At 61.7% G+C, this 115,343-nt stretch carries 97 protein-coding genes (2 of these 97 cut by a window edge); 51 read left to right on the top strand and 46 right to left on the bottom strand.

The window, feature by feature from the left end:
• The 9 genes from DEJ54_RS00270 to DEJ54_RS00310 form a co-directional block, all read left to right on the top strand.
• On the top strand, positions 1–746 hold the 3' portion of the coding sequence (locus DEJ54_RS00270) for a metal ABC transporter solute-binding protein, Zn/Mn family (RefSeq protein ID WP_113152793.1). 229 nt of this gene lie to the left of the window's left edge; the window shows 746 of its 975 coding nt (coding positions 230–975); the start codon falls outside the window, past its left edge; its stop codon occupies positions 744–746.
• Positions 747–842: 96 nt separating this feature from the next.
• Complete coding sequence (locus DEJ54_RS00275) at positions 843–1,658, top strand: metal ABC transporter ATP-binding protein (RefSeq protein WP_113152794.1); 816 nt, start codon at positions 843–845, stop codon at positions 1,656–1,658.
• A 4-nt stretch (positions 1,659–1,662) separates the two neighbouring features.
• Positions 1,663–2,877 (top strand): metal ABC transporter permease, encoded by a 1,215-nt coding sequence (locus tag DEJ54_RS00280; protein ID WP_113152795.1) that lies wholly within the window; start codon positions 1,663–1,665, stop codon positions 2,875–2,877.
• A 29-nt stretch (positions 2,878–2,906) separates the two neighbouring features.
• Positions 2,907–3,833 (top strand): metal ABC transporter permease, encoded by a 927-nt coding sequence (locus DEJ54_RS00285; protein ID WP_090327497.1) that lies wholly within the window; start codon positions 2,907–2,909, stop codon positions 3,831–3,833.
• 370 nt (positions 3,834–4,203) lie between these two features.
• Positions 4,204–5,292 carry an ABC transporter substrate-binding protein gene (locus DEJ54_RS00290; RefSeq protein ID WP_113152796.1) on the top strand — a complete coding sequence of 363 codons (1,089 nt, stop codon included), beginning with the start codon at positions 4,204–4,206 and terminating at the stop codon, positions 5,290–5,292.
• Between the two features lie 2 nt (positions 5,293–5,294).
• Complete coding sequence (locus tag DEJ54_RS00295) at positions 5,295–6,347, top strand: iron ABC transporter permease (protein WP_113152797.1); 1,053 nt, start codon at positions 5,295–5,297, stop codon at positions 6,345–6,347.
• The gene (locus DEJ54_RS00300) at positions 6,344–7,105 is read left to right on the top strand and encodes an ABC transporter ATP-binding protein (RefSeq protein ID WP_113152798.1); all 762 of its coding nucleotides are present in this window, start codon (positions 6,344–6,346) and stop codon (positions 7,103–7,105) included. Before DEJ54_RS00295 ends, DEJ54_RS00300 begins: the two co-directional genes overlap by 4 nt.
• A complete protein-coding gene (locus DEJ54_RS23435; protein ID WP_245447639.1) occupies positions 7,102–8,406 on the top strand; it encodes a hypothetical protein in 1,305 nt (434 codons plus the stop codon). The genes DEJ54_RS00300 and DEJ54_RS23435 overlap by 4 nt, the downstream gene beginning before the upstream one ends.
• Positions 8,399–8,923: a hypothetical protein gene (locus DEJ54_RS00310; RefSeq protein ID WP_113152799.1), complete on the top strand. Its 525-nt coding sequence runs from the start codon at positions 8,399–8,401 to the stop codon at positions 8,921–8,923. Before DEJ54_RS23435 ends, DEJ54_RS00310 begins: the two co-directional genes overlap by 8 nt.
• Before the next feature lie 233 nt (positions 8,924–9,156).
• On the opposite strand, the gene DEJ54_RS00315 is transcribed toward DEJ54_RS00310, so the two are convergent.
• Positions 9,157–9,927 carry an AraC family transcriptional regulator gene (locus DEJ54_RS00315; RefSeq protein WP_245447768.1) on the bottom strand — a complete coding sequence of 257 codons (771 nt, stop codon included), beginning with the start codon at positions 9,925–9,927 and terminating at the stop codon, positions 9,157–9,159.
• A 470-nt stretch (positions 9,928–10,397) separates the two neighbouring features.
• Between DEJ54_RS00315 and DEJ54_RS00320 the strand changes: the two genes are divergently transcribed.
• Positions 10,398–12,377 carry a TonB-dependent receptor domain-containing protein gene (locus DEJ54_RS00320; RefSeq protein WP_113152801.1) on the top strand — a complete coding sequence of 660 codons (1,980 nt, stop codon included), beginning with the start codon at positions 10,398–10,400 and terminating at the stop codon, positions 12,375–12,377.
• A 217-nt stretch (positions 12,378–12,594) separates the two neighbouring features.
• On the opposite strand, the gene DEJ54_RS00325 is transcribed toward DEJ54_RS00320, so the two are convergent.
• From DEJ54_RS00325 to DEJ54_RS00360, 9 genes are all read right to left on the bottom strand, one after another.
• Complete coding sequence (locus DEJ54_RS00325) at positions 12,595–13,731, bottom strand: helix-turn-helix transcriptional regulator (protein WP_245447641.1); 1,137 nt, start codon at positions 13,729–13,731, stop codon at positions 12,595–12,597.
• 294 nt (positions 13,732–14,025) lie between these two features.
• Positions 14,026–15,612: an autotransporter domain-containing protein gene (locus tag DEJ54_RS00330; protein ID WP_162742191.1), complete on the bottom strand. Its 1,587-nt coding sequence runs from the start codon at positions 15,610–15,612 to the stop codon at positions 14,026–14,028.
• On the bottom strand, positions 15,609–16,577 hold the full coding sequence (locus DEJ54_RS00335; protein ID WP_113152803.1) for a hypothetical protein: 969 nt from the start codon (positions 16,575–16,577) through the stop codon (positions 15,609–15,611). The genes DEJ54_RS00330 and DEJ54_RS00335 overlap by 4 nt, the downstream gene beginning before the upstream one ends.
• Positions 16,578–16,901: 324 nt before the next feature.
• The gene (gene tnpB / locus DEJ54_RS23120) at positions 16,902–17,255 is read right to left on the bottom strand and encodes an IS66 family insertion sequence element accessory protein TnpB (protein WP_162742192.1); all 354 of its coding nucleotides are present in this window, start codon (positions 17,253–17,255) and stop codon (positions 16,902–16,904) included.
• Positions 17,185–17,658, bottom strand: a complete 474-nt coding sequence (locus DEJ54_RS23125; protein WP_162742193.1) for a transposase — start codon at positions 17,656–17,658, stop codon at positions 17,185–17,187. Before DEJ54_RS23125 ends, tnpB begins: the two co-directional genes overlap by 71 nt.
• A 145-nt stretch (positions 17,659–17,803) precedes the next feature.
• The gene (locus DEJ54_RS00345) at positions 17,804–18,886 is read right to left on the bottom strand and encodes an ABC transporter substrate-binding protein (protein WP_113155990.1); all 1,083 of its coding nucleotides are present in this window, start codon (positions 18,884–18,886) and stop codon (positions 17,804–17,806) included.
• Between the two features lie 178 nt (positions 18,887–19,064).
• Positions 19,065–19,421 carry a hypothetical protein gene (locus tag DEJ54_RS00350; RefSeq protein ID WP_113152804.1) on the bottom strand — a complete coding sequence of 119 codons (357 nt, stop codon included), beginning with the start codon at positions 19,419–19,421 and terminating at the stop codon, positions 19,065–19,067.
• A gap of 122 nt (positions 19,422–19,543) precedes the next feature.
• Positions 19,544–35,218 carry a DUF5801 repeats-in-toxin domain-containing protein gene (locus DEJ54_RS00355; RefSeq protein ID WP_113152805.1) on the bottom strand — a complete coding sequence of 5,225 codons (15,675 nt, stop codon included), beginning with the start codon at positions 35,216–35,218 and terminating at the stop codon, positions 19,544–19,546.
• Between the two features lie 485 nt (positions 35,219–35,703).
• A complete protein-coding gene (locus tag DEJ54_RS00360) occupies positions 35,704–36,303 on the bottom strand; it encodes a ribbon-helix-helix domain-containing protein (protein WP_113152806.1) in 600 nt (199 codons plus the stop codon).
• A 761-nt stretch (positions 36,304–37,064) separates the two neighbouring features.
• On the opposite strand from DEJ54_RS00360, the gene DEJ54_RS00365 reads away from it, so the two are divergent.
• Positions 37,065–37,502: a YqaA family protein gene (locus tag DEJ54_RS00365; protein ID WP_113152807.1), complete on the top strand. Its 438-nt coding sequence runs from the start codon at positions 37,065–37,067 to the stop codon at positions 37,500–37,502.
• On the opposite strand, the gene DEJ54_RS00370 is transcribed toward DEJ54_RS00365, so the two are convergent.
• From DEJ54_RS00370 to DEJ54_RS00440, 15 genes are all read right to left on the bottom strand, one after another.
• The gene (locus DEJ54_RS00370) at positions 37,495–37,935 is read right to left on the bottom strand and encodes a cytochrome c (RefSeq protein WP_245447643.1); all 441 of its coding nucleotides are present in this window, start codon (positions 37,933–37,935) and stop codon (positions 37,495–37,497) included. The two genes, DEJ54_RS00365 and DEJ54_RS00370, sit on opposite strands and share 8 nt — an antisense overlap.
• 392 nt (positions 37,936–38,327) lie before the next feature.
• Positions 38,328–39,806: a multicopper oxidase family protein gene (locus DEJ54_RS00375; RefSeq protein ID WP_113152809.1), complete on the bottom strand. Its 1,479-nt coding sequence runs from the start codon at positions 39,804–39,806 to the stop codon at positions 38,328–38,330.
• 71 nt (positions 39,807–39,877) lie between these two features.
• Positions 39,878–40,252: a hypothetical protein gene (locus tag DEJ54_RS00380; protein ID WP_113152810.1), complete on the bottom strand. Its 375-nt coding sequence runs from the start codon at positions 40,250–40,252 to the stop codon at positions 39,878–39,880.
• A 135-nt stretch (positions 40,253–40,387) separates the two neighbouring features.
• The gene (locus tag DEJ54_RS00385) at positions 40,388–41,416 is read right to left on the bottom strand and encodes a proline racemase family protein (protein ID WP_113152811.1); all 1,029 of its coding nucleotides are present in this window, start codon (positions 41,414–41,416) and stop codon (positions 40,388–40,390) included.
• A 25-nt stretch (positions 41,417–41,441) separates the two neighbouring features.
• Positions 41,442–43,118 (bottom strand): aconitase X, encoded by a 1,677-nt coding sequence (locus tag DEJ54_RS00390; protein WP_113152812.1) that lies wholly within the window; start codon positions 43,116–43,118, stop codon positions 41,442–41,444.
• A gap of 13 nt (positions 43,119–43,131) precedes the next feature.
• Positions 43,132–44,133, bottom strand: coding sequence for a 4-hydroxyproline epimerase (locus DEJ54_RS00395; RefSeq protein WP_113152813.1), 1,002 nt, complete (start codon positions 44,131–44,133; stop codon positions 43,132–43,134).
• A gap of 2 nt (positions 44,134–44,135) precedes the next feature.
• Positions 44,136–45,365 carry an FAD-binding oxidoreductase gene (locus DEJ54_RS00400; RefSeq protein ID WP_113152814.1) on the bottom strand — a complete coding sequence of 410 codons (1,230 nt, stop codon included), beginning with the start codon at positions 45,363–45,365 and terminating at the stop codon, positions 44,136–44,138.
• Positions 45,366–46,088: an amino acid ABC transporter ATP-binding protein gene (locus tag DEJ54_RS00405; protein ID WP_113152815.1), complete on the bottom strand. Its 723-nt coding sequence runs from the start codon at positions 46,086–46,088 to the stop codon at positions 45,366–45,368.
• Entirely contained in the window at positions 46,081–46,734 is a 654-nt protein-coding gene (locus tag DEJ54_RS00410; protein ID WP_113152816.1) for an amino acid ABC transporter permease, read from the bottom strand. Before DEJ54_RS00410 ends, DEJ54_RS00405 begins: the two co-directional genes overlap by 8 nt.
• A 12-nt stretch (positions 46,735–46,746) precedes the next feature.
• Positions 46,747–47,412: an amino acid ABC transporter permease gene (locus tag DEJ54_RS00415; protein WP_113152817.1), complete on the bottom strand. Its 666-nt coding sequence runs from the start codon at positions 47,410–47,412 to the stop codon at positions 46,747–46,749.
• Between the two features lie 57 nt (positions 47,413–47,469).
• A complete protein-coding gene (locus DEJ54_RS00420; RefSeq protein WP_113152818.1) occupies positions 47,470–48,279 on the bottom strand; it encodes a transporter substrate-binding domain-containing protein in 810 nt (269 codons plus the stop codon).
• Positions 48,280–48,412: 133 nt separating this feature from the next.
• Positions 48,413–49,726, bottom strand: coding sequence for a TRAP transporter large permease subunit (locus DEJ54_RS00425; RefSeq protein WP_113152819.1), 1,314 nt, complete (start codon positions 49,724–49,726; stop codon positions 48,413–48,415).
• Between the two features lies 1 nt (position 49,727).
• A complete protein-coding gene (locus DEJ54_RS00430; protein ID WP_113152820.1) occupies positions 49,728–50,249 on the bottom strand; it encodes a TRAP transporter small permease subunit in 522 nt (173 codons plus the stop codon).
• Between the two features lie 16 nt (positions 50,250–50,265).
• Entirely contained in the window at positions 50,266–51,327 is a 1,062-nt protein-coding gene (gene dctP, locus DEJ54_RS00435; protein WP_113152821.1) for a TRAP transporter substrate-binding protein DctP, read from the bottom strand.
• 250 nt (positions 51,328–51,577) lie between these two features.
• Positions 51,578–53,095: an aldehyde dehydrogenase (NADP(+)) gene (locus DEJ54_RS00440; protein WP_113152822.1), complete on the bottom strand. Its 1,518-nt coding sequence runs from the start codon at positions 53,093–53,095 to the stop codon at positions 51,578–51,580.
• A gap of 150 nt (positions 53,096–53,245) precedes the next feature.
• On the opposite strand from DEJ54_RS00440, the gene DEJ54_RS00445 reads away from it, so the two are divergent.
• Positions 53,246–54,274, top strand: coding sequence for an Ldh family oxidoreductase (locus DEJ54_RS00445; RefSeq protein ID WP_113152823.1), 1,029 nt, complete (start codon positions 53,246–53,248; stop codon positions 54,272–54,274).
• Positions 54,275–54,358: 84 nt separating this feature from the next.
• On the opposite strand, the gene DEJ54_RS00450 is transcribed toward DEJ54_RS00445, so the two are convergent.
• The 3 genes from DEJ54_RS00450 to DEJ54_RS00460 form a co-directional block, all read right to left on the bottom strand.
• Entirely contained in the window at positions 54,359–55,321 is a 963-nt protein-coding gene (locus DEJ54_RS00450) for a dihydrodipicolinate synthase family protein (RefSeq protein ID WP_113155991.1), read from the bottom strand.
• 212 nt (positions 55,322–55,533) lie between these two features.
• Positions 55,534–56,238 carry a GntR family transcriptional regulator gene (locus DEJ54_RS00455; RefSeq protein WP_113152824.1) on the bottom strand — a complete coding sequence of 235 codons (705 nt, stop codon included), beginning with the start codon at positions 56,236–56,238 and terminating at the stop codon, positions 55,534–55,536.
• 163 nt (positions 56,239–56,401) lie between these two features.
• Positions 56,402–57,319 (bottom strand): LysR family transcriptional regulator, encoded by a 918-nt coding sequence (locus tag DEJ54_RS00460; RefSeq protein ID WP_113152825.1) that lies wholly within the window; start codon positions 57,317–57,319, stop codon positions 56,402–56,404.
• Positions 57,320–57,402: 83 nt separating this feature from the next.
• Between DEJ54_RS00460 and DEJ54_RS00465 the strand changes: the two genes are divergently transcribed.
• Together DEJ54_RS00465 and DEJ54_RS00470 are read left to right on the top strand one after the other, a co-directional pair.
• Positions 57,403–58,326: a carbon-nitrogen hydrolase family protein gene (locus DEJ54_RS00465; protein WP_113152826.1), complete on the top strand. Its 924-nt coding sequence runs from the start codon at positions 57,403–57,405 to the stop codon at positions 58,324–58,326.
• A 73-nt stretch (positions 58,327–58,399) separates the two neighbouring features.
• A complete protein-coding gene (locus DEJ54_RS00470; protein ID WP_113152827.1) occupies positions 58,400–58,579 on the top strand; it encodes a hypothetical protein in 180 nt (59 codons plus the stop codon).
• 40 nt (positions 58,580–58,619) lie between these two features.
• Here DEJ54_RS00470 and DEJ54_RS00475 read toward each other — a convergent pair whose 3' ends face one another.
• The gene (locus DEJ54_RS00475; RefSeq protein ID WP_162742194.1) at positions 58,620–60,290 is read right to left on the bottom strand and encodes a ShlB/FhaC/HecB family hemolysin secretion/activation protein; all 1,671 of its coding nucleotides are present in this window, start codon (positions 60,288–60,290) and stop codon (positions 58,620–58,622) included.
• Between the two features lie 24 nt (positions 60,291–60,314).
• On the bottom strand, positions 60,315–61,583 hold the full coding sequence (locus DEJ54_RS00480; protein ID WP_113152829.1) for a serine hydrolase: 1,269 nt from the start codon (positions 61,581–61,583) through the stop codon (positions 60,315–60,317).
• Positions 61,584–61,808: 225 nt separating this feature from the next.
• Here DEJ54_RS00480 and DEJ54_RS00485 point away from each other — a divergent pair, with 225 nt between their 5' ends.
• Positions 61,809–64,580, top strand: coding sequence for an AAA family ATPase (locus DEJ54_RS00485; protein ID WP_113152830.1), 2,772 nt, complete (start codon positions 61,809–61,811; stop codon positions 64,578–64,580).
• Positions 64,581–64,597: 17 nt separating this feature from the next.
• Here DEJ54_RS00485 and DEJ54_RS00490 read toward each other — a convergent pair whose 3' ends face one another.
• Together DEJ54_RS00490 and DEJ54_RS00495 are read right to left on the bottom strand one after the other, a co-directional pair.
• Positions 64,598–65,368 (bottom strand): GGDEF domain-containing protein, encoded by a 771-nt coding sequence (locus tag DEJ54_RS00490; RefSeq protein WP_245447645.1) that lies wholly within the window; start codon positions 65,366–65,368, stop codon positions 64,598–64,600.
• 111 nt (positions 65,369–65,479) lie between these two features.
• Positions 65,480–66,166, bottom strand: coding sequence for an outer membrane protein (locus DEJ54_RS00495; protein WP_162742195.1), 687 nt, complete (start codon positions 66,164–66,166; stop codon positions 65,480–65,482).
• A 249-nt stretch (positions 66,167–66,415) separates the two neighbouring features.
• Here DEJ54_RS00495 and DEJ54_RS00500 point away from each other — a divergent pair, with 249 nt between their 5' ends.
• From DEJ54_RS00500 to DEJ54_RS00555, 11 genes are all read left to right on the top strand, one after another.
• The gene (locus DEJ54_RS00500) at positions 66,416–67,189 is read left to right on the top strand and encodes a DeoR/GlpR family DNA-binding transcription regulator (protein WP_113152833.1); all 774 of its coding nucleotides are present in this window, start codon (positions 66,416–66,418) and stop codon (positions 67,187–67,189) included.
• Positions 67,190–67,224: 35 nt separating this feature from the next.
• Positions 67,225–68,034, top strand: coding sequence for a BtpA/SgcQ family protein (locus DEJ54_RS00505; protein WP_113152834.1), 810 nt, complete (start codon positions 67,225–67,227; stop codon positions 68,032–68,034).
• Between the two features lie 76 nt (positions 68,035–68,110).
• Positions 68,111–69,043, top strand: coding sequence for an ABC transporter permease (locus tag DEJ54_RS00510; RefSeq protein WP_222473999.1), 933 nt, complete (start codon positions 68,111–68,113; stop codon positions 69,041–69,043).
• Positions 69,040–70,140 carry a M42 family metallopeptidase gene (locus DEJ54_RS00515; RefSeq protein ID WP_113152836.1) on the top strand — a complete coding sequence of 367 codons (1,101 nt, stop codon included), beginning with the start codon at positions 69,040–69,042 and terminating at the stop codon, positions 70,138–70,140. The genes DEJ54_RS00510 and DEJ54_RS00515 overlap by 4 nt, the downstream gene beginning before the upstream one ends.
• Positions 70,140–71,654 (top strand): FGGY-family carbohydrate kinase, encoded by a 1,515-nt coding sequence (locus DEJ54_RS00520; RefSeq protein ID WP_113152837.1) that lies wholly within the window; start codon positions 70,140–70,142, stop codon positions 71,652–71,654. Before DEJ54_RS00515 ends, DEJ54_RS00520 begins: the two co-directional genes overlap by 1 nt.
• Positions 71,655–71,710: 56 nt before the next feature.
• On the top strand, positions 71,711–72,709 hold the full coding sequence (locus DEJ54_RS00525) for an autoinducer 2 ABC transporter substrate-binding protein (protein ID WP_204360835.1): 999 nt from the start codon (positions 71,711–71,713) through the stop codon (positions 72,707–72,709).
• Between the two features lie 152 nt (positions 72,710–72,861).
• Positions 72,862–74,376 (top strand): sugar ABC transporter ATP-binding protein, encoded by a 1,515-nt coding sequence (locus tag DEJ54_RS00530; protein ID WP_113152838.1) that lies wholly within the window; start codon positions 72,862–72,864, stop codon positions 74,374–74,376.
• Complete coding sequence (locus tag DEJ54_RS00535) at positions 74,373–75,389, top strand: ABC transporter permease (RefSeq protein ID WP_210344023.1); 1,017 nt, start codon at positions 74,373–74,375, stop codon at positions 75,387–75,389. The genes DEJ54_RS00530 and DEJ54_RS00535 overlap by 4 nt, the downstream gene beginning before the upstream one ends.
• 37 nt (positions 75,390–75,426) lie before the next feature.
• Positions 75,427–76,422, top strand: coding sequence for a dihydroxyacetone kinase subunit DhaK (locus DEJ54_RS00540; protein WP_113152839.1), 996 nt, complete (start codon positions 75,427–75,429; stop codon positions 76,420–76,422).
• A gap of 12 nt (positions 76,423–76,434) precedes the next feature.
• Positions 76,435–77,031 carry a dihydroxyacetone kinase subunit L gene (locus DEJ54_RS00545; protein ID WP_113152840.1) on the top strand — a complete coding sequence of 199 codons (597 nt, stop codon included), beginning with the start codon at positions 76,435–76,437 and terminating at the stop codon, positions 77,029–77,031.
• A 393-nt stretch (positions 77,032–77,424) separates the two neighbouring features.
• Positions 77,425–79,422: an alpha/beta fold hydrolase gene (locus tag DEJ54_RS00555; RefSeq protein ID WP_113152842.1), complete on the top strand. Its 1,998-nt coding sequence runs from the start codon at positions 77,425–77,427 to the stop codon at positions 79,420–79,422.
• Between the two features lie 67 nt (positions 79,423–79,489).
• Here DEJ54_RS00555 and DEJ54_RS00560 read toward each other — a convergent pair whose 3' ends face one another.
• From DEJ54_RS00560 to DEJ54_RS00580, 6 genes are all read right to left on the bottom strand, one after another.
• Positions 79,490–80,170, bottom strand: a complete 681-nt coding sequence (locus tag DEJ54_RS00560; protein WP_113152843.1) for an SH3 domain-containing protein — start codon at positions 80,168–80,170, stop codon at positions 79,490–79,492.
• Between the two features lie 91 nt (positions 80,171–80,261).
• The gene (locus DEJ54_RS00565) at positions 80,262–80,807 is read right to left on the bottom strand and encodes a hypothetical protein (RefSeq protein ID WP_113152844.1); all 546 of its coding nucleotides are present in this window, start codon (positions 80,805–80,807) and stop codon (positions 80,262–80,264) included.
• Positions 80,808–80,923: 116 nt separating this feature from the next.
• Complete coding sequence (locus tag DEJ54_RS00570) at positions 80,924–82,102, bottom strand: OpgC family protein (protein ID WP_113152845.1); 1,179 nt, start codon at positions 82,100–82,102, stop codon at positions 80,924–80,926.
• Between the two features lie 9 nt (positions 82,103–82,111).
• Positions 82,112–83,908 carry a glucans biosynthesis glucosyltransferase MdoH gene (gene mdoH, locus DEJ54_RS00575; RefSeq protein ID WP_113152846.1) on the bottom strand — a complete coding sequence of 599 codons (1,797 nt, stop codon included), beginning with the start codon at positions 83,906–83,908 and terminating at the stop codon, positions 82,112–82,114.
• 81 nt (positions 83,909–83,989) lie between these two features.
• Complete coding sequence (locus tag DEJ54_RS23130; protein ID WP_162742196.1) at positions 83,990–84,145, bottom strand: hypothetical protein; 156 nt, start codon at positions 84,143–84,145, stop codon at positions 83,990–83,992.
• Positions 84,129–85,667: a glucan biosynthesis protein gene (locus DEJ54_RS00580; RefSeq protein ID WP_371685939.1), complete on the bottom strand. Its 1,539-nt coding sequence runs from the start codon at positions 85,665–85,667 to the stop codon at positions 84,129–84,131. Before DEJ54_RS00580 ends, DEJ54_RS23130 begins: the two co-directional genes overlap by 17 nt.
• Before the next feature lie 365 nt (positions 85,668–86,032).
• Here DEJ54_RS00580 and DEJ54_RS00585 point away from each other — a divergent pair, with 365 nt between their 5' ends.
• Positions 86,033–86,815 (top strand): SDR family oxidoreductase, encoded by a 783-nt coding sequence (locus DEJ54_RS00585; RefSeq protein WP_113152848.1) that lies wholly within the window; start codon positions 86,033–86,035, stop codon positions 86,813–86,815.
• A gap of 17 nt (positions 86,816–86,832) precedes the next feature.
• On the opposite strand, the gene DEJ54_RS00590 is transcribed toward DEJ54_RS00585, so the two are convergent.
• Together DEJ54_RS00590 and DEJ54_RS00595 are read right to left on the bottom strand one after the other, a co-directional pair.
• Positions 86,833–88,200: a GH1 family beta-glucosidase gene (locus tag DEJ54_RS00590; protein ID WP_245447648.1), complete on the bottom strand. Its 1,368-nt coding sequence runs from the start codon at positions 88,198–88,200 to the stop codon at positions 86,833–86,835.
• Between the two features lie 56 nt (positions 88,201–88,256).
• Positions 88,257–89,315: a LacI family DNA-binding transcriptional regulator gene (locus DEJ54_RS00595; RefSeq protein ID WP_245447650.1), complete on the bottom strand. Its 1,059-nt coding sequence runs from the start codon at positions 89,313–89,315 to the stop codon at positions 88,257–88,259.
• A 284-nt stretch (positions 89,316–89,599) separates the two neighbouring features.
• Here DEJ54_RS00595 and DEJ54_RS00605 point away from each other — a divergent pair, with 284 nt between their 5' ends.
• The 7 genes from DEJ54_RS00605 to DEJ54_RS23650 all read left to right on the top strand — a co-directional run bounded on the left by DEJ54_RS00605 (position 89,600) and on the right by DEJ54_RS23650 (position 97,734).
• On the top strand, positions 89,600–90,955 hold the full coding sequence (locus tag DEJ54_RS00605) for an ABC transporter substrate-binding protein (RefSeq protein ID WP_113152851.1): 1,356 nt from the start codon (positions 89,600–89,602) through the stop codon (positions 90,953–90,955).
• Between the two features lie 282 nt (positions 90,956–91,237).
• Positions 91,238–92,200: a carbohydrate ABC transporter permease gene (locus DEJ54_RS00610; protein ID WP_162742362.1), complete on the top strand. Its 963-nt coding sequence runs from the start codon at positions 91,238–91,240 to the stop codon at positions 92,198–92,200.
• Positions 92,197–93,333 carry a carbohydrate ABC transporter permease gene (locus DEJ54_RS00615; RefSeq protein WP_113152853.1) on the top strand — a complete coding sequence of 379 codons (1,137 nt, stop codon included), beginning with the start codon at positions 92,197–92,199 and terminating at the stop codon, positions 93,331–93,333. Before DEJ54_RS00610 ends, DEJ54_RS00615 begins: the two co-directional genes overlap by 4 nt.
• Positions 93,334–93,341: 8 nt before the next feature.
• The gene (locus DEJ54_RS00620; RefSeq protein ID WP_113152854.1) at positions 93,342–95,030 is read left to right on the top strand and encodes an alpha-amylase family glycosyl hydrolase; all 1,689 of its coding nucleotides are present in this window, start codon (positions 93,342–93,344) and stop codon (positions 95,028–95,030) included.
• Positions 95,027–96,115 carry an ABC transporter ATP-binding protein gene (locus DEJ54_RS00625; RefSeq protein ID WP_113152855.1) on the top strand — a complete coding sequence of 363 codons (1,089 nt, stop codon included), beginning with the start codon at positions 95,027–95,029 and terminating at the stop codon, positions 96,113–96,115. Before DEJ54_RS00620 ends, DEJ54_RS00625 begins: the two co-directional genes overlap by 4 nt.
• 260 nt (positions 96,116–96,375) lie before the next feature.
• Positions 96,376–97,068, top strand: coding sequence for a helix-turn-helix transcriptional regulator (locus DEJ54_RS00630; RefSeq protein WP_113152856.1), 693 nt, complete (start codon positions 96,376–96,378; stop codon positions 97,066–97,068).
• 12 nt (positions 97,069–97,080) lie between these two features.
• The gene (locus tag DEJ54_RS23650) at positions 97,081–97,734 is read left to right on the top strand and encodes a response regulator transcription factor (protein ID WP_113152857.1); all 654 of its coding nucleotides are present in this window, start codon (positions 97,081–97,083) and stop codon (positions 97,732–97,734) included.
• Positions 97,735–97,740: 6 nt separating this feature from the next.
• On the opposite strand, the gene DEJ54_RS00640 is transcribed toward DEJ54_RS23650, so the two are convergent.
• From DEJ54_RS00640 to motA, 6 genes are all read right to left on the bottom strand, one after another.
• Entirely contained in the window at positions 97,741–98,181 is a 441-nt protein-coding gene (locus DEJ54_RS00640) for a hypothetical protein (RefSeq protein WP_113152858.1), read from the bottom strand.
• 16 nt (positions 98,182–98,197) lie between these two features.
• Positions 98,198–99,268: a flagellar biosynthesis protein FlhB gene (gene flhB / locus DEJ54_RS00645; protein WP_113152859.1), complete on the bottom strand. Its 1,071-nt coding sequence runs from the start codon at positions 99,266–99,268 to the stop codon at positions 98,198–98,200.
• An 87-nt stretch (positions 99,269–99,355) separates the two neighbouring features.
• Positions 99,356–100,366, bottom strand: a complete 1,011-nt coding sequence (locus DEJ54_RS00650) for a FliG C-terminal domain-containing protein (protein ID WP_113152860.1) — start codon at positions 100,364–100,366, stop codon at positions 99,356–99,358.
• Between the two features lie 32 nt (positions 100,367–100,398).
• A complete protein-coding gene (gene fliN / locus DEJ54_RS00655; RefSeq protein ID WP_162742197.1) occupies positions 100,399–100,785 on the bottom strand; it encodes a flagellar motor switch protein FliN in 387 nt (128 codons plus the stop codon).
• A gap of 25 nt (positions 100,786–100,810) precedes the next feature.
• Positions 100,811–101,749: a FliM/FliN family flagellar motor switch protein gene (locus DEJ54_RS00660; protein WP_113152862.1), complete on the bottom strand. Its 939-nt coding sequence runs from the start codon at positions 101,747–101,749 to the stop codon at positions 100,811–100,813.
• A gap of 31 nt (positions 101,750–101,780) precedes the next feature.
• On the bottom strand, positions 101,781–102,659 hold the full coding sequence (gene motA / locus DEJ54_RS00665) for a flagellar motor stator protein MotA (RefSeq protein ID WP_113152863.1): 879 nt from the start codon (positions 102,657–102,659) through the stop codon (positions 101,781–101,783).
• Between the two features lie 144 nt (positions 102,660–102,803).
• Between motA and DEJ54_RS00670 the strand changes: the two genes are divergently transcribed.
• From DEJ54_RS00670 to fliF, 17 genes are all read left to right on the top strand, one after another.
• Complete coding sequence (locus tag DEJ54_RS00670; protein WP_113152864.1) at positions 102,804–103,928, top strand: DUF1217 domain-containing protein; 1,125 nt, start codon at positions 102,804–102,806, stop codon at positions 103,926–103,928.
• An 8-nt stretch (positions 103,929–103,936) separates the two neighbouring features.
• A complete protein-coding gene (gene flgF, locus DEJ54_RS00675; protein WP_113152865.1) occupies positions 103,937–104,653 on the top strand; it encodes a flagellar basal-body rod protein FlgF in 717 nt (238 codons plus the stop codon).
• Positions 104,654–104,661: 8 nt separating this feature from the next.
• Positions 104,662–106,047, top strand: coding sequence for a flagellar protein export ATPase FliI (fliI, locus tag DEJ54_RS00680; RefSeq protein ID WP_245447652.1), 1,386 nt, complete (start codon positions 104,662–104,664; stop codon positions 106,045–106,047).
• Positions 106,044–106,709 (top strand): hypothetical protein, encoded by a 666-nt coding sequence (locus DEJ54_RS00685; protein WP_113152867.1) that lies wholly within the window; start codon positions 106,044–106,046, stop codon positions 106,707–106,709. Before fliI ends, DEJ54_RS00685 begins: the two co-directional genes overlap by 4 nt.
• A gap of 67 nt (positions 106,710–106,776) precedes the next feature.
• Entirely contained in the window at positions 106,777–107,154 is a 378-nt protein-coding gene (flgB, locus tag DEJ54_RS00690) for a flagellar basal body rod protein FlgB (RefSeq protein WP_113152868.1), read from the top strand.
• A 3-nt stretch (positions 107,155–107,157) separates the two neighbouring features.
• On the top strand, positions 107,158–107,577 hold the full coding sequence (flgC, locus tag DEJ54_RS00695) for a flagellar basal body rod protein FlgC (RefSeq protein ID WP_113152869.1): 420 nt from the start codon (positions 107,158–107,160) through the stop codon (positions 107,575–107,577).
• On the top strand, positions 107,574–107,882 hold the full coding sequence (locus DEJ54_RS00700; RefSeq protein ID WP_113152870.1) for a flagellar hook-basal body complex protein FliE: 309 nt from the start codon (positions 107,574–107,576) through the stop codon (positions 107,880–107,882). The genes flgC and DEJ54_RS00700 overlap by 4 nt, the downstream gene beginning before the upstream one ends.
• Positions 107,883–107,894: 12 nt before the next feature.
• Complete coding sequence (gene flgG / locus DEJ54_RS00705) at positions 107,895–108,683, top strand: flagellar basal-body rod protein FlgG (RefSeq protein ID WP_113152871.1); 789 nt, start codon at positions 107,895–107,897, stop codon at positions 108,681–108,683.
• Between the two features lie 6 nt (positions 108,684–108,689).
• Positions 108,690–109,157, top strand: coding sequence for a flagellar basal body P-ring formation chaperone FlgA (gene flgA / locus DEJ54_RS00710; protein WP_113152872.1), 468 nt, complete (start codon positions 108,690–108,692; stop codon positions 109,155–109,157).
• Positions 109,158–109,180: 23 nt separating this feature from the next.
• A complete protein-coding gene (locus DEJ54_RS00715; RefSeq protein ID WP_244974854.1) occupies positions 109,181–110,257 on the top strand; it encodes a flagellar basal body P-ring protein FlgI in 1,077 nt (358 codons plus the stop codon).
• Positions 110,258–110,266: 9 nt separating this feature from the next.
• The gene (locus tag DEJ54_RS00720; protein ID WP_204360836.1) at positions 110,267–110,779 is read left to right on the top strand and encodes a MotE family protein; all 513 of its coding nucleotides are present in this window, start codon (positions 110,267–110,269) and stop codon (positions 110,777–110,779) included.
• Positions 110,776–111,480, top strand: coding sequence for a flagellar basal body L-ring protein FlgH (gene flgH / locus DEJ54_RS00725; protein WP_113152875.1), 705 nt, complete (start codon positions 110,776–110,778; stop codon positions 111,478–111,480). The genes DEJ54_RS00720 and flgH overlap by 4 nt, the downstream gene beginning before the upstream one ends.
• A gap of 24 nt (positions 111,481–111,504) precedes the next feature.
• A complete protein-coding gene (gene fliL / locus DEJ54_RS00730) occupies positions 111,505–112,005 on the top strand; it encodes a flagellar basal body-associated protein FliL (RefSeq protein ID WP_113152876.1) in 501 nt (166 codons plus the stop codon).
• Positions 112,002–112,739, top strand: coding sequence for a flagellar type III secretion system pore protein FliP (fliP, locus tag DEJ54_RS00735; RefSeq protein ID WP_113152877.1), 738 nt, complete (start codon positions 112,002–112,004; stop codon positions 112,737–112,739). The genes fliL and fliP overlap by 4 nt, the downstream gene beginning before the upstream one ends.
• A 238-nt stretch (positions 112,740–112,977) precedes the next feature.
• Positions 112,978–113,847: a flagellin gene (locus DEJ54_RS00740; protein ID WP_113152878.1), complete on the top strand. Its 870-nt coding sequence runs from the start codon at positions 112,978–112,980 to the stop codon at positions 113,845–113,847.
• Positions 113,848–114,051: 204 nt separating this feature from the next.
• Positions 114,052–114,921: a flagellin gene (locus tag DEJ54_RS00745; protein ID WP_113152879.1), complete on the top strand. Its 870-nt coding sequence runs from the start codon at positions 114,052–114,054 to the stop codon at positions 114,919–114,921.
• Positions 114,922–115,040: 119 nt separating this feature from the next.
• Positions 115,041–115,343, top strand: partial view of a flagellar basal-body MS-ring/collar protein FliF gene (gene fliF / locus DEJ54_RS00750; protein WP_113152880.1) — the beginning only. 1,338 nt of this gene lie beyond the right edge of the window; 303 of the gene's 1,641 nt are visible here — the first part of the coding sequence; the start codon lies at positions 115,041–115,043; its stop codon lies beyond the right edge, outside the window.

Raw genomic sequence — 115,343 nt, forward strand, 5'->3', positions numbered from 1 at the left:
CCGCCATGACCAATGCAGACCTGGTGCTCTGGCACGGTCTCTTCCTGGAAGCGCAGATGCAGGACTTCATGCATGACCTTTCAGAGAAGCGAAATGTGGTCGCCGTTGCCGAAGGCCTGCCCAGGAACATGCTCCTCTCGCATGACGATTATGACGACAAGTTCGACCCGCATGTGTGGATGAACCCAAATCTCTGGTCCAAGGTCGTCATCTCCGTTCGTGATGCGCTGGCCGAGACCAATCCCGAACAGGCTGACGCCTTCAAGGCGAATGCCGCAAAGCACCTGGATGACGTGGCGCAGCTCGCCAACTATTCGACCAAGGTTCTCTCCTCCGTCCCCGCAGAAAGCCGCGTCCTCCTGACCGCGCATGACGCGTTCAACTATTTCGGTTCCGCTTACGGTTTCGAAGTGATGGGCATTCAGGGCATTTCGACAGAGAGTGAGGCCGGTCTCAACCGCATCGCCGAACTGGTCGATCTGCTCGTTGATCGCGATATCGGCGCGGTGTTCGTCGAATCATCCGTATCCGACCGCAACATCCGCGCACTCATCGAAGGCGCGGCCGCCAAGGGTCACGACGTCGTCATCGGCGGCGAACTGTTTTCCGATGCGATGGGGCCGGATGGCACCTATGAGGGCACTTACATCGGCATGATCGACCACAACACGACGATCATCACCCGCGCCCTCAGCGGCGAGGCCCCAGAGCGCGGAATGGCTGACAGGCTTGCAGTGGGCAGCTGACCGCAGCCCCCCGGAAGAGCGCCCTCGCTGGCGCTCTTCCGTATTTTCCGGATTCCATAAGCGGGGCCAGCCCCGCAGTTTAAAAGGCAACAAGACATGAGTGAAGCAGCGGTGGAACTGGTCTCCCCAGGCGGCCAGACAACCAATCCCCACGGTTCAGTGGAGACCCCATTGGCCGTGCAGGGCGTCACCGTATCCTATGGCGAGAAGCCCGCAGTATTCTCGGTCGACGCTTCGATTCCGGCCGAGAGCATGACCGCGATCATCGGGCCGAACGGTGCAGGAAAGTCCACACTTCTGAAAGCCGTTCTTGGCATCGTTCCGCGCCTTTCAGGCAGCGTAACGGTGTTTGGCGAGCCCTTCACCAGAGCCCGGCACCGTGTCGCCTATGTACCGCAGCGCGCTTCCGTCGACTGGGATTTCCCCACCCGGGTGATCGATGTGGTCATGATGGGGCTGTTTCGCGAACTGGGTCCGCTCAAACTCGTCCGCCGGGAACATCACAAGACCGCGCTGGCCTGCCTGGAACGGGTCGGCATGGTGGATTTCGCACACCGGCAGATCGGCCAGCTCTCCGGCGGACAGCAGCAGCGCGTCTTTCTTGCCCGCGCCCTGGCCCAGAACGCCGATCTCTACCTTCTGGACGAGCCCTTCGCCGGCGTGGATGCGGCTACCGAAAGAGCGATCATCGATGTCTTGAAATCGCTCAAGGCCGACAAGCGCACCGTCGTCTGCGTACACCATGATCTGGCGACCGTTGCGGACTATTTCGATCATGTTCTGCTGATCAATGTCCGCAAGATGGCTGAAGGACCGGTCGCCACAACCTTCACCGGCGAGAACCTCCAGAAAACCTATGGTGGACGCCTGGCAACCGCGCATATCGATCAACTGAATCTTTCGGCAGCCTAGTCCCATGTCGAGCAATTTCATCAACGCCCTGCTATTGCAGTCCGGTTATAACGCCGCACTCGTCGCCATCGGAGCGACGCTGCTCGGGATCGCCGCCGGGAGCGGCGGGACCTTTCTTTTCCTGCGCAAGCGCGCGCTGGTCAGTGACGCCGTCGCGCATGCCACCCTGCCTGGCGTCGGCATCGCCTTCATGCTGATGGTCGCGTTTGGCGGCGACGGCCGGAGTCTCATCGGCCTGCTTCTCGGCTCTGCCATCAGCGCCGGCATCGGCCTCCTTATCGTCGAATGGATTTCCCGACGCACGCGCCTTGCCGAAGACGCCGCAATCGGTGCGGTTCTGTCGGTCTTCTTCGGTCTCGGCATCGTTCTTCTGACGATCATCCAGACCATGTCGCGTGGCAAGCAGGCAGGTCTGGAAGGGTTTCTGCTCGGCTCCACCGCCGGCATGCTGTTCCAGGATGCGGTGGTCATCGCCATCGGTGGCGCACTGTCCGTTCTTGCGGTGATCATGCTGCGCCGCCCCATGACGCTGGTTGCGTTCGATCCGGAGTTTGCAGCCGCCTCTGGCGTCAATGTTCGCAGGATTGATCTGGCGATGATGGGTCTTGTGATGGCTGTCACGGTGATCGGCCTGAAGCTCGTCGGCCTGATCCTTGTCGTGGCAATGCTCATCATCCCACCCGTCACCGCCCGCTTCTGGACCGACCGAACAGATCACGTGATATGGATTGCAGGCGCTGTGGGTGGCCTCTCCGGTTACATCGGCACGGCGCTTTCGGCCTCCGCTCCCAAAATGCCAACCGGGCCAATCATCGTCATTGTGTGCTTTGCGCTCTTCGCACTGTCACTTCTGCTCGCGCCCAATCGCGGTGTTCTGGCGGCCGTTTTCCGTCATTTGCGTTTTCAGCGCAGGGTGCACATGCGTCAGGGGCTGCTCGCTCTCGCGCATCAGGAGCAGATCTTCGACCCACTCACCATTCGGGTTCTGCGCCGCGCAGGTCTCATACGGGCCGACAGTGTGGCGACGGCCAAGGGAAAGGCGCTCGCATCGAAAACGCTGCGCGACGAGAAGCGCTGGGAAGTTGCACGCCAGATCCATCAGGACGATGTCATTTCCGGTCGCTATGACGGCCTCACCCCCATCGAAGCCATCCTCACCCGAGACGAAATCTCGGAGATCGACCGGCATCTCGGCCCACCCGTTCCGGCAACCGCCTGAAACGTCTGCATTCAAAGGACTTCCTACTCATGGGTTCCGAATTTGTTCAGTTGAGCCTGACACCGCTTCTGATCGGCATCTTCGCAGCAATTGCCTGCGCACTGCCAGGCAATTTTCTCATCCTTCGCCGGCAGGCTCTCATCGGCGACGCCATCAGCCATGTCGTTCTTCCCGGCATCGTCGTCGCCTTCCTTATAACCGGTTCCATCACCACATGGCCGATGATGCTCGGTGCCGCCGGCGCTGCGGTAGCCGCCGTCATTCTCATTGAGCTCATCAAGCGGCTGGGGCGCATCGAACCTGGCGCAGCAATGGGGGTTGCATTCACCTCGCTGTTTGCTGGCGGTGTTCTCCTGCTCGAACAGAGCGACACGAGCACCGTTCATCTCGACGTTCAGCACGCGCTTTATGGCAATCTGGAAAGCCTGATCTGGCTTTCCGCCGATGGCTGGCAGTCGCTTACGGATGCTGCGGCGCTGGCCGATCTGCCTCCGGAATTGCCGCGCATGGCGGTCGTGACACTCGTCATCACTCTGCTAACGGTTCTGTTCTGGCGTCCCCTGAAGCTCTCTACCTTCGATGAGGGCTTCGCCGGCACGATCGGCGTTCCAACCACGGCCTTCAGTTTCGGGCTTGTGGTGACGGCCGCAGTCGCTGCCGTTGCGGCGTTCGACGCCGTCGGGTCGATCATCGTCATCGCGATGTTCATCTGCCCGCCCGGTGCGGCCCGGCTGATGACCAACCGGTTGGAAATCCAGGTTTTGTGGAGCGTCGTCTTCGCGACCCTTTCAGCAACAATCGGCTATGTCCTGGCCGGTTACGGACCGTTGTGGCTTGGCAGTGAGCATGCAGTCAGTGCCGCTGGCATGATCGCCACGGTATCAGGCATCATCCTGGGTCTGACCTGCCTCTTCGCACCGCACCGCGCCCGCCTCGGCGCGCCCCGGGACGCCTGATACTCTTGTTGACACCGCAAGGGACATCACGTCAGCGAGAAAACCTCGGTGACGTGATGTTCTCTGCGCGGGTCATTCGGTCATACTTGTCAATTTGAGAACGCGCTAGCTTCAACTCGCGGACTTTTCAGGGGAAAAGCTCACGCCTGCAGTTCGCGGGCCGCATGAAAGGTCCGCAACGCATCTGCGCTTCATGTCCGTCCCGATCCCGACCTGCGGGCCAGTCAGAGCAGTCTCATCAATCGTTCCCGCGTTCACTCAAATCCTCGAACGAACCATTCCAGAGAAGCAGAATATAACTTGACATTCTAAATCATATTTATATGCATCCAAAAACCTTCCTCTTTTTATCCAGTTTTTGGAGTCCTCAATGTCCTGCTTGAAATTTCCGCTCGGTGGCGTGGTGGCGCTCGCATCCGTTTGCTTATCTGGAAGTGTCCTCGCGGAACCGATCAGCATCATCGATCACGAAAACCGCACCATCACGCTAGACAAGCCTGCGGAACGGATCGCCTCCATCCCCATCCCGATGGCCTCGACAATCATCGCGATGGATGGCGGTACGTCGAAGCTGGCCGGTATGAACCCGACCGCAAAAAGCGCGATCATGCAGGGCATTCTTGGAAAGATCTTTCCTGAAGCTCAGAACATTCCCTCCGACATCACGGCGCCGAACTTCATTCCCAATGTGGAGGAACTCGCGGCGACCAACCCCAATCTGGTGGTTCAGTGGGCCGGTCGCGGGGCCGACTACGTAGACCCCATTACCAATGCCGGTCTGAACGCGCTTCTGATCTCCTATGGAACGGAAGAGAAGGCCCGCCAGTATCAGTCTATGGTCGCAACAGCGATGGGCAAGCCCGAACGCGCCGAGGCCAACACCCGCTGGCGCGAAGAAGTGGCGACCGAGATGGCCGACAGGGCCGAAGCAATCACCGAAACTGACAAGCCCAGAGTGCTTTATCTTCTGCGTGCGCTCGAGAGCATGAAAGCCTCAGGCGCCAAGGGCAATTACAACACGTTCTATATCGAACTGGCAGGTGGGCTCTCTGCATCGGCCGACCTCGCAGGCAATGGCGTGACCATCAGCCCGGAACAGATTGCCGAATGGAATCCCGACGTGATCCTGCTGAACAGCTTCGAAGCCGATCTCGATCTGGAGCGCATCCACGACGATCCCATCCTGTCGTTGACCAATGCAGCGCAGGACGGACGCGTCTACAAGATGCCGCTTGGCGGCTACCGCTGGGACCCGCCGAACCAGGAAAGCCCGCTCACCTGGATGTGGCTTGCCAACCTGCTCCACCCGCAGGTGTTCCAGTACGATCTGCGCGCGGAGATGAAGGATGCGTATCAGAAACTGTACGGCTATGATCTGACCGAACAGGACATCGACGATATCCTTCGGCTGAACACACAGGGTGAGACGGCGAACTACGCCCAGTTCAGGGCGCAGTAACAATGAGCCTCATTACCCGGGAGGCCGGACGACGCAATGTCGCCGGCCTTCAGGCAGGCGTGTTTGGCGTGATGATCGCCGTGCTCATCGCATCGCTCCTGTTTGCAATCGGCGCTGGCCGTTTCTCCGTCGACACACCGCGCATCGCGCAAATCCTGTTTGCTGCGGCGACCAATCCAACCGCGTCCATCGAGCAGATGGATGAGCGCATCGTGCTGCTCGTGCGCCTGCCACGCGTGCTTCTGGCGGCTCTTTCGGGGGCAGCACTGGCGGTTGGCGGCGCAGCGCTGCAGGGTGTCTTTCGCAATCCGCTTGTATCGCAGCAGGTGCTCGGGATCAGCCAGGGTGCGGCCTTCGGCGGCGCACTGGCCATCCTCTTTGGCTATGCCGGCGTCATCCTGCTCGGCATGTCCTTCGCTCTGGGTCTGGTGGCGCTTGTTCTGGTTGGACTGCTCGCCCGCATCAATGGCCGTACGGAAATCATCACCGTCATTCTATCGGGCATGATCGTTGGCTCGCTTTTCGCTGCGCTCGTGTCCATCGTCCAGTTCGTCGCCGATCCCAACACATCATTGCCGGCGATCGTCTACTGGTTGATGGGCTCTTTCTCGACCGCGACATGGCCGCGCCTGTGGCTTGCCGTTCCCGGCATGATGCTTGGGCTGCTTCTCATCTGGCTTATGCGTTACCGGCTGAACCTTCTTGCGCTGGAGGAACAGGAAGCGCGCGCTCTTGGCGTCAATCCAGACCGCGAGCGCTGGTATGTCTTCATCGCAATAGCGCTGATGACGGGCACATCCGTTGCTGTTGCCGGCATAATCGGCTGGATCGGCCTGGTGGTCCCGCATGCAGCCCGCATTCTGGTCGGTGAGGATCACCGGGTCATGATCCCTGCCTCTGCCCTTCTCGGGGCGGCCTATCTGACCTTTATCGACACGCTCGCACGCACGCTGACAGCGGCTGAAATTCCGCTTGGCGTCCTTACGGCCCTCATCGGAGCGCCCGTATTTGCATTCCTGCTGCGGCGTCATTTCAAGGAGGTGAACCGGGCATGATCGGTTTGCAGAATGCTACGGTCTCCTTTGGCGACCGGGCTCTTTTCACAAACATCAGCTTCGAAGTGCCCGTGGGGCGCTCCATGGCGGTGCTTGGCCCCAATGGACGGGGAAAGACCACGCTTTTGCGCGCACTTCTGGGGTTTCAGCCTCTCTCGGGGGGCACGAGGAATGCGCCACGGGTGACAGGCTATGTGCCGCAGCACGGCGCATCGCAGGCGAGGATGACGGGTGCCGAAGTGGTGATAATGGGCCGCGCTGATCGCCTGGGCCTGTTCGGCCAGCCCCAGGCGCAGGACCGTGCGGCTGCGCTTGAAGCCTTGTCCGAAATCGGCGCGAGCCATCTGGCGGATCTGCGCTATGATCGAATGTCGGGCGGGCAGCGCCAGATGGTGCTCATCGCCCGTGCACTGGCGACGGGCTCACCGGCGTTGGTCTTCGACGAACCAACATCAGCGCTGGACCTCGGCAATCAGGCGCGAACGCTTGAACTGCTCGATGGGCTGCGTGAGCGGCGGGACAGGGCGATCCTGTTCACCACACATGATCCCAATCATGCGCTGGCAGCGGCCGACGACGTTCTCATGATGATGCCTGGCGGCCAGGAAGTACACGGCCCTGTCCGAGAGATGATCGAACCCGCACGGCTTTCTGAACTCTACGGTGTGCCCATGTGCTGGGTCGACGTCGACGCCCCGTCCGGTGCGCAACGCCAGGCCATCGTTCCCACATTCGCAGGCATCGAGGCCGCCGCATGAGTGTTCTCTACCTGCACTCCACCTACGAGGAACCGGCACAGGCGGTTCTTGATGCAGCTACCCGGGGTGAAGTCTCAATTGTTCGTCAGAATGAGCTTACGCCCGGCGCACTTCTGGCGCACAAGGGGCTGATCACCGGCAACCAGCTCGACCAGAATGCCATGATGACGATGAGGGATGCCCTCACAGCATTCCTTGATGCCGGTGGCCGCTGGTTTTTCAATGGTCATATGGTGCGACCGCTGATCGACGGCCTTTCCCGGTATCGACCGATCTGCCAACCAAAGCGTGCCGACTTCGATCTGATCTCGGTCAATCGGCACCCGCTGTTCGATGGCATCGATCTGGAAAAACTGGAAACCAACAAGGGCGTTGCCGGGTTTTATGGCCGAGGCTGCAACCCGCCACCGCCGGGCGCGATGGTCATCAACGGGCTTGGTTCCACGCATGTGCCGGTCGACTGGGTCTGGAGCCGGCCGGAAGGTGGCCGCGTCTTTTCCCATTCCGGCAATGACCTGGGCTCGATGGGGCGCGAATGGGGGCTCTCTCCGCAGCTTGCCCGGCGCATAATCGACTGGGCGGGCGGCGGTGCATGCCTTTCAGCACCGGTTTTTGCTGCCAAAGCATCGCAGGCGGAGACGAAACTCGCGCCGGCTGAGACCTATAGCGGGATGAAGTCGTCGCAGAGCAGGAAGCGTCGCCTCATAGCGTCTTCATCAGGGACCTATTACCACATCCACAGCCTTGAGAGCCCACGCTACGCAGACACATTTGACGTTGTCTGCGCCCCGGAGACGCTGGCAGATGAGCTGCGGCCGAGTGATGCCCTGTGGGTGCCATGTCGTACGCCGGCGCACAGGATGATCGAACAGCGCGATGTGGTGCTACGCCACCTTGAGGCAGGCGGAACGGTTGTTGCACTTGGCGAAAGCCGCTCCGATCTCTGGATGCCCGGCATTGAATTCACGTCGGTTCCAACCAACTGGTGGTGGTGGCTTGAAACGGGAGCAGATCTCGGCGTGTCCATCACGGCCCCGGACCACGCCTTGCTGGCCGGCATCGGCAGGAAGGATCTGACCTGGCACCTGCATGGCTGGTTCAGGCCGCCTGAAGGCGCGCATGTGCTGGCGACCGACCGTGAGGATCGCGCGATCCTCTACGAGGATACGGTTACCACACCCGGCCGGATGATTGTTTCGTCGCTGGACCCGTTTTTCCACCATGGCTCACACTTCATGCCTGCCACCACGCGCTTTCTTGATCGCTTTATTCCCAACCTGAAAGACTATCTGAATGCATGACAAGATTACCGTTCTTGAGAACGGAACCGAACTTACCTTCACTTTCGACCAGCTTTTGACCTTTCATGGCGGCGGATTCCCCGGTGGGGTGGTGCATGGCCTGAAAGCCATGCAGGCTGCCTTTCCGCTCCTGTCGGATGGACCTGTCGAACGGAGAGAGATTTCCATCCTGACAGCCTTTTCTGGCCCAGGTGGTCGGGATGCGCTGGAAGCCGTGACACGCGCGCTGACCGATGATCGTCTGACGGTCGACCGTTCCATCGGCGGCAAGGACGTCATTTCAGACCTGCCGGGGCCGTATCTGTTCCGGTTCAGCTATCGGGGACGCACTGCCGAAGCCACGATCAAAGCAGGCCATGTTCGTGAAGAATTCGTGGTGCTGGGCGCGAAGAAAGACAAGTCGCCCGAAGAGATCACGCGCCATGAAGCGCTGAAATCAGAAATGGCGCAACGCCTCCTGCCCCTGCCGGCTGACGAGATCTACAACGTTCACGTTCTGGCTGATACGCAGGCATAAGTCGCCGAGCATCCATTCGGACGCGCGATGGACAATCTGAACTCCTGATAAGCATCGGACCGAAATGCAGAAAGCGTTTTCGGTCCGATGCGCTGATTTCGCCCCGGGCCTGGCCTTACAACACGCTGCAAACCGATGTCCTCAACGGCCTTCTGCGCCGGCTCCTTTTATGTCACGGATTTTCGCAAGCCGAGTTCGGTAGCAACCCGCATTCGAGATGTCGCATAACGCGTTCACACGCGAACCTGGCCGGGGGTCACCCCATAGGCCCTTCGGAACGCGGTTGTGAAACTCGAAATGCTGTTGTAGCCGGCCATGTGAGCGGCATGGGATATAGGGATGCCGCCACTTGTCAGCGCCACACGCGCTGCGTCCAGCCTTTCCTGCCTGATGAAATCGAAGACCGTTATCCCGAACTGCGCCTTGAAATGCCGCTGCAGGGTGGAGGCGCTGGACCCCACTTCCCGCGCAATCAGGTCGGTCGTGAGATCCTTGTCCAGATTGGCAACGATGAATTCGCGCACGCGCTCGCACTGGCGCAGGCTCATCAGCGCCGGCGCGGGCAGTGCCTTTTCCTTCCTTTCCGCAAGCATCGCCAAAAGCGACTGCCACATCATGTCGTGCGCCTGCGCCCGGAGATAGAGCGAACGCAACTCGCCCTTCAGCGCCGGTGGCGGGCTCATGATCTTCTTCGCCAGTTGAAGGATGTGCTTGCCAGGTTCGAAAGAAAAATGCGCGAGATGCGCGCTGAAGAAGTCCTGAAGAACGGATCTCTGCTCGACGTCCCGCGTGTCAAACAACCGCTTCAACCACGGCAGAGGAGCCGAGATCATCACCTTGTTCAGCGGCATCTCGCTTTCATTGAAGAAGCGGAGCCTGCTGTCCCTGGCCACGTTCAGCATGAAGACGACCGGCGGCTCCGTCTCCCCCGAACCAGCACCGATGTGGAAAAGAGTACCGTCGATCGCAAAGTGCTGCGCGCCCTGCAACAACACCATGAGCATGAATTTCGGCCAGATTTCCAGCTCCTGCGTCTCGGTTGTGCAGTTCGGCACTCCCTCGATTGCACCGACAAAGAGCTCATGTGAGGTGTATTGCATTCGATGCCCCTGATGCCGCAACCTGCTTCCAGCCAATGCATCGCGCCGTTTGCGCCTAAGACATTGCGGTTGCCGCGAAACGCTTCCGGCTCGACTTCGCAGCCCGGCCAAATCTATACATGACAAATCTTCTCAAGATTATGCTGCATCCCGGTGAGAAGCAAGTCCACGCCCGGTGACTACCTGCGGTCAACAAGCGGTGCGGACCCTGCCGGAGACAGTGTTCAGGGGCCGGGTACATGAAGTTCGAAGATGCCGAATGCACGACATATGCGCGCTCGGACAACGAATTTTGCCCGCCCCGTCCATATCTGACCTGCGGCCGCAGAGCGGGGGCTACGCGCTTCACGGCCGGCACTTAACGAGGAAAGCAAATGACGTTACCGCGGGTACTGCCGCTCACCGGTGTCTCCCTGCTCGCTCTCGCATCCGCGCTACAGGCGCAGGACGCAGGCCAGGGCACGACCCTTCTCGACACGATCACGGTCATCAGCCAGGGCGAGGAGAACATCGAGGCGACGGGTGGAACCGTCATCACCCAGGAAGATCTCGAAATCCTGCAACCGTCTAACGTCTCGGAACTGTTCTCGCGCGAATCCTCGGTCAGCGTCTCAGGCGGCGGCGGTCCCTCCAGGCGCATTCACGTTCTCGGCATGGAGCAGTCAAACCTCGCCGTCACCGTGGACGGTGTCCCGCAGACCGCAACGAGCTGGCATCACACGGGCTCCAATGTCGTCGACCCCGTCTTCCTCAAACAGGTTGAGGTTGAGGCCGGCGCTGCAGCCGCGGATTCAGGATTCGGCGCGGCAGCCGGAGCCATCCGCTACGAAACCGTTGGCGCGCTCGACCTGCTGGAGGACGGCAGAAATCTCGGCGCGCGCCTTGGCCTTTCCTACGGCACCAACGGGCGCGGTCTTTCCGGCAGCGCCGCCGGTTATGGCCGCTACGAAGGATTCGACTGGTTCGTGATGACCCATGGCGCGACCGGGAAGAACTACGAGAACGGCGATGGCGTGGAAATTCTGGGCACCGAACCTGCTGCCCGTAATGTGCTCGCCAAGCTGGGTTACGAAGCCGAAGGTCACCGCCTCGAATTCGGTTATGAGCGCAGCCGCGACAAGGCCGACCGCCTGATCAAGATGAACATGGGTCTCGCCGGAGACACGGTTCATCCGCTCGAAGTGGCACGGGACGCCGTGAACCTGAAATACACGACCACCGCCCCCACCGACATGTGGGACCCGGAAGTGATGGTCTATTACAGCGAAAACGACTACTGGCGGCCAAACTATCAAAACCGCACCAACGGCAACATGGCGCTCGACGAGGATCTGTTCGGCGGCAAGTTTCAGAACCGTTTCACGCTCGACAATGGCAACATCACCGCCGGCGTAGACTTCGGACGGCACGGTTACTTCACCGACAATTACGGCAATAACAATCGCCGCTATCGCGAGTTTTCAACGCTGCAGCTTGGCGTCTTCGCGCAGGGCCGCTTCGAGTTCGACAACGGCTTCAACCTGTCGACCGGCGCGCGCTATGACGGACACCGCTTCACCGACTGGGATGACAACAGGTTCTCCGACAGCGGCGCCAGCGTGAACGCAACCCTGTCCTACAAGTTCAACGACCATTTCGAGGTGTTTGCAGGCGCGTCCCGCACCTGGCTCGGCTATGTCATCGGTGATTACGGATATGTCCACGCCCGTGACGACAGCTTCTCCACCGATCCCGGCTTCAGCCCCGGAACGGCGCAGAACCTGAAGGTCGGCGCGAACTTCGGTGGCGAGAACTGGAATGCCGGCGTGACCCTGTTCGACACCCGTATCGACGGCCTGCCTGAATATGGCTGGGGTTCGGGTGCAACCCTGCACAACAATCCAAACGAGTTCCGCTCGCGCGGCGTGACACTGAACGCCGGCTATCGCTGGGAAAACACACGGATCGGCGCGACCTTTACCAAAGCGAAAGTTACTGCGTCCGGCGCGTCAGTGCTCCCCAACAGCGGAACCTTCATGCCGCTCGGCGACATGGCAACGCTCTACATCGATCACGAAATGCCGGATTACAATCTGAAGCTCGGCGCATCACTGACCTGGGCTGGCAAGATTTCGGACGATGCGGCCACCGCCGCCGGTTTCTACGACCAGCCTGCCTATACAGTGGTCAACACCTATGCCGAATGGACCCCGCCATCCTATGAAAACATGTCCATTCGTGTCGGTGTCGAGAACCTGTTCAACGAAACCTACTATGAGCGCACAGGCTTCGCCGCCAGTTCGAACCGTGGTGGCATCGATCCGGTGTATGCCCCAGGTCGCACCTTTACGTTCCACACGGCCGTGAAGTTCTGATTGAATGGAGCGGGTGCCCGCCCGCTCAGGTATTGTCCACGCCTTGGGCGGCGGCACCTCGCCGCCCAAGACACCCCGACCAATAGAAAGCTGGTCATCTGCCAATAGCCAGAACTGGTGCTTTCGTCAGATGACTGGTTCAGGCTTCAGTACAGTCTGAGAGCATTGGTGATGCGCCGACATGAAGCCGTGGCTCCATGAATGCCACCGCCATCGCTCACTGAAAAAGCGGATTGCGCATTGCTTCGATGATGCGGACGATTTCGGGCTGTCGACGCACGTCCATCTTGCTCATTGCACTGTGGATCTGGTTTCGCACCGTGTAGACGCTCGTGCCACGGACCTCAGCGATTTCCCTTGCTGAAAGGCCAGAGGCGACATGAAGAACCACCTGCGTCTCATGCGGCGTTAAACCAAACCTGCCACGCATTTGCGCTGCTGCGTCGAACACGAGGTGGTCACGCGCGATGGTCAGCAGGTATCGGGGTTCTTCCCGACCGAACAGTATGCCGGACGGCCTGTGGCCGATATCACCCGGCCCGATGGGAGCAATCCGACAAACAATATCCGCCCCACCTGCAGCATCATGGATACGCAAGGTCTGCGGCTCCATGGTCGCTCCTCCAGAAAGGGCATGCGCGAAGTTCCCCTCACATCCAGCGTCGCGAAACACCAGCCGTTGACGAAAATCGCTGCGGATGACCTCTCCCGAGGAGAGCATCGCTTCAGCATTTGCATTGGCGAACACAATCCGGCGATCACGCGTCAGCACGATACAGCCTGCTGCGGCTGGGTCCTGCACATTGACCAGCGCCCGTTTTTCCAGGTCCGCGCTCGCCAGAACCCGCGCCACCTCAAACGCCTGCCGCAGATGAGGTGTCAGATGCCTGACGATCTGCTGCCACGGCGTCTCCAGCCACTCGGAATCCTGCGAACGTATGCTGCCACTGAAAGCGAACAGGCGCTTGTCCTGCTTGAACAGCAAGACGGAACACCCACCGGTGATATCCTCCTGCGGTCGCACCCAGTCGTGATAGAACTCTGTGCCGCGCAAGCCAGCCTCGCTCCAGACATCCTCATATGCGACAAGCTCGCCCGCCCCATGCTTCATCAGTCGTGCAGCAAAAAAATCTTTCTCGGAATAGTAATCCACGTAGGACTGCTCGAATGCAGGATCATATCCGAACTGGCGCGCACCCAACTCTATTCGCGCTTCCATGTCGTAGCCAAACAGGCAGGTTCGCACACCACCACCAACCAGGTCCGAGCACGCCTGAAGAAATGCACCCCACTTCCTGTCGTCCAGTGCAGCCCCATAGGCCAGCATGGTCAGCGTCTCGAGCCGGTCTTTCAAATCCCTCTCCCCCAGGGCGAATGATCAAGTGCGTCTCGTGGTGCAAGCGCATCATGAGGCAAGTGTTCCTCACATGTAAACAGTGCGGAAAAGCACCCGCTGAGCAGGCGCGCCTGGCACCGGCCTTCCTCAGCAGCCACGCGCCTGTGGGGGTTAAAGACAACTACGGCAAACGGCCTTTTCGCAACCGACCTCTACTCCTCCCCGTACAGCGCGCCTTCCACCAACCAGAAAGGCGCTGCCGTTCGATTCCACCAGGTTTCTTGGGAGAAGGACTTGGCTCTGGCCCTACGATCAGAACTGGACGCTCAGGGTGGCCTTGGCCGACTGATCCCGCAGGCCCGACCCGAACAGCCCGCCGTAGGAAAGACCAAGAGTGGCCCTCTCGGTAACGCTCACATCCACCCCGGCGTCGAGCACCAGAGTATCCTGCACCAAAGGCAGACCAGCAATGGTGAAAGCATTGCCGCCCGAAGCGAACCGCATTTGCGAGGTCGGCGCATCACCGAATGCGTGACGCCAACCGACCATGCCACGCAACGTGGCATCCATATCCCCAAGCATCATATCGGCTTCAGCGCGCAGGCCGAGCGTCGTGAAGGTCGCATCGACAGTGCCAGACGCCGCGGTCAAAGCCGCTGCCCCACCAGTCTCGGTGAATTCGTCGGTGGAGAGGTTCACATACGCCAGATTTGCAAAAGGCTCCAATCGGGCGGAGCCCGTTTCGAGACTGTAAGCCGCCTCCCCCCAGGCCTGCAGGGTTCGGGCGCTGTAGGAAGAAGAAAGACTGTCTGAGAAACCCGAGAACGTCACCGTCCGTGATGTATCGAGGCTATGCCAGCTATGGGCCACACCGCCCATCAGGGTGAAACTGTCCCACTCCCCACCCCCGTAGGCACCAAGTGTGTATGTATCGACCGTGCCGGAGGACCTGCGATCATCGACACTGAAGCTCGAGCGAGAATAGCCTCCTAACACGCCAAAGCGCAGATCTTCCCAAACCGACGCATCACCACCCATCAGGATTCCGCCTATGGAGCGGTCGAGACCGGCGGCATTTCCGTCGCCATTCCATTGGCTCCACGAACCAACAGCCTGCCCCCACACCCCTGGGGTCAGAGAGTCTCTGTCTTGGGCATCATTTTCGATAGCAACGCCACCCAGTGCCATGCGCATCCGACCCATCGCCGCTTCGCGGGGAAATCGGCTGTCATCAAGAAGTGTGGTATTCGCCGAAGCGTGGACCTCGCCTGAAAGCCGGTCGAGAGCGATGGGTGCTTCCGCGTTGGATAACGGCAGAACCGCATCATACACACTGTTTCCCGCGCCCAGCGAAAAGGCGCCATCACCCGTCGCGCATTGATTGGCGGACATGCCTGACACGCAAAAGCCCGTCACAGGCGTCACGGATAGCGTCGAAGTCAGGTAGACATTGTTGGCGTCGTAGGTGTCCGTAAAGTCGAGGAAGGCGAAACCGTCCGTCACATTGTCGAAGCCAGTTCCCACCAACGGATTCGCAGATGTGACGATGGTGTAAGTGCCCGGCGTATAGGTCGAACCGTCATCGGTTCCGTTCTCAGGTGTTACGTGCACCGTGCCGCCGTTGATCGTGACATTTGTGCTGTCCAGCAGGTCGTTATGTGTTCCAGCAGCAAAGCCGCCATTTTTGAGTTCGACCTCATAGAACGAACCGCCTTCGAAGGTCGCCGAGAACATGTTGAGCGTGCCGATGGAATTGCCCGGCGCCAGTGTGCCACCGGACCGAATGGTCGCAGAGACGACATTGCCGGTGCCGCCCAGAGTGCCATTGCTGTAGACGGTTACGTCACCACCAAACCCGTTACCAAGTGCTCCGTTGACATAGAACTGGCCGCCGATCACATGCGCCTGCCCACTAAACCCGCCCCCATCGCCAGTAAGAACGGTTTCCCCGGCGATATGGGTGATGGTTCCAACCCCGGAGATATCGGGCGAAAAAACGTAGCCCGTGTCGGTGTGGTTGAACAGCAGGTTGCCCGTGCCGTCTCCGAACTCGATTTTGCTGGCGGACAGTGTGCCTGCTGCCTCGGCAGGGTCATTTGCATACCCCCGATGGCCAAGCCGCCGAACGAACCAGTATACTCCGCGAGAAGCAAGGTACCCGCCCCCGATTTGACCCCCATTTTGCCGCCATTGGCGATCTTCATGACCCCTTCGCCAGAGCCTCCGAGTTTTAGGTCGCCATTCGTGATCGACCATTGTGAGCCCGGTCCGGTGATGATGACTTCACCTTTTCCGCCAGTCGACAGTCCGGCTCCGCTAACGATGTCGCTGGTGACCTTACCGCCATTCGTGATCTGCATAAGGCCGTGGTTCAAATTACCAACCACCAGCTGCAAATTGTTCCACTGCGCGCCGGAGACGAACACACCGTTATTGTTTCCCGCACTGGCGTTGTGATCGATGTATCCCTCGTCAGAATTGAGGATGCTACCGTTCTGCATGATCAGCCTTCCGTCCCCAATCGAAGCTGATGCATCGGAACCGACATAGATATCGCCAGCGAGAGCTGTGCCCCCGTTGATAATCGGCATATTGGAGCCCGCCGGCATTTTGATGAACGCATTCAAGCCAGTTCCCGGTCTTCCGGAATCCCAGTTTGCATTGTCGTACCAGTTGACCTGATTGACGGCGGACCCCGCTGTCCAACTTGTCTGTTGCGCCAACGCCGGTGTCACGCCAATCGATACAAGACACAACGCGGCGATATTGATCGAAAGCAGAGCCGGCCCCTGGCATCGGCTGCGTCGCTCCTCATTTTCAATCGCGAATTGCCCGATTTTTCTGGCGACATTGTTCGTCGTCAAATCACTGTCCTCTTCACCTGAACGGCTTCCAACCGAATTCCCACCCTGAAAGCCCGCGCAGATCCACCGAAACGGACCGTAGCGACAGGGCCAGAAACCGGTCTAGCGGAGCCACGCACAGGACTCATGATGCAAATTGACTATGAACCGGCGAGTTCTGGACGGATACAGAACGATCTCACAGCATGTGCCGCGCCGCAATCAGCATCGCCTTCAGGGCGGCAACATCATCGGGAAGATCGGCGGCGTTCAGCATGGCGGGAATCTACCAAATCCCGCTTCGAATTGCCTTTGGTATTTGCCACACGAGTCATCGTGCCGCAGCTATTCAATGGCCACCGGTACTCTCGTTTCCACGGAGCGAACGCGTCGCCAGTCGAGGCCCGTAAACAGCGCTTCGAACTGAGCGTGGCCCAATGTCATCAGGCCATCTCTGATGCCCGGCCAAGTGAAGGTGTGATCTTCCAGTCGCTTGTAGGCCATCGCAAGACCGCTGCCATCCCAGTAGATCAGCTTCAACCGATCCGCCTTGCGTGACCGGAACACGAACACCGTTCCAGTGAAAGGGTCCTTGCGCAACTCGTTCTTCACCAGCGCCGCCAAGCCGTCATGGCCCTTGCGGAAGTCCACAGGCTTCGTCGCTACCATGATTTGCACGCGGTTTGATGGAAAGATCATGCCGAGGTTGCAAGCGCACGTGCAACAGCCACGACCCGGGCGGTCGATGCGCCTTCCTCCACGCTGATAGTGACAGGGCCGACAATGATCTCGGGACGGTTGACTTCTTTGGTCGGCGGTTCGGCGGCAGGGGCTCCACGACCATCGCGGCGAATTCCAGCGCCTCTTCAGGCGCAGGCAACACCAGTTTGCCCTGTCGTGCCATCGTTCGCCACGACGACAGGTGGTTCGGCTGCAGCCCATAGCGGCCCGCAACCTCGTTCACTGTCACGTTCGGGCGCAGGCTTTCCGAAACGATCCTGGCCTTTGTCTCATCAGGCCAATCGCGACGTCTCCCACGACAGGTCTTCCCAGCCGTGAATATCTCCAGTGTAGTCTCCATGGAGAAACTCCCTTTGCTCATCCATGGAAAGCCGATCACAGATCAGCGCTGACAGGGCAATGTGGCGGCAACACACCGCTTACGAATGTCCGGCGTCCTTTCATCACAGAACAGTGTGCTCTGCTGCAAATTGGCCCCTTTGGTATAGGGCAAGAAAAGGCCAAGATCAGAAACCGTTGGGCGCAGGATCATGCATTTTGAAGGCATTGCCCTCCACCCGGTAGATGGAGCAGTTGCGCTCGACCGCGCCCGATGACGAGAAGCGGAACGAGCCAAGCACGCCCCGGAAACCGGAGCGCGAGGTGAGCGTGCCGCTTGTCAGCCCGGCAGCCCCTCTGGCGCGGGCGATGCCGATGGCGAGGGCTGCCGCATCGAAACCATAGGCCGCATCCCGCGACATGGCCCTGCCGAATTCGGTGCGGAAGCGCTCGGTAATCTCGCCGACGGCCAGCTGGTCGACACGGCATATGAGAACGCCTGCGCCTGCGGGGCCGGGCGGAAAGTCGGGCGTGGCGAGGATGAGCGCGCTGGCCGGCAATGCACCGGTGGCGCGAAGCCCCGCCAGCGTGGCTGCCGGCGAACGCAGGCCGGGGGCAAGAACGATGGCCTGCGCCCCCTGAAGCTGCGCGGCTCTGGATGCAAGCTCGCCCGTGGAATTGGCCGAGACCGGAATGTCTGCGATGACCGTGCCGCCTTTGGCAGAAATACCGGAACGCAGGCGCGCAAGACTGGCCTGATCTGCATCCGCAGCGTGAACGATCACGATCTTCCTGCGGCCCGCGCCAATGGCGTAGGCCGCAGCCTCGATGCTGCTGTCGACCGCGTCGGACAGGAAGGCGAAGACGCCGTTCTTGCGCTGAGCGCCATTGGTAACGAACGCCACCACAGGCGGATTGCCGCCCGATGGAACGGCGTTCAGAAGACCGGCCTGCGCCGGGCCGATGATGATCTTCGCGCCGCGCTCGACGAGCGCATCAACCGCAGTTTTCGTGCCTGAGGCATTGGCTTGTGCGTTGTAGATGGCCAGCGTGACCGCATCTCCGCCAAGCTGTTGTGCGGCGAGCTTCGCACCATCACGGTAATCGCGTTCGGAGGCGCGCGCGGCGCCTGCAAGCCCGGTGATCATGCCGATTGTCACGGGCCCGGAGCCGATGGTCTCAAGCCCGGCTGCGGAGGATGCAACCTTGCTGTCTTCGACGTTGAGCGTGTCTTCCACGCCGGATGACTGGCAGGCGGCGAGAGCCAGCATGGCGCAGACGGCAAGAGGCCGCGTCAGACGCGCGAGCGAAAAGACACAGTCACCAGAGCGTTTTCGCGCAATTCCGGACGGAAAACCGGTTTCCACTTGTCCTGAAATTGCTTCAGGGCGCAGCAACGGCTCGGAAGACACTCTCATCGGGACACCAGGCACCCGGATCTACGGCAGATCAATACATGTACCGAACCATGCGCGAGTGGAAACACTCGCACTTGTTCAGATAGTCCTCATCCCGATAGGCGGACTGGAGATAGCCATAGGCCTTGCCGCAGGCGACCTTGGCCTCGGAGGCCCAGACGAAGGCGGGGCGACCCGAATTGATCCATTGCGGGCTGTCGGCAACGGCGACGGCCTCATCCATGAGGCGGACGACCTCATTGGTGAGGGTGGCATTGTTTTCGATGGTGAGAAGTTTGGCATTCCCGGCCACCGGGCAATAATCGCCGGTGGAGAGATCGGCAGACTGTGCCCCGCCGGCCAGAATGGTCCCGACAACGACAGCAAGCCCCAAAGTAAGCTTCTTCATAAGTCCCCCGTGGCGTTGCCGCCTGTGGTGTGTTGTGTTCCCTGGCCGGGAAATTACACGGTTCCCGGCGGTTTATCAAACATGCGGCCGCGCAATGGCGGCCGCATGTCGTGTCATTTCACTCAGAATGTGCTCGAAGTGTCACTGCCATTATCGTCCTTGTAGAGGATCGTGATGGAAGCTGGGGGTTGCACATCAAATGTGGCGACTGTCACCCAGTCATCACCGCCGGCGGTTCCGTCCGCATCCACCTGCAGTTCCTTGCCGTCGCCAGGGTTGAGCCTGACGAAATCACCGATACTGTCGCCGGGCGTGGTCGAGAGCGAAACCAGCTCGGAGAGGTCCACGACATCTTCGGAGCTGAAGCCGATGATCTCATCCGGGTTCATGCCGGTGAGTGCGGAAGGATCGAGCACCACCGTATCGATGGCGCCGTCGGTATCGGTGAGATCGTAGGTGTTCTGCCCTTCGCCGCCGGTCAGCACGTCCGCACCATCGCCGCCGATGAGGAGATCGTCACCTTCGCCGCCATCCAGCAGATCGACTGCATCGCCACCGACGAGTGAATCGTCGCCGCCCATGCCGAGCAGTGTCGAACCGCTGTCATTGCCGACGAGAACTTCGTCCGCATCCGTTCCGGTGATGGTGCTGCCCGAGACGCCGGTAACGCTGACATGTGCATCGTCGGTGAAGCCGCTGCCATCGGAGACCGAGTAATCGAACCCGCCGCTGGTGAAGGATGGCGTCGGCGTGTACTCGACGTTGACATTGTCGAAATAGACTTCGGCGAATTCACCGCTTTTCGTTTTCTGAGTCAGCAGACCGCCCAGCGCCAGAGTGTGATCACCGGCAGACAGGTCTATTGTCGTGGTAAAGGTTTTCCAGCCTGTCACGGCGTCGCCGCCGCCGCTGCCAGATGCACCCAGAAGTTCATCAACGACGCCGCCCGATCCGAATGCTTCGCCATCGACACCGGCCAGTACGCGGACATCTTCGCCCAAATCCGTTTCGGCCGTCAGCATTGCGTAATAATCGAACGTGATCGTCACGGTCGCTGCCGATGCAAGGTTGAAGGCTCGCGTGAACGCGCCATTCACATTGTAGCGGTCGCTACCGCCGCCATCGCCGAGCTCGATCTTCATCGCACCGCCACTGGCCGGCCCACTTGTGGAGCGGAACCCGCTGGCTTCCGAACCCGTCCCGGGATAGTAGGCGTCGCGATAGATGAAAGATCCAGCACCGCTGCTGAAGTCCTCATCCACGAACTCTACCGGCGTGCTGGATGGCGTGAAGGTGACATCGCCGGCCAGGCTCACACCGCCATTTTGCGGATTGCTCGCCCCGTCGACACTGAGCGGGCTCGCCGGAGCCGGGTCATTGTGCAGCAGGGCTGCCGTCGGGATATCGATTGCCGAGTAATCGGTGATGTTTGTCAGCACCACGTCATCCGTTGCGCCCGGAGGCGGCAGGATATCGATCGTCAGCGATGCGCCGCTGGTGTCACCATCATTGTCGACCAGAACATAGTCGAAGCTCTCGGTGCCGGGCGTTGTGTCGCCATCGGCCTGATAGCTCCACGCGCCGGTCTCAAAGTTGAACGAGAGTTCGCCGCCGAGTGCACCGTCCACGACAAGGCTTGATCCGTTAATGGCCGGCTGGCCGCCATCATTGAAGATTTTGTCCGGGCCATCCTGATAGGTGTAAGTGACGCCATCCACCGTGATGGAGAGAATGCGACCGCCATCCGCTCCAAGGATGTCGTCGTCACCACCGCCCGCGGCATTGTCGTTGCCGAGCAGGACATTGCCGGAGACATCCACCTGATTGGTGAGATCGAGCAATGCGGTGACCAGATCATCAAAGTTCGAAACCGAGACCACCACATCGCTGCCATCGGCCTCATCGACATCCTGCAGCTGTTCGACATCGATGTTGTTGCCGATCCCGACCGTCTGCACGGTCACGTCATTGTCCTGAACGAAATTGTTCCAGTCGGTCTGCGTACTACCATTGAGCGAATGTCCATCACTGCCAGTCTGCTCGTTCGGATTGCCATCGCTCAGGAAGAAGACCTGATTGTTGTGATCCGAAAGCGGCGTGTAGGCATCCATGGTTTCTTCGATGGCCGCCGTGAAGTCGGTGCCGCCATTGTAAGGGCGGGAACCGCTTCCCGTCGGGTTCCAGGCATCAATCTGCGCTGCGAAGGACGCATAGTCGGTGAACGGTCCTGCAGCACTGGCCTCTGACGAGAACGCGACCAGCTCGATCTGCACATTGCCCGAGGTTCCATCGAAGAAGGCCTGCCCGGCCGCCTTGACCGCATCAAGCATTGCGTCCAGTTCGTTCTTACTCACGCTGCCGCTGAAATCGAGAACGAAAGCGATGTTGAAGTTCTCGGTCCCGAGCGTCAGGCTTGCATCGTCGGCAACGGCCTCCGGTGCATCGTCGAGCACATTGACCTTCAGCGTATCGACGGCCGAATAGTCGCCATCATTGTCCTTTGCACGAACATTGAAGCGTTCCGCCACACCTTCGGGCGTGCCCTTGCCGGGCCGCACATTGTGGTCGAGCGAGTTCTGGTTGAGCTGGTAGGAGCTGGAGTAACCGCCACTGCCATTCGCCGTGACCGTCAGCAGGCCGAACTTGCCCTGCACCGTGCCGCCGCCCGTGACATCGACCCAGTTGCCATTGGCGTCGCTCACCTCGAGCGTGTCCAGCGTGTCGCCCGATGCGAGCGCAATGCTGAGCGCGCCCGTATCCACCGTGCTCGCCACACCCTCTTCCGTGCCGCCCGCAAGACCGGCCTCGTTGACCTCGGCGGTGAACGCGCTGATCGTGGGGGCTGCGTCGGGCTGCAGCGTGATGTCGATCTCGGCAGGAGCCGTATCGCCATCTCCATCAACGATCTCGATGGGCAGAGTGAAGTCCACCGGATCCGTGCTCACCACGGAGGTGCCGAACCCGGTCATGGCGAAGTCATCACCCGAGATGTAGAGCACTTCGAGGCTGTTATAGCCATCCGCCGTGAAGCTGGTGATCGTGACCTGCGTGTCCAGCACGCCGGTGACCTGCGCCACGCGAGCGCCACCCACCATCAAGAAATCGACGGTGTAGCTGCGGTCGGCAAGGCCGCCCGGGCTGCCAACCGTGACCGTGGTCGGGTAGGTGTCCAGCGGATCATAGGTGATCACCTGGTTTTCACCGTCATAGGCAATCACGATGCTGGTGATGCTGTCGCCCGCTCCGTCTCCCACCGTGGTGTTGCCATCCGGGTCATCGAATGCGCTCAACCGGATGGTGGTGTCTGACGAACCATCTCCGAAGGTGACCGCTGCGCCATTCACCGTGTAGTGGCCATCGAACAGGTGATCCTGCTGACCGACATTGCCCTGGTAGTCCGCCGGCGCACCGGCCGGATCGCCCGTCAGGTCCTGCACGAAGTCCAGCCGGATGCCCTCACCGGGGCCGATATTCTGGCCACCCAAACCACCGCCGACACCAGCCGACGCGGCATTGCCGTTGATCGAGGAGCCGCTCGCGCCGATCGGCGTCAGCAGCAGGTCGCGGGAATTGTCATCGACCGGCGAGTTCCCGTCCTGTCCATTGGGCACGAAGCCTGCCCACGGATCGTTGCCGCCGACGAAATCATAGATGCCCGGATCGAAGTCGACCTGGGTGAAGGCATCGACCGGACGATCCATATCCACCGTGTAGGTGCCGTCTGCAGGATCAAGCGTGACCGTGAAGACCGTGACGCCCCCTGCCCCGCCGACCTTGGCGGTCAGAACCGTTCCGCCGGCAGACAGGTGATAGGTGACCGGCTGGCCGCCTGAAGTGAGGCCGCTCTCCTGTCCGTCCGTCACGGTAAAGCGCACCGTACCTGCACCATCGGCACCGTAATTGTCGGTGACCATGCCATCGACGTCCAGATCGAACTCCTGCGGTGTGCCCGCCGAGTTGCTGAGAACGGCATCTTCGGGGACGATAACGGTTGGTCCGTCATCCTCGAAGGAGAACGCGCCGCCAATATCCACCGACGCCGTGTCCTGGTCGCCGTCCCCGTCCGTGACCGTCGCCGTCAGCGTGATCACGTTGCTCGGCAGCTTCGCGGCGGAAGTGCCCGTCTCGACCGGATCGTTCACATCGTCATGCACAACCGAGCGGTTCTGCGTCAGCGTCACATCGCCCGTATCCGGGTTGATGTCGATCTTGAACGCAACCGTGTTCGTGTCGGTGGCAAGATAGCCCTCGATGTCCCCATTGCCATCAACACGCAGCAGGATCGCATCCCCCGACAGCGTGTCCACAAGGCCGCTATCTGTGCCATTATTCAGAGACAGCGCATAGGAGATCGCATCCGCATCCGCGTCATCGTTGTCGTCGGTGTCTTTGAACCCGTCCGCGCCGAAGTCATGCGTGAACAGGCCGGCAAACGACACCGGACCCGTCGTGTCCGTGATGTCCGTATCGTCCGTCACAAGCGAGGGAAGCGTCGCATTAGATGCCTCAATCGAAGGTCCGTCATCCTCGAAGGAGAACGCGCCGCCAATATCCACCGACGCCGTGTCCTGGTCGCCGTCCCCGTCCGTGACCGTCGCCGTCAGCGTGATCACGTTGCTCGGCAGCTTCGCGGCGGAAGTGCCCGTCTCGACCGGATCGTTCACATCGTCATGCACAACCGAGCGGTTCTGCGTCAGCGTCACATCGCCCGTATCCGGGTTGATGTCGATCTTGAACGCAACCGTGTTCGTGTCGGTGGCAAGATAGCCCTCGATGTCCCCATTGCCATCAACACGCAGCAGGATCGCATCCCCCGACAGCGTGTCCACAAGGCCGCTATCTGTGCCATTATTCAGAGACAGCGCATAGGAGATCGCATCCGCATCCGCGTCATCGTTGTCGTCGGTGTCTTTGAACCCGTCCGCGCCGAAGTCATGCGTGAACAGGCCGGCAAACGACACCGGACCCGTCGTGTCCGTGATGTCCGTATCGTCCGTCACAAGCGAGGGAAGCGTCGCATTAGATGCCTCAATCGAAGGTCCGTCATCCTCGAAGGAGAACGCGCCGCCAATATCCACCGACGCCGTGTCCTGGTCGCCGTCCCCGTCCGTGACCGTCGCCGTCAGCGTGATCACGTTGCTCGGCAGCTTCGCGGCGGAAGTGCCCGTCTCGACCGGATCGTTCACATCGTCATGCACAACCGAGCGGTTCTGCGTCAGCGTCACATCGCCCGTATCCGGGTTGATGTCGATCTTGAACGCAACCGTGTTCGTGTCGGTGGCAAGATAGCCCTCGATGTCCCCATTGCCATCAACACGCAGCAGGATCGCATCCCCCGACAGCGTGTCCACAAGGCCGCTATCTGTGCCATTATTCAGAGACAGCGCATAGGAGATCGCATCCGCATCCGCGTCATCGTTGTCGTCGGTGTCTTTGAACCCGTCCGCGCCGAAGTCATGCGTGAACAGGCCGGCAAACGACACCGGACCCGTCGTGTCCGTGATGTCCGTATCGTCCGTCACAAGCGAGGGAAGCGTCGCATTAGATGCCTCAATCGAAGGTCCGTCATCCTCGAAGGAGAACGCGCCGCCAATATCCACCGACGCCGTGTCCTGGTCGCCGTCCCCGTCCGTGACCGTCGCCGTCAGCGTGATCACGTTGCTCGGCAGCTTCGCGGCGGAAGTGCCCGTCTCGACCGGATCGTTCACATCGTCATGCACAACCGAGCGGTTCTGCGTCAGCGTCACATCGCCCGTATCCGGGTTGATGTCGATCTTGAACGCAACCGTGTTCGTGTCGGTGGCAAGATAGCCCTCGATGTCCCCATTGCCATCAACACGCAGCAGGATCGCATCCCCCGACAGCGTGTCCACAAGGCCGCTATCTGTGCCATTATTCAGAGACAGCGCATAGGAGATCGCATCCGCATCCGCGTCATCGTTGTCGTCGGTGTCTTTGAACCCGTCCGCGCCGAAGTCATGCGTGAACAGGCCGGCAAACGACACCGGACCCGTCGTGTCCGTGATGTCCGTATCGTCCGTCACAAGCGAGGGAAGCGTCGCATTAGATGCCTCAATCGAAGGTCCGTCATCCTCGAAGGAGAACGCGCCGCCAATATCCACCGACGCCGTGTCCTGGTCGCCGTCCCCGTCCGTGACCGTCGCCGTCAGCGTGATCACGTTGCTCGGCAGCTTCGCGGCGGAAGTGCCCGTCTCGACCGGATCGTTCACATCGTCATGCACAACCGAGCGGTTCTGCGTCAGCGTCACATCGCCCGTATCCGGGTTGATGTCGATCTTGAACGCAACCGTGTTCGTGTCGGTGGCAAGATAGCCCTCGATGTCCCCATTGCCATCAACACGCAGCAGGATCGCATCCCCCGACAGCGTGTCCACAAGGCCGCTATCTGTGCCATTATTCAGAGACAGCGCATAGGAGATCGCATCCGCATCCGCGTCATCGTTGTCGTCGGTGTCTTTGAACCCGTCCGCGCCGAAGTCATGCGTGAACAGGCCGGCAAACGACACCGGACCCGTCGTGTCCGTGATGTCCGTATCGTCCGTCACAAGCGAGGGAAGCGTCGCATTAGATGCCTCAATCGAAGGTCCGTCATCCTCGAAGGAGAACGCGCCGCCAATATCCACCGACGCCGTGTCCTGGTCGCCGTCCCCGTCCGTGACCGTCGCCGTCAGCGTGATCACGTTGCTCGGCAGCTTCGCGGCGGAAGTGCCCGTCTCGACCGGATCGTTCACATCGTCATGCACAACCGAGCGGTTCTGCGTCAGCGTCACATCGCCCGTATCCGGGTTGATGTCGATCTTGAACGCAACCGTGTTCGTGTCGGTGGCAAGATAGCCCTCGATGTCCCCATTGCCATCAACACGCAGCAGGATCGCATCCCCCGACAGCGTGTCCACAAGGCCGCTATCTGTGCCATTATTCAGAGACAGCGCATAGGAGATCGCATCCGCATCCGCGTCATCGTTGTCGTCGGTGTCTTTGAACCCGTCCGCGCCGAAGTCATGCGTGAACAGGCCGGCAAACGACACCGGACCCGTCGTGTCCGTGATGTCCGTATCGTCCGTCACAAGCGAGGGAAGCGTCGCATTAGATGCCTCAATCGAAGGTCCGTCATCCTCGAAGGAGAACGCGCCGCCAATATCCACCGACGCCGTGTCCTGGTCGCCGTCCCCGTCCGTGACCGTCGCCGTCAGCGTGATCACGTTGCTCGGCAGCTTCGCGGCGGAAGTGCCCGTCTCGACCGGATCGTTCACATCGTCATGCACAACCGAGCGGTTCTGCGTCAGCGTCACATCGCCCGTATCCGGGTTGATGTCGATCTTGAACGCAACCGTGTTCGTGTCGGTGGCAAGATAGCCCTCGATGTCCCCATTGCCATCAACACGCAGCAGGATCGCATCCCCCGACAGCGTGTCCACAAGGCCGCTATCTGTGCCATTATTCAGAGACAGCGCATAGGAGATCGCATCCGCATCCGCGTCATCGTTGTCGTCGGTGTCTTTGAACCCGTCCGCGCCGAAGTCATGCGTGAACAGGCCGGCAAACGACACCGGACCCGTCGTGTCCGTGATGTCCGTATCGTCCGTCACAAGCGAGGGAAGCGTCGCATTAGATGCCTCAATCGAAGGTCCGTCATCCTCGAAGGAGAACGCGCCGCCAATATCCACCGACGCCGTGTCCTGGTCGCCGTCCCCGTCCGTGACCGTCGCCGTCAGCGTGATCACGTTGCTCGGCAGCTTCGCGGCGGAAGTGCCCGTCTCGACCGGATCGTTCACATCGTCATGCACAACCGAGCGGTTCTGCGTCAGCGTCACATCGCCCGTATCCGGGTTGATGTCGATCTTGAACGCAACCGTGTTCGTGTCGGTGGCAAGATAGCCCTCGATGTCCCCATTGCCATCAACACGCAGCAGGATCGCATCCCCCGACAGCGTGTCCACAAGGCCGCTATCTGTGCCATTATTCAGAGACAGCGCATAGGAGATCGCATCCGCATCCGCGTCATCGTTGTCGTCGGTGTCTTTGAACCCGTCCGCGCCGAAGTCATGCGTGAACAGGCCGGCAAACGACACCGGACCCGTCGTGTCCGTGATGTCCGTATCGTCCGTCACAAGCGAGGGAAGCGTCGCATTAGATGCCTCAATCGAAGGTCCGTCATCCTCGAAGGAGAACGCGCCGCCAATATCCACCGACGCCGTGTCCTGGTCGCCGTCCCCGTCCGTGACCGTCGCCGTCAGCGTGATCACGTTGCTCGGCAGCTTCGCGGCGGAAGTGCCCGTCTCGACCGGATCGTTCACATCGTCATGCACAACCGAGCGGTTCTGCGTCAGCGTCACATCGCCCGTATCCGGGTTGATGTCGATCTTGAACGCAACCGTGTTCGTGTCGGTGGCAAGATAGCCCTCGATGTCCCCATTGCCATCAACACGCAGCAGGATCGCATCCCCCGACAGCGTGTCCACAAGGCCGCTATCTGTGCCATTATTCAGAGACAGCGCATAGGAGATCGCATCCGCATCCGCGTCATCGTTGTCGTCGGTGTCTTTGAACCCGTCCGCGCCGAAGTCATGCGTGAACAGGCCGGCAAACGACACCGGACCCGTCGTGTCCGTGATGTCCGTATCGTCCGTCACAAGCGAGGGAAGCGTCGCATTAGATGCCTCAATCGAAGGTCCGTCATCCTCGAAGGAGAACGCGCCGCCAATATCCACCGACGCCGTGTCCTGGTCGCCGTCCCCGTCCGTGACCGTCGCCGTCAGCGTGATCACGTTGCTCGGCAGCTTCGCGGCGGAAGTGCCCGTCTCGACCGGATCGTTCACATCGTCATGCACAACCGAGCGGTTCTGCGTCAGCGTCACATCGCCCGTATCCGGGTTGATGTCGATCTTGAACGCAACCGTGTTCGTGTCGGTGGCAAGATAGCCCTCGATGTCCCCATTGCCATCAACACGCAGCAGGATCGCATCCCCCGACAGCGTGTCCACAAGGCCGCTATCTGTGCCATTATTCAGAGACAGCGCATAGGAGATCGCATCCGCATCCGCGTCATCGTTGTCGTCGGTGTCTTTGAACCCGTCCGCGCCGAAGTCATGCGTGAACAGGCCGGCAAACGACACCGGACCCGTCGTGTCCGTGATGTCCGTATCGTCCGTCACAAGCGAGGGAAGCGTCGCATTAGATGCCTCAATCGAAGGTCCGTCATCCTCGAAGGAGAACGCGCCGCCAATATCCACCGACGCCGTGTCCTGGTCGCCGTCCCCGTCCGTGACCGTCGCCGTCAGCGTGATCACGTTGCTCGGCAGCTTCGCGGCGGAAGTGCCCGTCTCGACCGGATCGTTCACATCGTCATGCACAACCGAGCGGTTCTGCGTCAGCGTCACATCGCCCGTATCCGGGTTGATGTCGATCTTGAACGCAACCGTGTTCGTGTCGGTGGCAAGATAGCCCTCGATGTCCCCATTGCCATCAACACGCAGCAGGATCGCATCCCCCGACAGCGTGTCCACAAGGCCGCTATCTGTGCCATTATTCAGAGACAGCGCATAGGAGATCGCATCCGCATCCGCGTCATCGTTGTCGTCGGTGTCTTTGAACCCGTCCGCGCCGAAGTCATGCGTGAACAGGCCGGCAAACGACACCGGACCCGTCGTGTCCGTGATGTCCGTATCGTCCGTCACAAGCGAGGGAAGCGTCGCATTAGATGCCTCAATCGAAGGTCCGTCATCCTCGAAGGAGAACGCGCCGCCAATATCCACCGACGCCGTGTCCTGGTCGCCGTCCCCGTCCGTGACCGTCGCCGTCAGCGTGATCACGTTGCTCGGCAGCTTCGCGGCGGAAGTGCCCGTCTCGACCGGATCGTTCACATCGTCATGCACAACCGAGCGGTTCTGCGTCAGCGTCACATCGCCCGTATCCGGGTTGATGTCGATCTTGAACGCAACCGTGTTCGTGTCGGTGGCAAGATAGCCCTCGATGTCCCCATTGCCATCAACACGCAGCAGGATCGCATCCCCCGACAGCGTGTCCACAAGGCCGCTATCTGTGCCATTATTCAGAGACAGCGCATAGGAGATCGCATCCGCATCCGCGTCATCGTTGTCGTCGGTGTCTTTGAACCCGTCCGCGCCGAAGTCATGCGTGAACAGGCCGGCAAACGACACCGGACCCGTCGTGTCCGTGATGTCCGTATCGTCCGTCACAAGCGAGGGAAGCGTCGCATTAGATGCCTCAATCGAAGGTCCGTCATCCTCGAAGGAGAACGCGCCGCCAATATCCACCGACGCCGTGTCCTGGTCGCCGTCCCCGTCCGTGACCGTCGCCGTCAGCGTGATCACGTTGCTCGGCAGCTTCGCGGCGGAAGTGCCCGTCTCGACCGGATCGTTCACATCGTCATGCACAACCGAGCGGTTCTGCGTCAGCGTCACATCGCCCGTATCCGGGTTGATGTCGATCTTGAACGCAACCGTGTTCGTGTCGGTGGCAAGATAGCCCTCGATGTCCCCATTGCCATCAACACGCAGCAGGATCGCATCCCCCGACAGCGTGTCCACAAGGCCGCTATCTGTGCCATTATTCAGAGACAGCGCATAGGAGATCGCATCCGCATCCGCGTCATCGTTGTCGTCGGTGTCTTTGAACCCGTCCGCGCCGAAGTCATGCGTGAACAGGCCGGCAAACGACACCGGACCCGTCGTGTCCGTGATGTCCGTATCGTCCGTCACAAGCGAGGGAAGCGTCGCATTAGATGCCTCAATCGAAGGTCCGTCATCCTCGAAGGAGAACGCGCCGCCAATATCCACCGACGCCGTGTCCTGGTCGCCGTCCCCGTCCGTGACCGTCGCCGTCAGCGTGATCACGTTGCTCGGCAGCTTCGCGGCGGAAGTGCCCGTCTCGACCGGATCGTTCACATCGTCATGCACAACCGAGCGGTTCTGCGTCAGCGTCACATCGCCCGTATCCGGGTTGATGTCGATCTTGAACGCAACCGTGTTCGTGTCGGTGGCAAGATAGCCCTCGATGTCCCCATTGCCATCAACACGCAGCAGGATCGCATCCCCCGACAGCGTGTCCACAAGGCCGCTATCTGTGCCATTATTCAGAGACAGCGCATAGGAGATCGCATCCGCATCCGCGTCATCGTTGTCGTCGGTGTCTTTGAACCCGTCCGCGCCGAAGTCATGCGTGAACAGGCCGGCAAACGACACCGGACCCGTCGTGTCCGTGATGTCCGTATCGTCCGTCACAAGCGAGGGAAGCGTCGCATTAGATGCCTCAATCGAAGGTCCGTCATCCTCGAAGGAGAACGCGCCGCCAATATCCACCGACGCCGTGTCCTGGTCGCCGTCCCCGTCCGTGACCGTCGCCGTCAGCGTGATCACGTTGCTCGGCAGCTTCGCGGCGGAAGTGCCCGTCTCGACCGGATCGTTCACATCGTCATGCACAACCGAGCGGTTCTGCGTCAGCGTCACATCGCCCGTATCCGGGTTGATGTCGATCTTGAACGCAACCGTGTTCGTGTCGGTGGCAAGATAGCCCTCGATGTCCCCATTGCCATCAACACGCAGCAGGATCGCATCCCCCGACAGCGTGTCCACAAGGCCGCTATCTGTGCCATTATTCAGAGACAGCGCATAGGAGATCGCATCCGCATCCGCGTCATCGTTGTCGTCGGTGTCTTTGAACCCGTCCGCGCCGAAGTCATGCGTGAACAGGCCGGCAAACGACACCGGACCCGTCGTGTCCGTGATGTCCGTATCGTCCGTCACAAGCGAGGGAAGCGTCGCATTAGATGCCTCAATCGAAGGTCCGTCATCCTCGAAGGAGAACGCGCCGCCAATATCCACCGACGCCGTGTCCTGGTCGCCGTCCCCGTCCGTGACCGTCGCCGTCAGCGTGATCACGTTGCTCGGCAGCTTCGCGGCGGAAGTGCCCGTCTCGACCGGATCGTTCACATCGTCATGCACAACCGAGCGGTTCTGCGTCAGCGTCACATCGCCCGTATCCGGGTTGATGTCGATCTTGAACGCAACCGTGTTCGTGTCGGTGGCAAGATAGCCCTCGATGTCCCCATTGCCATCAACACGCAGCAGGATCGCATCCCCCGACAGCGTGTCCACAAGGCCGCTATCTGTGCCATTATTCAGAGACAGCGCATAGGAGATCGCATCCGCATCCGCGTCATCGTTGTCGTCGGTGTCTTTGAACCCGTCCGCGCCGAAGTCATGCGTGAACAGGCCGGCAAACGACACCGGACCCGTCGTGTCCGTGATGTCCGTATCGTCCGTCACAAGCGAGGGAAGCGTCGCATTAGATGCCTCAATCGAAGGTCCGTCATCCTCGAAGGAGAACGCGCCGCCAATATCCACCGACGCCGTGTCCTGGTCGCCGTCCCCGTCCGTGACCGTCGCCGTCAGCGTGATCACGTTGCTCGGCAGCTTCGCGGCGGAAGTGCCCGTCTCGACCGGATCGTTCACATCGTCATGCACAACCGAGCGGTTCTGCGTCAGCGTCACATCGCCCGTATCCGGGTTGATGTCGATCTTGAACGCAACCGTGTTCGTGTCGGTGGCAAGATAGCCCTCGATGTCCCCATTGCCATCAACACGCAGCAGGATCGCATCCCCCGACAGCGTGTCCACAAGGCCGCTATCTGTGCCATTATTCAGAGACAGCGCATAGGAGATCGCATCCGCATCCGCGTCATCGTTGTCGTCGGTGTCTTTGAACCCGTCCGCGCCGAAGTCATGCGTGAACAGGCCGGCAAACGACACCGGACCCGTCGTGTCCGTGATGTCCGTATCGTCCGTCACAAGCGAGGGAAGCGTCGCATTAGATGCCTCAATCGAAGGTCCGTCATCCTCGAAGGAGAACGCGCCGCCAATATCCACCGACGCCGTGTCCTGGTCGCCGTCCCCGTCCGTGACCGTCGCCGTCAGCGTGATCACGTTGCTCGGCAGCTTCGCGGCGGAAGTGCCCGTCTCGACCGGATCGTTCACATCGTCATGCACAACCGAGCGGTTCTGCGTCAGCGTCACATCGCCCGTATCCGGGTTGATGTCGATCTTGAACGCAACCGTGTTCGTGTCGGTGGCAAGATAGCCCTCGATGTCCCCATTGCCATCAACACGCAGCAGGATCGCATCCCCCGACAGCGTGTCCACAAGGCCGCTATCTGTGCCATTATTCAGAGACAGCGCATAGGAGATCGCATCCGCATCCGCGTCATCGTTGTCGTCGGTGTCTTTGAACCCGTCCGCGCCGAAGTCATGCGTGAACAGGCCGGCAAACGACACCGGACCCGTCGTGTCCGTGATGTCCGTATCGTCCGTCACAAGCGAGGGAAGCGTCGCATTAGATGCCTCAATCGAAGGTCCGTCATCCTCGAAGGAGAACGCGCCGCCAATATCCACCGACGCCGTGTCCTGGTCGCCGTCCCCGTCCGTGACCGTCGCCGTCAGCGTGATCACGTTGCTCGGCAGCTTCGCGGCGGAAGTGCCCGTCTCGACCGGATCGTTCACATCGTCATGCACAACCGAGCGGTTCTGCGTCAGCGTCACATCGCCCGTATCCGGGTTGATGTCGATCTTGAACGCAACCGTGTTCGTGTCGGTGGCAAGATAGCCCTCGATGTCCCCATTGCCATCAACACGCAGCAGGATCGCATCCCCCGACAGCGTGTCCACAAGGCCGCTATCTGTGCCATTATTCAGAGACAGCGCATAGGAGATCGCATCCGCATCCGCGTCATCGTTGTCGTCGGTGTCTTTGAACCCGTCCGCGCCGAAGTCATGCGTGAACAGGCCGGCAAACGACACCGGACCCGTCGTGTCCGTGATGTCCGTATCGTCCGTCACAAGCGAGGGAAGCGTCGCATTAGATGCCTCAATCGAAGGTCCGTCATCCTCGAAGGAGAACGCGCCGCCAATATCCACCGACGCCGTGTCCTGGTCGCCGTCCCCGTCCGTGACCGTCGCCGTCAGCGTGATCACGTTGCTCGGCAGCTTCGCGGCGGAAGTGCCCGTCTCGACCGGATCGTTCACATCGTCATGCACAACCGAGCGGTTCTGCGTCAGCGTCACATCGCCCGTATCCGGGTTGATGTCGATCTTGAACGCAACCGTGTTCGTGTCGGTGGCAAGATAGCCCTCGATGTCCCCATTGCCATCAACACGCAGCAGGATCGCATCCCCCGACAGCGTGTCCACAAGGCCGCTATCTGTGCCATTATTCAGAGACAGCGCATAGGAGATCGCATCCGCATCCGCGTCATCGTTGTCGTCGGTGTCTTTGAACCCGTCCGCGCCGAAGTCATGCGTGAACAGGCCGGCAAACGACACCGGACCCGTCGTGTCCGTGATGTCCGTATCGTCCGTCACAAGCGAGGGAAGCGTCGCATTAGATGCCTCAATCGAAGGTCCGTCATCCTCGAACTTGATCAGCGCGCCGAGTTCGGCCGTGTCGCTGGCAGTGTCGCCATCGCCATCGGTCAGAACAACGTTCAGCGAAACGAGACCGCTGTTCATCACCTCCGGCGTCAGGCTTTCGTCATGAGCTTCAGCGTCCGAACCGGGGTTCTGGTCGTGGAACAGCGCACGCGACTGAGAAACGGTGATATCGCCCGTGTTTGCATCCACGCTGATGCGGAACACTTCGTCGCCGCCCGTCTGCGTGCGACCAACGATTGCGCCGCCTTCTTCGCTTAGAACGACCGGCTCGCCCGAGAGCGTGTCGGTGAGGCCGGTCGCGCCGGCGTTCAGGATGAGCGAGTAGACCTTGGACTGCGCGCCATCGGCACCCGGCGTCGCCGTTTCCGTGAAAAGAGCAGAGCCGGGAACGGTGAGGTCAGCCAGAAGGCCGCCCACATCGCCGTCGTCGGCATCATTGTCCGTTTCATCAAGGACAATCTCGCTTTCTTCCGCAGGTGCGAGGTCGATCGCCGGCCCGTCATCAGTGATGGTGACGGTCAGTTCGTCGGACGCCGTGTCGCCATTGCCATCGGTGACGACGAAATCGAACGTGTCGGTGACCACATCGTCTGCCTCGGTCTGGCCGGCATTGGCGTGATCGATGGTGTTGGTGGTCAGCACATATTCGAAACCATAGGTGCCATCGCCATTCGGCGTGACGATGAGCTCGCCATAAACACCCTGAATGGTGCCGCCATTGGTGACGTCGACGCTGACGCCGGACGCGTTGGTGACGACAAGCGAGCCAAGGCCATCGCCGCCCGGATCGACCAGAACATTGCCCAGCGTGCTGGTGGTGCCGCCGCCGGATCCACTGGCAAGCGCGCTCTCATTCACCTGTCCGGGGGGCGTTCCGAGGCTCACAATGCTGAGCTCGGGGAAATCGTTCTCCCGGATCGACGGGAACAGCTCGCGCCGCTCCAGCGTGCCGAACTGCAATGCCGTGGGAGGCAGAAGATCGATCACGGGGCCGGCATCGCCGATATCGCCGTTGGGCGTGTTGAAGCCGCCGCCGCCGCTCTGGGAGGCAGCGGACACCACGGTCAGAGCGCCATCGGGACCGGCCGCGACGTCGATGCCGTTGGCCTGAAGGGCGGCAGCGAGCGCGAGTTCGGGGATTTCCACATCGCCGATCAGGAAGGTGGGCACCTTGAGAGCGGCGTTGAGAATGGTGACGGTCGAGCCGTCGGGCTGCACGAGAACCAGATTGTTCCCGTCGAGCCTGATCTCGTCGATCGAGACACCCTGCGGAAGGCGGACAACATTGTCTGCATCAGCCGCCAGCTCAGCTGGAAGGGACGCAGCGGGCACTTGCGCATCAGGTTGCCCTTCCGACTCGGCCGTTGCCGGATCCACTGGAACCGGCTCTTGGGCATCTTGGGCCAATAAGACAGAGGATGCATTCTCATCACCAACTGACGAAGGCATCCCCTTGCCAGATGTGATCGTACCACCCGTGAACTTATGATTGGCCATGACAAACCCCCATGTTCGATTTTCTAAAAATCAAGCACGGCAATCATCAACAGACAATACTAGGGAGTTTCAATTGATATAATCAGATATACAAAATAGCAATAAATTTAACTTGGTTAATGAGGTGAAATAATATTATATATCAATTATTCTTCGATCGCACCGATACTAGACCATGAAGCCAAAAGCCGAGTGGACGATGAACGATAAAACCAAAGTCCAGAACAGACTTTAAGATAAATCACTCTCCCCTCCATCAATACAACGATCAGCTGCGGGGAACCAGTCATCGTGTTCATTTTCGTTCACGGTCTCAGCCGTCAATTGGGTAAAACAAAGGCGATGATAGCATCCCTGTCTATCATGGGGGCCAAAATTGCGTTGAGCTGCCCACGGACCGTTTGTCCGGCAACCCCAATGACGAAGCCAACCGTCGCCAAACCAGTTCCTTCGGCCTTCAGCCTATCGATCAGTTCGGCAAACGGCATAGCAAGGGATAAGTGCACGCCTTGATTAGCCTTGTGTAACGGAAACCGCGTCTGCACAAAATGAATGAATGCCGGATTTTGTGCGATCAGACGCTTATCATCCGAAAGCGCAAAGCAGGGTGTTGGGCAGGCTTGGACCTGATTTTCTACCGCGTTCAGTTCGCTAACGGACCGGATAGCGTCGCGTTCATTGCGCAGATACTTTACCGCTTCTACACGCAGGGCGGAAGTAAGATTGGCACCTTCATTTAAGCGGCCCTCACACTGGGCAATGACCTCTCCAAGGGGTTCGTCTCTGGAAGCGGCAAGCTCATCAAGGGCCCCCCAATAGACTTCTTCCAAACGTATTCCGCGACGTTTTCCGCCTACCCGAACCAAGCGAAAGCGCGGCGCGAGGGCCCATTTCTCATTTGATTTGTGATCATCGCTCATCGTCGCGCACCACCCCCAAAGCGTTTCATTCAGCTTCTTCTTTTCCGAATTCTCCAGTCAAGCGCGAATGCCCCCCTACCTACAATCATAGCAATATGGGTGGAGTTGCCAACTTGTCTGCGCATGATTGAGAAGAGCGAGCCCTTCACTTGTGAGATAGTCTATAAACATCCGGGCAGCCCCCTCTTCTTGAAGCAATTTCAAGCGCGACAGGGTGTCTATCACTGCCCCAACCCGCCAAATGATATCCTGAACGACTCAAAATGCCACCGGCAATGATTGGCTCCCCATATATAGGACGTAACAGTGCCCCCTGTTGCCCGACGCAACGAAGTTCACTGGGCCAGATTTTCCGCTGGTGCAGATTACCATCGCACGATGTGTTGACGGCGGCTGACCTTACCTTGCGGAACCATCCCAGTGTCATGCGGTTTTTCAGGAACCATTTTTGATGCAGCAGGAACCGCCGATGAGCCTTGCGAGAATGATCTCGGCGGCCAGTTATCGTTGAGCCATGCGGTCGATCACTTGACAGTTTTTTCGGGTCCCGGTACGAGCGTACAAGATCACTGAACGCGAATGTCAGATATTTGATTGCGAAAATCAATGATTTAGAAGGATTGGAGGTTCAAATCCCTCCTCCGCTACCATTCCAAACAAGCAAGCAATATTGACGAGCTATGGAACAGAATTCCCTTGGGCTCTGAACCTCGCGCACATGTGGGCGCAGGATCCCATCACTTGCGGTTCTGGGGAGACGTTTGGGCATTCTTACGGTTTATCTGGGGCTGTTCCTCAGCGCCTTTGCAGCGGCCACTCTGTTTCCGATGCAGTCAGAGGCTGCTCTTGTCGGCCTGCTACTCACCGATTCCCACGCGGTCTGGGCACTGGTGGCTGCGGCAAGCTTCGGCAATGTGGCGGGATCGTTCGTTAACTGGGTGCTCGGACGCAGCATCGAGCGGTTCCGCGACAAGCGATGGTTTCCAGTATCCGAAAAAGCGCTTCAGCGTGCGCAGCGATGGTATCGTCGATACGGAAGATGGTCTCTGCTGTTGAGCTGGATGCCGATCATCGGAGATCCACTGACGCTGGCCGCTGGAATAATGAAAGAGCCGCTGTCTGTGTTCCTCGTGCTTGTCACCATTGCTAAAACTGGACGATATCTGGCGCTCACCGCAGCGACCATGAATCTCATGTAACTTCCGCTCCCGGTCCCTGGCGAATGCCCGAACTCAGGCAGTTTGCCGCTCGAACCCGGATGAGCTGAACAGATTGGCGCATCGGCGCTGGTTCGGGTCCCGAGAGGTCATGCGTCAGCTCGATCCAGTCAATCCCGTTTGCACGCTGAAGCTCGCGCACATAGGCAATTACAGCGCTCAGATCGGCATCGGTAAACTCCGGCTGAAGAGGCGTGTTTCCAAACTTCCAGTGATGCGCCCGCACACCATTCTTGACGGCGAGTTCAAACGCCTCGTCTCCATGATGTGATGGCTCATAAATTCGGTGAACCAGCGGCGGGCCGGCATCACTTCCAGCGGCATTGGCCCCATGGCAGGCAGCGCAGGTCGAGTTGAACGCCCTTTGCCCCATAAGCGCGGCCCCTGAAAAGGTATCCGGGAGGGTGACGTTCACCACCGTTTACGTTGTCGTGGCGGACCCGCCCGGATCGCCGCGTCCCCAGATCGTAGCGGCACCGACACCGGCTGCGAGCACCGCCAATAAGACCGTGTTTCTCTTGTTCATTGGACGTCCTTCATTTGAATGCCAGGACCGACGACAGGGCCATGCCACGGACAGGATGCGTCTTTATCGCGTGTCCGGTCGAATGGTTCATCCAGAGCCGCCTGTTTTAAAAATAGCCACGGGACACTCCCCGTGGCTATCGCGATCAACCATCAGGTTGAAACGTCACTCTGGCAGCCGCCACCTGAAGCCGCTGCGCCATATGTGGCAGGCTTCATCATGCTATGGAGCCGGCAGGCGACCATTTGCTGACGGCCCGCCGGGTGCGGTTCATGAGGCACTCACGCGGTCACCCTGAACTCGGTCATCATGCCCGACTCGAGATGAGGCATGTGATGGCAATGCAGCATCCAGTTCGCGGCCTCCCCCGCATCCAGAGCCACTGTGACCATGGACATTGGTGGCACATAGACCGTATCGCGCCGCGCGCCCGCAAAGCGGCGGTTGTTGATGCCAACAACCTGGAAGGCATGACCATGCAAATGCATCGGATGACCCATCATCGACATGTTGTGGAACATTAGTTCCACTCGTTGACCGCTGGTCGCCTGTATCGGCCGATGCCTGCCCCAGGTAGCGCCATCGATGGTCCAGACATAGGGCTGCATGGAACCGCCAAGCATAACCATATGGGTGCGATCCGCCTCACGGGCCGGCAATGTGTCGATGGCCCGCAGACGGGCTTCCTGTCCCAGATCGATATCGAAGGCAGGGGCCTCCGTTTCCGCCAGAGAGCTTATCTTTTTGACGGCGGCGCCCGATGTTACAAGCACGATGCCGGTGCGCTCGCGCGCGCCCTCTCTGCGTGCGAGAACAGGCCACGCACCGCCCTCATTCGGCAGATCGATTTCAATGTCGAGCCGCTGGCCCATGGCCACGCCGAAGCGGGAGCCCGCGACCGGCTGCACCTCATGTCCATCCACCGCAACGAGCCGCCCCTCGACCGCACCCGTGTCGATCCAGAAAACGGTGGCAGATGCTCCATTGATGATGCGGAGCCGCACGCGACCGCCCTTTTCCACCTGAACAATTTCAGGATCGGACAGGGTGCGGTCGTTGGCGAGATAGGCATCCCAGTCATAGTCATTCAGGTCCATGGCGCTCATATCCATCGAACCCATATTGTCAGACATATCGCCCATGGCTCCCGCGCCATGATCCATTCCGCTGTGGTCCATACCCGGCGTTGCATCGGCGTCGCCGTTTCCGTGCTTGCCACCATGGCCACGAAGGATTTCTTCCATCACCTCTTCGGGTGCCTTGAAGGAAAAATCATGCAGAAAGAGAACCGCTTCTTGCCGGTCTGCAGCCACGTCTTCCGGCCGGCGCACGATCAAAGGCGCAGCAAGCAACTGCATTTCCTGCATTGGCACATGGCTGTGCATCCAATGGGTTCCAGGTAGAGGCGCGAAATCAAAGCTGCGTGTTTCGCCGGGAGTGAGCAGGGGTTGCGGCATGTCAGGCACCCCGTCCTGAGCATTCGGCGGAATCTGACCGTGCCAATGGACAATAGTCGGAACCTCAAGCTCATTGGTCAGATCCACGCGGAAATGCTGGCCGGGATCAAGGGTCAAGCCTTGTCCTTCAGGACCGGCAAGGCCGAAGACCGTGGCTGCGCGTCCGTTGATATCAAGCGTGCGGCTGGCCGCAGAAAGCCCCAAAGAAGGCGCCTGTTGGGCGTGGGCCCGGGTCGGAAACTGGGATGCAGCAAGCATGGCTGCGCTTGCGGTCAGAAAACCGCGTCTGGAAAACGTTTTCATATGCGTCACCTTGGGACGACCTGTCCCATTCAAAGCTTCTAAGGATCGCGGCAGGCTGGCCCGCCGCGTGTTCAGAGGAGACGCAATATGGGAGGTCGGTAATTCGACCCAGGTGTCGTTGAAGGCAGAGTTTCGTCTGGAGAACGGAGATATTTCCCCCGCCGGGTCGCTTCGTTCAGCGCGATACGCTCAAGCGATGGCAACACCGACACACCGGCGCAGATGAAATCACACAGGCCGATGTCGGCCTGATAATTCTCTTCGCCGCCGCAAGAAGCCTTCGATGATGAGATGTCTTCCACGTGCTGAGAGTGTGCGCTGTAACCGGCCCCGCCGATCATGCCGGCCTCATGCGCCTGCGCCGTAAAGAGCACAGCGGAAAGCGAAAGCACCGTAGCAATGATCATCAGGATTCGAACCATGGCGACTGGATAGAGGGTCGCCATGGGTTTGTCAGCATCAGGAAATCATGTCTTGGAGAGCCGCGGCACAATGCAGCACACGCTCCCCCTCGGCACGCGGGTGCACTCCACCATGCATCATGTCTGCGTGGCGCTTCAAACGGCCCACGAGGAGTTGGCCTATCGTGCGCCCCAGGTGTCGGAGAGGCGGTAGCCGCCGGGCCAGGGGTCGTCGGGGTCCAGCATGTGCTGGTGAATGCCCGTGACCCAGCCACGCCCGGAAATTTCCGGCAGGATGGCCGGCACGTCGCCCAGACGGGTCTCGCCGAGAATGCGGCCGGTAAAGGTCGAGCCGATCAGCGAAACCGCCGTCAGCCGGTCCTGTGGCCCCATTTGCCCACGCGCCGCCAGAACCGCCATGCGGGCGCTGAGCGCGGTGCCGGTTGGGGAACGGTCGATCTTGCCGGGACGGATCGCCACCGCAGCACCTGCGCGCAGACCATCCGCATCGCGCTCGACAGGGCCGGCAAAAAGGCAGAACGAGATATGCCGCCAGTCCGGGTTTTCCGGATGATGGAACCCCAGCGCCTCATTGGCGGCGGCGGTGATCTTCACACCAAGCCGCGCCAGATCATGCGCCTCGTCGGGCTTCAACGAAAAGCCGAGCGCCTGTGCATCCACGAAAACGAAACTGTCGCCGCCATAGGCCGTGTCCACGCTGAGCGTGCCAAGGCCTTCCACTTCCAGCGGCGCATCAAGCCGCGCGGCAAAGCTCGGCAGGTTCTGCACGAAAATGCGCTGCGCCTTGCCATTGGCGCACTCGGCCCGCACCCGGACCAGACCACCCGGCGCTTCAAGCACCAGCTCGGTGACCGGCTCGGTCATCGGCAGAATGCCGCCATCGAGCAGCACCGTGGAAACGCAGATTGAGTTCGAGCCGGACATGGGCGGCGTGTCTTCCGGCTCCATGATGATGAAGGCAGCGTCGGCACGCGGGTCTTTCGGCGGCACAAGCAGGTTCACATGGCGAAAGACGCCTCCCCGCGGCTCGTTCAGAACGAAATTGCGCAGCGTCTCGTCCCGCGCGATCCACCGGCTCTGTTCCCACAGCGTGTCGCCCGGCGGTGGCGTGACGCCGCCCACGATCACGTCACCCACCTCGCCCTCGGCATGGGCGGAAATGACGTGAACCGTCTTGCTGCTGCGCATCTCATCGTCTCCTTTGCATAAAGTGTCAGGCGAGCCAGTCGGGAAGCGCCGTGCGCGCCCGACCACTCACCGCAGCTTCTGCGCAGTCGCGCAGAGAGCCGAACCGGACGCTGCGCCCGGAAAGGCCGGGCGCGTAATGGGCGTATTTTCCGGAATTGGTCATCAGCGTGCGGGTCTTCGGCGGGAAAACCGGCTCGGAGATCGAACACCAGCACAGATCCGCCACCACCTGCACGCCCGAGGCTTCAAGCCGGGCGACGACACCCGCCTCTCTGGCCTGCGCCAGCGCATCACGCCCCAGCGTGACAATCGCCGCCGTGTCGGCGTGGCAGACATGGCCATCGAGAAGCTGCGCCAGCGCCGCGCACTCGGCAAACGAAAAATGCGGACTGCCAAAGGCCACCAGATCGACCTGCTCGCCGCCGGCATTGAAGGTCTGCCACGCACCGGCCAGATCGGCGGAGCCGATACGCGCGCTGTCGGCATCCGCCGCCACAGGTCCGTCCGCCTCAGGCGTGACGCCAGCCACATGCAGCATGGGTGCGGCCGAGGTCGTGCCGAACGCGGCGCACAGCGCCTTCAAATCGTCTTCGGACGGGTTGGTGCTCTCCAGCCCCGTGAGGAGTGGAATGCGGTCCGGCGAAAGCCGCCCGGCCAGCCAGCCAAGCAAGGGCCAGAGCGCATCGTCATATCCATGGGGCACATCCACATGGATCACGCGGCGCGGGGCGCGGTTGTCGTCGAGATAAACGCCGGAAAGCGGGGCGCGACCGGTCAGCGCAATGCACAGATCGAGAAAATCGGGGTGTTTGACCGTGCGTGCGCCCAGAACACTGTTGGCATAGATCACCGCGTTGGATTCGGCCCATGCGATGGCCTCGCCCTCACCCGGCGCTTCCGGCAGAAGATAGGGCGCACAGGTGAAGCTGGGGCGTGCGCCCATGTCGACATAGGCCTGCGCCAGACGCGCCGCCGGTTGTCCGAAATCGGGCGAAACGCCCTGCGCGCGCCAGTTTGCGAAATCGACGGAAATCGCGTTCATCGTGGTGGGAATGCGCACCCGCGCGCCAAGCTTCACCATCGCCTCGGCAAATCGCAGATTTGCGGGGCTGGCATAGATGCAGCCATCGATATGGCCGCGCGTGACATCCACCAGCCCTTCCGCGCCCTGGCTCGCGGCCATGGTGCAGATCATCTCCATGGCCAGCTGTGCTGCAGCGCCCTGCCCGCCGGAGAGCATCTCCCGGTCGTCGTCGCCCAACACAAGATCGGCGCCGTCGAGAGGTTTCAACGGCACCGACAGCGCGCCGGCCTCAATGCGATCTGCGTCGATCCGCGCAAATGGTGCGGCGGCAAGGGCGTCGTAGTCCGCCGGCCCCAGCCGCGCCACGGAAAGCGGCCTGTCGAACATGCGCGCGGCAATCAGCGCGCCGAGTGTCAGAATGTCCTCCGCCTCGCGGAAGACCAGCGCTGCCGGCGCGTGGCCATTGAGCGCGAGTTCCAGCAGCACGCCGCTGCCGGTGCACGAGCCACGGCTCGTCGGCATGAGCACCACCTTGCCGGCAATGGTCTCGCCGCACAGCGGATGATGCGCGTCGATCACACGGCCAGTGGCCGGATCGACCCCGCCCCAGAAGCTCAGGCCCTCGGAGAAGGCGAGCACCGGCCCCTCGGCAACGGCAGACAGAATGAGCTTTCCCATTGGTTCGCGCCGATCAGGTAACAACAAAGCCGTGCGCGAACGGGTCGCGATCGTCGATGAAAAGAGTGTTGAAGCCGGTCACCCGCGCCCAGCCGGCGATCGATGGCACGATTGCCGCGCGGTCGGCCACCTGCGTCGCCCGCTCGACACAACCGCGAAACAGCGAACCGATGATGCTTTCATGCACGAAATCATCGCCGGGCCTGAGCTTGCCCTTTGCGGCGAGCTGCGCCATGCGGGCCGACGTGCCGGTGCCACAGGGCGAACGGTCGATGGCCTTGTCGCCATAGAAGACCGCATTGCGCGCATGGGCCTCGGGATCGCGCGGCGCGCCAGTCCACAGAATGTGGCTCAGACCGTTGATCGCCGGATGCTCGGGGTGAACGAACTCATATTTCGCATTGAGCGCCGCACGCAGTTTCGGGCTCAGGCCGATCAGCTCGGAGGCAGTGAAGTCGGCCATGTCGCGAAAATTCTTTTGCGGCTCGACAATGGCGTAGAAATTGCCGCCATAGGCAACGTCAACGACGATCTCGCCAAGCCCTTCCACCTCGGCGGAAAGCCCTTCGGCATAAAGGAAGGCGGGCACATTGGTCAGCCGCACTTCCTCGATGAAGCGGCCTTCCTGGCGATAGGTGACATCAACGCGGCCAGCCGGCGTTTCCAGCCGCAGTTCGCCCGGCGTCTGCGGACGGATCAGGCCGTTCTCCAGCGCGATGGTGACCGTGCCGATGGTGCCATGCCCGCACATGGGCAGGCAGCCCGACGTCTCGATGAAGAGAACCGCCACGTCGCAATCCTCGCGTGTCGGCGGATAGAGGATCGCGCCGGACATCTGGTCATGCCCGCGCGGCTCGAACATCAGGCCGGTGCGGATCCAGTCATATTCGGCCAGGAAATGCGCACGTTTTTCCAGCATGGTCGCGCCACGCAGCATCGGCGCGCCCCCTGTCACCAGACGAACCGGATTGCCGCAGGTGTGGCCGTCGATGCAGGGAAAAGTGTACTGGGTCATGTCTACCTCGTAAAACGCGCCGGCGAGAATGGCGCAATGTCGATGCCGGGCTCCTGCCCCGTCAAAAGATCGGCCACGATATCGGCCGTGCCGATCGACTGGGTCAGCCCCAGATGACCGTGACCGAAAGCGCAGATCACATCCGGACGGCCCGGCAGCGGGCCGATGGCCGGCAGCGTGTCGGGCAGCGAGGGCCGGAAGCCCATCCACTGCCTGCCGCCGGAAATGTCCAGACCCGGCAGGAACGCGGACGCCTTTTTCAGCATCGCTTCGGCGCGCGCATAGTTTGGCGGCAGGTCGAGCCCGCCAAGCTCCACCGCGCCACCGACGCGCAGGCCCGAGCGCAGGCGCGAAATCACGAAGCCATGTCCGCCGAAGGTGATGTGCATGCGCAGGTCGAACCCACCGCCGGGAAAGGTGGTGTTGTAACCGCGTTCCGTCTCCAGCGGGATGCGCACCCCGGCGGTGCGCGCCAGGCGATGCGAGAATGCGCCGGCTGCCAGAACGACAAGGCCCATCCGGTCACCGGCGGTGGTGCGCACGCCACCCGGTATCAATGCCTGCGCTTGGGCAATCTCGATCTCGCCGCCATCGGCGCGAAACCGCTCGGCCAGCGCCAGCGTGTAATCCTTCGGATCGTCTATGGTCGCCCAGCCCGGCGTGAAGGTGGCGTGAGTGAAGCGCGGCGAGAGCCCCGGCTGATATTCGGCGATCTCGTCGCCCTCAAGATGACGGAAAGCAATGCCCGCGGCCTCGCGCGCCTGCCAGCCGGACAGCGAAGCGCGAAACTCGCGCGCGCCTTCATAGACCTGCAACTGCCCCTCGCGGCGCAGCATGCCGGTCAGGCCAGCCCGCTCAAGGAAAGGATCGAGCGTTTCCTGCGCGCGGCGCATCATCGCCGTCTGCGCGACGATGGAGGCGCGCACCTGTGCCGGCCAGCTCGCCCGCCAGAAACGCAGCATCCAGGGCGCGATGCGCAGCGCATATCCCGGCCGGATGCTCAGCGGCCCGAGCGGATCGAGCAGCCATTTCGGGGCCTGGCGAATGATCCTCGGTGAGGCCAGAGGCAGGATGTCGGGAAAGGCGAATGCCCCGGCATTGCCGGCGGACGCACCCGCCGCCGGCCCTTCACGGTCGATCACCTGAACCTTCAGGCCGCGCGCCTGCGCCGCCAGTGCAACCGAAAGGCCGATGACCCCGGCCCCGACAACAACAACCTCAGGCCGGCTCATTCAACGTACACTCGAAAGGAAATTGCGTGTCTCTTCATGCTGCGCATCACCGAAAATTTGCTCGGGCGGGCCGATCTCGGCCATGACGCCCTTGTGGAAGAACGCGACCCGGTTCGACACGTCGCGAGCAAAGCTCATCTCGTGGGTCACACAGATCATGGTCATGCCATCGTCTGCCAACATTTTCAGCGTGTCCAGCACTTCACCCACAAGCTGGGGGTCGAGCGCGGAGGTCACTTCGTCAAACAGCATGTAGTCGGGCGACATGGCCAGCGCACGGGCGATTGCCATGCGCTGCTGCTGCCCGCCCGAGAGCCGGTTGGGATAGACCTTCAGCTTGTCGGCGAGGCCGACATGGCTCAACTGCTGAACGGCGATCTCCTCGGCATCGCGGCGCGACATGCCCTTCACCTTGCGCGGCGCGAGCGTGACGTTTTCCAGAACCGTGAGATGCGGGAACGCGTTGAACTGCTGGAACACGATGCCGATCTTGCGGCGTAAGAGGTTCAGGTCCGTTGTCTTCGCGTGCACCTCCGTGCCGTCAACGAGGATGCGCCCGCTGTCGATGGGCTCCAGCCCGTTGATGCAGGTCAGCAGCGTCGACTTGCCGGAACCGGAACCGCCAATCACCGACACCACCTCGCCCTTGTCGACGGTCAGGTTGATGCCTTTCAGAACCTCCAGCGCGCCGAAGGATTTGTGAACGTTTTCAATCTCAATCATTCTCTTGCCACCTTTTCTCCAGCCGGCCTCCCAGGCGGGCGATGGGAAAACTCAGGGCGAAATAGATAGCGCCGGTAATGAGCAGGATGAACATGGGCTCCTGCAGGCGCGTTACGAGGATCTGGCTGGCGCGCAGCAATTCGATGATGCCGAGCCACAGAACCAGGGCGCTGTCCTTCATCACCCCCAGGGTGAGACCGATCCAGCTTGGCAGGGCCACGCGCAGCGCCATCGGGAAGACGATCTGCGTCATGTCCTGTCCCCAGCTCAGCCCCAGCGAACGCGCCGCCCGGCGCGTCACCACCGGCACTGCATCGATCGCGCCACGCACGATCTCGGTGCAATAGGCCGAGGTGTAGAGCGCCAGCACCACGCAGGAGGTGACGAAGGGCGAGAGTTGCAGTCCCGCAATGGCCTGAAAGGCGTTTGCGAGGATCAGCTGGATAAGCAGCGGGACCGAGCGGAAAATGTCGAGCACGAAGACCAGCGGCAAGGTGAGCCACGGGCTCACATGGCTTCGAAGGACACCGAACAGAAGGCCCAGAAGCGTGCCCCCGACCACCGCCAGAATGGTGATCGACAGCGTGACGCCTGCGCCCCTGATCAGGAACAGAATGTCGTTGAAGCTCAGAGAGGTTTCAAACATCGCCTTTCCTCCTCAATACCGGAACAGGCGCCAGGCGACGAGCCGCGCTGCGAACATCACGGCCTTGGCGATGCAGTAGTAAAGCACGGCCGCCAGAGCGAAGAGCTCGAAGGTGCGGAAGGTGCGTGCGTTGAGATCCTGCGTCACACCGGTCAGATCGGTGCTCATGCCGACGGTCACACCGAGCGAGGTCATGAGGATCGCCCAGACCATCTGGTTGGTGGTCGGCAGAAACGCGATGCGAAACATCTGCGGCATCACGATCAGGCGAAACGCCTTGGCCTGCCCCATGCCGAGCGAGCGGCCCGCGCGCACCTGCGTGCCGGGGATCGCCCGCAGCGCGCCGCGAAAGGTCTCGCACAGATATCCGGCATTGTTGAAGGTGATGCCGGCCAAAAGCGCGACGAAGGGGCTGAGATAGATACCGAAGGAACCGAGGCCGAAATGCGCCATGTAGATCTGAAACAGGGCGGGCGTGTTGCGCGCCACCTCGACCCAGGCCATGGCCGGCCATTGCAGCCATTTTGAACCGGAGTTGCGCGCCACCGCCAGAAGCACCGCGATGGTTATGCCGATCACCATCGACAGAACCGCGATCTGCATCGTTACAAGCGCACCGTCCAGCATCTGCGGCAGGGCACGAAAGGCCTGCCGCCATTGAAAGGTGTAGTCGAACATCCTGCGCTCCGCTTTGTGTCCGTATTGGGCGGGGGGCGCAAAGCCCCCCTTCCCGGATCAGCGGTAGACCTTGTTGACCGTCAGGTCCGGTGCTTCGCTGCCGACCCACTTGTCGTAGAGTTCAGCGTAACGGCCCGTGCGCACCTGCTGGTTGATGAACAGGTCGAGATAGTTCAGCAGGCCGTATTCGCTGCGCAGCGTGATCAGCGACACGTAGTCGGGCAGGTAAGGCGCGTCGCCGCCAATGGTCAGGCCCTCATAGCGGCCGCTCTCCACGATGGAGGAGGCAACCGTGGAGGTCACGACAGTGGCGTCGATCTGGCCCTGCGACAGCGCGAGGAACACATCGGCCTGCGACTGGTAGGGACGGAAGCTGCCGCCCTCACCCCACTTCTTGATGTCCTCTTCCAGCGCGATGGCCTCATAGGTGCCGGCAACCGATCCGACGGTGCGGCCCTTGAGCGATTCATAACCGTCGATCTCGGTGCCATCGCGGGTCAGGACAACATTGGTGAAGGCGAAGTAGGGAATGGTGAAGCCCGCCGTCTTGGCGCGCTCAAGCGTGTCGGACGTCGAGGCGACACCCACATCCGCACGGCCCGAAACGAGTGCGGGAATGCGGTCGGGGAACGGGGTTTCGACGATCTCGGCTTCAACGCCCAGCGCCTTGGCAAGGTCGTTGCAATAGTCGACGTCGAAGCCAATCGGCTCGTTGTTCTCATCGCGCGAGCCCATGGGCGGGAAGTCCAGCACCACCGCACAGCGCAGCGTGCCGGAGGCGATGATGTCATCCAGCTTGTCGGCCTTAGCCGGGCCGGCAACCATGGCGGCAGCCATCAGGCCGCCAGCGATAATCTTGAAGTTCATGTCTCTCTCCCAGGTTTTTGAGTTTCAGCCGGCCGGCACGCAGCGCGGCTGAAACCAGTGCAGGCAATCACAAAACCTACAAAAATACAATTTGCATATTTATTGCCGACAGAAAAAAATTTTCCATTGTTTCTCAGAAGCCCACGATCCTGTCGGGAAGCCATGTGGCGAGCGCGGGGAAGGAAGCGACCAGCAGCAGGGTCAGAACCTGCAGGGCGATAAAGGGCAGAACGCCACGGCACATCTGGCCATAGGTCATGCCCGGCGGCGCGATCGATTTCAGGTAGAAGATCGACGATGCCATGGGTGGCGTCAGATATCCGGTCTGGATGACGATCAGCACCAGCGTCGCAAACCACACCGGATCAATACCGGCCGCACGGATGAAGGGCGTGAAAAGCGGCACGCAGATCAGCACGTTCGCGGTCCAGTCCAGAACGAAGCCAAGGACGAAGACCACCAGCAGGAAGAAGATGATCATTCCTGTCGGGCCAAGCCCGGCGCTGTCGATGAACTCGCGGATCAGCCGAGCGCCGCCATTGGCCGCGAACGCTCCCATGAACATCGTGCCGGCTGCAACGATCAGCAGGATCATCGCCGAAATCCGCACCGTGATCGCAAGCGCGTCGCGCAGCATCGGCACGGAGAAACGCCCATTGAGAACACAAAGGGCCAATGCGCCGGCAGCACCCACTGCGGCTGCCTCGGTCGGCGACGCGATGCCGGCCAGGATCGATCCCAGAACGGCAAGGATCAAAAGCACCACCGGCAGCATGACCGTGACCGTCAGCCACAGCTTTTCTCCGAGCGCGACCGTTTCCTCTTCCGGATCACCGGGCTCTGGCTGCGGCGGATTGATGAGGCCATGGATGAAGATGTAGCCCAGGAACAGGACCACCATCAAAAGTCCGGGCACCATCATGCCGGCGAGCAGCTTGCCCACCGACATCTGCGCGAGCGAAGCGTACATCACGGCAATGACGGAGGGCGGGATCATCGTCCCCAGCGAGCCGCCGGCGCAGATCGTGCCTGCGATCAGCGAATTGCCGTAGCGCGCCCGTTGCATTGCCGGGATCGCCATCATGCCGATCATCACCTCGACCGCGCCGACAACGCCGGCGGCAGCAGCAAAGATCGCGCCCATGGCGACGGTCGCCAGCGCCAGTCCACCCGGCAGGCGGGCAAGCCACAGGTTCATGACACGGAACAGGCGTTCGGCGATGCCCGAACGCTCCAGCAGCGCGCCCATGAGAATGAACATCGGGATCGCCGACAGGATGAAATTCGTCGAGGCGGAATAGAACGAGCCGTAAAGCTGGTTGAAAGCCACCTCGCCGAAGGCCGCAAGCCCTGCCCCGACTGCCACGACGATCAGGGAAAAGGCGATGGGCAAGCCCAACAGGATCAGCGCGAACAGCGCCGGAAACATAAGTCCTGCAATCAGCATGTCAGGTCTCGATCTTGAAACTGTCGTCGCTGCGCGGTGCGGTCAACGCCCGCAGCCCCTCGGCGACAAGTTGCAGCGCCAGCGCGGCAAGGCCGATCGCCAGAGCGCTGTAGAATGGCCACATCAGCGGCGCCCACGGGCTGACATGCTCCACCTCTCCGGTCTGCCAGGCGCGCAGCGCACGCTGGCCGGCGATCAGCGCCAGCCATGTGAAGACCGGGCAGAGCACCGCAAGAAAGGCAAAACCGTCGATAGCGCCACGCACCCGCACCGGCATGCGCGACGACAGGAAGTCGATGCGCACATGGGCGTCTTCGCGCAGCGCCTGCGCCGCTCCGAGAACGAAGAGCACGCCCGTGCTCATGTAAGCGATATCGAAGGCCCAGAGCGTCGGCGCGCCAAACACATAGCGCGCCACCACCTCATAAAGCATGGAGGCGATCAGGATCAGCACCATCGCCTGCGCGATGTAGTTCAACCCGAGGGAAATCCGGTCTGCGACGGAGAGCAGGAAGCTCTTCATGATCGCCTCCCCGCGTCTAGTTGCCGTTGCGGATCAGATAGCCGCTCTGCTCCGCCCAGCGATTCTCATAGGCGAAGTACTCGTCGAGGATCTCGGCCATGAGCGGCTTGCCGTCGGCCTTCTGCGCTTCGGCGGTCTTGCGGATCCAGTCGCGCCCGGCATCGGAGAGTTCCTGCTGGAAGGCAGGTTCCAGCTCGATCACCTCGGCCTTGCTGGAGCGAAGCGTCTCCATCGCCTTCATGTCCTGATCATAGAAATGGATCAGCGACTGCATCGTGGTCAGCTCGGATGCAGCTTCGATCTTTGCCTTGAGGGCATCGTCGAGTGCGTCCCAGGTCTCCTGCTTGACGACCACTTCCCACAGGAAGGTCGGCTGATGCACGCCCGGCACGACAATATACGGCGCGGCCTCATGGAACCCTTCCGGCAGATTGCCCGAGGGCGGACCCCACTCAATGGCGTCGACGCCCTTGCGCTCCAGAAGCGTATAGATTTCACCCGGCGGCACAACGGTCGGGACAGCGCCGAAATAGTCGCGCATCACCTCGGCCCAGGGGCCGGATGTGCGGTATTTCAGGCCCTTGAGGTCTGCAGCGCTTTTGATCGGCTTGTTGGCGTGCGCCATGATCTCGGACGAACCGATACCGACGACCAGCGACTTCAGGCCTTCTTCGGCGCGCAGTTCGGAAAGCTTCTCACGGCCACCGCCTTCGAAGATCCAGGTGGAATAGGCTTCGGGGCCCATGCCGCCCGGAAAACCTGCGAAGATCGCATTCACCGGGTTCTGGTTGACGAGGTAGCTCGGCGTGGAGTGGCCGGCCTCGACAATGCCGTCCTTCACACCGTCATAGACCTGCAGCGCCGGGACGAGAATGCCCGCGCCAAACGGCTGGATCTCGACAGCGCCATCCGTCAGGCGATCGACATTGTCGGCAAAGCGCTCAAGGAAATTCACATAGAAGGGAGAGCCTTCGGGCACCGAGGTCGGAACGCGCCAGGTTACGTCCTGCGCCTGTGCGGCCGTGGCGGCCAGCGCCACTGCTCCGGCAAAGGCCAGGCCTTTGAGATCAAGAAACATATCAACTCCTCCTTTGACGTTCTTGGTGGCATCCAACCAAAGCCGGCTATGGATGCACTCAAAATTTATACAAACTCAATTCTCTATGTCGACAAAAAAAATAATTAAATTTTTGAAGGCGCGCGCACCCTGTTCCGAAAGCCGGCGGAACCGGTTGAACCCAAAAAAGAAAAGGCGCGGCGCGCATCCATGATGCACACCGCGCCCCTTCAAGGACAATTGGAGCCAAGCTCCCTGAACCGCAGTGCGGTCAGCCGCGCGCGTCTTCCGGCAGCAGCGCTTCAGGCATGTTCTGGTAGCAGACAGGCCGCAGGAAACGCCGGATCGACAGCGTGCCGACACTGGTCGCTCCGAAATTGGTGCTGGCCGGATAAGGCCCGCCATGCACCATCGTGTCGGAAACTTCCACACCGGTCGGGAAGCCATTGACCAGCAGGCGGCCGGCCTTGCGTTCAAGGATCGGACGCAGCGCCTGTGCAGCCTTGATGTCGGCTTCGTCGATATGCAGCGTCGCCGTGAGCTGTCCCTCCAGACCGCGCGCGATGGCCTCGAACTCCTCAGCCGAAGCCGCACGCACGACGAGGCCGAGCGGGCCGAACACTTCGTGATGGAGCATCGGATTCTCGAGGAACTCCGCCGCCGTGGTTTCATAGAGAGCCGGCGAAGCGCTGCGCCCCTCGGCCTCGGTCACCATGACCGGGCGCGCGGCGCTGCTTTGCGCGATCTGGTCACGGCCAGAGCAGAAGGCCTGCGCGATGCCGTCCGTCAGCATCACCTGCGCGTCGATCTGCTTCAGCCCATCGGCGGCGGCCGCGATAAAACGGTCGGCAGCTTCACCATCAATGACAAGAGCGATGCCGGGATTGGTGCAGAACTGCCCTGCCCCCATGGTCAGCGACCCGGCCCAGCCGCGTCCGATTTCCTCGCCGCGCGCCTGAAGCGCCTCCGGCATCACGAACATCGGATTGACCGAACCAAGCTCGCCAAAGAAGGGGATCGGCTCGGGCCGCGCGGCGCACAGATCGAACAGGGCGCGTCCGCCGGCAAGGCTGCCGGTGAAGCCAACTGCCTTGATCAGCGGGTGCTGCACAAGCGCGGCGCCAACCTTGCGGTCGCCGCCCTGGATGAGCGAGAAGACGCCGGCGGGCATGCCGCATTTTTCAACGGCCGCAAGGATCGCCTCGGCGACGATCTCGCCGGTGCCGGGATGCGCCGAATGACCCTTCACCACGACCGGGCAGCCTGCGGCCAGCGCGGCGGCCGTGTCGCCACCGGCGGTCGAGAAGGCGAGCGGGAAATTCGATGCGCCGAACACCGCGACCGGCCCGATCGGGCGCTGCACCATCACCAGTTCCGGGCGCGGAGCGGGCTGGCGATCGGGAAGAGCCGCATCATGCCGGCGGTCCAGATAGTCACCCTTGCGGATGTGATCGGCGAACAGGCGAAGCTGGCCGACCGTGCGTCCGCGCTCTCCTTCGAGCCGACCGGCGGGCAGACCCGTCTCCTGCGTTCCGATTTCGGTGATGTCTGCGCCACGCGCATCGATCTCGTCAGCAATGGTCTCTAGGAAGACGGCGCGCTGTTCGCGCGAGGTCGCCGAATAGGTCTCGAACGCCTGCTCGGCAGCCTGAACCGCGCGATCCACGAGATCGACGGTGCCCACCGAATAGTGATGGCTGGGACCGTGCGCGGGCGATGATTCGAACGTGTCGCTGCCAGCGATCCATTCACCTGCAATCAGGTGTTTGCCGTGAGGTTTGAAGGGCATGAGTCCCCTCCTTCTTGCTGTGGGTTTCAGTCCATCGCGAGGGTGTCGGAAAGCCGCAGGTCTTTGCTGCTGCATGGCTTGCATCCGCCTCTTTCTGCATACAATATGTATACAGGATTGCAACCCAGCAACCGGAGGAAAGGACATTTTATGACGGAAACAACGCTGGCCATCGGCGAACTGGAACAGCTCGTCGAGGAGATCCTGCGCAAGGGAGGGCTGTCACCGCTTCATGCGGGGGCGGTTACGCGCGTGATCGTGGCGGGTGAACGCGACGCCTGCAAATCGCATGGCGTCTATCGCATCGAGGGCTGCCTGCGCACCATCAAGGCCGGCAAGGTCGTGCCGGATGCCGAGCCGGCGCTGACCAGCGACGGGACCGCAATTGTTCGCGTTGATGCGCGCGGCGGCTTCGCCAATGCCGCGTTCGAGCTTGGCGCGCCGGTGCTGGCGGAGAAAGCCCGCACGATGGGGCTGGCCGCGCTCGTCATCAACGACTGCACGCATTTTGCGGCCCTCTGGCCGGAGGTCGAGGCGCTGGCCGAACAGGGCCTTGCCGCTATGGCCATGTGCCCGAGCTATGCCAGCGTCGCACCCGCCGGCGGCAGCGCTCCGCTTCTGGGAACCAACCCGTTTGCCTTCGGCTGGCCGCGCCGCGACAAAGATCCCTATGTGTTCGACTTCGCCACCAGCGTCGCCGCGCGCGGTGAGATCGAGCTGCATCGACGCGCCGGCAAAACCCTGCCCGAGGGCTGGGCCATCGATCCGGACGGCAACCCGACCACCGACCCGGAAGCAGCACTTGCCGGTGCGATGCTGCCCTTCGGCGGGCACAAGGGTTCGGCCATCTCAACCATGGTCGAGCTGCTGGCCGGCGTGATGATCGGCGACCTGACCAGCCCCGAGGCGCTGGAAGCGCTGGGCACCACCACACTCGCGCCCGCCCATGGCGAACTGATCCTCGCCTTCGATCCCGCCCGCTTCGCACAGGGACGCGCAGGCGACCCGATGGCGCGCGCCGAGGTGCTGTTCGAAGCGTTTGCCGGACAGGGCGCACGCCTGCCATCGCAGCGCCGTTTCGCGGCCAGGGCAAAGGCCCGCGCGGAAGGCATTCGCCTCAGTGCAGACGAGATGGCGCTGCTGGAGCGGCTGCGCGAACAGGGGCTGGAGGCGGTCTAACCCCTTAGGGCAGCCTTCATTCCATCGAAAATGAAAAAGCCCTCCCGGAACCAGCCGGGAGGGCTTTATTTGTCGTCACAGGCCTCAGGCGGCGTATTTGGTCACCGCGCCGGGCAGCTTGCTCCACTCCGCATACCATTCGCGGAACAGGCGATACTGCGCCTCGGCATAGCCGCGCTGGCTGTCGGAGAGCTCGTCCGTCTCGTTGAAATGCAGGGTGTATTCCTTGTCGCCGTTCAGCACCATCATGTGCTTGTAGTAGAGAACAAGATCCGGCCCCTCGTCGAAGGAAGAGAGAACGGCCAGCGCCGCATCCAGCTCGGCGGCCCGCTGGCGCGCATCGGCGTCGCCGGCAGCGGCAGCCTGGCTGAGCGCAACCAGATGCAGCACTTCCTTCGGCAGCACATTTCCGATGCCGGTGATCGCGCCGCTGGCGCCGCAATTGACGAAACCATGAACGACAGTCGTGTCGACGCCGATCATGAGCTTGATCGTCTCGTCACCGCTGGTGATGTTCTCGGCCGCGTAACGCAGATCGGCAGCGCCACCGAATTCCTTGAAGCCAACCAGATTGGGATGCTCGGCGCGCAGCGCGAAGAACAGGTCGGCACGGGTGGCGAAGCCATAATACGGGCTGTTGTAGATGACCGCCGGCAGGTCGGGCGCAGCCGCGAGAATGGCCTTGAAGTGGTTGCGCTGTGCTGCGGGCGAATTGCCGCGCGACAGGACACGCGGGATGACCATCAGACCATGAGCACCCACCTTGGCCGCATGCGCCGCATGCTCCACTGCCTTGGCGGTGTTGACCGCACCGGTGCCGACAATCACGGGAACGCCAGCCTCGACCAGACGCGCCACGCCCTCCATGCGCTCCTCATCCGTCAGAAGCGGCCAGTCACCCATGGACCCGCAATAGACAACGCCGCGCATGCCTGCCGCGATCAGCTCTTTGCCCTTGCGCACCAGCGCGTCGAAATCCGGCGTCCGGTCGTCCTTGCACGGGGTCATCAGCGCGGGAATGCAGCCCGTGAAAATATCGTTGCTCATGCTCGTCTCCTTCGAATGCATGGTTTCGCGCGGCGCACGACATCCGTCCGCACCTGATTCCAGATTGGATCAAGAGGAAAATATCACTTGTATTTTTTTTGTCGACACAAATTTTAGGCAATGTGCTTCCCCCGCCCCAGACATTGAGGCACAGGGAAAACAGACATGCATTTGACAGGCCAGCGTCCCGGACAAAGGACGCCGACATTGGCCTAAAGCGCGATTTGCTGACGATGATCCCGGGCGATCATGTTGCGGATCTGCGCAACGATCTGATCGGCATGCTCGCTCGCCAGCGTGTCGGCCGTTTCCACGTCGCGGGCTTCGATTGCGGCGATCATGTCCTCGTGTTCGATGACATAGCGCTGCGGCAGCCGGTCGTTGAAAGACGAGTAATAGAGCCGCAGAAGTCGCCGTCCCTCGTCAAGCAGGCGCAGGAACAGGCTCTCATAATAAGGGTTGCGCCCGGCCGCAGCGATGGCTGCGTGAAATTCACGATTGGTGGCGATCATCGCCAGCGCATCCTGATCTTCCACCGCCTTGGCGAACTCCGCCTGGCGGGCGCGGATCGTGACCAGGTCTTCGGGCTGGTAGTGCAGCGCCGCCAGCCGCGTGGTCACGCGATACATCAGCGTGATGGCGTCAAAGAATGTGTGCAGGTTGAGAAAGTCGATATTGGCGACGACGGTGGAGCGGTTTGGCAGCGTGGTCACCAGCCCGTCACCGGCCAGACGCACGAGGGCCTCGCGGATCGGCGTGCGCGACATCGACAGGCGCTTGGCCAACTGGATCTCATCGATGGGGCTTCCCGGAGCCAGCGCGAGATCCAGAATTTCGTCCCGCAATACGTCGTAGACAAACTGTACGCCGGAACCGCGCTTGCGTTCGGTAGTTTTGCGCGTGGCGCTATCAGACATTTTCGCTCCTCGTGTGCACAAGAAAAATACTGTTAGATGGCAGATGGATTAATCGTCAAGTTCAGTTGAGGCCATAAAGTCAATTTGTGGCTGGCAACACCTGCCGCCTGCGATCCGTGACAGTAAAACCGCAGATCCGGCAAAGATCGGCTGGCGGGCGCGTTCAAAGCGACAGTTCCTCAAACACGGAAACGATGGCGTCGCGCACCACGAGCACCGCCGGATCGCGCAGCACGTCTGGCCTCCATCCCAGTTCGATGCCATAGGCCGGAAGCTCCAGCGGGCAGGACAGGACTTCCAGACCAGCCAGCTCCGCAACGGTCCGCGCCGCGTGGGTCGGCATCGTCGCGATTGCGTTTTCTCCGCTGAGAAGAAACGGCACGGCGGCAAAATGCGTCGTCGAGACCTCCACGCGTCGCCGCAGCCCAAGGGCGAACAATGCATCATCGACGATCCCGACATAACCGCCGGACGAAATCAGCAAATGGTCGCGCTGCAGAAAGGCCTCCAGATCCAGCTCTGCTACCCCGCCGCTGCGGCGTTTTTGGGCAACACAGGAATATCCACCGGTCATGACCGTCTGGCGTCCAATGGAACGCGATGTAAACCCGCCCGCCGCCAGCACAAGATCCACCGTCCGGCCAGCGAGCATATCCGTCGCCTGATAGCTGTTCGTCTGCCGCAGCAAAAGGCGAAGCCCCGGCGCATCGACCCGCAGCCTGTCTGCAAGCGCGCGTCCAATGGCGATCTCCAGATCATCCGAGAGGCCAATGGATATGGTGCGGTCGCTGAAGGACCGGCTGCCTTCGTCCGTGGCGAGCAGGGTCTTCCGACACAGGTTCAGCGCCTCGCGCACCGTTGCGCTCAGTTCATGCGCCCGCGCGGTGGGCACCATGCCCCCGCCCCCGCGCTCAAACAGCCGGTCCTGATAGACCGTTCGCAAACGGGAAACCGCGGCACTCACGGCAGACTGGGTGAGCCCGAGCCGCAGAGCCGCCCTGCTCGCGCTGCCTTCCTCATAGATCGCCTCGAAAACCTTCAGCAGGTTCAGGTCCACATCCAGAATATGAATTTCATTCATGATGGTTAGCTCCGACTCGATCTTGATTTATATTGCGTCAGGAACCTAGGGTCAGGCCCCATTAATATGAAGGCTCGCCGCTCATGACCAAATCCATCATTTCCGCGTTGCAGATCGGCTCATCACCAGCCGGAAAGGCTGAGACGCTGTCAGCGATCCTGAGCCATGAACAGGAAATCCGAAGCACCGGCGCAAACCTTGTTGTCATGCCGGAAGCCGTGCTTGGCGGATATCCAAAGGGAGAGACATTCGGCACCCGGCTTGGCTACCGGCTTCCGCAGGGGCGCGAGGCCTTTGCCGCCTATTACGAAAACGCCATTGAGCTGCCCGGCCCGGAGACGGAAGAGCTGGCCAGCCTCTCAGCCCGCACCGGGGCAAATCTGGTTGTCGGCGTCATCGAGCGTGGCGGCAACACGCTTTACTGCACAGCCCTGTTCTTCACCCCCGAAGAAGGGCTGGTCGCAAAACACCGCAAGCTGATGCCGACCGGAACCGAAAGACTGATCTGGGGTCAGGGTGACGGGTCCACCATGCCGGTCATTGACACTGGCGCCGGACGCATCGGCGCGGCAATCTGCTGGGAAAACCACATGCCGCTTTTGCGGACAGCCCTTTACGCCAAGAGGATCGAGATCTGGTGCGCGCCGACCGTGGACGAACGCGATGTCTGGCAGGCTTCAATGCGCCACATCGCCCATGAAGGGCGCTGCTTCCTCGTCAGCGCCTGCCAGTATCAGCCATCCCCGAAAGAGCTGGGCGTAACCGTCGAAGACTGGGACGATGCGCGCCCGTTGATCAATGGCGGAAGCATGATCGTCGGTCCTCTGGGCGATTTTCTGGCTGGTCCGCTCACGGGGCGCGAGGGGCTGGTAACGGCCGAAATCGACCGCTCCGAGCTTGTCCGCGCACGCTACGATTTCGACGTCGTCGGCCATTACGCAAGACCGGATGTCTTCAGCCTCAACGTGGATGAACGGCCAAAGGCGACGGTGCGGTTTACCGGTTGACCTGATGGGCCGAAAGAGCCGACACCCGCAACCGCAGCCGGCTCATACACCAGCGCCGGGATGAGAGGAGCAGATGGCCAGTTTCGAATTCTACGGCGTGATCGTGGCTGCCGCTCTCCTCACAACGCTGGTGGGGATCGGGTTTCATTCGATCATTGCGGAGCCATGCGAAGACCGAAGCTCCAGAACACTCGCCGCCGCGATAGCCGTCGGCGTGGTGGTTCTGGGATCGATTGCGCTCGTGTTCGTTTAGAAGAGGCGTCGCCGGCCACGCGCGGCGAACGCCTGCCTCATCAAAATGCCTTGCCCATACGGAAGAACAGCCGCGCGCCCGGATCTTCCTGCGCCTCCGGCCTGGTCCAGGGCAGTGCTGCGCCCACTTCAAACAACAGGCTCTCATTCAGCACGCCGCCCATGGTGAGACCATAAGAGCCCAGCCCCTGCTGCACGAGCACATCACCCGTCTCGTGGTTCCACGCCGACGCGTAATCGGCAAAAGCCGTGAAGGACAGAAATGGCAGCGCCGAGAGCCCCGTATCCACCCGGTGGCCAAGCTCCACCGCCGCCGCAGCTGCACTGTCGCCCATCAGGGCGCCTGCATCGAAGGCGCGCCCATAGGACTGCCCGCCCAGCGCGAACTGGACGGAGGCCGGCAATGCAGTTGGAGAATACTGGCCGGCAGCGCGAACACGAAAGCTGAAATGTTCACCCAGCGGGCGGGAATAATCCATCGAGCCGCGCAGATAGTGATAACTCCCCGGCACATCGCCAAGATCGAGATCGGAAACCACACCGAAATTGATTCCGGCCTCGGCAGACAGCGAACCTTCGCCCAGAACGCGGTCATAGGTCAGGGAAAGCTCTGCCCGGCGCACACGGCTGCGCGAGACCGGCATCCCCATTACATCCACATGATCGTTGTGAATGACGACCTCGGCCCGCCCGACAAGGCTCTGCTGCAGGCTTCGCAGGAATGGGAAAGAAAGATAGCCCGTGCCGATCACCGATGCGATGCGGATATCCTGCGCACTGAGATCACCACCCGGCTTCTGACCGATATAGGCAAGGCTGTAGCCTGCCTTCAGGCCATCATGGCCTATCGGCATGTCCTGTGCGAGCTGAAGAAAGACCATTTCCTGCGGATTGTCGGGAATGGTGAGCCCCAGGAGGCTCGTCGTTTCAAAACGACCGAACAGATCGTTGAACTCTGCACTGGCCAGCAATTCCAGCGGCCCGACGCTGCTCGACCCATAATTATCAAGAGAAATGACACCGGAGCGCGGCGAAAAGCCGACCTTGAGCTTCAGGAGACCACCGGCGCTCGGTGTTTCAGGGCGTACGAACGTGCCCTCGATCTCCAGCCCGCCCAGATCACTCATCAGAAGAAGAACCCGCTCCGCTTCTTTCACGCGGATCGGCTGCATGGCGAGAATACGATCGATATAAGGCGCCAGACGCTGCTCAATCCCGGGCAGATCGCTCGTGATCTCCACGCGCTGCACATAGCCTTCATAGACCTGCAGGCGTACGCGCCCGGAGGCGAAATCCTGCACCGGTACGACGGTCATGGAGTAATAGCCGGCGGCGAGATAGGCCGCATCCACCGCATCGGCAATCCGGTAAAGCTCGGCCATGGTGATGGTCTTGCCAAGCTGGTCCTGCCAGATTGGAGCCAGCGCTTCCAGCGGCAGGCTGCGCGCGCCATCAACACTGACCGAGCGAAGTTGAATGCGCACGCCTTCCGCATCGGCATCGGAAACGCGTTTGCGCTGATCTTCAACCCTAATGTCCACCGTGCCCAGCGCCTGAGGCGGGGTGAAACGCTGCAGGATGACCGTTTGGCCGGCAACCGTGCGTTCAACCGGCGTTGACTGGGCGAAAGCCGTCTGCGGCGTCACCGCCGCAGACAGGAATAAAGCCGCAAGAAATGCGTGGCGGCTCGCCCCACGCACTAAAGACATCATGCGCATATCGCTCCTCACTCCCAACTATTCAGCCGGGGCCATGGAGAAGGGGTGCCCCAGCGCCACCGAGACCGCTTCAAAAATGCGGGAGGCAGGCGACGAGCAGCTCACATCGGTCGGGTTGTCCGGCAGCACATCTTCATCCACGCAATCACCGGAACGGATATCGCTGTTTCCCTGAACGACGACCGTGATGTCATGCGCCGTGTTGTAGAAGAGCGTCGTGTTGTAGCCCGGAAGCTCACCGGTATGACCAACCCAGCCACCCGTGCAGCCCATGCCGATGCCGTAGCCCATGGGCTCGGGGAACGAGGTCAGACGCACCTCCTGCGCCTCTTCGCCCAAAAGCCCCTGCCCCGTGCCAAGGGCGCGCCCATAGGTGAGCAGATCGTCGAGGTTCGAGATCATCTCGCCGGCGGTCCAGCCCCAGGACGGATTCCAGTGCGTCGCGTTGGAAGGGTTCTCCGGCGTCGCCGCATTGCCCTGCAGGGTAAAGCCCTGCGGGAAAGGTTCGGGGATCTCCGTGCTGTCGCCCGGCCAGACCGTATTCTTCAGGCCCAGCTTGTCGAACACCATCGTCTTCAGGGCATCACCGATGGGCATCCCGGTCACCTGTTCGATGACCATGCCCAGAAGAACCGTGTTGGTGTTGGAGTAGTCGAAGGCCTCGCCCGGCTCGAAGACCGGCGAATCGGGAATGGCGAAAGCCAGGAGCTGCTCGGGCTTGTAGACCACCTGCGGATGCTCGAGGAAAACCTCCAGAAAAGGCTCGGCCCGCGTGTAGCTGGAAACGCCGCTGGTCATGTTGGCCAGATGACGAAGGGTAATCTTGTCGCCATTCGGAACGCCCGGCACATAGGTCTCGATCCTGTCGTCGAGAGAGATCTTTCCCGCTTCCACGAGCTGCATCAACAGCGTGCCCGTAAAGGTCTTGGTGATCGAGCCGATACGGGTGTGCATGCCCACTTCCATCGGCGCGCCGGTCGCGGGATCGGCAACGCCCCAGGCCCCGCTCCAGTGCCCCTCAGGCGTGCGCACGCCAACGATGAAGCCCGGCGCTGCGGCTTTGCCCAGCGCATCGCGAACCGCCGCATCGAGTTTTTCGGCAAGTGCGTCCGGCAGCGGCGTCTGCGTCATTGCGGCGGTAGGCGCTGCAGCGATGACGGCAGCCGGATCGGCGACACAGGCCTGCGCCGCCGCTGCCCCGCCGGAAGCGCACAGCGCTGCACCTGCCGTTGCCGCGAGCAGCGTTGCACGCCCCGTGATCTTTTTGGAGATGCCGGATTTCGTCATGTTGCTCTGCCCCTTGATGTGCGAAACGGCCCCGTCCGTCTTGCCAGAGGGGCTCGGCTCCACCAGTGTGAATCGGGTTTCGGTATGACGCGGACTCGCCGGCAAACAAAGTGATGAAACGGTTCAATTTTGGTATAAAACCATCCCCGAACACGTGAAATCAGCGATGCGCGGATTCGCTTCCGAAGCGGCGAACATGGCCAGCGCCAAAAGACAGGCAACTTATTGACACAGGTCGAACTTGACATCGCTGGCGGCGCGCTGCGGCGGGAGGGCGAATCCCTGCCATTGCGCCCGAAGACCCTGGCCGTTCTTCTTGCGCTCATCGAGCGGCAAGGCGAAACGGTCAGTCAGGACGAGTTGCGCCGTCTGATATGGGGAAACCGGCACGGCAGCGATGCCGGCCCGAAACAGTGCATCCGGGAGTTGCGCCGCCTTCTGGGCGACAGCGCCACCGCCCCCCGCTTCATCGAGACGGTTGGTCGCTACGGCTACAGGCTCTCCGGGCAAATCGACATTCCCGGCGCGAACAAACCTTCCCCCTCCAGCGAATGTCCCCTGTGCGTGGGGCGCGAACGAGAACTGGAAGCACTCACCAGAAGCCTGACCGCCGCCCGCCGCGGCAATCGCGCCATCACGCTGATCGCCGGAGAAAGCGGAGCCGGCAAGACGCGCCTCGTCCACAGTTTTCTGGCCACCCTGACCGGCGCAGCCCCGGCCATGTGGATCGCGCATGGCCAGTGCCTGCCGCATCCGGGCGCCCGCGAGCCCTACGGCCCATTGCTCGAAATCCTCTCGCAGATCGTCAATGCCCGCCCCGTCGCAAACCTGCCGCGCCTCCTGCGTGAAACGGCCCCCACCTGGCTAGGGCATCTGCCCGGAGCCGGTCACGGCCACGACCCGGCAACGTTCGACCCCGGCCAAAAATTCGGCCCCGACCGTCCGGACCCGATGCCGCGCGAATTCACACTTCTCATGGAGCGGATCACCCGCGAGCAGCCGGGCATACTGGTTCTGGAGGATCTGCACTGGTCCGACCAGAGCACGCTCGCCTGGCTCTGCGCCTGGGGGCTGCAGCGCACGCCCGCGCGCCTGATGGTGCTCGTCACCTATCGCTTCGATGAGGTAGATACTGCGGACGAACTCGCCGCGACACTCAGCCACCTGAACCGGCAACCGGGCATCCAGACGCTGGCTCTGGAAGGGCTTGGCGAAGAAGCCGTGCATGACTATCTGGCGCAGCGCTTTCCCGGCAACGAATTTCCGCCCTCGCTGGCTGCGGCTCTGGCCCACCGCACGGAAGGTCACGCCATCCTCGTCGAAGCGGTCACGGAGCAATGGCTGCGGAATGGCGATATCGGTCAGGCGGCCGGACGCTGGCAGTTGAACCGCCCCGAGAAAGAACTGGTCCTGGCAATCGCCCCCGGCGTGCGTGACGTGATTTCAGCAGAAATTGGCCGCCTCACACCGGCCGAGCGCCAGCTTCTGGAAGCTGCGAGCGTCGCCGGACCACGTTTCTCTGCCGCTGCCATGGCCGACACGCGGAAAGCACGGGAAGACGTCGAACACAGGCTGGAGAACCTTGCCCGCAATCGCCGCTTCATTGAACAGGCCGGCGTGAACCAACAGCCCGATGGCACGCTCGCCACGCGCTATGCCTTCCGGCATGCGCTTTATCATGAAGCGATCTATGACGGCATACCCGCCGCCATCCGGCAGGGCCTGCACCAGCGCATCGGCGACCGGCTCGAGACCATGTTTGCATCCGACACTGCCGAAGTGGCGGCAACGCTCGCAGACCATTTCGAGCGCGCGGCAGACTGGCTGAAGGCAGCCCGGCATCGCGGGCTCTCCGGCATACGCGCGCTTGATCGCGGCGCAGCCCATGACGCCGCCACGCAGCTTCGTCAGGCGCTTGCGCTTCACGAACGCTGTCCGGATGCCGACAGAAGCCAGAGCGCAGCCGAACTCAGGACACTTCTCGGCCTCGGCGCGGCGCTGATCGTCTCCGAGGGTTTTACGCGCGAAGAACTCAGGGCCGTCTACAAACGCGCCAGCACGCTCGCCCTTGAGGTTGGCGACCCTGCCGAAATCGCCCCGGTTCTGGCCGGGATGTGGAACTACCATCTCTCGCGCGCAGAATTCGGCAAGGCCGAAGAGATCGCCCTCGGTCTTCGCAACCTTTCAGCAAACGTCCCCGTGCAGATCGCCATGGCAACACACAACGCCATTGGTCAGACCGCGTTCTTCACTGGATCCCTTGCGGTCAGCCTGCCTGAGATCGATGCCGCATTGTCCCTGCATGAGGGTATCAAAGAGGAAGCCGGCGACACGCTGCTCGGCGAGAATGCAGGCATTGTCTGCCGGCAATACGCCGCCTGCGTGCAGCAAATTCTCGGAAACGATGCAGAGGCCGACACGCATTTGACGGCGGGCATGCGCAAAGCCGAAGCGCTCGATCAACCGTTCGGACAGGCCCAGATGTTCTGGGCAGGCGCGATCATCGCCCGCGAGCGTGGCGATGCGGCGCTCACGCTGGAGCGCGCGCAGCGCATGATCGAGACATGCCGGCGCGCCGACATTCCCTACTGGATCCCTCCGGGAGACATGCTGGCTGGATGGGCGCGCGCAATGCTCGGAGACCCCGCAGGCGAGGAGCAGCTGCGCAATGGCCTCACCGCCTATGAGGCGGTGAATGCGCGCCTGACCCTGCCCTACGGTCTGGGGCTATTTGCCGAAGTTCTTCTCCATGACGGCAGGACCTCCGACGCGCTCAACACGCTCCGCCGCGCACTGCGCCTCGTTCGCTCCACCGGCGAGTGCTGGTATGAAGCCGAGCTTCACCGCCTCTGGGCGAAGCTGGCGCAGCGGACAGGACGGCCCAAGAACGCGCAACGCGCCCTCGAAAGAGCGCTCAACATTGCCCGTCGGCAGGGCGCAATTGCCTTTGAAAAGCAGGCTTTGGCGCAACTGGCGGAAATCAGCCTGAAAGCCTAGCCAGCGTTGATGCCGGATTACGCGCAGGCAGCGCGCAGACCGTCGCCCGGACCACGAGAATCGGGCACGCAGATCCGATTGCGCCCGTTGCGCTTTGCCCGGTAGAGCTGGCTGTCCGCAATCGTCATGAGCACCGAGAAGTCAGCCCTGCTTTCCGCAAAGGCCACACCGATGCTCACGCTTAGCGGCACGCCCATGTCAGACGGCGTGCGCAGCACCAGCCGTTCGACATCGGCGCGCAACTTCTCAGCAAGCTGCACCCCGTCATCAAACGAAGCGGCTTCAACAAACACACCGAATTCCTCGCCACCGATGCGCGCCGCAAGCCCGGTCTCGCCAACCACGTTTCGGATAACGCTGGCAATGGCGCAAAGCGCCTGATCGCCGACCAGATGACCGTGCGTGTCATTGATGTTCTTGAAGTCATCCGCATCAATGACCAGCAGAACCCCGCCGGCCCCCCGCTGACCGATCTCATCCAGATCGGTGACAAACGAGCTGCGGTTCAGCAATCTCGTCATCCCGTCCGTGCGCGCGGCAATGGCCAGTTCGTCATATACATCGGCAAGCTCTGTGTGCGCTGCTTCCAGCTGCGCATGCGCAAGCGCGATCCGGTGGTTCTGGTAGAATGTGTAGGTGCACGTGGGAAATGCGATCAAAAGCGGACACAGAATGCTCATGATCACCGGAAACCAGTTGATCCCGCCGCCAGCCAGGCTGAGCACGGCCCAGCAGATCACCAGCGAGGCGATGATGGACATAAAGGTGGCGACTGCCGCTTTGAACAATACGAGCTTCATGCCCGCGGCGATTATCAGCGCATGTGTTGCGAGCCGGTTAAGAACGCAGACTGCCCACAGGACAAGCCATGGGCCATGCTTCCCGCACGCTTCCCTGCATCAGAACCTGTAGGACGCGCCCAGACGCAGACCGTGCGTTCTAAGCCCGATGCGCGAGGCGTTTGCGCCATCGTTGAAGACACGGCGACCAAAATCGCTGTAGCGATACTCACTTTTCAGAATGAGCCTGTTTCCCACGGCAAAGTCGACGCCGCCACCCAGCGTCCAGCCGACATGGATTTTCCGTCCACCCGGATCGAACACACCGTTGCCATGCATTCCCACAAAGCGCACGTCAGCGATTGCCGGACCAGCCGCAAGATAGGGCATGCGCCGATCAACCACATAACCGAGCCGTCCGCGCAGCGCCGCTGTCCAGTCGAGCCGGGAACGCGCGACGTAACCCGGCGAAATCTGAAATCCGCCCCGCGTGTAGAAATGGCTCCTGCCTTCGGCACGCAGCCATGCCCCATCCAGCTCAACGCCGGCAACGACATTGCGGGTGACCTGTCGCTGATAACCCGCATGGAGGCCCGCAAAGAATGCGCTGACATCCGCCCGGGAATGGTCACCGACCGCGTAGGCCTGATGCAGAGCGCCGCGCAAATTTCCCACCTGCACCCCGGCATAAAAGCCATTCCAGTCAGACGCCGTTGAAAAAATCGCCGCGTCGGGTTCGGCAGACAGCGCCCTTGAAAGCGACAGAAAAAGAACCGCCGAAACGAGACATACTGTGCGCATTGTCATGCCTCTCTGCGCGTGCATTCAAGACAAGCAAGTACATGCTCAAAAAATGAAAATTTAGTTGTTCGGCAAATTAAATAACATCACCTCACCCTTTCTGCTCCGGCCCGGTGCGCGATTTCACACCCACGCGGTGCGGCAAAAGGGAGCGCTGCGCAGGAACCGCTCGTCAGGCTTCACGCCTGTGGATATGATCGATAATTATTGACTCATACCCAAACGATCATTATCGATCATGCCAGGGAGGATAAATTGACAAGTACGCGCCACCGTTTTCCGCAGGAACGCCAGCAGCAGATGATCGACGTGATCGTCGAGCGTAAGCGCGTGGGCACGGCCGAGCTTGCCAAACTCCTCAAGATTTCCCTGCCGACGGTTCGCCGTGACCTGACGGTCCTGGAGCAGGCCGGCATCGTTGCCAGAACCCATGGCGGCGTGGTCGCGCGCGGCATTGGCGAGGGCGACACCGAACCGCTCTTCCTGGAGAAGGTGCGCCACCATCAGACACTCAAGCAGCGTATCGGCCAGAAGGCCGCCGCCAGCATTGAAGACGGTCAGGTGGCGCTGCTCGATTCCGGCACCACGGCGCTGGCCACCGCTCACGCATTGGCGGGAAGGCGCATCACCGTGGTGACGATGGACATAAAAGTCGCCGAGGCAGCCGCCGTCGGGCCAACCGAGGTCCACATCGTCGGTGGCCGTGTGAGAAACGGATATTTCAGCCTGGTCGGCAACTGGGCGAAGACCGCGCTCGCCACCATTCAGGCCGACATCTGCTTCATCGCCGCCGACGCCATCGATGAAGGCAGCGTGACGACGGCAACCTTCGACGAGGCCGAGACCAAGCGGCTCGCCATGTCACGCGCCAAGCGCACCGTGGTCATCACCGATCACAGCAAATTCGGCAAACGCGTGTTCGCAGAAGTCTGCGGGCTCGACGCCATCGACGAACTCATCACCGACAGGGACGCGGAGGATCTGATTGCGCCCTATCGGAAGCTGATACCGGCCATAACGCTCGCCTGAGGGGGGCGGCCGACAACAAGAAAGAAAGGCACGGAATGTCAAAGTTCAAGCAGCTCTTCGGCGACAGGAAACCCATCATCTCGATGGTGCATCTTCTGCCGATGCCCGGCTCACCGCTCTATGATGCGGATGCGGGCATTGACGGCATTGTCGCCGCAGCGCGCAAGGATCTCACCGCCCTGCAGGAAGCCGATGTCGATGCGGTGATGTTCGGCAATGAGAACGACCGCCCCTATGAGCTCAAGGTCGACATCGCCTCCACCGCCGCCATGGCCTATGTGATCGGCCAGCTGCGCAGCGAGATCAAGAAGCCTTTCGGCGTCAACGTTCTGTGGGATCCGATGAGCACCGTGGCGCTCGCAACGGCAACCGGCGCTTCTTTCGTCCGCGAAATCTTCACCGGCACCTATGCCTCCGACATGGGCCCGTGGACGCCCAACGCCGGCGAGGCGCTGCGCTACCGCAACCGCCTTGGCCGTGACGATCTGGTGATGCTCTACAATGTGTCGGCCGAGTTCGCCGATTCCATGGACAAGCGCCCGCTGGCCGACCGCGCCCGCTCCGCCGTGTTCTCCTCCATTCCCGACGCCGTGCTCGTTTCGGGCGCCATCACCGGCGAGGCCGCCGAGATGACCGATCTCAAATCGGTCAAGGAAAAGGTCACCGACACACCGGTTCTGGCCAATACGGGCGTTCGCCACAACACCGTGGCCGACATTCTCAAGATCGCCGATGGCTGCATCGTGGGCTCGTCGCTCAAGGTCGACGGCAACACCTGGAACCCGGTCGATCCGGAGCGGGCCAGGGAGTTCATGCAGATCGTAAAAGCCGCCCGCGGCGGCTAACCATCGGGACCTGGGGAGGAAGACCATGGACGCAAGACAGGACACCACAGGCTCACACTTAAAGAGCCTGGGAATATTGACGGCGCTGATATTCGTTGCGCTTGCAATCGCCAGTCCGACATTCCTGTCATCGTCAAACCTCAAATCCATGGGCTTCCAGTTCCCCGAATTCGGGCTTCTGTCCCTTGCAGTCCTGCCGACGATGATTTCCGGTGGCATCGACCTTTCGGTCGTCGCCATCGCCAATCTGGCTTCCATCGTGGCCGCAGTGACCATGAAAGCCGGACCGGAAGTGGCATGGCTCGCCATCCCCGCCGGTCTCGCCGTGGGGCTCGTCTGCGGCGCGTTCAACGGCTTTCTCATCGCCTATCTGCGGCTGCCGCCCATCCTCGCGACGCTCGGCAGCATGCAGCTCTTCGCCGGCATCGGCATCATCATCACGCGCGGCCCGGCCATCACCGGTCTTCCCGACTGGTACACGGCGTTCGGCAACTGGACGATCGGCGGCGTGCTCCCGCTTCCGCTTGTGCTGTTTGCACTGGTCGCCTCGGGCCTTGCCTTCCTTCTGCGCCGCACGCCGGTGGGCATGCGGCTGCGCCTGTTTGGCGCAAACCCGGTCGCCGCCGATTTCGCCGGTGTGCCCGGCAAGAAGCTGATCATCCAGATCTACGCAATCGCCGGCTTTATCGCCGCACTTGCCGGTCTGGTGGTTCTGGCGCGCGTCAACTCGGCCAATGCCGACTATGGCAGCTCCTATCTGCTGCTCGTCATCCTCATCAACATCCTTGCCGGCGTCAGCCCGGCCGGCGGCTTCGGCACCGTCACCGGCGTGGCTCTGGCCGTGATCTGCCTGCAGTTCATCTCCAGCGGGCTCAACATTCTCTCCTTCAGCGCCTTCTCCCGCGACCTCTTCTTCGGCGGCCTGCTCATTGCGGTCATGTCCTATCGCGCGGCTTTCGGTTCCTTCGATGTGAAGGCGTTCTTCAAACGAAAGGCTCACCAATCATGAAAGAGCGTCTCCGCTCCCTGCTCAAAACCCTGATGCTGACACCGGGCCTGTCCGGGCATGAAGACCGCGTGCGCCGCCGCATCGAGAAAGAGCTCGCCGATCTGCCGCTTTCCATGCGCACGGATCGCCTCGGCAATCTGATCGCCACACTGGAAGGTGACGAAGGTGCGCCCTCCGTCATGCTGTTCGCCCACACCGACCAGCTCGGCTTCATGGTGCGCAAGATCGAGGATAACGGTCTGGTGCGCATCGAGCGGCTGGGCGGCATCCCGGAAAAGGCCCTGCCCGCGCAGGCCGTTCTGTTCTGCGTCGGCGAGGGCCGCGATGTGCAGGGCGTCATTGCCAACAAGAGCCATCACGCCACGCCGCCGGAAGAGAAATACAAGGTCACGCCCTATCAGGAAGTGTTCATCGATGTGGGCGCGGAAGACGCCGGGGGCGTCAAGGCGCTGGGCATCGAGATCGGCACGCCGGTGGTCTATGACCCGCGCGTCATTGAACTCAATGAAAACCGCCTGATCGGCACTTCGGTCGATGACCGCGCGGGCTGCGCGGTCATCGTCGAGGTCGCCCGCGCACTCGCCGCTGAAGGCCCGCGCCCAACGGTGCATTTCGTCTTCGCCGTGCTGGAGGAGTTCAATCTTCAGGGCGCAATGGTCGCGGCCCGCGCGATCAACCCCGACATTGCCATCCAGCTCGATCTGGCGCTCAACGCCGACACGCCCGACATGACCCAGCGCGGTGAAGTCGCACTCGGCAACGGCCCGGCGATGAGCCTCTATTCGTTCCACGGGCGCGGCACGCTGAACGGCACGATCCCGCACCCTGCCCTGCCAAAGCTCTTCTCCGACACGGCTTCATCCGAGGGGATCAATCTCCAGCGCACGGCCCACACGGGTGCACTGACCGATTCCTCCTATGTGCAGCTCGTCAATGAGGGCGTGGCCTGTATCGATATGTGCTTCCCCTGCCGCTACACGCACACCTCGCTCGAAATGTGCGACCTGCGCGATCTGGAAGCCCTCACCAAACTGCTGATCGCCGCGATCCGCCGGGTCGACGCCGATTTCAGCCTCAACCGGGATGACTATACCTGATGGATTGCTACCTCGGCATCGACATCGGAACCTTCGAAACAAAGGGCGTTCTGGCCGACGGTCAGGGACGCATTCTGGCCACGGCAAAGCGACGGCACGACATGATCGTGCCGCAGCCCGGCTGGGCCGAACATGACGCCGAGAAAGACTGGTGGGGCGAGTTCTGCGCCATAAGCAAGGAACTGATCGCCACCACCGGCATCGCCCCCGGCGACATCAAGGCGGTGGCGGCAAGCGGCATCGGCCCCTGCATGCTGCCGGTCGATGAAGACGGCAAGCCGCTGATGAACGCCGTGCTCTATGGCGTCGACACCCGCGCTTCCGAGGAGATTGAGGAACTGACCGCCGAGATCGGCGAGGAGACGCTGCTTGCCGAGTGCGGCAACACCCTCACCTCCCAGTCGGTCGGACCCAAGATCCTGTGGCTGAAGAAGAACCGGCCCGAGCTTTACGCCCGCACCCACAAGGTGATGAACTCCTCATCCTTTCTGGTGCACCGGCTGACGGGACGCTTCGTCATCGATCATTATTCCGCGTCTTCCTCAAGCCCGCTCTACGACATCCACGCCCATCGGTGGAGCGACCGTTACGCCGACCGCATCATCGCGCCCGGGCGTCTCCCGGAGCTTCTCTGGAGCACCGAGATTGCCGGCCATGTCACGGAACAGGCGGCGAAGGAAACCGGGCTTGCGCCCGGCACGCCGGTTACGGCAGGCACCATCGATGCGGCAGCCGAGGCCGTCAGCGTCGGCGTTCTGGGCACCGGCGAAATGATGATGATGTATGGCTCGACCATGTTCATCATCCTCGTCACGGATCACCGCGTGGAGGACGGGCGGCTGTGGTATGCGCCATGGCTTTTCGAGGGACAGCACGCCTGCATGTCCGGCACCTCCACCAGCGGCACGCTCACCCGCTGGTTTCAGGATCAGTTCGCCCGCGAGCTGGATGCCGAAGAGGCGCTGCGGCTGCTCGCTGAAGAGGCGCAGGGCGCGCCGGTCGGCGCAAATGGCATCGTGGTCCTGCCCTATTTCTCCGGCGAACGCACGCCGATCCACGACCCCCATGCGCGCGGGGTCATTTTCGGCCTCGACCTCACCCACACACGGGCAGACATCTATCGCGGTTTCCTCGAGGGCATCGCCTATGGCGTGACGTCGGTGATCGAGACCTATGAGGGCGCCGGCGCAGTGATCGAGCGCATCGCCGCCGTCGGCGGCGGCACCAGGAACGCCGTCTGGTCGCAGGCCGTCTCGGATGCGAGCGGCAAGACACAGGACGTGGCGGCCAACACGGTCGGCGCAGCCTTCGGCAACGCATTTCTCGCAGCCGTCGCCGTGGGAGCGGCCGGGCGCGACGATATCCGGCGCTGGAACCCGATGGAGCGGCGCATCGCGCCGCAGGAGGAGAACCGCGCCGTCTATGACGCGCGCTATCGCACATTCAAGGAATTGTACGCCCGCAACAGCGATCTGATGAGGGGAGCGGAACAGCGGACGTCCGATGAAGCCTGACTGACGGCCATCCCGGCCGACGGGGCGCACTGGAAGTGTATCAAGAGGAGGAAAACATGGCTTTGAATTTGAGGAAACTGACCGCCGGCGTGGCGCTCGGCGCCGCGCTGATCGTCGGGGCCGGCGCCGTTACGCACGCGCAGGATGCCAAGCACTCCATCGTGACGGTGGTGAAGCTTTCGGGCATTGCCTGGTTCAACCGCATGGAAGACGGCGTCAATGAATACGCCGCGGAAACCGGCCACGATGCAACGCAGGTTGGACCGGCTTCCGCCGACGCGGCGCTGCAGGTGCAGATGATCGAAGACCTGATCGCCAAGAAGGTCGACGCCATCACCGTCGTGCCGAATTCGCCGGAGGCTCTGGAGCCGGTTCTCGGCAAGGCGCTCGACGCCGGCATCAAGGTCATCGGCCACGAGGCGTCCAGCCTCCAGAACATCACCTATGACGTGGAAGCCTTCGACAATGCGGCCTATGGCCGTCACCTGATGGAAGCGCTCGCACAGGCCATGGGCGGCGAAGGCGAATATGCCGTGTTCGTCGGCCACCTGACCGCCAAGACCCACAATGAATGGGTCGACGCCGCCATCGAGTACCAGAAAGAAAAATACCCGAACATGACGCTTGTCACCGACAAGCTGGAGAGCAACGAGCAGCAGCAGACCGCCTACCAGAAGACCAAGGAGCTTCTGCGCACCTATCCGAACCTGAGGGGCATTCAGGGCTCGGCAGGTGAAGATGTCGTGGGTGCGGCTCTGGCCGTTGAAGAAGCCGGTCTCGACGGCAAGGTCAAGATCGTCGGCACCAGCCTCGTTTCGGTTGCCGGCCCTTATCTGGAGACCGGCGCCATCGAGATGATCTCCTTCTGGGATCCCGCGAAGGCAGGCATCGCCATGAACAAGGTCGCTTCCATGGCCATCGCAGGTGAAGAGATCACCGACGGCATGGACCTCGGCGTCGAGGGCTACAATGCCATCAAGCTCGACGGCAAGGTGCTCTACGGCCAGGCCTGGGTCGATGTCACCACGGACAACATGAGCGAATACGATTTCTGATCGCAGCGTGTTGACGTGACCGGAATCGAGAGCCCCATGGAGCCCGCCTGCGGTCCTGGCATCAGGACCGGCAGTCGTCTGCGCGCCTCTCGATCCAACCGCCGCCGGGCCTTGTCCGCCCGGCGGCCTTGCCTGAACAACAGAGATTTCCCATGAACGACGAAGCGAGCGGAAGCACGCCCATCCTGCAGATGCGGGACATCCGCAAGGCCTACGGGCCGGTGCGCGTGCTCGAAGACGTCAATCTCGAACTGAGCACCGGTGAGGTGCGCTGTCTGGCCGGCGAGAACGGCTCGGGCAAATCGACACTTATCAAGATCCTGTCAGGCGTGGTGAGCGCGGACGCAGGCCAGGTTTCGCTGAACGGCCGCCAGTTGGGCAACGACCCGATGGGCGCCATCACCGCCGGCCTTTCGGTCATCTATCAGGACTTTTCACTGTTTCCCAATCTGAGCGTCTGGGAAAACATCGGCTTCCTGACCTCGGTTACCTCCGCAGACGTGCTGCACAAACGCAGCGCGCGCCGCAGACTGGCCATCGACACCCTCAAACGCATGCAGGTGGAGATCGACCCCGACACGCCGGTCGAACTCCTCCCCGTCGCGTCCAAACAGCTCGTCGCCATCGCCCGCGCGCTCGCCAACAGGGCGCGCATCATCGTCATGGATGAGCCGACCACCGCGCTGACCCGCAGCGAGGTCGCCCATCTTCTCGAGATCGTCGGCGCACTGAAGAAGGAAGGCGTTTCCTTCCTGTTCGTCAGCCACAAGATCGAAGAGGTTTTCGCCGTCTGCGACACGGTCACCGTGCTGCGCGATGGCTCCGTGGTGGTGGAAGGCCCCATCGGCGAATTCGATACCGAGCGCCTTGTCGAGGCCATGACCGGCCGTTCCGTGGACAGTCAGCGGCTGCCGCGCGAAGAAAGCCCGGTCCAGCGCCCCTTCCTCGCCGCCAGCGGCCTCGGTCGTCGCGGCAATTTCGTCGATGTGGATCTGGAGCTGCGTCCGGGCGAGATCGTCTCCGTGGTCGGCCTTCTCGGCTCCGGCCGCACCGAACTCGCCCAAACCCTGTTCGGCTACATGAAGCCGGATGCCGGGCGCATTGAGATCGATGGCGAGGCCGTCACCTTCAAAAGCCAGCACGACGCCATCGAGCGGGGCATCGCCTATGTGCCGGAGGACCGGCTGACGGAAGGGCTCTTCCTCAACCAGTCGATCCGCGACAACATCACCGTCTCCAGCCTGGAAAAGTCGACTCATTTCGGCATCGTCAGCGCCTCAAGCCTTTTGCAGCGCGCACGCGACGCGGTGAAGAACCTGCGGATCAAGACACCTGACGTGACGCCCGCCGTGGCGACGCTTTCGGGCGGCAACCAGCAGCGCGTCGTGCTGGCGCGCTGGATGGAGATCGACCCCCGGCTTCTCATCCTCAACGGGCCTACGGTCGGCGTCGATGTGGGGTCCAAACGCGAGATCCACGAACTGCTCGTTTCGCTCAGCCGCAGCGGCACGGCGGTCATGGTCGTCACCGACGACATCGCCGAGGCCATCGCTTTGTCCGACCGCATTCTGGTGATGGTGCGCGGGCGCATCACCGCAGGCTTCGACGCCGCGACGGTGGACGAAGACACACTCTACAACGAAGTCATCAGGGAGGACCGGACATGAACGCGCTTGCCCGCATCTTTGCAACCCCGCAGGGCATCGTGTTCCTCGTCGCGGTGCTTTTCGCAGTCGTTCTCGGCCTGCTGAATCCGGCCTTCTTCACGCCCTCCACGCTGATCGACCTTGCCCGCAACGGGCTGGTGACCGGTATTTTCGCGATGGGCGTGATGATGGTCCTGGCCTCCGGCGGCATTGATGTCTCGCACACCGCCATCGGCGCCTTCGCCATGTATGCGACCATGAAGATCGTGCTGGGCATCGATCTCGACCTGCCGATCATCGCCTATTTCGTCATCGCCGCCGCCATTGGCGCGGGGCTCGGGCTCGTCAACGGCCTACTCATCGGCGGGCTGGGGCTCAACACGCTGATCGTCACGCTCGGCACGCTTTCCTTCTTCCGCGGCGCGCTGCTCACCTTCCTTGGCACCACCTACATCACCTCGGTGCCGCGCGAAGTGATCAATTTCTCCCGCACCATCCTCATCCGCATCGAGAACGCGGTCGGCCAGATGGTGTCGCTTCCCGCCTCCTTCCTCGTGCTGGTGGCGGTCACCATTGCGCTCGCCATCATCATGAACTTCACCCTGTTCGGGCGGAAGGTCTACGCAATCGGCGGTTCAGAAGAAGCAGCCCAGCGCATCGGCATCCGCATCAAGCGGGTCAAGGTGCTGATCTATGTGATCGCCGGCGCGATTGCCGGTCTTGCCGGCATGACCCATGTAACGCTCTCGCGCATGGCCAACCCGTTCGATCTCGTCGGCATGGAGCTGAACGTCATCGCCGCCGTGGTTCTGGGCGGCGCGCGCATCACCGGCGGACACGGCACCGTGCTCGGCACGCTTCTCGGCGTGTTCGTGATCACCATGATCAACACCACGCTGCTGATGGCCGGGGTTCCGTCCTACTGGCAGAAATTCGTCATCGGCTGTCTGATCATTGTGGGCACCGGCCTGCCCATCGTCTTCGACCGTCTGGCAAAACACCGCCAGCGCATGGCGCGCCCGCTGGAAGCCTGAACGCTGGCCTGAACGCAATCTCCTGGGAGGACAAGGCATGAAAAAGATCCTGAACAACCCCGCAGACTATGTCGATGAAATGCTCGAAGGCATGGTCGCGGCCCATCCCGAAACCTATGCGCAGCCGGTGCGCCGCGTGATTGCGCGGGCAGCGGGCGCGAAGAAGGGCAAGGTCGGTATCGTGACGGGCGGCGGCTCCGGCCATCTCCCGATCTTCACCGGCTATGTGGGCACCGGCCTGCTCGATGCCTGCGCCATTGGTGACGTGTTCGCCAGCCCCTCCGCCGAGCAGATGGCCGAAGCGATCCGGCTGGCCGATGGCGGCGCGGGCGTGCTGCGCCTTTATGGCAATTACGGCGGCGATGTCATGAATTTCGACATGGCCGGCGAAATGGCCGAGATGGAACACGACATCCGCACCACCACCGTGCTTCTGACCGACGATGTGGTTTCAGCCCCGAAGGAAGAGGCCGAGAAGCGGCGCGGCGTGGCCGGCATGGTCTATGCCTTCAAGATCGCAGGCGCTGCCGCCGAGCGCGGCCACGACCTGGATGAAGTCACCCGCATCGCCCGGAAAACCGCTGATGCCTGCCGCTCCATCGGCATGGCGCTGACGCCCTGCACCATCCCGCAGGCAGGAAAACCGACCTTCGAGATCGGCGAAACGGAAATGGAAATGGGCATGGGCATCCATGGCGAGCCCGGCATCTGGCGCGACGCGATCAAGCCCGCCGACGAGATTGCAGAAGAAATGCTGGAGCGCCTCATGGCCGACCAGCCTCTGGCAAAGGGCGACCGTATTTCCATTCTCGTGAACTCGCTCGGCGCAACGCCCGCCGAAGAGCTCTACATTCTCTATCGCCACGCAAAGCAAAAGCTCGATGCGCTCGGTGTCGAGATCGTGATGCCGCTGGTTGGCCGCTACGCGACCTCCATGGAGATGACGGGCGCAACCATCACGGTCATCAAGCTGGACGAAGAGCTTGAAACCCTGCTCAAAGCCCCGGCAGAATGCGCCTTCTGGCGCGTATAGGGAGAGGACGCGATGATCGACAGTTCAGCCATCGCGAAAGCGTTGAGCGGCATTGCCGCTCACACCGCGACTGCCAGCGAGGAGTTGTGCAGCGCCGACGGCGCACTCGGTGACGGCGATCTCGGCATTACCGTATCCAAGGGGTTTGCCGAAGCCGCAGAAACCGAGCTTCCCGACGATGTGGGCATGGCGCTTTTTGCAGTCGCCAAGGCCTTCCAGCGCGTCTCGTCATCCTCTTATGGAACGCTGCTGGCCACCGGTTTCATGGCTGCCGCGAAGCTGGAGAAGGGAAAGACGGAAATTGCGCCGGACGACATTCCGGGCCTCGTCACCGCTGCCCGCGACGCCATGATGGCGCGCGGCAAAGGCAATCTCGGCGACAAGACGGTGCTCGACAGCCTCGACGCCATCTCAGAGGCGCTCGAAGGTGCAGCGCCGGAAACCATGGTCGACACGGCCATCACCGCCGCCGGCGACGCCGTTGAACAGTTCCGCAACCAGCCCAACAGGCTCGGCCGCGCCCGTATGTTCGGCGAGAAGAGCATCGGACTGGCCGACCCCGGCCAACTGGCCTTTCTGCGCATCGTCGAAGGGCTAAAACACGGCTAAAGCAATTCCAGGAAAAGCGGGAACGCTCTAGCCACATGCCGGCGGTGCGCATCACCGCCGGTTTCCCGGCGACAGGCAAAACTGCCTGCCTCCGCAACACCCTATCCGATAGTGGTGCTGGCTCGGGTTTCGCCATTCAGGCATACTGCCCCTCCTGACTGGTTCATTCCACAGACCAGATCATTGAGGGGCGCATGTGCTTTGTTAAGCGGACATGGCGATTTACCATCAAGGCGATGGTGCTTTTGTTCGCCCATAACCGCCCCTTCCCCATGAGCAATAACCGGCACTTCGGGCAGGTTCGCCAGATCTGCATGCCCGCGAACAAGGTGTGGACGCACAACACGCATTCAGCCGCAATGCATAACGCGCCAGCAGAGATGGGAGGCTAGCATGTCGACGTCGTACGACCAGATTATCGCCCTGATCATCGCGCTCTCCAGCGGAGAAGCAGATGACATGCATTTCCGAACGATCATGGAAGGTGGCGCACAGAAGGCCTATCCGGTCGCGCTTGCGCCATGCCCGCGCCCCCTTGGCAGAACGGAGATCGAAGGCAAAACCATCGTCTGTGGCACGGTGACGGTTCCCGAGGATCACGCGCAGCCCGAAGCGGGAACGCTCGATCTGGTCTTTACGGTTCTGCGCTCCAATTCCTCCTATCCCGCCCCCGATCCCGTCGTGCATCTGCATGGCGGTCCCGGAGCGGGGGTGCTTGGCGGACTACGGAAATTCGCGGAGATATTCGATCCCTGGCGTGACACGCGGGACATCGTGATCTTCGATCAGCGCGCCGCCGGTCTCTCGGCGCGTTCCACCACCTGCTATGACGCACTCACCATCAATGTGATCGACATTGCCAAGGAGACAATCACCTCCACCGAAACCGAGGAGGATACGGTGCGGCCATCGAAACTGGTGGCGGACTGTGTGCGGGAACTGCAGGAAGCAGGCGTCGGACTTGAGAACTTCAACACCTATCAGAATGCGCTCGACGTGCGTGCGGTGGTGAAAACGCTAGGATATGAAACCTACAATCTCTACGGCATATCATACGGCACGAAACTCTCACTGGAAGTCATGCGCAGCGCACCGGAAGGACTGCGCTCGGTCATCATCGATGGTGTCGCACCGCCCGCGATCCATCTCTATGACACGCTTGCGGTGCCGGAGCATGAGGCTATTCTCGCCTTCCTGGCGGAATGCAAGGCAGACGAAGCCTGCAACCGGGCTTATCCGGACCTCGGGCAGAAGCTCAACGAAGCCTATGACAACGCTCTTGCCGGCAAGGTCCGGATTCAGGGCGAGACCATGCCGCCGCAGATCGTGTCCGTCCTGCTCAGCAAGCGCAACGGGCAGTACGGACAGGGCAGCTACACGGCCTATATACCCGCAGCGATCTATGAGATGGCGCGCGGCGAAGAGATGCCGACGGTGGCCATGCTTGTCGAAAAAGAGCTGAGCTTTCCCCTGCCCGGCGCCACAGACGCCCGCAATGCAGCAAAGAAACTGACAGATGCAGAAGAGCGTCTCGTAAACATCGTGCTGGCCGAAGCGGAAGCGCTGAAAGCAAGCGACAGCGCGCTCGACCTGACCATACAGGAACTCAAGGACGCACTGTTGCGCGACCGCACCTTCGGTCCTCTTGCAGCCCTTTTCGATGAAGAGATGTCAAAGGCGATCGGCCCGCTTACCACCAACCCGGAACGCCTGCGGGCCGCGGTCATCGACTATGCCGCCATGCAGAACGCAACGCCCTCGAAGGATCTTCTGCGCAATTTTGTCAGCCAGTATTTCGATGGCGCGGCGCAGCAACGACTTCAGGCGCTGGTCACGGCAATGTCGGATAGCGAGGTGCAGAAGGCCTTCGACGCCATCAGGGCCGCGACAGCACGTCTGGAGAAGGACATTCTCGGCAGCTCGCACCTGTGGATCTACGCCTGCCAGGAAGACCGGCCCTACAACAGCCTCGAGCGCTACAGGGAGGTAACGGACGGGCTTGAGTACGGGCGCATCATACGATCAGGCTGGGACAGGATGGCCCAGGATTTCTACACGGTGTGCGAACTCTTCGAACCGCAGCCGCGTGAGGGGTTTCACGCCCCGGTCGTCAGCGACATTCCAACCCTCTCAATCGGCTCGACATGGGATGTGCAGACTGCGGCAAGCTGGGCGCAGCTGGCCACCGAGACGCTGAGCAACAGCCAGTCCTTCATCATTCCCGAAGCCGGGCATGGCGCGGTGGTCTATCAGCCCTGCGTCGTGGATATGGGGGTGGCTTTCATCAACGACCCGAGCCGCAAGCTCGACAATAGCTGTGCGGAAAGCACCAGACCGGTATTCTACATTGCTCCCTGGGTAGAAGAAGCTTCGCAAGCGCAGGACCCGTGAGGCGCCAGCATCTCATTCACCGGCGCTTCACAGGGCGTTTATGCGCAGAACAAGCGAATGAACCGCACTAAGGCCCGGCCGCTTCAACCAGATAGCGTCCATTGACCCAGCCAGTCATGCTCTGGTCGCCGCCAAGTCCGATGCGGCACCAGCGGGACTTGGCCACCATGCGGCAGCCGAGATTGCGCACCCGGTCGCCATTGGCCAACTGGCCGATCACTGCGGACTTCGTGCCGGGCGCGGTCCGCACATTCAGGAGATCGTTGCGCGCAACACCGGACACCGCCCAGTAATCGGGACCACCGCTCAGACCGTCTGCAAAATCAGGATTGGCGCTGCGTCCCGCACCATCGGCTTCGATGTCGACGGAAAGCCGGTAATTGGCCACTTCATCGCGGCGGGCCGCACTGCGCATCATGTAGACGCGGATGCGATAATCGCCATCGGCCGGCAGGACGCCGGTATATTCGTTCCCGGCGACCGATCCCGTGTGAATGGCCGTCTCGCTGCCAGCTGGCAGCAGGTTGAAGTAATTCGCCAGATTGTCGGTGCCGAGATCAATGGCAATGCGCTGGCCGCGTCTTGCGCCCAGAACGTAATCGACAATCTCATATCCCTTGATCCGGCCATTGATCGTTGTGCCGGAGCGACCCGCCTCGAACTGCACCCGGACCTCACGGAGGTCCTGCGCGGACGCCGGCGACCAGGCAAGCGCCGCAACCACAAGAACAAAACCCAGAATACGCATCGCAGATCTCCTTGATCGGCGCACAGAAACCGTGTCACCCGATCCTCAGGGTACCGGCCAGGTCCCCGCTGCTCAACCGAACCCTGTCGCTTCAGGCCCTGCAATCGGCGGCGCTGGCCGCCGCCACCGTCTGATAGCGGCCATCGGCCGTGACAACCCGGGCGCATGTGCCCGTAGACGCCTTCCACCAATAGGCCGTCAGTCCCTGGGTTCTGGCCAGCGTGTAGCCACGCGCCATGAGCTGGGTCTCACCGCCAGCGCCCCGCGCGCCGACCAGATCTGCAATGTCTGCCGGCGGCCCGCCAGCCGGTGCAGACGCAGCCATCGAAGCCTGCCCGCATTCGGCCGGACCAACCGGATCGACGCTCTGATAGCGTCCATCGCTGGTCACCACCCGTACACAGTTTCCGCTGGCCGCGTTCCACCAATAGGCGGTCAGTCCCTGCGTTCTGGAAAGCGTATAACCGCGCGCCATGAGCTGCGTTTCACCGCCAGCCCCCCGTGCGCCAACGAGATCGGAAACACCGGCCCCGCCGCCTGCAGGCGGCATGGTCGTCATGGGTTGTGATGTCTGGGTGTCGGACTGGCACCCCGCGAGCCCGACAACGAACAGGCATGCAAAAAGTCGCTTCATCATGGAAATACCCTCGCAAATTTCCCTCGCCTGCCGAGAGTATAAAATGCCGGCAAAACGTCTGCGACCGCGTAATTAGTGGTACGGAACACCGCTTCTTGCTGCGGGAATACGTGGGTTCACACGCTTTCGCGGAGGCGTTCCTTTTCCTGCGAGCCCGGCATGAACCTGTTTTCAGCGACCCGCTTCCTGCCCTTCTTTGCTTCTTTCTGCTGCGACAGGAACCACGCCACGCCATACTGGATGGCGATGCCAATGCCCAGCAGGGCAGCGTCCGAAGCAAAATCGGGCTCATAGCGCAGCTTCAGCACCTGAAGCACGATTGCAAGAACCGAACCGGTGGCGAACACGGCAAGCCCGTTCTTGCCCATCAGCTCAACGGGGCGGAAGACCGGCCACTGGAAGATGCGCAGAACCCAGGCGACATTGGTCAGCACATAGGCCAGCGCCAGCGCATGCAGAAGACGCGGGAGCGACAGGAAGGTCTTGTCGAAACCGGCAATGAAGAAAGGCAGCATCTTGCGGCCCGGCAGCGCCCCTGCCCTGAGCGACACCCAGACGCAGGAGAATGCGAGGAAGGCCGTGCAGAGCCAGAACAGCCATGCGCGGTAAGGCACCAGCTTGCGCCCTTCCATCATGGAGAGCCCGCCTACAATGCCCACGGCATAGATCAGCTGCCAGGCGACAGGGTTGAAGAACCAGCCGCCGGGATTGGGGTAATTGGGCAGGTTGAGCCGGAAGGTTCCCGCCAGCAGCCACACGCCCACCGCAACACCGATCAGCGCCAGCGGACTGCGCAGGCCAATCATGATGTAGAGCGGCGAGATCACCAGCAGCACGGCATAGAGCGGCAGAATGTTGAAATAGCCAAGCTGGTGCCCGAGAAGCGGCAGCCCGACCATGGTCTCCAGCGGCTTTGCGAGCAGCGGACCGAAATTGATACGGGTCAGCATCTCATACACGCCGAGATATAGCGCGCCGGCCGCCACAATGCCGATGGCGATGACCGAGGTCACGATGTGCGTGACGTAGAGAACGCCGGCCCGCCGCCACACTTTCATGCAGGCCTCAAAGAACGGACCGCTGCGGAAACCGCGCGAATAGGCAAGACCAACCGCAATCCCGGACATGAGAACGAACGCCTCGGCCGCATCGGAAAAGCCGAAATTGCGCGACGTCAGGTTCTCATAAAGATTGCCCGGCACATGGTTGATGAAGATCGTGATCAGCGCGAGACCGCGAAACACGTCAAGGCGCTGGTCTCGGCCAACGCTTGCGGGAACGAAGGGTGCGTTCATGGCTGGGCCTTACCGCTCCGCGTCGGCGGCTTCAAATGCCGGCTCAGGGACCGGCCGGAATGCCGGCGCAGACGCCTCGGCGCCGCGCCAATGCGCGAGAATGGCCTCCTGCCGCAGCACGACGGGAGACGGGTTGCGGTCATCGGCGGTCTCGAACAGACCCGCTTCGGCCGTGCCCAGCGCGCTTCGCGAACTCACATGAATGAGGATCGGCGCAAACACCTGTGGCCCTGCCACCAGAAGCAGCCAGCCGACATATTCAGGCGCAAACTGGAAAGCAAGGCCCAGCGTCACCAGACCCGTCGCGCTTATCCACCAGCTCGCAGACCAGGCTTCCGAAAGGCTGACGGACCCCGCCTCGCGGTCCGTTGCCGGCCAGCCGCCATCCATGCCGAAGAAAACCTCAAGCACGGCGCGGCACTGATACATGAGCATGATCGGTGCGAGCAGGCTCGTCGAAAGGATCTCGGTCAGCGTGTTCAGGAGCGCGCGACCGGTGCCGCCAAAAGTCTCGTTCACACCGCTGATCGCCCCGCGCGCCACGATCAGAAGCTTGGGCCCGATCAGAAGACCGAACACACCGACCAGAAGCGTCAGCGCCAGCCCCTGCTCCACGCGCGGAAAGACCGCGGAGAGGCCGGGCTCCGGGAAATAGTCCGGCACGCCCTTCAGCGTGGGGGCTGCAATGGAGGCGATAATGAACAGCGCCCAGAGCGGCGACGCCACATAGGCCATGATGTTCTGCACGAAAACAAACCGGCTCCACGGCTTCAGGCCCGGGGCCACCATCACGCGGCCATGCTGGAGATTGCCCTGACACCAGCGGCGGTCGCGCTTGGCGAAATCCACCACATTGTCCGGCCCTTCCTCGTAGGAGCCCGTCAGATCGGGATCGACACGCACGGTCCAGCCATTGCGGGTCAAAAGCGCGGCCTCGACATAGTCATGGCTGAGAATATGCCCGCCAAAGGGCGGACGGCCCGAAAGCTCCGGCAGACCGCAGCTCTGGGCAAAGGCGCGGGTGCGCACAATCGCATTGTGGCCCCAGAAAGGACCGGCCGTGCCCTGCAGCGCAGCCAGCCCGCGCGTGTAGATCGGGGAATAATAGCCGGTCGAAAACTGCATGGCGCGACCGAAGAAGGAGCGTGCGTGCACGATCTTCGGCAGGGTCTGCAGCAAGCCAAGCCGTGGATCGTGATCCATGCGCCGCACCATCTCGGCCATGGTCGCGCCTTCCATCAGGCTGTCAGCGTCGAGCACGATCATGTACTCATAGAGCGCGCCGGATGTGCGGATGAAATCGGCGACATTGCCAGCCTTCTTGCCGGTGTTCTGCTCACGCCGGCGATAGAAGATGTCGGTATGCGCGCCGCATTCGAGTTGCAGCCGCTGGAACCAGCGCTCTTCCTTTTCCGCCACTTCGGGGTCGCGCGTATCCGACAGGATGGCGAAGTCAAAACGGCCCGCCACGCCAAGGGCATGCAGGCTGCCGATCATCGCCGCCACATGCGAGAAGGTCTTGACCGGATCTTCATTGTAGACCGGCACCAGAACCGCCGTGCGGGCGCTGGTCGGCACAAGTTCGAAGGTCTTGTCTTCACGCTTGAGCGGCAGGCTCAGAAGACCGTTGAACGCATAGGCAGCGCCCCAAGCGAGCCAGCCAGTGCTGGCCGCCAGAAGCACGATCCTGACCGCGTCGATCCACTGAATGCCGTCAGCGGAAAAATAGCCGACGGCAAGCGAGGAGACGAGGCCAGCCATAAGCAGGCAGAACAGGATCGATAAAACGCGTCTTACGCTGACCATCACTCACTCATAATTGCCGGCATCATTGCCGACATCATTGCAGGGCCGGACCGATGCCGCGCGGATGCGCGGCATGTCGGGTCACTTCCAGGCGAAGCGTTTCAGAAGCATCGAGAAAAGCGCCGGACGGGCGCGGCGGCGCTCCAGCACCTGATCGGGCATGGCCATGGGGGCTGCCGGCAGTGCATGGCGTGCGAGCGTCACGTGCCTGCTATCCGTCTCAAGAACGTGCGTCATCTGTCTCTCTCCACTGATAGCTCCAAATTTCGGAAAGCCGTTTGTCATCCAGCTTGAGATGACCATTCATCTCCACTGGCCCGGAGCCGTTTGGCTTCAGGTCGATCACCAGCCGCCACATCCCGTTGCTCCCGATGCGGGAGACGGTGGAATGGGCGATCTCGCCACGGCTGACATTCACAACGGCTTCAATGTTCGAGTCACCGGGAAGGTTCCGCAAAACCTCACCGTCAAAGTCGACAACGAACTTGCGCAGCCCTTCCTCGTTCTTCACGCCGGAGACACCGCCCTCGCCGCCGCGCAGCGCCATGACGCGCGCAAAACGGTTGGTCGGCTCTTCAATCGCGCCCCAGGTCAGGCGGTAGTTGAATTCCAGCTCATCGCCGGCCTTCACCGCCTTTTCGGGAACCCAGAAAGCGACAATGTTGTCGTTCACCTCGAGATCCGTCGGGATCTCGACCAGTGTGACATTGCCGCGTCCCCACGATTCCAGCGGCTCGACCAGAAGCGAAGGCCGCTCCTCATAGTGCGCACCGGCGTCCTGGAAGTTCGCGAAATCGCGGTCGCGCTGGAACAGGCCGAATGCCTGCGGGCTGTCCTCGGTGAAAAAGGATGTCGCCAGCTCGGACGGGTTGTTCAGATTGCGCCATAGCTCATCGCCATCCTGACGCACGATCTTCAACCCGTCGCTGTCATGCACCTGACCGCGATAATCGTCGAACGCGCTGTCATTGTTCTCGGCGAACAGGAACATGGAGGTCATCGGCGCAACGCCCAGACGACCGATATCCCTGCGCGCAAAAAGACGCGCCGTCACATTCATCACCGTGTTGCGGCCGGGCGAAATGACGAAGCGGTATGCGCCGGTCACGCTCTCGCTGTCCATCGCCGCGTAGACGGTCACTTCCTTGCTGCGGCGATTCGGCTTCTCGATGTAGAAATCGGTGAAACGCGGGAACTCTTCGCCATTAGCGGTCGCCGTATCGATGGCAAGGCCACGCGCCGACAGGCCATAAAGCGTGTCGCGGCCAAGCGCGCGGAAATAGCTCGCGCCAAGAAAGGAGACGAGTTCGTCCATCACGTCCGGCGCATTGAGCGGGTAGTGCAGACGGAAACCCGCCTCGCCTTCCATCACCAGATCTTCAAATGCGGTCGGGTCAAGCGGTTTGCGATACTCGAAATCGCGACCGGTGAAGAGGATCGGTTCAGCCGTCTCACCCTCGACGGCGTAAAGGCGCACCGGCTCCTTGAAGAGCCAACCCATATGGAAGGCCTGAAGCTCAAATGGGGCCTCGCCCTGCCACAATGCGTGATCGGGGCGGAACCGAATCGCACGGTGCTGATCGTAGGTCAGTTCGGCGATCTGCTGCGGCAGTTCGAAATCGGCCTTTGCAAAAGGTTGGGAAGCCTTGTTCTTCATGGCCTCCGTCAGCGCATCGAAGGAGAAGGGCTTCGCCCCGCTCTTCACCCCGCCGCCTTGCGCGGCAACGTCTTCGGCGCGCGCAGAGGTTGCGATTGTCATCAAGCTGGAGGCGCCCAACAGCGAGGCTGACAGGCAGGAAACAAGAAAGGATCGTCGGTCCATATATGGAACTCGTATGCAGAAAGTCTCAGGGTGAAGCCGCGGCACAAACCACGCGCTTTCAACGCATCAATTGCGGTTTAGTTTCGGCAGGGCACATAACATTCCAAGACTGCGCGTTACCAAAATTTGAAGGGACAGCGCCAAGCGGCGGATCGCTTTACAGCGTCCCATACCGACTTGCAATCCTCATCTGAATCGTGCCCAATCCCCCACCTCACCCAGGGTGAGAGAACCCACCAGAAGCCGCTGCACCCTAGGCATGTCAGGGCGAACGGCGGCGCAGAAATCCGGGGAATTTGTCAATGGATCTAGGACTTAACAACAAGCGCGCGCTGGTGCTCGGTGCAAGCCGCGGCCTCGGCGCGGCCATCGCGGAAGGGCTGGCGCGTGAAGGCGCAACCGTGATCGCCGCCGCGCGCAGCAAGGACAAGATCGAGGCCTGGGCCGGCAAACTGCCCGATGGCGCAGGCACGGTGGAAGCCTGCGCGCTCGACATTTCAGACCTTGCCGCCATCGATGAGCTCGCCGACAGGCTTCTGGCCGAGGGCGGCGTCGATATTCTTGTGAACAACACCGGTGGCCCGCCCCCGTCATCGGCTGTCGATGCCGGTCGCAGCGACTGGATCTCGAATTTCGAGACCATGGCGGCCAATATCTTCCACCTGACCGGGCGTCTTCTGCCACCAATGCGCGAGCGCAAATGGGGCCGGATTCTCACCGTCACCTCTTCGGGTGTGGAACAGCCGATTCCGATGCTGGCGCTTTCGAACGGCATTCGCTCGGCCATTGTCGGCTGGTCCAAGACGCTCGCCACCGAAATTGCGCGCGACGGCGTGACGGTGAACATTCTCATGCCCGGCCGCATTCACACGCAGCGCGTTGTCGAACTGGACACCGCCGCCGCGAACCGCTCCGGCAAGCCGGTGGAAGAGGTTTCGGCTGCTGCCGCCGACACCATTCCCATGGGGCGTTACGGTGATCCCGAAGAATTCGCCAACATGGCCGTTTTCCTCGCCTCCGAACGCGCGTCCTATGTCACGGGCACCAAGGTCCGCATCGACGGCGGCGCGACCCGTTCAGTCTGATCGCCTCGAGTCAGGACCTAGCGCTTCAGCGCGCGCCCAAGAGCATGCCCAAGAGCATACCATGATGCCTTGGGCGTGCGCTCCAGCGTTTCAAAGTCCACATGGACAAGCCCGAAACGCTTTTCATAGCCGAGCGCCCATTCGTAATTGTCCAGAAGCGACCAGACGATATAGCCCTTCACCGGCGCGCCCTCATCCATGGCGCGCCGCACCGCCCTCAGATGCCGGTTCAGAAAATCGATGCGCGCGAGATCATCGACCCGCCCGGCCGACAGCCGGTCCGGCGCGGCCATGCCGTTTTCCGTCACATAAATCGGCAGGCCCTTCGTGTAGTTCTCATGCGCCCAGGTGATGAAATGGTGCAGGCCCTCGGGATAGATCTCCCAGTCCATGAACGTTTTGGGCAGCGGCCCCTCGACCTCTTTCAGCGCCGGAAACCGGCCTGAACCGTCCGGGGCGATCAGCTTGCGCGTGTAATAATTGATGCCCAGCCAGTCGACCGGCGTGCCGATCACGCCAAAATCCTTCTCAAAGCCCTGCGGCATGTGAGGGCCGAGCCCTTCCAGCACGTCCTCCGGATAAGCGCCTTCAAACACACCGCCAAGGAACCAGCGGTTGTAGATGCCGTCGTAAAGACGGGCGGCCTTCCGCGCCGCCTCGCTGTCATCGGCGGGAGCGGCGTATTCGAAATTGGTAACCAGCCCCAGATTGTCCATGCCGAGCGCGCGCATCGCCTGCGTCGCCCGCCCATGCGCCAGAAGCACGTGGTGCATGGCGCGGGCGGCGGCGCGAATGTCGCGCAATCCCGGCGCATGTGCGCCCATGAAATGGCTGAGCCAGGCCACGCACCAGGGCTCGTTGATGGTTGCCGCCGTCGCTACCCGGTCTCCAATGCGCTTCATCACCAGTTCCGTATAATCGGCGAACCAGTCTGCAATATCGCGGTTGTGCCAGCCGCCCAGATCGGCAAGCGGCGCCGGCAGATCCCAGTGATAGAGCGTGGCGAAGGGTTTCAGCCCGCGCTCCAGCATGCCATCGACAAGGCGGTCGTAGAAATCGAGCCCCTCTGGATTGGCGTCTCCCCTTCCATCCGGCAGCACACGCGACCAGGAGATCGAGAAGCGATAGCAGTCGAACCCGGCGTCACGCACCAGATCGAGGTCGCTTTCCCAGCGGTGATAGTGGTCGCAGGCCGTGGCCCCATCCTCGCCGCGCACCGTGTTGCCGGGCGTTGCCGCAAACGTGTCCCAGTGCGAGGTTCCGCAACCGCCAAACCGGCTGCCCTCGATCTGATAGCTCGAGGTGGCCGTGCCAAAGACGAAATCCCCGGGGAAATCGTCGCGTGAGAATTCAAGCTCCATGGCTTCCATTCCGTTGGCGGGCATCAGCCTCTCCCCGTTCTTTCTGGACTCGTTCTTTCTGAAAACGCCGTTTCCGCCCTTTAGCGGCGGCGTGGCAGCGCGGTCGTCTGGCCGATCACGAAGTCGGCCTCCCAGAGCTCGCTCAGAGGCGGCCCGTCCGGGGTCTCGATGCGCTCAAGAAGTAACTGCGCCACCCGTTTTCCCGCTTCCCGGATGGAGGAACGAACCGCCGTGAAATAAGGAATGTCCGGCGCGCTGCCCTTGTAGCCCGACTGTAGAAAGGACAGGCAGTCATCAAAGGCGATCACGGAAACGTCTTCGCCAGCCCGCAGGCCAAGATCGACCAGCGCCCGCGTTACGCCCATGGCTGGCAGAACACTCGCCACCAAAATGGCCGTCGGCGGCTCATCCAGTTCCATCAGCGCCCGCGTCGCCTGATAGCCATAGGGCTCGACCATATCAGCGCTGTGAAGCAGGCGTTCGTCAAGCGCGACACCGGCCTCTGCCAGCGCTGCCTCATAGCCCTGCCTGCGCCGCTCGGCAAAGTTCATCGTCTCAAGACCGTTGATCAGCGCGATGCGCTCATGTCCCAGATCCAGCAGAAACTTCGTCGCACGATGGAAAGCCCGCCGGTTGTTGACGTCCATCCAGCAATAATCCGCCCCCTCCTCATCGCAGCGCCCATGAACCACGAAAGGCATTCCCAATGCATTCAGAATGCCGATGCGGCTGTCACCGGTCAGCGGTCCATGAACCACCACGCCATCCACACGCTGGTCTTCGGCAAGGTTCAGATAGATGCGTTCCTGCTCTTCCAGCGGCGCAAGCCGAAGGAGAATGTCGTAGCCGCTCTGCGCATAGATTTCGCCCGCCCCGGCGATGAAATCGGCGAAATGCGGATTGATCATGATGTGTTCGGAAAGGCTCACCACATGCCCGATCATGCGTGACTTGCCGGTCGCCAGACTTGCCGCGCTGGGGCTCGGGCGATAGTTCAGCCGCTCCGCCGCCTCGACCACGCGAGCGCGCGTTTTCTCCGCCACTTCCGGAAAGCCGTTGAGCGCGCGCGAAACGGTGGTCTGCGACAGGCCAAGCGCCTCGGACAGCATCTTGAGGTTCATGGCTTTGCGGGTAGCCAAGGCGGTTCCTTTCCTTCAAAGCGCTTTAAAAAAATTGGTGTCACAGCGTTTTGGGGAGATCAAGCCCTTCAGGCAGACAATTGGTCGTTTTCATATCAATACGGCAATGAAACCAATTTTCTTCATGAATCTTCGCGCTGACAGCAAGGCGCTCTTGACTCAAAGGCTTCCCGGATTGATGCTGACATTATCCAAAGCGCTTTGAATTTCGTTTAAAACGTTAGCAATGCGCCGGACCTGCAAAGACCTGAGGAGGAGCGGCTCCGGCCGCAATTGGAGGAACCATGAAGACGTCCATGCTTATTGGCGCGTTTGCCCTGGCACTGTCCGGCAGCGTCGCCCATGCCGCCGATCTCAAATTCGCCCCGGGCGAGGATGCCCGTTTCAACTGGCAGAGTTTCGAAGACTTCAAGGCCGCGCACGATCTCTCCGGCCAGGAGATGAGCCTGTTTGGCCCCTGGCTCAGCTCCGACAAGGATCTGATCGAATCCGTCACCGCCTATTTCGAGGAAGCGACCGGCGCAAAGGTCAATTACTCCGGCTCGGACTCCTTCGAGCAGCAGATCGTCATCGACACGCAGGCCGGCAGCGCACCGAATGTCGCAGTCTTCCCGCAGCCGGGCCTCGCAGGCGACCTCGCCTCCAAGGGCCTGCTCGTGCCGCTCGGCAACGAAACTGCCGACTGGATGAAGGAAAGCTATGCTGCCGGCCAGTCCTGGGTGGATCTCGGCACCTATGCCGGCAAGGACGGGGCGAAGGCCTTCTTCGCCTTTCCCTACAAGGCAGATGTCAAATCGCTGGTCTGGTACGTGCCGGAAAACTTTGAGGATGCGGGCTATGAAGTGCCGCAGACCATGGAAGAACTGAAGGCGCTTTCCGACCAGATCGTCGCCGATGGCGAAACGCCCTGGTGCATCGGCCTCGGTTCGGGCGGCGCAACCGGCTGGCCGGCCACCGACTGGGTGGAAGACCTGATGCTGCGCACCCAGTCGCCCGAGGTCTACGACCAGTGGGTGACCAATGAAATCCCGTTCAACGATGAACGCGTCGTTGCGGCCATCGAGGAATTCGGCGCGTTCGCGCGCAATGACGACTATGTGGATGGCGGCGCGGGCGCCGTGGCCTCCACCGACTTCCGTGACAGCCCCAAAGGCCTCTTCGCCGTCCCGCCGAAATGCTACATGCACCGGCAGGCGTCCTTCATCCCCTCCTTCTTCCCCGAGGGCACGCAGCTTGGCCGCGACGCAGACTTCTTCTACCTGCCGGCCTATGCGGAAAAGGATCTCGGCACCCCGGTTCTGGGTGCTGGCACCGTATTCGCCATCACGAAGGATTCGGATGTGGCGCGCGCCTTCATCGAATTCCTGAAGACGCCCATCGCGCATGAAATCTGGATGGCGCAGGCCGGCTTCCTCACCCCGCACAAGGGCGTGAACCCGGAGGCCTACGCCAATGATGCGCTGCGCAAGCAGGGCGAAATCCTGACCAATGCGACCACATTCCGCTTTGACGGCTCCGACCTGATGCCCGGCAAGATCGGCGCAGGCGCGTTCTGGACCGGCATGATCGATTATGTCGGCGGCCAGTCCGCCGAAGAGGTCGCCGGCGAGATCCAGAAAGAATGGGACGCCATCAAGTAGGACTGCGCATGCAACGCCGCCCCACCCCGCCGCCATTGAGCATGCGGGGTGGGAGCACCGGCACAGCCGGCATGCGCCCAGGAGGCTGACATGGCCATCTCCTCGACCGAAGCCGCCCCGCGGTCCCGTCCATCGGGCCTCGGCCGCTTGCTTTTCAATATGGCGATTGCGCTTGGCATCATGATTGCCGGCATCGTCTTTGCGGTGCTCTGCGCCGTCGCCGTCTTCACCGCGCTCAACACGGTCCTGCCCGACATCAAGCTTGTCCAGGCAGTGCTTGTCATGGTGCTCGGCGTGGCCGCCTGCTTCGGCTATTTCTGGGGTTCCAACCGGCTCCTCGACCTGATCTATCCGCCACGCGGCAGCCGCGTCGCGGACAACATCAACGCCGCCAACGGCATTCGCCCCTGGCTCTTTCTGGGGCCGGCCATCGTCATTCTCGGCATTTATCTGGTCTATCCGGTCATCAACTCGATCTTCCTGTCCTTCCACGGGCCGAGCGGCGAAACCTGGGTCGGCGGGGCCAATTACGCCTGGCTCGCCAAGGACGCAGCCTTCCGCGAGAGCATGCGCAACAACATTCTCTGGCTCATCGTCGTGCCTGCCGCCGCCACCTTCTTCGGCCTCATCGCCGCCGCCCTCACCGACCGCATCGGCTGGGGCAATGTCGCCAAGAGCCTCATCTTCATGCCCATGGCGATCTCCTTTGTCGGCGCGAGCGTGATCTGGAAATTCATCTATGATTACCGCGCCGAAGGCTCCGACCAGATCGGCATTCTCAACGCCGTCGTCACCTTTTTCGGCGGCGAGCCGCAGGCGTGGATCACCATCCCCTTCTGGAACAATTTCTTCCTGATGGTCATCCTGATCTGGATCCAGACCGGCTTTGCCATGGTCATCCTCTCGGCCGCGCTGCGCGGAATTCCCGAAGAGACCATCGAGGCCGCCATCATCGACGGCGCCTCGCCCTTTCAGATTTTCTACAAGATCAAGGTGCCGCAGATCTGGGGCACCATCGCCGTGGTCTGGACCACCATCACCATTCTGGTTCTCAAAGTGTTCGACATCGTGCTGGCCATGACCAACGGCCAGTGGGGCAGCCAGGTGCTCGCCAATTACATGTTCGACTGGATGTTCCGCGGGCTCGATTTCGGCCGCGCCTCGACCATCGCGCTGGTCATCATGGCCATGGTCACGCCGATCATGATCTGGAACATCCGCGAAGCACGGAAGGACATGAAATGAGCACGCCCGTCGGCTCGCGCCCTGCCCTCTCATGGGTTGTCAACATATCCGTCCTCCTGCTCGTGGCGCTGTGGACCCTGCCGACCTTCGGCATTCTCGTCTCATCGCTTCGCGACAAGGACCAGCTCGCCGTGAGCGGCTGGTGGACCGCCCTCACCGCGTCCGAACGCAACGTGGTCGCACGCGCAGCCCCGCCGGAAAACGCCACGCTGGAAGACGGCCGCTACGTGCTCACCGGCAATGTGTTCGAGGATGGCAGCGGCAAGGCCGTCGGCTTCGGCATATCATCGCGCGCGCCTTCAGCCTTCGCCGTCGGCGAGAGCGCTGAATTGCGCGACGGTGGCATGCTCACCGTCGAGGCCAGTGGCGACTACACCATCACCTATGCCGAACAGCCCGAACCCGGCCGCGGCCAGCGCATCTTCGTGAGCTCGGTCGAGCCGCCGCGCTTCACCACGGAAAATTACAAAAACGTCCTGTTCTCCGAAGGACTCGGCAAGAGCTTCATCAACACGATGACCGTGACCATTCCGGCCACCGTCATCCCGATCCTGATTGCGGCCTATGCGGCCTACGCACTGGCATGGATGGAGTTTCCGGGCCGCGCGCTTCTGCTTGCCGCCATTGTCGGCCTGCTCGTCGTCCCGCTACAAATGTCGCTGATCCCGCTTCTGCGTTTCTACAACACGATCGGCATCGGCAAGTCGTTCATCGGCATCTGGCTCGCACATACGGGGTTCGGCCTGCCGCTCGCCATCTATCTCCTGCGCAACTACATGGCCGGCCTGCCACGTGAGATCATCGAAAGCGCGCGCGTCGACGGCGCGTCGGATTTCGAGATCTTCCGCAAGATCATTCTGCCGCTGTCGTTTCCCGCCCTCGCCTCTTTCGCCATCTTCCAGTTCCTCTGGGTCTGGAACGACCTGCTCGTCGCCACCGTCTTCCTTGGAAACAATGAAGAACAGCTGGTGCTGACCGGCCGGCTGCGCGAACTGCTCGGTTCGCGTGGCGGCAATTGGGAAATCCTCACCGCATCGGCCTTCGTGGCCATCGTGGTGCCCATTCTCGTTTTCTTCGCATTGCAACGTTACCTGGTCCGCGGCCTTCTCGCCGGGTCCGTCAAAGGAGGCTGACCGCTCCCATGAATGTCCTTCACGATGCTCCCTTCGAACATGCTCCCGGAGCCGTAAGCCGCCACGCGGAAGACGCCGACTGGTGGCGCGGCGCGGTCATCTACCAGATCTATCCGCGCTCCTTTCAGGATTCCAACGGCGACGGGATCGGCGACCTCAAAGGCATCACCCAGCGCCTGCCCTACATCGCTTCGCTTGGTGTCGATGCGATCTGGCTGTCACCCTTCTTCAAGTCGCCCATGCTCGACTTCGGTTACGATGTCTCCGACTACACCCAGGTCGATCCGATGTTCGGCTCGCTGGCCGATTTCGACGCCATGATCACCGAGGCCCACCGGCTCGGTCTGAAGGTGATGATCGATCAGGTGATCTCGCATTCTTCCGCACAGCATCCCTGGTTCGTGGAAAGCCGGCAGAACCGCACCAATCCACGCGCCGACTGGTATGTCTGGGCCGATCCGAAACCCGATGGCAGCCCGCCCAACAACTGGCTGTCGATCTTCGGCGGCTCCGCATGGGAATGGGACACGAGCCGCTGCCAGTATTATCTGCACAATTTCCTGGCCAGCCAGCCGGACCTGAACTTCCACAATCCCGATGTTCAGGACGCGCTGCTTGAAACGGTGCGCTTCTGGCTGGAACGCGGCGTCGACGGCTTTCGTCTCGACACGATCAATTTCTACGTCCACTCGGCCGGTCTGGAAGACAATCCGCCGCTTGAGCAGGACCAGCGCAACGCCTCCATCGCGCCTGCGGTCAATCCCTACAACTTCCAGAACCACCTTTACGACAAGAACCAGCCCGAGAACCTGGAATTCCTGAAACGCTTCCGTGCGCTGCTCGATGAATATCCCGGCACCACGGCTGTCGGCGAAGTGGGTGATGCACAGCGCGGCCTCGACATCGTCGCCGAATATACGAGCGGCGGCGACAAGGTTCACATGTGCTATTCCTTCGACTTCCTGTCGCAGGAACCGCTCACGCCGGACCGTGTCCGGCGCGTCATCGAGGCATTCGGCGACAAGGCGCCCGATGGCTGGTCGTGCTGGAGCTTCTCCAATCATGACGTGGTGCGCCATGCCTCGCGCTGGGCCAATCAGGTCCACGACCGCGACGCCTTCCTGAAGATGACCACGACGCTGCTTCTGTCGCTGCGCGGTTCCGTCTGCCTCTATCAGGGCGAGGAGCTGGGCCTCACCGAAGCCGTACTCGACCTGAAAGACCTGCAGGACCCCTATGGCATCCAGTTCTGGCCGACCTTCAAGGGCCGCGATGGATGCCGCACCCCGATGGTCTGGTCGGAAACGCAGGTCAATGGCGGCTTCTCCGGCGCAAAGCCCTGGCTGCCCGTGCCGCCGGAGCACCTCCATCTGGCCGTCTCGGCGCAGGAGGGGCCGGACACGCTCCTGTCGCACTATCGCAATGCACTTGCCTTCCGCGCCCGCCATCCCGGTTTCGCCAAGGGCGGAATCACCTTCCGGGAAGGCACTGAGGAGGTGCTTGTCTTCGAGCGCTCCATGGCCGGCCACGCCATTCTGGTGGCGGTGAACATGAGCGACGGGCCGGTCACGCTGAAGCTCGATGTCCGGGATTATGCGACCATGGCCGATTCCGGCGCAGCCGGAACGGTGGAGGACGGCATCGTCACGCTGCCGGCCTATGCAAGCTGGTTCGGCAGCAAGGGGATGGAGACATGACGGATCTCTCGCTCAAGAACATCCAGAAGAGCTACGGCAATACCAAGGTCATCCACGGTATCGACCTGGACATAGAGGAAGGCGAGTTCATCGTCTTCGTCGGCCCTTCGGGCTGCGGCAAGTCCACGCTCCTGCGCATGATCGCCGGGCTTGAAAGCATCACCGGTGGCGAGATGTTCATCGGCGGCGCGCGCGTGAACGACATCCCGCCATCGCAGCGCGGCATCGCCATGGTGTTCCAGTCCTATGCGCTCTACCCGCACATGACAGTCTACGACAACATGGCGTTCGGCATGAAGATCGCCAGGGCCCCGAAGGAAGAGATCGACAAGCGCGTACAGGAAGCGGCCGAGATCCTGCAGCTGACACCATATCTTGATCGCCTGCCCAAGGCGCTTTCAGGCGGTCAGCGACAGCGCGTCGCCATCGGCCGCGCCATCGTGCGCAATCCGAAAGTGTTCCTGTTCGACGAACCGCTCTCCAATCTGGATGCAGCGCTTCGTGTCGCCACCCGCATCGAGATCGCCAAGCTCAAAAGCTCAATGCCCGACACCACCATGGTCTACGTCACCCACGATCAGGTGGAGGCCATGACGCTTGCAGACCGCATCGTCGTCCTGTCGGCGGGACATATCGAGCAGGTCGGCGCGCCCATCGAACTTTACGAGAAACCCGCCAATCTTTTCGTCGCCCGGTTCATCGGCTCGCCCGCCATGAACATCCAGCCGGCCCGCATCGAAAAGACCGGCGGGCAGACCGTGATTTCCCTTTCCGGCAGGCAGGTCGCCGTTCCCATCCCTTCTCCCGAAAGTCTGGCAGGCGCGTCGGCCCATTTCGGCGTGCGGCCGGAAGATCTGCGGGTTGCAGATGGCGATGACTTTCTCTTCGAAGGCGAAGTGCACTTTGTCGAACGGCTCGGCGAGGTCACGAATGTTTACGTAAATGTGAAAGATGTGGATGAACCGGTCGTCGTGAAGATCGCCGGCGTCCAGAAACATGCCCGGGGCGAGCGCCTTCGCCTCACCGCATCCGCAGAAAAGATGCATCTTTTCACTGAAGAGGGGCGTTCTCTGTTCTACATTTGAAGCATTTCAAACGCTTTGAGCCTTTCTTGACCCGAATCGAAACCTTACCTAACGATTAACGAGGTGACTGGGGGGCCACTGAATGACAAAGCTGTTCTGGCCCGAGAGCGCTGCCCGTTTCAAAGCGTATTTATACGGTCATGCCGGTTGTACGGACACCGATTTCGACGCTGGGCGGGGGACGTTGCGGGCCTCGTATTGCGTATCCGCAAAACCAACAATACCGGCTTCCCGCCGGTGGGGATTTGCGATGAGAGCGAATGGCAACTGATACACGCGAAAAGCAATCCGTCCGGCCCTTGAGGGCCATATCGCGGCGCGACCTCGCCAGCCTTGCCCGCAGCTATTGCCCCAACAGTGGCAACACCTCCTACCTGATCGCTGAAGCCGCACCCGACAGTTCCACCGGCATGGCCCGGATCCTCGTTTCCAACTGGAGCTTCGACACAATCGAAGATGTCGGGATGACGGCGATATCGCGGCTCATCGAAAGCTCTGCTTCCACCTTTCCCGGCCTCACCTCACGCCCCTGGCACCCGGCTGCACTTGCCGCTCTTCTCTCCTGTGAAGACATTGCCAATCTGAGCCTCCATGATCATCAGGAAATCTTCCTCCTAAAATTGCCAGCGGGAAAGAAGCGTTACATCGCGCTGATTTCCGGGGACCGGCCAGGCGCTCTCGATCCGGCAGACCTGCGGCGCATGCACATCAATCTGTGCCACCACCTTTCAGGCTTCAGAACAAAGACCAATGCGCTCGGCGAACCCTTATCGGAACGCGAGCGCGAGTGCCTTTACTGGGTCTCCGAAGGCAAGACCGCCGATGAGGTCTCTCTCATCCTCAACGTGTCTTCCAACACGGTAAACAGCTATGTCGCCCATGCGATTCACAAGCTGGCAGCAAAAAACCGAGCCATGGCCATCGCAACGGCCATTCGCAACGGGCTAATCTAGAACGGCAGATCAATGACGCTTTCGGACATCGCACAGGAGCTGCAAAAGCTCACCGAAAGCACCGGTGCCGACCGGTTCCATCTCTATACGGTCAAGGGCCTCACAAGACAGCGACTGTCCCCCGCCCTCACCGGTAGAAGCCCGCAGACAGATGATGAAGCGCAGGAACTCGCCGGTCGATTACCAAAGCGTTTCTGCAAGAAAATCGCCGAGGCCTTTCACCCCTTTCACTGGGGCATCGCCATGCCCGGTGACGACACCGGCATGCACAGCGAGGAAATCCCGCCTGCGCATGAGGCCGGCGGGCTTGTCCTGCCGCTCACCACAGAGCAGAGACACCTTGGCGCGGTCATCATGATCGGTCAGAACATCCAGATCGAGCGCGACGCGCTGCTCGACCTGCACAGCCGGTGCAATGCGCTTTTTGCACAGATCACGGAGCAGGACCCGCTCCCCGAGGACAGCGAAGGCGCAGCGATCTCCAAACGCGAGCTGCAATGCCTGAAACTCACCGCCAACGGGCTGACCAGCGAAGAAATCGCCAAGCGCCTCGGCCTGTCGGTGCACACTGCAAACCAGTATCTCGCAAACACCACGCAGAAGCTGGATGCGGTCAACCGCGTTCACGCGGTCGCCAAGGCGCTCCGCAACGGGCTTATCGACTGAAGAAGGCTAACCGTTGATCAGCGGTCGCTCGCTGCGCACGATCCGCGAAGCCTGCAGCGCATCGGCCAGGTAGCGCGAATTCACTTCCGGGTCTTCGGCCGGATCATCAAAGGCCACGTAATTGACCTCGACAGCCGCATTGTCGTCGCTCAGTTCGAGCGTGAAATAGACGGTCACGCCACCCGGGCGCAGTTCCAGATCGAGCGAAATTTGCGGGCTTCCGCTCCACGAAACACGCGCATCGCAGCCATGGCCCAGCCGTAATGTGCCCGGCATGAAATAGAGTTCGGCAGCGGACTCCACGATATCCGCAACACTCGCCAGGCTCTCAAGCCTGATGAACGCGATGTAGTCGGCAACATCGACAAGACGCAATTCGTTCGCCACCGCGCGAATGGCATTGGCGACTATGATTTCGCGAGCAGGCGAATGCGGCTGCTTATCCATAATATAATCCTGCTGACTACGGTTTATCGCCAGTTCGATAGATGCGGCGGATCAGCTCCGCGACAGCCTTGTAGAACTGTGATGGAATCAAACTATCAACCGAAACTTGTTTGTACATGGATCGGGCGAGCAGTGGCTCTTCGAAGACGGGGATGTTATGATTCGTCGCTATCTCCCTGATTTTCAGAGCAATGAGATCCTGTCCCTTCGCAACCACGACGGGCGCTGCGTCCTCGTCACGGCGATATCGAAGGGCAATTGCAAAGTGCGTCGGGTTGGCGATCACAAGCGTGGCCTGCGGCACGGCCGACATCATGCGCTGGCGGGCGCGGTCGCGGGCGAGTGAGCGCAGCCGTGCCTTGACGATCGGATCGCCCTCCACCTGCTTGTGCTCATCCTTCACTTCCTGCTTGGTCATGCGCAGGTCGACACGCCACTGATGGCGGGACCAGAACAGATCGGCCACCGCGATCACCGCCACCACGAGCGTGACAACCACGAGGCTTTCCACAGCAATGTCGCGAATGACCGTGCTGAACTCGACCGGATTGGTGATCATCCCGGCAAGCAGACGGGTCTCCGCCTCACGCATCGCAAATATCAGGAACCCACCCGCCACCACGATCTTGCCAAGGGATTTGGCGAATTCGACCATGCCCTTGACGCCGAAGATGCGGCTCCAGCCTTCCTTGAGCGAGATGCGCGAGACCTTCGGCTTGATGCGGTCGAGCACGAAACGGGGCGTGTTTTGCAACACCGAAGCTGAAATGCCGGCGGCCACCAGAAGCAGCATCACGACGCCGACCACCTTGGCGATCTCGAAGAACACCAGCTGATAGATCGCCATCGCATCCGAGCGGGTTTCGAGCGCCCAGCCATCGGCCCGTTCAAGGAAGGTCGACAGGAAGCTGCTAAGCCGCACCGCGCTGTCCTGAGCGAAGAAGATCGTGAAAGTGAGTATCGCCAGAAAAGATGCAAAAACAGGCACCTCCTTCGAGAAAGGCAATTGTCCCTTCTCGACGGAGTCACGGATTTTCTTCTCCGTGGCCTCTTCTGTTTTGCTTTCCTTGTCAGCGCCTTCCGCCATCAGACCCTTCGCTCAAACGCATTCAGACCAGACCGGCCGCCCGGAACGCCTTGTCAGGCGCGACCCGGACAGGCCTTGCGAAAAGCGTCAGGCGGCGGCCTGCTGCTGCATTCCGGGCAGTTCGAAACTGCCCTGCTGCGACAGCTGAACCGCCATCGCGGAAATGCGCTTGCGGGCCTGATGGATCTCCGTCTCCGGCACATCCTCGGAACCGACACTGAGTTCCGCCTCGATCATGCGCCGCGTGCGCTGGCCAAGAGCGGAAAGAACCGCCTCCACCGCATCGGGCGAAGCATTGCGCAGCGCGGTCGTGACAAGATCGCTCGAAAGACCGTCGAACAGGGCGACGCGCGCCTTCTGGTCGAGAAGAACGATCTCCTCGAAGCTGAAGAGCTGCGAACGGATGGCTTTCACATCGCTCGTGCCGCTGCGCTCCAGCTCGTGGATGACCTCGTCGGCCTGTTCCTTGTCGAGTTCGTTGAGCAGCGAAGCCACGCGCGCCAGACCCACGGTGGAATCCTTGCCGGCGCGCATGTCGCGCAGCAGATCGGCCATGCGGTTCTCGATCAGCTTCTTGGCCGCAGCCGGCATGTCGCCGGTGGCCGCCATGCGCGCCACAACGGCGGTGCGCAGCGCCTTTTCCAGGCTCACCAGAACCTTGGCCGCAATCGCCGGCGAAATACCGCTCAGAATGGCGGCGATCACCTGCGGATGCTCGCTCGAAACCAGCTCGATCAGCTCTTCGGATTTCAGCTTTTCCAGCTCGGCCCAGATTTCCTCGGCCTCGCCGGCCTTCGGGTCGTTGCGTCCCATGAGGAGGTTCATCTCCTCCTCGGAAAGCGTCTCGGTCAGAATGGTGTCAATGCTGTCGGCAGAATCCAGCAGGCCGGCGCCTTCGGTAAACTCGGCCTCGAATTCGCCGACCACCTTTTCCAGCTCCGCCTGCGGAATGGTCCGCAAAAGGCGTGCGCCTTCCATCAGCGCCTTGAGCTCATCCTGCTTGAAGAATTTGAGCAGGCGGCCCGCTGCGGGCTTGCCCATCGCCACCAGAATGGTGGCCGCTTTCTGCGCCTGTGTCAGAGCCAGAGCTTCCGTCATGACCAATCCGACCTTTCTCTTCGCAATCCAGTTTACTGGGCAGAAGCCCTGCCGGCAATTTCCGTAAGCTTCACGCCAAAGCGCGAAGGATCATCCTCGACCAGCGTGATCTCGCCGCGCGCGATGCGCCGGCCGTTCACCACGATCTCCACCGGCTCGCCGACACGACGGTTCAGCGAAACCGTCGATCCCTTCTTGAGCGCCATCAGCTGGGAAACAGGCATTTCCGCACTGCCCAGAACGATCTGCACCTCGACCGGAATGCTCATCACCAGTTCGGGATTGCTCGCAAAAGACCCGGCTTCGCCGCCGGTGCCCGACGTTTCCTCGTGGAGAACGTCCTTCAGCTCCTCAATGGCCTTGTTGAGCTCTTCCTCGCCGTTTTCCTGCGGCTCAGGCTCGGCATTGGTCATAGTCATTCTCCTTCACCGCGTTCCCGGCACATCATTGCGCCAGAAGACCTTCGACGACGTCCTTGCGGGCATCGAAGGGTTGTTTGATCCGCACCGTGTAGTGATGTCCGGCCTTGCCGAAATCACAGGTGAACACCGTCTTGTCGCGCACCGCCAGCCGCGCCTCGGGCTGCGCGCCGTCACCGAACTCAATGACCTGGCCTTCGTGCAGCGAGGCAAGCTCGCCGAGCGCCATGCGCATCAGCGGGATGGTCGCGCGAATGCGCACATTGGAGCGCATCACTTCATCGCTGAAACGATTATGCCAGTCGGCCGCCTTCGCATTCTGCTGGCGCTGGTCGCTGCCTTCCAGCTCCCGCGCTTCCAGAAGCAGGCGCTGCGGCATCCAGGCCGTAAGAACGCCGCCGCTTTCCTCACCGCCGATAGCGAAGCGCATCCGCACGCCCGGCCCGTCGCGAACGACGAAACGGCGGAAATCCGCTCCCGATTGAACGGTCGGCAGCAAAAGGCGCAAGCCAAGCGAGCGAGCGCCTTTGCCATTGAGGGCCTTGGCGAAAATATCAAATGTCAGCGCCGCCACATCGCGTTCTATCGCCGATGGCGGGCGCTGCAGCGGAATAGCCGGCAGTTCCGGATTGCCGCCAAACATCGTCCCCACGAGAATGGAGATGGCCGTCGGGTCAAGACGCATGGTCAGCGCATCGCCCGAAACTTCGCCGGCGATGACCGCGAGCGCGTCGCAGCAATCTTCCTTCGGCTTCAATTCCGCCAGTCGAACGATCTCCACATCGATCAGCTCAACCTTCACCGCTGCGGGGAGTTTTTCTTCCAGAGCGTCCATCACGCGCGTCAGGGCGCGGGTCGCACAGGAGCGCGCTGCTTCCGACACGCGGCGCGGATCGCCGGTGGCTCCCACCAGACGCTCCACGACGAGCGCACGCATCAGTTCTGGATCTTCGGTCAGCGCCATGGTCGGTTGTTGCTCCGTTGACGATCGCGCATCACGCGGCCTGCTTGTCACCGGCCCCGCCGGTATTCATCGTGCTCTGCTCCACCGCATCGATGGTCGGCCGGTCATGGGCCGAAATGGTCTTGCGGCCGAACTCCAGCGCCACCTGCGGCAGCGAGCCGTTCATGTAGGCAAGCAGGGTCTGCTTCACGATCACGTAAAGCCGGTTCTTCTTCTCACGCACGATCTTGATCTTGGTGGCGATCGGACCGACCACCGCATAGGACATAAAAATGCCGAGGAAGGTGCCGACGAGCGCCGCACCAACCAGGCCACCCAGAATTTCAGGCGACTCGTTGATGGCGCCCATGGCCTTGATGACGCCCAGCACCGCCGCAACGATGCCCAGCGCCGGCAGGCCCTCGGCCACCGCAACGAGCGCATTGTAGGATTTCAGCTTGTCGCGGCGGATGGTCTGAATTTCCTCATCCATCAGCGCCTCGATCTCGAACGGACGGGCATTGCCGATGATGATGATGCGGCAGTAATCGCAGATGAAGCTGGTCAGATCCTTGTTCGCCAGCACCGTCGGGTAGGACTGGAAGATCGCCGATTCCTCGGGATTGTCGATATGCGCTTCCACTTCGCTGCGCGACTTGGTGCGCAGTTCCCGCATCAGGCTGTGAAGAACGCCCAGCGTCTCCAGATAGTCCTTTTCCTTGGGAACCGAGCCCTTCAGGGCTTCGACACAGGCTTTGCCGGCGTCCTTGACCGTCGACATCGGATTGGCGACCAGAAACGTTCCGAAAGCCGCGCCGCAGATGATCACGACTTCCCAGGGCTGGAGAAGCACGTCCACATGGCCGCCCATCGCCATGTAGCCGCCAATCACGCAGCCGAGCGTTACCACGAGTCCGACAAGAATACCCATCTATACCGCCATCTTTTATAGGCCTTTTCTCCTGTGTACCCGCCGTGGCTTGCGTGAGGCTTGAATCCCGGAACGGCGTGCGGAAAGCCTCGCGCAAGATACGCAGACTAATTTGGCGCAACCGAAGATGGCGGAGGGTGCGCCTTGATCAACACGTTCACGAGCTACAACCTGATCAACCGCGACTTGTCGCGCTCGCTCGAGCGCGTCCAGTCCCAGCCAATGGTGCAGCGCGAGACGGAATATTATCAGCAGAACATCGGCCGGGTGACCTCCATCGAGGAATTCGTCAATGATGACCGCCTGTTCCGCTACGCCATGAAGGCGCACGGTCTGGAAGACATGGCCTATGCCAAGGCTTTCATGGTGAAGGTGCTTGAAGAAGGCATCAGCGACCCGGAAAGCTTCGCCAACAAGCTGACCGACAAGCGCTATATCGAGTTCGCCCGCACCTATAATTTTGCCGCCGGCGGCCCCGACACCACGAATTACAACCCGGCCCAGAAGGGCACCGTCGACAAATATCTCACGCGCGCCATCAAGAATGGCGTGCCGCCAAACGACCCGACGCTGATCGCCAGCCTCAACAACTATCTGGCGAAGATCCCCGACATCAAATCGGTCGACGATCTGATGGGCGATCAGGAGATGCTGACCTTCGCGCTCATGGCGCACGGTTTCGATGTCGAGGAAGTGATCGACCTCCGCTTCCTGCGCTCGGTGCTCGAAGGCGGGATCGACGATCCGCAAAGCCCGGCCAACCAGACCGAAGACAAACGCTACAGGGCGCTGGCCGAAGCGTTCAACTTCGCCCGCTATGGCGAGGACGCGACGACCTACAACATCGCCAACAACCTGGCCGTCGAGCGCTATATGCGCCAGACGCTCGAAGAGGATGCCGGCAAGGAAAACGAGGGCGTGCGGCTTGCGCTCTATTTCCAGCGCAAGGCCCCCGAATTCCGCTCCTACTACGAATTGCTGGCCGACAAGGCCATCGCGCAGGTGGTGCGCACCGCGCTCGGCTTTCCCCCTGCGCTGGCGCAGGCCGACATCGACAAGCAGGTCGAGATGATCAAGGAGCGCGTCGAGATCGCGGACTTCAAGGATCCCGAGAAGCTTGAGGATTTCCTGAAGCGCTTCACCACCATGTGGGAGCTGGAAAACCCCTCCGGCTCGCAGCAGACCTCCATCGCCGCGCTGTTCAGCCAGCCGGCGGAGTTCGGCATTTCCACCGACATGCTTTTCACCATTGCGCAGTTAAAGAGGTAGCAGACCAGATGCAGACCGGACTTTACGTCGCTCTTTCTTCTCAGGTCGCACTGGAAAAGCGCCTTGGAACACTGGCCGACAATGTGGCCAATGCCGGCACGGTGGGCTTTCGCGGCACATCGGTGAACTTCCGGGATCTGGTGAGCGGCGACGGGCCGGATTCCGTCTCTTTCGCCGCACCCGGCTCCCCCAACATCGATACCCATCAGGGGGGCCTGCGCGAAACCAAGAACCCGTTCGATTTCGCCGTACAGGGCGAAGCCTGGTTTGGGCTCGAAACACCGGCGGGAACCGTGGTCACGCGCGATGGCCGCTTCACCATGCGCGAGACGGGCGAACTGGTCAGCCTCGACGGGCACCCGGTGCTTGATGCCGGCGGCGCGCCGCTGCTACTCGATCCGCTGGCAGGTCCGCCGGAAGCCAGCGCCGATGGCACGCTGCGCCAGAATGGCCAGCTTGTCGGCGCGATCGGCCTTTATGAATTCGTCCCCTCACAGAACTACGCCCGCTTCGGCAATTCCGGCTTCGTTGCCGATGACGCACAGCCCGTTGTCGATCAGCCCGGCGTCGGCGTGGCGCAGGGCTTTGTGGAAGAAGCCAACGTCAATCCCGTGCAGCAGATGATGAACCTCATCGAAGTGCAGCGCACCTTCGAGCACGTGTCGGCGCTCATGAGCGATAGCGACACCGCGCTCAAGGACGCCATCAAGCTTCTGGGTGGGTGAGCATCACCGTGACAGAACTGCCCTCCTCCGCAACGCCGCCGCGGGAAACCGTGCTGACCGCCCTGGAAGAAGCCTATCGGCGGATTGCAGGCGATGCGCGTTTTCTCGTCAGCCATGGCGGCCGGGTGAGCGAGGTCTCCCCCAGCCATTACAGCGTGCGCGGCCTTTCGGAAACGGCAAGGCTTGGCGATCTCGTGTCGCGTCGCGGCCGCAATGGCGGCGCTGCCGGTGCGGGCGAAGTCGTGCGGATTGCCCGCGACGGCGTGGTGGTTGCGCCTTATGAACGGGCCGGTGAAGTCGGGCTCGGCGAAGCGGTCTTCAATCGCGGCCCCCTCAGCCTCGCCCCCGGCCCCTCATGGCGTGGCCGCGTGGTGGATGCGCTCGGACGCCCCGCAGATGGCGGCCCTGCGCCCGCCGGCGGACCGGTCACCACGGGCCAGGCCCCCGTCACACCGCCCGCCATGCAGCGCCAGCGGGTTTCGGAAGGTTTCCGCACGGGCGTGCGCGTGATCGACATTTTCACACCGCTCTGCCACGGGCAGCGGCTCGGTGTCTTCGCCGGTTCCGGCGTCGGCAAATCGACGCTCCTTTCCATGCTGGCGAATGCCGACGCATTCGACACGGTGGTGATCGCGCTCGTTGGCGAGCGTGGCCGCGAAGTGCGCGAGTTCCTCGAAGACACGATTGGCCCGCAGGGCATGGCGAAATCCGTGGCAGTGGTCGCCACCAGCGACGAAAGCGCCATGATGCGCCGCCGTGCGCCGGACACGGCCATGAGCATCGCCGAATATTTCCGCGACCGTGGCGACCGGGTTCTGCTCATCGTGGATTCCATCACGCGCTTTGCCCACGCCCTGCGTGAGGTCTCCATCGGAGCCGGCGAACCGCCGGTCGCGCGCGGCTACCCGGCCTCGGTCTTCACCGAACTCCCCCGCCTTCTGGAACGCGCCGGCCCCGGCGAGACGGGAAGCGGCTCCATCACGGCCATCCTGTCGGTGCTGGTCGATGGCGACGATCACAATGACCCGGTGGCCGATGCGGTGCGCGGCATTCTCGACGGTCACGTGGTGCTCGACCGCGCGATTGCCGAACAGGGGCGCTTTCCACCCGTCAATCCGCTGGCCTCGATCTCGCGTCTTGCGGACCGGGCCTGGACCCCGGACGAAAAGCGCCTCGTCACACGGCTGCGCGCCATGATCGCCCGCTTCGAGGACACACGCGACATCCGCCTGCTCGGCGCTTATCAGCCCGGTCATGACCCCGAGCTCGATCAGGCCGTGCGGCAGATCCCGCTCATCTACGACGCCCTCACGCAGTCGCCGAACGATCAACGCTCCGCCGATCCCTTCACGGATCTGGCGATGAAACTGAAAGCCGGGGAGCCGGTACAATGACAATCAGACTGGCAAGTCTCGAACTTCCGGACGGGCGGCGAACGGAGCCCAACCCGACCGCAGCAGACCCCATGCCCGAGCCCCCGCAAGCGGCAAAGGCAGCGCCACGGCGCAGGTCCGGTTTCCTGCCCCGGCGCATACCAAAGCCCGGCATGCTGCACACGCCGAGCAGCAGCCGCAGCGACTGGATGATCATGCTGGGCGGGATCGGCCTCGCCGCCGTCTGCGCCATGTTCCCCTGGTACATCTTCTTCAACCAGGAACAGTTCGGCGTGCGCCCGATGACCTTTGCCGGACGTCCCACGCCGGAAGGCCCATCGCGCGACGCCCTGCCCGCACTCATTGGCGCGCGTCTGCCCACCAACATGATCCCGCTGCCGCAGGTGGATTACACCGCCACCGGCACCGTGGACCGTGGACCGGCGGCGGTGCTCGAGGATCAGCCCTTCCCCGGAGACGAGCCTGGCTTTCGCCTGGTTCACGTGGTCGGCGGCCGCGCCATGATCGAAGACGAAGATGGATACTGGATGCTCCAGCGCGGTTCGCGTCTGCCCGATGGCAGCCGCATCTCCCGTATCCAGTGGAAGAATGGCCACTGGGAAGTGATCACCTCACGCGAACTCGTCATCACTCTTTCCGCCGACGCCGGCAACGGCACGTAAGGCCCGCACAAGACTGGCTGCCTAAAGTGCCGGAAGACATGTTCGCATAGACCGAGAGACTTGCCAGATGCAGCCCGTCAATCTGTTCGACCTCGCCACACAGCAGGCCAAATGGCTGTCCGTGCGTCAGACGACGGTGGCCAGCAACGTCGCCAACATCAACACGGCCGGCTACAAGGCGCTGGAAGTGGAGCCGTTCGAAAACGTTCTGAACGGCACGCGGGTGGCGCTCCGGAACACCAATCCGAACCATCTGCAGTTTGGCGCAACGAATGCCTCCTTCTCCGTGACCAGCAAGGATGACCCGGCAGTCCTGCCATCGGAAAACACGGTGAACATGGAAGACGAGCTGTCCAATGCCGGCGAGGTGCGCCGCTCGTTCGAGCTCAACACCGCCATCGTCAAGGCGTTTCACCGCATGCTCATGACCACGTCGAGGGGGTAAATCTTGGATCCGCTTTCCGCTTCCCTGAAAGTCGCCGCATCCGGCCTGCAAGCGCAGTCCGAACGCATGCAGGTGGTTTCGGAAAACCTGGCGAACGCCAAGTCCACCAGTGACGTCCCCGGGGGCGATCCCTATCGCCGCAAGACGATCAGCTTCGTCGCGGAACTCGACCGCAATATCGGCGGCAGCGTCGTCGAGGTCGGCTCGGTCGCCCGCGACCCGTCCGATTTCACGTTGCAGTTCGACCCCGGCCATGAGGCGGCGGACGAGCGCGGCTACGTGAAGATGCCGAATGTGAACGTGCTGATCGAAATGGCCGACATGCGCGAGGCCAATCGCGGTTACGAAGCGAACCTGCAGGTCATCAAGCAGGCGCGCGAACTCATTTCCATGACCATTGATTTGATGCGGAGCCAGTCATGATCCCTCCAGTCGGCAGCATTGCCCCTTCGACCCTGACCGAGACCACGGGCCTTCAGCCCACCCGCCAGATGCCCGTATCCGAAACCGGCGAGGCTTTCTCCGCCATGCTCGGTGAGGCAGCGGCCAGCACGGTTGCCAAGCTCAACCATGCCGAAGGCGTTTCGCTCAAGGCGCTGCAGGGCGAGGCCGACACCCGCGAAGTGGTGGATGCCGTGATGAGCGCCGAACAGGCGCTGCAGGCCTCCATCGCCGTGCGCGACAAGCTCGTCACCGCCTATCTCGACATCAGCCGCATGGCCATCTGAGGAGCCTGATCCATGAAAGCCCTTTCGATCGCCGCAACCGGCATGAGCGCCCAGCAGCTCAACCTCGAAGTCATCGCGAACAACATCGCCAACATCAACACGACGGGCTTCAAGCGCGCCCGCGCCGAGTTCTCGGATCTGCTTTACCAGACCGAGCGCATGCAGGGCGTGCCGAGCCGCGCCAATCAGGCCATCGTGCCGGAAGGCGCGAATGTCGGTCTTGGCGTGAAGGCCGCAGCCGTGCGCAACCTCCACATTCAGGGCCCGATGAACAACACGGGCAACAAGCTCGACGTGGCGCTGGTCGGCAAGGGCTGGTTCGAGATCGAAGGCACCGATGGCGAGCCGCTCTACACACGCGCCGGCTCCTTCAACACCAATGCCACGGGCCAGCTCGTGACCACGCAGGGCTACAACGTCAATCCGGCCATCATCGTGCCGGAGGACGCCATCGAGATCGTGATCAACAAGACCGGCCAGGTCTTCGCCCGTCTCGACGGACAGGCCGACCTTCAGGATCTCGGCCAGCTCACGCTCGCCAATTTCGCCAATGAAGCGGGTCTCGACCCGATCGGCGACAATCTCTTCCGCGAGACGCCGGCATCCGGCGAGGCCATTCAGGGCGTGCCGGGCGATCCGGGCTTCGCCGTCATCGAACAGGGTTATCTCGAAGGCTCCAACGTGGACCCGGTGAAGGAAATCACCGAACTGATCTCCGCGCAGCGCGCCTATGAGATGAACTCCAAGGTCATCCGCGCGGCCGATGAAATGGCCGCAACCGTCACCCAGTCGATCCGGTAGGTTCGCATGATACGGCACAACCCCATCCCCGCGCTTTTCCTCGCACTGGCAAGTCTCTTCGCCACGGGCCTTTCGGCTGTGGCGCAGGAGCAGGCGGTTGTGTCCACCCGCGTCATCTATCCCGGCGAGACGATCTCCGTCGATGCGCTCAACGAGGTGATGCTGCGCCGCCCGCCGCGCGGCAACACCGCCGTTGCCCGCATGCTGGAAGACATTGACGGCAAGGTCGCCCGGCGCACCCTGCTGCCGGGCCGGCTCATTCCCATCAGCTATGTCCGTGAGGCCTATCTGGTGGAAACGGGCAGCCCCGTCACCGTCACCTTCAATGAAGGCGCGCTCTCCATCTCGCTGCGCGCCGTGCCGCTTGAGCACGGTGCAGCCGGCGACATGATCCGCCTGCGCAATATCGAAAGCGGCCGCACCTTCACCGGTGTGGTCCTCGCTGACGGAACCGTCGAGGTCGGCGCCATATGATTTCCCGTCTCCTTTTCGCAGTGATGATGAGCGTCACGCTGGCCCTCCCGGCCGGCGCGGCTTCGCGCATCAAGGACATCGCCGTCTTGCAGGCCGCGCGCGACAACCAGCTTGTCGGCTACGGTCTGGTGATCGGCCTTCAGGGCAGCGGCGACAGCCTGCGCAACTCGCCCTTCACCGAACAGTCCATGCGCGCCATGCTCGAAAATCTCGGCATCGCGTCCGAAGGCGTGCGCTCGCGCGCCAAGAACGTCGCCGCCGTCATCATCACGGCAAACCTGCCGCCCTTCGTTCAGTCGGGCGCACGCATCGACGTCAACGTCTCTTCGCTGGGCGACGCCACATCGCTTGCCGGCGGCACGCTGGTCATGACGCCGCTGCGCGCTGCCGATGGCGAGATCTACGCCGTGGCGCAGGGCTCCGTCATCGTTTCCGGCTTCAATGCGCAGGGCCAGGCCGAAACGCTGACCCAGGGCGTGCCCACATCCGGACGCGTGCCCAGCGGCGCAATCATCGAGCGCAAGGTCGAGGCCTCCATGTCCGACAGCGCAACGCTGGTGCTTCAACTGCGCAATGCCGATTTCTCGACCGCCGTGCGTGTTGCCGACGCCATCAACTCCTACACCGGCCCGCGTTTCGGCGCGCAACTCGCCAAGGAAGAAGACGCGCGCACCATCCGCATTCGCCGGCCCAAGGGCGTTTCCTACGCCCGTTTCTACGCCGAGATCGAAAACCTGATGGTCGAATCCGACGGACCGGCCCGCGTCGTGGTGGATGAGCGCAGCGGCACCGTGGTCATCGGCAATGATGTGCGCATCTCCCGCGTCGCCATCAGCCATGGCGCGCTCACCGTGCGCATCACAGAAACGCCGCGCGTGGTTCAGCCCGAACCCTTCTCGCGCGGCCAGACGGCTGTCGAGCCGTTCACCGAAATCGAAGCCACCCAGCCCGACGCCAGAGTTGCGGTGCTGGACGGCCCCAACCTGCAAACCCTCGTTTCCGGCCTCAACCGGCTGGGCGTGAAGCCCGATGGCATCATCGCCATCCTTCAGGGCATCAAGTCCGCTGGCGCGTTGCAGGCCGAACTCGTGCTGCAATAGGTGCGCCGCATGTCTCGCAGGAACCCATTGAAGAAATTCGCAACGGGCGCTTTCGCCGGCGTTCTCCTTGCCGCGCAGCTTGCGCCGCTGCACGCGCTGGCAGCAGAAAATCCCGCCACCATGAAGCCCGCCGAAGTGGAACGCTTCTGCGCCAACATCGCCGATGCGGCGCGCGACCGCCGTTACGCCCTTCAGGCCATGGAGCTGGAAAAGCTCAAGGGCGAAGTGGACGAACGCATCGAGGCTCTTGAGCAGAAGCGGGCCGACTACGAAGGCTGGCTCCAGCGCCGCAACATCTTTCTGGCGCAGGCCGAGGCAGGCATTGTCGAGATCTATTCGTCCATGCGGCCCGACGCCGCCGCAGAACGACTGGCGGAAGTGCGCGTCGAACTCGCCGCCGCCATCCTGATGAAGCTCGAGCCACGCACGGCCGGCATCATCCTCAATGAAATGAACAGCAAGTCCGCAGCGACGCTGACGACCATCATCGCCAGCGCCGCGCGGCCGGAGGACCCGTCATGACGTTCCGGCCCCTACTCATTCTGCCGCTGGCGCTGGTCGCCGGCTGCTCGCAGTCGATGAAGGAAATCGGCAAGGAACCGGCCATGACCCAGGTCGGCGCGACCATCGACCCGGAAGTCATGGCCGCCTACAATTATCCAAAACGCCCGGCCCCGGCCCTCACGCGCTATTCGCTGTGGGACGACAAGCAGAGCCGGCTCTTCACCGATGCCCGCGCGCTCAATGTGGGCGACATCCTGACGGTCGAAATCTCGATCAACGACAAGGCGCGTTTCAAGAATGAGTCGGAGCGCTCCCGCGACGCCTCGCGCAGCCTTGGCCTGTCCGGCTCCTATTCAGTGGGCGGTGCCGGTTCTTCGGCAGCAGCCGAAGGGCAGATCGGTTCGGGCACCTCCACGACCGGCGGCGGCCAGACGGAGCGTTCGGAAAACATCCGCCTGCTCGTTGCAGCCGTCGTCACGCAGGTTCTGTCCAACGGCAATCTGCGCATCCGGGGCACGCAGGAAGTGCGCGTCAATGCGGAACTGCGCATTCTCACCATCGAGGGCATCGTGCGGCCGAGCGACATCAACCCGCAGAACATGATCTCTTACGAACGCATCGCCGAAGCGCGCATCTCCTATGGCGGGCGCGGACGGATCAGCGAGGTTCAGCAGCCGCCCTACGGCCAGCAGTTCCTCGATCAGGTGCTTCCCTTCTAACCCGCCGCTGGAGCCTCAACACGCATGGCGCTGCTCGAACAACAACCACCGGAAAGCAAGGGACCATCCCTCGTCGTCCAGCTGGCCATCCTGCTGGTCATGTCGGCGCTTGCCGGTGGCGCTGCCTGGTTCGCCGGCAGCTATCTGGAAAGCAGGACCGCCGTCGAGGAAAGCGGCACGGCGGAGAGTGAAGACGCAGCGCACGGCAATGCCGGCAGTGAACAGGCTGCCGTTCCCGGTCCCGTTGGCGTCTACACGATCGAGCCGATCACCACCAATCTCGCCGAGCCCAGCGAAATCTGGGTGCGTGCGGAAATGGCGCTGGTCTTCGAGGGCGAACCCGACCCGGTTATTGCCGAGGCCGTCCATCAGGATCTCTTTGCCTATTTGCGCACGATCAAGCTGCGCCAGGTGGAAACGGCCAGCGGCTTCCAGCATCTGCGCTCCGATCTGGAAGAACGCGCCAGAGTTCGCAGCGACGGCGCCGTCAAGCAGATCCTATTCAGGGCGCTGTTGTTCGAATGAAACGTTTATTCCTGACCCTTGCCGCCGTGCTTGCGCCCTCCGCAGCGGCGGCGCAGTCCATCGATCTTGGCGCGCTGACCGGCGCGGACGGATCGACCATCGGCACGATCATCCAGCTTTTCGGCCTGTTGACGGTTCTCTCTGTCGCGCCCGGCATCCTGATCATGGTCACGAGCTTCACCCGCTTTGTGATTGCCTTCTCGATCCTGCGCGCCGGCATGGGCCTGCCGACCACACCGGCCAACCTGATCCTGATCAGCCTTTCGCTGTTCATGACCTTCTATGTGATGGCCCCCACATTCGACCGGGCCTGGGCGGACGGCATCCGGCCGTTGATGAACAACGAGATCAGCGAACAGGACGCGGTGCAGCGCATCACGGAGCCGTTCCGTGGCTTCATGGTCAACAATGTGCGCGAAAAGGATTTCGCCCTCTTTGCCGATCTCGCCGCAGAACGCGGCAATGTCGACATCGACGTAACGGTCGAAAGCGCCGATCTGCGCGTGCTGGTGCCCGCCTTCATGATCTCTGAAATCCGGCGCGGTTTCGAGATCGGCTTCCTGATCGTGCTGCCATTCCTGGTGATCGATCTGATCGTTGCTACCATAACCATGTCGATGGGCATGATGATGCTGCCACCAACCGTCGTCTCGCTGCCGTTCAAGATACTTTTCTTCGTCCTGATAGACGGGTGGAACTTGCTCGTGGGCAGTCTCGTCCGGTCATTTGTTTAGGGCTTTGATCCAGCAGTGCGGGGCGGCGTGATCCGCACTGCCTGAAGAGCCGACAAAAATTTTCCAGACTCTTCCAAATTAACTTTCCCGGTTATCCTTTTGGTAGGAAATCGCCGCCATAAATGCTCGTGCATGGCGGACAGATCCTGCAACGGGATCAAGGGCATGATGCCACTCCGTCAAACCGGTCAGCCCGGTATGTCCCTCGTTTATTTTGTATTTCAGGGGCGTTTATCCCATGTCTAGTCTTATGACCAATGCGTCGGCAATGACCGCGCTGCAGACCCTCAACACCATCTCCAAGAACATGGCTACCACCCAGTCCCGCATTTCGACGGGCCTGCGCGTTGGTGAAGCTGCCGACAACGCAGCTTACTGGTCGATCGCGACTTCGATGAAGTCCGACAACAAGGCCCTGTCCAGCGTTCAGGATGCTCTGGGTCTCGGTGCCGGTAAAGTCGACACGGCTTACACGGGTATCAACGAAGTCATCGACACCGTCGACAAGATCAAGCAGAAGCTTGTCACGGCACGCGGCGCTTCGCAGGAAGACCAGCAGAAGATCCAGGGCGAAATCAATTCGCTTCAGGAGCACATCACGTCGGTCGTCGGCAACTCCAACTATGCCGGCTCCAACATCATCCAGGACAACGCCGATGTTAACATCGTCGCTTCCTACAACCGCACCGGCACGACCGTCTCCATCGACGAAGTCACGCTGACGGGCGCAGAAGTTCTGGTGCTCGACACGGCCGGCACCGCCGGTACTGCAGCAAGCGTTGTTGCCACCGCTCTGTTCGACGCTTCCGGCGGCCAGGTTGCCGACACGGCAGTCGACACGGCTCTTGGAACCGTCGAGACGGCTCTTGCCGCCCTCGCCGACCAGGCAGCAGAGCTCGGCGCCGCCAAGTCGCGCGTCGATCTGCAGAAAGACTTCGTTGGCAAGCTCTCCGACGCCATCGAGCGCGGTGTTGGCCAGCTGGTCGATGCAGACATGAACGAAGAGTCGGCCCGTCTGTCGGCCCTGCAGGTTCAGCAGCAGCTGGGCATTCAGGCGCTGTCGATCGCCAACTCCAACTCGCAGAACATCCTGTCGCTGTTCCGCTAATGGATTGATCCCGGTGCTCACGCACCGGCATCTTTCGCAAGACCCGCGGGCCGTTCGCAAGAACGGCCCGTTTCTTGTTGGCCTGTTCCATAACAGTTAACCTGCGTTAACAGCCTGTTAACCATGTGTGCCTACCTATTGTTAACCATACCCGGCGTCATCGCATGGCGCTGATCGGGGGCGGCTGAACAAAGGGGTGATCACGTGGCCAGCATCATGACCAACACATCTGCAATGGTTGCATTGCAGAGCCTGAAAATGACCAACAAGTCCATGGACGTGGTTCAGGGCCGCATTTCCACCGGTTATCGCGTCGCCGAGGCAAGCGACAATGCCGCCTACTGGTCGATTGCAACGACCATGCGCTCCGACAACAAGGCGTTATCCGCCGTGCAGGATGCACTCGGTCTGGGCGCGGGCAAGGTCGACACCTCCTACACCGCCATGAACAACGTGCTGGAAGCCGTCGACGCCATCAAGTCGAAGCTGGTCACCGCACGCGGCGCAAGCGCCGAGAACCAGGGCAAGATCCAGGCTGAAATCAGCATCCTGCTTGACCACATCAAGAGCGCCGCCACGGGCGCAAGCTATGCCGGCACCAACATTCTGGCGACCGACGACACCGGCGACATGGAAGTGGTTTCCGCCTACAACCGCTCCTCCGCAGGCGCTGTCACCGTTGGCACCATCAAGATCGACATCGGCAGCGTCAAGCTGTTCGCTGCCGGCGGTCTGCCCGGCGGTCTGGCTGACGACATCATGGTGATCGATATCGTCGCCAACGGCACGGACGCCGACATTGACGGTTACCTGACCGATATCGAAACCGCCCTGTCGGGAATGTCCAATGCCGCAGCCGATCTCGGCGCGGCGAAGACCCGTCTCGACCTGCAGAAAGACTTCGTCTCCAACCTGATGGATTCCATCGAGCGCGGTGTCGGACAGCTTGTCGATGCCGACATGAACGAGGAATCCACGCGCCTGCAGGCCCTTCAGGTTCAGCAGCAGCTCGGCATTCAGGCCCTGTCGATCGCCAACCAGAACGCCCAGAGCATTCTCGCGCTGTTCAAGTAAGACACCGCACCGCACATCCCGGTATTCTTTCCAATGGGGCCGCGAAACGGCCCCATTTCATTTTCGCACAAGCTTCGGCGTCTACTCTCCCATCAGAATTCGTATGGGAGCATTGGGCGTTGCCTGAGCAGATTCAGACCGTTGTCGCTAACCTGAAAAGCCTCGGCCCCCGCCGGCTCGCCCTTCTGGGCGGCATGCTGGCGCTGGTCATGGCCGTCGTTGTCGCAGGCGCGGCCTATCTCAACAAACCCGCCTACGAAACGCTCTATGTCGGGCTCGACCGGTCCGACGTGAACCAGATCGGTCTGGTGCTTGGCGAAGCCGGTATCGGCTTCGACGTGGTGTCGGACGGCACCGCTGTTCTGGTTCCCGCCGGCAAGACCGCGCAGGCGCGCATGCTCCTCGCCGAAAAAGGCCTGCCC

The sequence above is a fragment of the Nitratireductor sp. OM-1 genome, from assembly GCF_003296175.1.
Lineage (GTDB): Bacteria > Pseudomonadota > Alphaproteobacteria > Rhizobiales > Rhizobiaceae > Nitratireductor > Nitratireductor aquimarinus.

Coding starts and splice junctions, on each gene's coding strand:
- DEJ54_RS00275 (WP_113152794.1), top strand. CDS start 843: ATGAGTGAAGCAGCGGTGGAACTGGTCTCCCCAGGCGGCCAGACAACC.
- DEJ54_RS00280 (WP_113152795.1), top strand. CDS start 1,663: ATGTCGAGCAATTTCATCAACGCCCTGCTATTGCAGTCCGGTTATAAC.
- DEJ54_RS00285 (WP_090327497.1), top strand. CDS start 2,907: ATGGGTTCCGAATTTGTTCAGTTGAGCCTGACACCGCTTCTGATCGGC.
- DEJ54_RS00290 (WP_113152796.1), top strand. CDS start 4,204: ATGTCCTGCTTGAAATTTCCGCTCGGTGGCGTGGTGGCGCTCGCATCC.
- DEJ54_RS00295 (WP_113152797.1), top strand. CDS start 5,295: ATGAGCCTCATTACCCGGGAGGCCGGACGACGCAATGTCGCCGGCCTT.
- DEJ54_RS00300 (WP_113152798.1), top strand. CDS start 6,344: ATGATCGGTTTGCAGAATGCTACGGTCTCCTTTGGCGACCGGGCTCTT.
- DEJ54_RS23435 (WP_245447639.1), top strand. CDS start 7,102: ATGAGTGTTCTCTACCTGCACTCCACCTACGAGGAACCGGCACAGGCG.
- DEJ54_RS00310 (WP_113152799.1), top strand. CDS start 8,399: ATGCATGACAAGATTACCGTTCTTGAGAACGGAACCGAACTTACCTTC.
- DEJ54_RS00315 (WP_245447768.1), bottom strand. CDS start 9,927: ATGCTCATGGTGTTGTTGCAGGGCGCGCAGCACTTTGCGATCGACGGT.
- DEJ54_RS00320 (WP_113152801.1), top strand. CDS start 10,398: ATGACGTTACCGCGGGTACTGCCGCTCACCGGTGTCTCCCTGCTCGCT.
- tnpB (WP_162742192.1), bottom strand. CDS start 17,255: ATGATCTTTCCATCAAACCGCGTGCAAATCATGGTAGCGACGAAGCCT.
- DEJ54_RS23125 (WP_162742193.1), bottom strand. CDS start 17,658: ATGAGCAAAGGGAGTTTCTCCATGGAGACTACACTGGAGATATTCACG.
- DEJ54_RS00345 (WP_113155990.1), bottom strand. CDS start 18,886: ATGCTGGCTCTCGCCGCCTGCCAGTCATCCGGCGTGGAAGACACGCTC.
- DEJ54_RS00350 (WP_113152804.1), bottom strand. CDS start 19,421: ATGAAGAAGCTTACTTTGGGGCTTGCTGTCGTTGTCGGGACCATTCTG.
- DEJ54_RS00360 (WP_113152806.1), bottom strand. CDS start 36,303: ATGAGCGATGATCACAAATCAAATGAGAAATGGGCCCTCGCGCCGCGC.
- DEJ54_RS00375 (WP_113152809.1), bottom strand. CDS start 39,806: ATGAAAACGTTTTCCAGACGCGGTTTTCTGACCGCAAGCGCAGCCATG.
- DEJ54_RS00380 (WP_113152810.1), bottom strand. CDS start 40,252: ATGGCGACCCTCTATCCAGTCGCCATGGTTCGAATCCTGATGATCATT.
- DEJ54_RS00385 (WP_113152811.1), bottom strand. CDS start 41,416: ATGCGCAGCAGCAAGACGGTTCACGTCATTTCCGCCCATGCCGAGGGC.
- DEJ54_RS00390 (WP_113152812.1), bottom strand. CDS start 43,118: ATGGGAAAGCTCATTCTGTCTGCCGTTGCCGAGGGGCCGGTGCTCGCC.
- DEJ54_RS00395 (WP_113152813.1), bottom strand. CDS start 44,133: ATGACCCAGTACACTTTTCCCTGCATCGACGGCCACACCTGCGGCAAT.
- DEJ54_RS00400 (WP_113152814.1), bottom strand. CDS start 45,365: ATGAGCCGGCCTGAGGTTGTTGTTGTCGGGGCCGGGGTCATCGGCCTT.
- DEJ54_RS00405 (WP_113152815.1), bottom strand. CDS start 46,088: ATGATTGAGATTGAAAACGTTCACAAATCCTTCGGCGCGCTGGAGGTT.
- DEJ54_RS00410 (WP_113152816.1), bottom strand. CDS start 46,734: ATGTTTGAAACCTCTCTGAGCTTCAACGACATTCTGTTCCTGATCAGG.
- DEJ54_RS00415 (WP_113152817.1), bottom strand. CDS start 47,412: ATGTTCGACTACACCTTTCAATGGCGGCAGGCCTTTCGTGCCCTGCCG.
- DEJ54_RS00420 (WP_113152818.1), bottom strand. CDS start 48,279: ATGAACTTCAAGATTATCGCTGGCGGCCTGATGGCTGCCGCCATGGTT.
- DEJ54_RS00425 (WP_113152819.1), bottom strand. CDS start 49,726: ATGCTGATTGCAGGACTTATGTTTCCGGCGCTGTTCGCGCTGATCCTG.
- DEJ54_RS00430 (WP_113152820.1), bottom strand. CDS start 50,249: ATGAAGAGCTTCCTGCTCTCCGTCGCAGACCGGATTTCCCTCGGGTTG.
- dctP (WP_113152821.1), bottom strand. CDS start 51,327: ATGTTTCTTGATCTCAAAGGCCTGGCCTTTGCCGGAGCAGTGGCGCTG.
- DEJ54_RS00440 (WP_113152822.1), bottom strand. CDS start 53,095: ATGCCCTTCAAACCTCACGGCAAACACCTGATTGCAGGTGAATGGATC.
- DEJ54_RS00445 (WP_113152823.1), top strand. CDS start 53,246: ATGACGGAAACAACGCTGGCCATCGGCGAACTGGAACAGCTCGTCGAG.
- DEJ54_RS00450 (WP_113155991.1), bottom strand. CDS start 55,321: ATGAGCAACGATATTTTCACGGGCTGCATTCCCGCGCTGATGACCCCG.
- DEJ54_RS00455 (WP_113152824.1), bottom strand. CDS start 56,238: ATGTCTGATAGCGCCACGCGCAAAACTACCGAACGCAAGCGCGGTTCC.
- DEJ54_RS00460 (WP_113152825.1), bottom strand. CDS start 57,319: ATGAATGAAATTCATATTCTGGATGTGGACCTGAACCTGCTGAAGGTT.
- DEJ54_RS00465 (WP_113152826.1), top strand. CDS start 57,403: ATGACCAAATCCATCATTTCCGCGTTGCAGATCGGCTCATCACCAGCC.
- DEJ54_RS00470 (WP_113152827.1), top strand. CDS start 58,400: ATGGCCAGTTTCGAATTCTACGGCGTGATCGTGGCTGCCGCTCTCCTC.
- DEJ54_RS00475 (WP_162742194.1), bottom strand. CDS start 60,290: ATGATGTCTTTAGTGCGTGGGGCGAGCCGCCACGCATTTCTTGCGGCT.
- DEJ54_RS00480 (WP_113152829.1), bottom strand. CDS start 61,583: ATGACGAAATCCGGCATCTCCAAAAAGATCACGGGGCGTGCAACGCTG.
- DEJ54_RS00495 (WP_162742195.1), bottom strand. CDS start 66,166: ATGACAATGCGCACAGTATGTCTCGTTTCGGCGGTTCTTTTTCTGTCG.
- DEJ54_RS00505 (WP_113152834.1), top strand. CDS start 67,225: ATGTCAAAGTTCAAGCAGCTCTTCGGCGACAGGAAACCCATCATCTCG.
- DEJ54_RS00515 (WP_113152836.1), top strand. CDS start 69,040: ATGAAAGAGCGTCTCCGCTCCCTGCTCAAAACCCTGATGCTGACACCG.
- DEJ54_RS00520 (WP_113152837.1), top strand. CDS start 70,140: ATGGATTGCTACCTCGGCATCGACATCGGAACCTTCGAAACAAAGGGC.
- DEJ54_RS00525 (WP_204360835.1), top strand. CDS start 71,711: ATGGCTTTGAATTTGAGGAAACTGACCGCCGGCGTGGCGCTCGGCGCC.
- DEJ54_RS00530 (WP_113152838.1), top strand. CDS start 72,862: ATGAACGACGAAGCGAGCGGAAGCACGCCCATCCTGCAGATGCGGGAC.
- DEJ54_RS00535 (WP_210344023.1), top strand. CDS start 74,373: ATGAACGCGCTTGCCCGCATCTTTGCAACCCCGCAGGGCATCGTGTTC.
- DEJ54_RS00540 (WP_113152839.1), top strand. CDS start 75,427: ATGAAAAAGATCCTGAACAACCCCGCAGACTATGTCGATGAAATGCTC.
- DEJ54_RS00545 (WP_113152840.1), top strand. CDS start 76,435: ATGATCGACAGTTCAGCCATCGCGAAAGCGTTGAGCGGCATTGCCGCT.
- DEJ54_RS00555 (WP_113152842.1), top strand. CDS start 77,425: ATGTCGACGTCGTACGACCAGATTATCGCCCTGATCATCGCGCTCTCC.
- DEJ54_RS00560 (WP_113152843.1), bottom strand. CDS start 80,170: ATGCGTATTCTGGGTTTTGTTCTTGTGGTTGCGGCGCTTGCCTGGTCG.
- DEJ54_RS00565 (WP_113152844.1), bottom strand. CDS start 80,807: ATGATGAAGCGACTTTTTGCATGCCTGTTCGTTGTCGGGCTCGCGGGG.
- DEJ54_RS00570 (WP_113152845.1), bottom strand. CDS start 82,102: ATGAACGCACCCTTCGTTCCCGCAAGCGTTGGCCGAGACCAGCGCCTT.
- mdoH (WP_113152846.1), bottom strand. CDS start 83,908: ATGGTCAGCGTAAGACGCGTTTTATCGATCCTGTTCTGCCTGCTTATG.
- DEJ54_RS23130 (WP_162742196.1), bottom strand. CDS start 84,145: ATGACGCACGTTCTTGAGACGGATAGCAGGCACGTGACGCTCGCACGC.
- DEJ54_RS00580 (WP_371685939.1), bottom strand. CDS start 85,667: ATGACAATCGCAACCTCTGCGCGCGCCGAAGACGTTGCCGCGCAAGGC.
- DEJ54_RS00585 (WP_113152848.1), top strand. CDS start 86,033: ATGGATCTAGGACTTAACAACAAGCGCGCGCTGGTGCTCGGTGCAAGC.
- DEJ54_RS00590 (WP_245447648.1), bottom strand. CDS start 88,200: ATGCCCGCCAACGGAATGGAAGCCATGGAGCTTGAATTCTCACGCGAC.
- DEJ54_RS00605 (WP_113152851.1), top strand. CDS start 89,600: ATGAAGACGTCCATGCTTATTGGCGCGTTTGCCCTGGCACTGTCCGGC.
- DEJ54_RS00610 (WP_162742362.1), top strand. CDS start 91,238: ATGGTGCTCGGCGTGGCCGCCTGCTTCGGCTATTTCTGGGGTTCCAAC.
- DEJ54_RS00615 (WP_113152853.1), top strand. CDS start 92,197: ATGAGCACGCCCGTCGGCTCGCGCCCTGCCCTCTCATGGGTTGTCAAC.
- DEJ54_RS00620 (WP_113152854.1), top strand. CDS start 93,342: ATGAATGTCCTTCACGATGCTCCCTTCGAACATGCTCCCGGAGCCGTA.
- DEJ54_RS00625 (WP_113152855.1), top strand. CDS start 95,027: ATGACGGATCTCTCGCTCAAGAACATCCAGAAGAGCTACGGCAATACC.
- DEJ54_RS00630 (WP_113152856.1), top strand. CDS start 96,376: ATGGCAACTGATACACGCGAAAAGCAATCCGTCCGGCCCTTGAGGGCC.
- DEJ54_RS23650 (WP_113152857.1), top strand. CDS start 97,081: ATGACGCTTTCGGACATCGCACAGGAGCTGCAAAAGCTCACCGAAAGC.
- DEJ54_RS00640 (WP_113152858.1), bottom strand. CDS start 98,181: ATGGATAAGCAGCCGCATTCGCCTGCTCGCGAAATCATAGTCGCCAAT.
- flhB (WP_113152859.1), bottom strand. CDS start 99,268: ATGGCGGAAGGCGCTGACAAGGAAAGCAAAACAGAAGAGGCCACGGAG.
- DEJ54_RS00650 (WP_113152860.1), bottom strand. CDS start 100,366: ATGACGGAAGCTCTGGCTCTGACACAGGCGCAGAAAGCGGCCACCATT.
- fliN (WP_162742197.1), bottom strand. CDS start 100,785: ATGACTATGACCAATGCCGAGCCTGAGCCGCAGGAAAACGGCGAGGAA.
- DEJ54_RS00660 (WP_113152862.1), bottom strand. CDS start 101,749: ATGGCGCTGACCGAAGATCCAGAACTGATGCGTGCGCTCGTCGTGGAG.
- motA (WP_113152863.1), bottom strand. CDS start 102,659: ATGGGTATTCTTGTCGGACTCGTGGTAACGCTCGGCTGCGTGATTGGC.
- flgF (WP_113152865.1), top strand. CDS start 103,937: ATGCAGACCGGACTTTACGTCGCTCTTTCTTCTCAGGTCGCACTGGAA.
- DEJ54_RS00685 (WP_113152867.1), top strand. CDS start 106,044: ATGACAATCAGACTGGCAAGTCTCGAACTTCCGGACGGGCGGCGAACG.
- flgB (WP_113152868.1), top strand. CDS start 106,777: ATGCAGCCCGTCAATCTGTTCGACCTCGCCACACAGCAGGCCAAATGG.
- DEJ54_RS00700 (WP_113152870.1), top strand. CDS start 107,574: ATGATCCCTCCAGTCGGCAGCATTGCCCCTTCGACCCTGACCGAGACC.
- flgG (WP_113152871.1), top strand. CDS start 107,895: ATGAAAGCCCTTTCGATCGCCGCAACCGGCATGAGCGCCCAGCAGCTC.
- flgA (WP_113152872.1), top strand. CDS start 108,690: ATGATACGGCACAACCCCATCCCCGCGCTTTTCCTCGCACTGGCAAGT.
- DEJ54_RS00715 (WP_244974854.1), top strand. CDS start 109,181: ATGATGAGCGTCACGCTGGCCCTCCCGGCCGGCGCGGCTTCGCGCATC.
- DEJ54_RS00720 (WP_204360836.1), top strand. CDS start 110,267: ATGTCTCGCAGGAACCCATTGAAGAAATTCGCAACGGGCGCTTTCGCC.
- flgH (WP_113152875.1), top strand. CDS start 110,776: ATGACGTTCCGGCCCCTACTCATTCTGCCGCTGGCGCTGGTCGCCGGC.
- fliL (WP_113152876.1), top strand. CDS start 111,505: ATGGCGCTGCTCGAACAACAACCACCGGAAAGCAAGGGACCATCCCTC.
- fliP (WP_113152877.1), top strand. CDS start 112,002: ATGAAACGTTTATTCCTGACCCTTGCCGCCGTGCTTGCGCCCTCCGCA.
- DEJ54_RS00740 (WP_113152878.1), top strand. CDS start 112,978: ATGTCTAGTCTTATGACCAATGCGTCGGCAATGACCGCGCTGCAGACC.